Origin of the sequence: Paenibacillus sp. FSL R7-269 (assembly GCF_000517865.1) — a bacterium.
GTDB lineage: Bacteria > Bacillota > Bacilli > Paenibacillales > Paenibacillaceae > Paenibacillus_AQ.
The window spans coordinates 1-115,343 of record NZ_ASPS01000068.1; the positions used below are offsets into that span (position 1 = coordinate 1).

The 115,343-nt window shown below is 53.7% G+C and carries 78 protein-coding genes, 1 pseudogene and 1 riboswitch (1 of these 80 running past the window's edge); of the genes and pseudogenes, 25 read left to right on the plus strand and 54 right to left on the minus strand.

All coding sequences use genetic code 11. The features are described from left to right. Window positions 1–530: 530 nt before the first annotated feature. A pseudogene (locus C162_RS26685) lies at window positions 531–1,013 on the plus strand (carbohydrate ABC transporter permease); the annotation flags it as partial. 81 nt (window positions 1,014–1,094) lie between these two features. On the opposite strand, the gene C162_RS35645 reads toward C162_RS26685, so the two are convergent. From C162_RS35645 to C162_RS26705, 4 genes are all read right to left on the minus strand, one after another. After that, a complete protein-coding gene (locus C162_RS35645; protein ID WP_084649058.1) occupies window positions 1,095–7,751 on the minus strand; it encodes an S-layer homology domain-containing protein in 6,657 nt (2,218 codons plus the stop codon). 85 nt (window positions 7,752–7,836) lie between these two features. Beyond that, entirely contained in the window at window positions 7,837–8,676 is an 840-nt protein-coding gene (locus C162_RS26695) for a carbohydrate ABC transporter permease (RefSeq protein WP_051493958.1), read from the minus strand. Window positions 8,677–8,691: 15 nt separating this feature from the next. Next, window positions 8,692–9,630 carry a carbohydrate ABC transporter permease gene (locus tag C162_RS26700; RefSeq protein WP_036699514.1) on the minus strand — a complete coding sequence of 313 codons (939 nt, stop codon included), beginning with the start codon at window positions 9,628–9,630 and terminating at the stop codon, window positions 8,692–8,694. Window positions 9,631–9,778: 148 nt separating this feature from the next. Further along, entirely contained in the window at window positions 9,779–11,122 is a 1,344-nt protein-coding gene (locus C162_RS26705; RefSeq protein WP_036699515.1) for an ABC transporter substrate-binding protein, read from the minus strand. 243 nt (window positions 11,123–11,365) lie between these two features. Here C162_RS26705 and C162_RS26710 point away from each other — a divergent pair, with 243 nt between their 5' ends. From C162_RS26710 to C162_RS26730, 5 genes are all read left to right on the plus strand, one after another. After that, window positions 11,366–13,183, plus strand: coding sequence for a sensor histidine kinase (locus tag C162_RS26710; RefSeq protein ID WP_235218541.1), 1,818 nt, complete (start codon window positions 11,366–11,368; stop codon window positions 13,181–13,183). A gap of 39 nt (window positions 13,184–13,222) precedes the next feature. Then, window positions 13,223–14,845, plus strand: a complete 1,623-nt coding sequence (locus C162_RS26715; RefSeq protein WP_036699518.1) for a response regulator transcription factor — start codon at window positions 13,223–13,225, stop codon at window positions 14,843–14,845. 27 nt (window positions 14,846–14,872) lie between these two features. Further along, a complete protein-coding gene (locus C162_RS26720; protein ID WP_036699520.1) occupies window positions 14,873–15,400 on the plus strand; it encodes a phosphotransferase-like protein in 528 nt (175 codons plus the stop codon). A gap of 515 nt (window positions 15,401–15,915) precedes the next feature. Further along, window positions 15,916–16,911, plus strand: coding sequence for a LacI family DNA-binding transcriptional regulator (locus C162_RS26725; RefSeq protein WP_036699521.1), 996 nt, complete (start codon window positions 15,916–15,918; stop codon window positions 16,909–16,911). 115 nt (window positions 16,912–17,026) lie between these two features. After that, entirely contained in the window at window positions 17,027–19,321 is a 2,295-nt protein-coding gene (locus C162_RS26730; RefSeq protein WP_036699522.1) for an alpha-galactosidase, read from the plus strand. Between the two features lie 163 nt (window positions 19,322–19,484). Here C162_RS26730 and C162_RS26735 read toward each other — a convergent pair whose 3' ends face one another. Together C162_RS26735 and C162_RS26740 are read right to left on the minus strand one after the other, a co-directional pair. Continuing rightward, window positions 19,485–20,915, minus strand: coding sequence for a flotillin family protein (locus tag C162_RS26735; protein ID WP_036699523.1), 1,431 nt, complete (start codon window positions 20,913–20,915; stop codon window positions 19,485–19,487). A 17-nt stretch (window positions 20,916–20,932) separates the two neighbouring features. After that, the gene (locus C162_RS26740) at window positions 20,933–21,430 is read right to left on the minus strand and encodes a hypothetical protein (RefSeq protein ID WP_036699525.1); all 498 of its coding nucleotides are present in this window, start codon (window positions 21,428–21,430) and stop codon (window positions 20,933–20,935) included. A gap of 723 nt (window positions 21,431–22,153) precedes the next feature. Continuing rightward, window positions 22,154–22,336, minus strand: a riboswitch (cyclic di-AMP (ydaO/yuaA leader). A gap of 635 nt (window positions 22,337–22,971) precedes the next feature. Here C162_RS26740 and C162_RS26755 point away from each other — a divergent pair. From C162_RS26755 to C162_RS26765, 3 genes are all read left to right on the plus strand, one after another. Further along, complete coding sequence (locus C162_RS26755) at window positions 22,972–23,592, plus strand: TetR/AcrR family transcriptional regulator (RefSeq protein WP_036699527.1); 621 nt, start codon at window positions 22,972–22,974, stop codon at window positions 23,590–23,592. A gap of 29 nt (window positions 23,593–23,621) precedes the next feature. Continuing rightward, window positions 23,622–26,078, plus strand: coding sequence for an MMPL family transporter (locus C162_RS26760; protein WP_036699528.1), 2,457 nt, complete (start codon window positions 23,622–23,624; stop codon window positions 26,076–26,078). A 295-nt stretch (window positions 26,079–26,373) separates the two neighbouring features. After that, a complete protein-coding gene (locus C162_RS26765) occupies window positions 26,374–26,670 on the plus strand; it encodes a GNAT family N-acetyltransferase (protein WP_051493959.1) in 297 nt (98 codons plus the stop codon). A gap of 205 nt (window positions 26,671–26,875) precedes the next feature. Here C162_RS26765 and C162_RS26770 read toward each other — a convergent pair whose 3' ends face one another. Genes C162_RS26770 through C162_RS26780 form a run of 3 tightly spaced genes read right to left on the minus strand, consistent with a single transcriptional unit; the run spans window position 26,876 to window position 29,220 of the window. Next, window positions 26,876–27,325 (minus strand): DUF1877 family protein, encoded by a 450-nt coding sequence (locus C162_RS26770; protein WP_051493960.1) that lies wholly within the window; start codon window positions 27,323–27,325, stop codon window positions 26,876–26,878. Window positions 27,326–27,369: 44 nt separating this feature from the next. Beyond that, the gene (gene cls, locus C162_RS26775) at window positions 27,370–28,812 is read right to left on the minus strand and encodes a cardiolipin synthase (RefSeq protein WP_036699529.1); all 1,443 of its coding nucleotides are present in this window, start codon (window positions 28,810–28,812) and stop codon (window positions 27,370–27,372) included. A gap of 36 nt (window positions 28,813–28,848) precedes the next feature. After that, window positions 28,849–29,220 (minus strand): winged helix-turn-helix transcriptional regulator, encoded by a 372-nt coding sequence (locus C162_RS26780; RefSeq protein WP_036699530.1) that lies wholly within the window; start codon window positions 29,218–29,220, stop codon window positions 28,849–28,851. A gap of 169 nt (window positions 29,221–29,389) precedes the next feature. Here C162_RS26780 and C162_RS26785 point away from each other — a divergent pair, with 169 nt between their 5' ends. Continuing rightward, the gene (locus C162_RS26785; protein WP_036699532.1) at window positions 29,390–29,977 is read left to right on the plus strand and encodes an NAD(P)H oxidoreductase; all 588 of its coding nucleotides are present in this window, start codon (window positions 29,390–29,392) and stop codon (window positions 29,975–29,977) included. Between the two features lie 22 nt (window positions 29,978–29,999). Here the strand turns inward: C162_RS26785 and C162_RS26790 are convergent, their stop codons facing one another. The 23 genes from C162_RS26790 to C162_RS26900 all read right to left on the minus strand — a co-directional run bounded on the left by C162_RS26790 (window position 30,000) and on the right by C162_RS26900 (window position 70,838). After that, on the minus strand, window positions 30,000–30,881 hold the full coding sequence (locus C162_RS26790) for a PhzF family phenazine biosynthesis protein (protein ID WP_036699533.1): 882 nt from the start codon (window positions 30,879–30,881) through the stop codon (window positions 30,000–30,002). A gap of 67 nt (window positions 30,882–30,948) precedes the next feature. Further along, entirely contained in the window at window positions 30,949–31,758 is an 810-nt protein-coding gene (locus tag C162_RS26795) for an alpha/beta fold hydrolase (protein WP_235218542.1), read from the minus strand. A gap of 23 nt (window positions 31,759–31,781) precedes the next feature. Then, window positions 31,782–32,012, minus strand: coding sequence for a hypothetical protein (locus C162_RS26800; RefSeq protein WP_051493962.1), 231 nt, complete (start codon window positions 32,010–32,012; stop codon window positions 31,782–31,784). A 215-nt stretch (window positions 32,013–32,227) separates the two neighbouring features. Continuing rightward, a complete protein-coding gene (locus C162_RS26805; RefSeq protein WP_051493963.1) occupies window positions 32,228–33,724 on the minus strand; it encodes a beta-N-acetylhexosaminidase in 1,497 nt (498 codons plus the stop codon). Window positions 33,725–33,759: 35 nt separating this feature from the next. Further along, on the minus strand, window positions 33,760–36,549 hold the full coding sequence (locus tag C162_RS26810) for an alpha-mannosidase (protein ID WP_036699535.1): 2,790 nt from the start codon (window positions 36,547–36,549) through the stop codon (window positions 33,760–33,762). Between the two features lie 6 nt (window positions 36,550–36,555). Then, complete coding sequence (locus C162_RS26815; RefSeq protein ID WP_036699537.1) at window positions 36,556–37,554, minus strand: glycoside hydrolase family 130 protein; 999 nt, start codon at window positions 37,552–37,554, stop codon at window positions 36,556–36,558. Between the two features lie 38 nt (window positions 37,555–37,592). Continuing rightward, window positions 37,593–38,912, minus strand: a complete 1,320-nt coding sequence (locus C162_RS26820; protein WP_036699539.1) for a glycoside hydrolase family 125 protein — start codon at window positions 38,910–38,912, stop codon at window positions 37,593–37,595. 20 nt (window positions 38,913–38,932) lie between these two features. Beyond that, on the minus strand, window positions 38,933–42,079 hold the full coding sequence (locus tag C162_RS26825; RefSeq protein WP_036699671.1) for an alpha-mannosidase: 3,147 nt from the start codon (window positions 42,077–42,079) through the stop codon (window positions 38,933–38,935). A 17-nt stretch (window positions 42,080–42,096) separates the two neighbouring features. Next, window positions 42,097–44,391 (minus strand): glycoside hydrolase family 3 N-terminal domain-containing protein, encoded by a 2,295-nt coding sequence (locus C162_RS26830; RefSeq protein WP_036699542.1) that lies wholly within the window; start codon window positions 44,389–44,391, stop codon window positions 42,097–42,099. Window positions 44,392–44,452: 61 nt separating this feature from the next. Then, a complete protein-coding gene (locus C162_RS26835) occupies window positions 44,453–45,370 on the minus strand; it encodes a carbohydrate ABC transporter permease (protein ID WP_036699544.1) in 918 nt (305 codons plus the stop codon). Window positions 45,371–45,399: 29 nt separating this feature from the next. Then, window positions 45,400–46,326, minus strand: a complete 927-nt coding sequence (locus tag C162_RS26840) for an ABC transporter permease (RefSeq protein ID WP_036699546.1) — start codon at window positions 46,324–46,326, stop codon at window positions 45,400–45,402. A 90-nt stretch (window positions 46,327–46,416) separates the two neighbouring features. Further along, window positions 46,417–47,922 carry an ABC transporter substrate-binding protein gene (locus C162_RS26845; protein ID WP_036699547.1) on the minus strand — a complete coding sequence of 502 codons (1,506 nt, stop codon included), beginning with the start codon at window positions 47,920–47,922 and terminating at the stop codon, window positions 46,417–46,419. 277 nt (window positions 47,923–48,199) lie between these two features. Next, complete coding sequence (locus C162_RS26850) at window positions 48,200–49,717, minus strand: response regulator transcription factor (protein ID WP_036699549.1); 1,518 nt, start codon at window positions 49,715–49,717, stop codon at window positions 48,200–48,202. Then, the gene (locus tag C162_RS26855; RefSeq protein WP_327196396.1) at window positions 49,710–51,536 is read right to left on the minus strand and encodes a sensor histidine kinase; all 1,827 of its coding nucleotides are present in this window, start codon (window positions 51,534–51,536) and stop codon (window positions 49,710–49,712) included. The genes C162_RS26850 and C162_RS26855 overlap by 8 nt, the downstream gene beginning before the upstream one ends. 142 nt (window positions 51,537–51,678) lie before the next feature. Further along, complete coding sequence (locus tag C162_RS26860; protein ID WP_036699553.1) at window positions 51,679–54,486, minus strand: endo-beta-N-acetylglucosaminidase; 2,808 nt, start codon at window positions 54,484–54,486, stop codon at window positions 51,679–51,681. 543 nt (window positions 54,487–55,029) lie between these two features. Continuing rightward, complete coding sequence (locus C162_RS26865; RefSeq protein WP_036699555.1) at window positions 55,030–56,025, minus strand: glycoside hydrolase family 43 protein; 996 nt, start codon at window positions 56,023–56,025, stop codon at window positions 55,030–55,032. After that, complete coding sequence (locus C162_RS26870) at window positions 56,022–57,545, minus strand: glycoside hydrolase family 43 protein (protein ID WP_036699557.1); 1,524 nt, start codon at window positions 57,543–57,545, stop codon at window positions 56,022–56,024. Before C162_RS26870 ends, C162_RS26865 begins: the two co-directional genes overlap by 4 nt. A gap of 299 nt (window positions 57,546–57,844) precedes the next feature. Beyond that, on the minus strand, window positions 57,845–64,105 hold the full coding sequence (locus C162_RS34700) for an S-layer homology domain-containing protein (protein ID WP_051493964.1): 6,261 nt from the start codon (window positions 64,103–64,105) through the stop codon (window positions 57,845–57,847). A 218-nt stretch (window positions 64,106–64,323) separates the two neighbouring features. Beyond that, complete coding sequence (treR, locus tag C162_RS26880; protein ID WP_036699559.1) at window positions 64,324–65,043, minus strand: trehalose operon repressor; 720 nt, start codon at window positions 65,041–65,043, stop codon at window positions 64,324–64,326. A gap of 87 nt (window positions 65,044–65,130) precedes the next feature. Beyond that, window positions 65,131–67,116: a PTS system trehalose-specific EIIBC component gene (treP, locus tag C162_RS26885; protein ID WP_036699561.1), complete on the minus strand. Its 1,986-nt coding sequence runs from the start codon at window positions 67,114–67,116 to the stop codon at window positions 65,131–65,133. Window positions 67,117–67,195: 79 nt separating this feature from the next. Continuing rightward, window positions 67,196–68,914 (minus strand): alpha,alpha-phosphotrehalase, encoded by a 1,719-nt coding sequence (gene treC / locus C162_RS26890; RefSeq protein WP_235218543.1) that lies wholly within the window; start codon window positions 68,912–68,914, stop codon window positions 67,196–67,198. A gap of 136 nt (window positions 68,915–69,050) precedes the next feature. After that, complete coding sequence (locus C162_RS26895) at window positions 69,051–70,154, minus strand: Gfo/Idh/MocA family protein (RefSeq protein ID WP_036699562.1); 1,104 nt, start codon at window positions 70,152–70,154, stop codon at window positions 69,051–69,053. A gap of 24 nt (window positions 70,155–70,178) precedes the next feature. Next, entirely contained in the window at window positions 70,179–70,838 is a 660-nt protein-coding gene (locus C162_RS26900) for a ThuA domain-containing protein (RefSeq protein ID WP_036699564.1), read from the minus strand. A gap of 224 nt (window positions 70,839–71,062) precedes the next feature. Here C162_RS26900 and C162_RS26905 point away from each other — a divergent pair, with 224 nt between their 5' ends. The 3 genes from C162_RS26905 to C162_RS26915 all read left to right on the plus strand — a co-directional run bounded on the left by C162_RS26905 (window position 71,063) and on the right by C162_RS26915 (window position 74,567). Then, window positions 71,063–71,890: a helix-turn-helix transcriptional regulator gene (locus C162_RS26905; protein WP_036699565.1), complete on the plus strand. Its 828-nt coding sequence runs from the start codon at window positions 71,063–71,065 to the stop codon at window positions 71,888–71,890. 344 nt (window positions 71,891–72,234) lie between these two features. After that, window positions 72,235–73,266 carry an ROK family protein gene (locus tag C162_RS26910; protein ID WP_084649059.1) on the plus strand — a complete coding sequence of 344 codons (1,032 nt, stop codon included), beginning with the start codon at window positions 72,235–72,237 and terminating at the stop codon, window positions 73,264–73,266. Between the two features lie 101 nt (window positions 73,267–73,367). Beyond that, window positions 73,368–74,567 (plus strand): MFS transporter, encoded by a 1,200-nt coding sequence (locus C162_RS26915; protein WP_051493971.1) that lies wholly within the window; start codon window positions 73,368–73,370, stop codon window positions 74,565–74,567. A gap of 482 nt (window positions 74,568–75,049) precedes the next feature. On the opposite strand, the gene C162_RS26920 is transcribed toward C162_RS26915, so the two are convergent. Further along, the gene (locus C162_RS26920; RefSeq protein ID WP_036699570.1) at window positions 75,050–75,730 is read right to left on the minus strand and encodes a GDSL-type esterase/lipase family protein; all 681 of its coding nucleotides are present in this window, start codon (window positions 75,728–75,730) and stop codon (window positions 75,050–75,052) included. Window positions 75,731–75,968: 238 nt separating this feature from the next. Between C162_RS26920 and C162_RS26925 the strand changes: the two genes are divergently transcribed. The 4 genes from C162_RS26925 to C162_RS26940 all read left to right on the plus strand — a co-directional run bounded on the left by C162_RS26925 (window position 75,969) and on the right by C162_RS26940 (window position 79,160). Then, a complete protein-coding gene (locus tag C162_RS26925) occupies window positions 75,969–76,652 on the plus strand; it encodes a pectate lyase (protein ID WP_036699681.1) in 684 nt (227 codons plus the stop codon). Between the two features lie 304 nt (window positions 76,653–76,956). After that, a complete protein-coding gene (locus C162_RS26930) occupies window positions 76,957–77,727 on the plus strand; it encodes an amino acid ABC transporter substrate-binding protein (RefSeq protein WP_036699573.1) in 771 nt (256 codons plus the stop codon). Window positions 77,728–77,741: 14 nt separating this feature from the next. Then, window positions 77,742–78,401 (plus strand): amino acid ABC transporter permease, encoded by a 660-nt coding sequence (locus C162_RS26935; RefSeq protein ID WP_036699575.1) that lies wholly within the window; start codon window positions 77,742–77,744, stop codon window positions 78,399–78,401. Between the two features lie 15 nt (window positions 78,402–78,416). Next, a complete protein-coding gene (locus C162_RS26940) occupies window positions 78,417–79,160 on the plus strand; it encodes an amino acid ABC transporter ATP-binding protein (RefSeq protein WP_036699577.1) in 744 nt (247 codons plus the stop codon). Window positions 79,161–79,305: 145 nt separating this feature from the next. Here the strand turns inward: C162_RS26940 and C162_RS26945 are convergent, their stop codons facing one another. From C162_RS26945 to C162_RS36215, 10 genes are all read right to left on the minus strand, one after another. Further along, window positions 79,306–80,112, minus strand: coding sequence for a class I SAM-dependent methyltransferase (locus tag C162_RS26945; protein ID WP_036699580.1), 807 nt, complete (start codon window positions 80,110–80,112; stop codon window positions 79,306–79,308). A gap of 307 nt (window positions 80,113–80,419) precedes the next feature. Next, a complete protein-coding gene (locus tag C162_RS26950) occupies window positions 80,420–81,568 on the minus strand; it encodes an AI-2E family transporter (RefSeq protein WP_084649060.1) in 1,149 nt (382 codons plus the stop codon). 204 nt (window positions 81,569–81,772) lie between these two features. Then, on the minus strand, window positions 81,773–82,837 hold the full coding sequence (locus tag C162_RS26955) for a suppressor of fused domain protein (RefSeq protein WP_036699582.1): 1,065 nt from the start codon (window positions 82,835–82,837) through the stop codon (window positions 81,773–81,775). Between the two features lie 285 nt (window positions 82,838–83,122). After that, entirely contained in the window at window positions 83,123–84,307 is a 1,185-nt protein-coding gene (locus C162_RS26960; protein ID WP_036699585.1) for an NAD(P)-dependent malic enzyme, read from the minus strand. A gap of 267 nt (window positions 84,308–84,574) precedes the next feature. Then, complete coding sequence (locus tag C162_RS26965) at window positions 84,575–85,933, minus strand: 2-hydroxycarboxylate transporter family protein (RefSeq protein ID WP_036699586.1); 1,359 nt, start codon at window positions 85,931–85,933, stop codon at window positions 84,575–84,577. Window positions 85,934–86,847: 914 nt separating this feature from the next. After that, window positions 86,848–87,555, minus strand: a complete 708-nt coding sequence (locus C162_RS26970) for a response regulator (RefSeq protein WP_036699589.1) — start codon at window positions 87,553–87,555, stop codon at window positions 86,848–86,850. 117 nt (window positions 87,556–87,672) lie between these two features. Next, window positions 87,673–89,283, minus strand: coding sequence for a DcuS/MalK family sensor histidine kinase (gene dcuS, locus C162_RS26975; protein WP_036699592.1), 1,611 nt, complete (start codon window positions 89,281–89,283; stop codon window positions 87,673–87,675). An 82-nt stretch (window positions 89,284–89,365) separates the two neighbouring features. Next, a complete protein-coding gene (locus tag C162_RS26980) occupies window positions 89,366–90,958 on the minus strand; it encodes a sensor domain-containing diguanylate cyclase (protein WP_235218544.1) in 1,593 nt (530 codons plus the stop codon). A 178-nt stretch (window positions 90,959–91,136) separates the two neighbouring features. Continuing rightward, window positions 91,137–91,694 carry a 5' nucleotidase, NT5C type gene (locus C162_RS26985; RefSeq protein WP_036699594.1) on the minus strand — a complete coding sequence of 186 codons (558 nt, stop codon included), beginning with the start codon at window positions 91,692–91,694 and terminating at the stop codon, window positions 91,137–91,139. 155 nt (window positions 91,695–91,849) lie between these two features. Further along, complete coding sequence (locus tag C162_RS36215) at window positions 91,850–91,996, minus strand: lmo0937 family membrane protein (RefSeq protein ID WP_143804202.1); 147 nt, start codon at window positions 91,994–91,996, stop codon at window positions 91,850–91,852. Between the two features lie 201 nt (window positions 91,997–92,197). Here C162_RS36215 and C162_RS26990 point away from each other — a divergent pair, with 201 nt between their 5' ends. Continuing rightward, on the plus strand, window positions 92,198–93,220 hold the full coding sequence (locus C162_RS26990) for an alpha/beta fold hydrolase (protein ID WP_156949720.1): 1,023 nt from the start codon (window positions 92,198–92,200) through the stop codon (window positions 93,218–93,220). 6 nt (window positions 93,221–93,226) lie between these two features. On the opposite strand, the gene C162_RS26995 is transcribed toward C162_RS26990, so the two are convergent. The 7 genes from C162_RS26995 to C162_RS27025 all read right to left on the minus strand — a co-directional run bounded on the left by C162_RS26995 (window position 93,227) and on the right by C162_RS27025 (window position 102,681). After that, window positions 93,227–93,574 (minus strand): class I SAM-dependent methyltransferase, encoded by a 348-nt coding sequence (locus tag C162_RS26995; protein WP_268748819.1) that lies wholly within the window; start codon window positions 93,572–93,574, stop codon window positions 93,227–93,229. A gap of 273 nt (window positions 93,575–93,847) precedes the next feature. Further along, window positions 93,848–96,631, minus strand: coding sequence for an alpha-mannosidase (locus tag C162_RS27000; protein WP_036699596.1), 2,784 nt, complete (start codon window positions 96,629–96,631; stop codon window positions 93,848–93,850). Window positions 96,632–96,646: 15 nt separating this feature from the next. After that, the gene (locus tag C162_RS27005; RefSeq protein WP_036699598.1) at window positions 96,647–97,468 is read right to left on the minus strand and encodes a carbohydrate ABC transporter permease; all 822 of its coding nucleotides are present in this window, start codon (window positions 97,466–97,468) and stop codon (window positions 96,647–96,649) included. A gap of 21 nt (window positions 97,469–97,489) precedes the next feature. Beyond that, complete coding sequence (locus tag C162_RS27010) at window positions 97,490–98,356, minus strand: carbohydrate ABC transporter permease (protein WP_036699600.1); 867 nt, start codon at window positions 98,354–98,356, stop codon at window positions 97,490–97,492. Window positions 98,357–98,424: 68 nt separating this feature from the next. Next, window positions 98,425–99,807, minus strand: a complete 1,383-nt coding sequence (locus C162_RS27015; protein WP_036699602.1) for an extracellular solute-binding protein — start codon at window positions 99,805–99,807, stop codon at window positions 98,425–98,427. Window positions 99,808–99,999: 192 nt separating this feature from the next. Next, window positions 100,000–101,292 (minus strand): glycoside hydrolase family 125 protein, encoded by a 1,293-nt coding sequence (locus C162_RS27020; RefSeq protein WP_036699604.1) that lies wholly within the window; start codon window positions 101,290–101,292, stop codon window positions 100,000–100,002. 240 nt (window positions 101,293–101,532) lie between these two features. Further along, entirely contained in the window at window positions 101,533–102,681 is a 1,149-nt protein-coding gene (locus tag C162_RS27025) for a GntR family transcriptional regulator (RefSeq protein WP_036699692.1), read from the minus strand. 154 nt (window positions 102,682–102,835) lie between these two features. Here C162_RS27025 and C162_RS27030 point away from each other — a divergent pair, with 154 nt between their 5' ends. Next, complete coding sequence (locus C162_RS27030; protein ID WP_036699606.1) at window positions 102,836–104,497, plus strand: ribonuclease J; 1,662 nt, start codon at window positions 102,836–102,838, stop codon at window positions 104,495–104,497. 336 nt (window positions 104,498–104,833) lie between these two features. Here C162_RS27030 and C162_RS27035 read toward each other — a convergent pair whose 3' ends face one another. Beyond that, complete coding sequence (locus C162_RS27035; RefSeq protein WP_051493966.1) at window positions 104,834–106,141, minus strand: MFS transporter; 1,308 nt, start codon at window positions 106,139–106,141, stop codon at window positions 104,834–104,836. Between the two features lie 290 nt (window positions 106,142–106,431). Between C162_RS27035 and C162_RS27040 the strand changes: the two genes are divergently transcribed. Beyond that, window positions 106,432–106,953, plus strand: coding sequence for a DUF3231 family protein (locus C162_RS27040; protein WP_036699608.1), 522 nt, complete (start codon window positions 106,432–106,434; stop codon window positions 106,951–106,953). Window positions 106,954–107,091: 138 nt separating this feature from the next. After that, the gene (locus C162_RS27045) at window positions 107,092–107,703 is read left to right on the plus strand and encodes a LysE family transporter (RefSeq protein ID WP_235218545.1); all 612 of its coding nucleotides are present in this window, start codon (window positions 107,092–107,094) and stop codon (window positions 107,701–107,703) included. On the opposite strand, the gene C162_RS27050 is transcribed toward C162_RS27045, so the two are convergent. From C162_RS27050 to C162_RS27060, 3 genes are all read right to left on the minus strand, one after another. Further along, on the minus strand, window positions 107,700–109,025 hold the full coding sequence (locus C162_RS27050) for an amino acid permease (protein WP_036699611.1): 1,326 nt from the start codon (window positions 109,023–109,025) through the stop codon (window positions 107,700–107,702). The two genes, C162_RS27045 and C162_RS27050, sit on opposite strands and share 4 nt — an antisense overlap. 292 nt (window positions 109,026–109,317) lie before the next feature. Beyond that, window positions 109,318–109,716 (minus strand): MerR family transcriptional regulator, encoded by a 399-nt coding sequence (locus C162_RS27055; protein ID WP_036699613.1) that lies wholly within the window; start codon window positions 109,714–109,716, stop codon window positions 109,318–109,320. 603 nt (window positions 109,717–110,319) lie between these two features. Beyond that, the gene (locus tag C162_RS27060) at window positions 110,320–111,501 is read right to left on the minus strand and encodes a hypothetical protein (protein ID WP_036699615.1); all 1,182 of its coding nucleotides are present in this window, start codon (window positions 111,499–111,501) and stop codon (window positions 110,320–110,322) included. A gap of 185 nt (window positions 111,502–111,686) precedes the next feature. Here C162_RS27060 and C162_RS27065 point away from each other — a divergent pair, with 185 nt between their 5' ends. From C162_RS27065 to C162_RS27080, 4 genes are all read left to right on the plus strand, one after another. Next, entirely contained in the window at window positions 111,687–112,214 is a 528-nt protein-coding gene (locus C162_RS27065) for a cupin domain-containing protein (protein ID WP_051493967.1), read from the plus strand. Between the two features lie 227 nt (window positions 112,215–112,441). Next, on the plus strand, window positions 112,442–113,197 hold the full coding sequence (locus tag C162_RS27070; protein ID WP_036699618.1) for a LytR/AlgR family response regulator transcription factor: 756 nt from the start codon (window positions 112,442–112,444) through the stop codon (window positions 113,195–113,197). Then, window positions 113,184–114,485, plus strand: a complete 1,302-nt coding sequence (locus tag C162_RS27075; RefSeq protein WP_036699621.1) for an ATP-binding protein — start codon at window positions 113,184–113,186, stop codon at window positions 114,483–114,485. Before C162_RS27070 ends, C162_RS27075 begins: the two co-directional genes overlap by 14 nt. Window positions 114,486–114,602: 117 nt before the next feature. Then, window positions 114,603–115,343: the start of a serine hydrolase domain-containing protein gene (locus tag C162_RS27080; protein ID WP_036699625.1), read on the plus strand. Its footprint extends 1,299 nt past the window's final position; 741 of the gene's 2,040 nt are visible here — the first part of the coding sequence; its start codon is at window positions 114,603–114,605; its stop codon lies beyond the right edge, outside the window.

A 115,343-nucleotide genomic window follows, 5' to 3' on the forward strand; every position in this document is an offset into this window, starting at 1 on the left:
AAATACGGGAATTCTTCCCTTTTCGTTAGTTTACTTCACCGGGGGATGTTTTTCTAACTTTTTCAGTTTTTCGTTTCACGGATTCAGGAAAAGAATCTTTTTTGAATATTTTGTAAATACCTTTAAATTAATGTATTTTTTTAACTAACAGAGATCATGTTCGGCTTGGTTATTATCAAACGGAATGCATGGACGTAGCGGTTGGTCTCCAACTCCCCCGCATTGCGGGAAGGAGAAAAGGCTCCGGCATTCGCAGCATCTGCATCTGTTAACGGAATCCATCTGAGCAGCAGCCTGGGCCGTCCCTGTTCGAGGACATTAATGCCGGCCGCAAAAAGTGGTCCGATGTTCCCGAGTTCGCCACCTTCCTGGAGCAAACAGTATGAGGTCTACAAGAAAGACTACACCACGACATTCTCAGCGACAGCTACGATATGGCAGTAGGCAAATTCCTGAATCAAGGAAACGGCGATGATGTTCATGGGCGACTGGCTGATTGTGAACGCGGCCGAGAAGGACCGAATGTGCATCTGGGCCTGATTGCCCCGATGTCCACGATCCGTGTCGTGCAGTGGATGGGCTTCTACGGCAGCATCACCAGCGTTATTCTGATCTACGCCTCGCTGAATACGGCGTTCAGCGTGTTTCTGTACAGCGGATTCATCAGGTCTATTCCGAAGGCATTGGATGAGGTCGCTTTTCTGGAGGGGGCTAATACGTTCGATGTGTTCTTCAAGATCGTTACCCCGCTGATCGTCCCAGTGAACGCCACCGTAGCGATTATGGTCTTCATGTCTGTCTGGAACGACATTACCATTCCGCTCTATTTCCTGACCGACAGCTCAGACTGGACGATGCCGCTCTCAGTGTACAATTTCTACGGCAAGTACAGCCGGGACTGGAATCTGATCTTCGCAGACCTGGTGTTAACTTCCCTTCCCGTGCTAATCCTGTATATTTTCTGCCAAAAGTACATTGTTAGCGGACTTACGGCTGGAGCGGTGAAGGGATAATGAATTCCTCTAAACACAGAGCAGCGGTCCTCCCATAGCCGGAGAACCGCTGCTCTTTTTTACTTTATAGTTAGTTTGAAATTACATATGCTCCAGCAGATTGAAGATGACCTGTGCGCTCTCGGCGCGGGTCATAGTCGCCTGCGGCGCAAATTGCTGATTGCCGCGTCCCTTGATCAGCCCTGCCTGATCAGCGGTGCTTACAGCATTCTTAGCCCAGTCACGAATCAGGGTATGATCACTGAACGAACTGGAAGCTGATTCACTGCTGCTCTTGCTTCCCTTCAAATGTTCATATGCCCGGACTATCATTACTGCCATCTCCTCACGGGTAATGAGTTCATTCGGAGCGAAGGCGTCCTTGCTGCGTCCAAGCACGATGCCCGCCTCATTCACTGCCGCTACGGATTCGGCATACCGCAGCCCCGAGTCCACATCAGCAAATATGGATGGGCTTCCCGTCTTCAGCCCAAGCGCACGTGCAATCATCGCGGCGAATTGTGCCCTTGTGACTTCCCCTAGCGGCTGGAACTCGGAGCTGGAGATGCCTTCAATAATATGTTTCGCAGCCATAGATTTAATAACGCCGCTGGCCCAGCTGTTGCTGCTGACATCCGAGAATGTCTTGTCATATTCGAGTACCGCATACTGGCTGAAATGACTTATTCCGGCGCTAAGCTTACTGTCTGTCAGCCTGCCGCCCATGTATTCAAGGGCACCATTGGCAGCAATATAGTAGATACCCAGTACGCTGCGGTTAGCACCAGGATCAACCGTGAAGGTAAGCGTCAACGGCTCATTGAACGTTGCGACCGGTACGGCAGTTCCATCCGCAGCAACAGTTTCCAGGCCAAAGCGGATCACATCACTTGCCGCCGATAACCGGACGGACCCGCTCAGCGCAGGGTTATTGATCAGCTGCTCCGCAGCTGTTCTCGCTGTCTTCACTGCGGAGAGCCGGATTGCCATTCCCTCTGGCTGTCCTCCAGCACCGGCTGTCTTTTCCCGGATGCTCTTCAGCACTTCCGGACTCAGATCAACAGTAAATGTGTGCCAGGCAAGATGCAGGGTGTTCTCTCCTATAATTCCGGCTAAACCGGCTGGAAGCAGTACCGATTCTGTAGCATCTGTAAGCTGAACGGTTATAGCCCCACCAGCCGGTGCCGGGAAATCAGCCGCTGTAAGAACCTTCTCCTTCTGCGGCGAAGGGGATGGTGCTACTGTTGGCGAAGGCGTTGCAGCCGGTGCTGATATCCATACTGGCACTTCTGCAGGAGCCGGTGTTGCTGTCGGTACCGGAGTTGGCGCCTTGGTTGGATTCACTTCCGGCGGCAGCTCCTCTTCTCTTACTGTGACCGTTCTTGTCACTTCAGCAGCCGCATTGCCTGCTGTATCAGTCACATTATAGTGATAGACATAGCTGCCTGAGGCCGAAGTGTCCAGCGCCGGCACTGTCTCCCCACCCTGCGTAATCGTTGCGACGATACGCTCTGTAATATCACCGTCTCGATCATCCGCCGCTGTAGCTCCGGCATCTGCATAGCTTGCACCCTTTTCCAATTGAACAGTTGCTTCACCCAGCAGAGTAATTACCGGCTTCGTTACATCCGGGTCCAGCGCAACTACGACCCGTCTGGTTACCTCAGCAGCTGTGTTGCCTGCCTTATCAGTGACATTATAATGGAAGGTATAGATATCTTCCTTGGACGTATCCAGCTCCGTCAAGCCATATACTTCACTAGTCACCGTTGTCGTAATACGGCCAGTGATATCTCCGTCCTGATCATCATAGGCCGTAGCTCCGGCATCGGTGTATTCTGCACCGATTGGCAGATTGACTGTCGCCTCGCCGATGAGGGTAATAACCGGCGGAACCGTATCCGTTACCGGCAGTGTGATTGTTCCGCTGGCAGTGGCTTCTGCCGCTGCTTCTCCCTTGCTTAGGGTTACCGAGAAAGTGAAGCTGCCCTCTGTATCCTCAGTGGCTGCCTGGAAGGCAGACAAGGTAATGTCCCCCAGGGTAACCCCGGTGCCCTTGAAGCCCGGCATCCCGCTAATGGTCTGCGCCAGCCAGCTCCGTACAGCTTCTTCACTATTCGCTTGCGCCTTCTTGACGCTGTAAGACGCTCCTTCAATTATGCTCTTCGCTTCAGCAACAGCTTGCTCATTGTCCACACTGGTCTTATCTCTTGCTACAGCCAGATAGCTGATTAGCGAGGCTTGGCTGAACGTATTGTTCACCGAGTATTTCACCGTACCGTTGACCGGCAGTGTGAAATTGTATTGAACACCCGCCCCGCCCGCACCGGCAACAATGCCTGTCTTCACCGTCTCGGTCACAATCTCTCCCTCAGCGTCAGGATAGCTGAGTGTAATATCCATCGTCCGGTTCAGGTTATTCCACCAGTCCAGATGATAGGAAGTAACCGTGTATTTGCCAGCACTCAGAGGCAGATTATAGACCAGCGGCGTATTCTTCGTATTCGAGCTGTACACTCCGGTCTGGGCTTTATTGGTGGTGACTACATCCCCGCCCAGCCCTTTGACACTATAGTTTGTGCCTGTATTCGTATGTCCCCATACAGTATCCCCTGTGGACAGTTGATCCGCCTTGTGATTCAGCAGGCTGTCGCCTGCGAGATCCCGGATGGCTGTATACGGCGGGGTGTCGCTATCTCCGGCAAGACCCATGTCCAGGAAGTACACCAGCCCCGCTGGAACCACTTCAACATAGGCAATGGTCTTCAGGCTTCCATAGGTGCCGGTGACCGCTACCCGTTCATATGGAGTATCAAAGCTGACCGCATCGAGATTCCACTTCACCGCCACCTGTGTGGTCGTACCGTCTGCAAGTGTGGCCTCTACCTTGGCCGGAAGCTCCGGCACTTGACCTGCGTAGGTAGCCCTATCTGGAATGGACGCAAGCTCTCTCACATCTCCCAACAGCAGAAGATTAAGGGCAGAAGACAGACGTTCCGCCAGCTGCGTTGCCCCTTCCTGGTCCAGCCGGTAGAGAACCGGATCATTCAGTGCTGCCTGGGCGGTATCCAGGGCATTCTTGAACATCCTCCAGTCTTGCTCCGGGTAGTCGTCTTCCCTGCTGACCGCAACAGCAGCACTCACCGCCTGCTTAAGCTCCGCTGTATCCGGGTTGCCTGCGCCTTCCCCGCCAATGACCGCTACGGAATCCACAGCGAGGGTTCCGCTCAGCACTTTGATCTGAACCGTATGCTCACCGTAATTCAGTCCACGGAGCGTGAAAGTCTGGTACAGCTCCTTCGCTGCGCCCGCAGCGCCCGAGACTACCAGCGTCTCACCGTCCACCACGGCTTCCAGCTTCGCTGATCCGTCGTTCGGCCCCAGAATATCAAGGCCCGTGCCGGTAAAAGTATACTTCAGCACCGCACCAGCGCCTTGGCTGGTAGAGAGAGAACGCTGATAGACATACATGCCTTTTCCATTCTCATGGGCCCAATTGCCTTCATAGACCAGCTTCGCACGAGGGACTTCTGCCAGATCAGTCATCTCCAGATTATCCAGTTGCTCGGAGTAATAAGGGGTGTGACCATCTACTTTCTCTACCTTCAGATTATCGAAGCGGACATGATAGAAGCCGCTGGCGAGCTGCACGCGCCCGGATAGCTTCGCATTCGAATCGGTATAGGAGGCAAGCTCCACCTGATCCAGATATGCAGTGACCGTGTCACCAGCTACCTGAATGGCAATGTTATGCCACACGTCATATGCCGTATTGAAATCAGGAATCTTCACACCGCCGGTGCCGGTTGCTGCATTGCCGCTGGCCACAACGGTCCCGCTGGACAGTAGCTGCCAACCGCCATCGAACCAGAACTTGAGCGCATAAGGGGTGCCGTTAATCGTCTGCGGTCCGCCCTGGTATCTGGCTCCAACCGCTGCGTAATTGTTCCCTCCATACGTGCTATTCTGTTCAAAAGACACATCGGCACTCGCCTTATAATTGGTCCAGCGGTAATCCCCGATAGCAGTAACCGGGTCACCACCATTCCAGGCCCCTCCTACTCCGGTGGTCGTCTGGTCCAGCTGCTGCCGCAGCACATAGTTATCCGTGCCATCGACCAGATACCCCTCGAACGCTCCGTTAAGATCCTGCGTATAACGCGGCATGACGCTGTAAGGCCCGCCGCGAGAGCTGACATAGCTCTGCACACCAGTGATCTGTCCGCCCTCTCCGATCACAGGAACACTCCGGCCGCCATAATTGAAGTCATCCGCATATAGCGTCTGATCCTCTGTATTCTGAACCGACCCGGTGACATCGGTATCCAGCACTGTGCGTTCACCTTCCACCGGAAGCGGTGTGCTGAACCCTTCCTTATTGCGGTTATCCAGCGTGGTGACAGTGAGAATAGAGAACGGCTTCACACGGATGGTATACACACCGCTGCCGTCTGCCTGAACATCTCCAATATCTTTCATATAGTTGCTGTTAAAAGCATGACCTGACTCCGCCGCACGGGTCTCCCATATCTCCAAGGAAGGATTGCCGGTATAGGCCATGTTGACAGCCTTAAGCTTGTAGATCTTCTCAACCTCGCTGTCATTGATAATCACCGTCGAGAAATCCTGCTTGTCAGGTGAAGCCAGGGTCATATAGCTCGGAGTTCCGTTGCGCCCGCTTACGGGGTTCGTGCCGGTTGCTCCGGTGTAGCTCGCCTGGGGAACGGCCCGCCAGATTCCTGCCGTATTGTCTTCGTTCTCCCAGCCGGTCTTGGCGAACCCGCCAAAATGCTTCAGGACCAGCAGTCCCGCGTCATAATGAATGAAGCCCGACCACGGGTCGCGTGCGCTGAGCAGCTCCTTGAACGAGTACTGCCCGCCTTCATAGAAGGAGCCGATCGCCGGCTGATAGATGAAATGCGTCCGGCGCGAATTCACAAAGCCCTTAATAATGGTATTGCCCATCTCCAGCGGTCCGCCGGTGCCGCCGATCCCCGTCCCGGGCACAGAAGGGTCCTTCATATTATTGTGAGGACGGAAGGCCGAATTACTGAAGGTGGCCTGTGCTTCACTATTCCAGATCTCCTTGTCGAACTCATCCGCCAGCCGCTTGAAATTGCCTTGGCTGTCGTCATCGGTGTTGTAATGATACCCGGCAGCGGCCACAGCTTCCCGCAGTGACAGGTCATTCACCAGCGCATCGCCGAAGGAGCCGATGCCTACTTCATCGGAAATAACCAGCTTGATGCTGTGATACAGTTCCTTTTCCTGCTCATCCTTGAAGTCTGACGCATCCGCTTTGACCCTCTCGCCATACTCCTTCGTCCAGGCCAGATCCGGCGCGTGCTCATTGATATGGGGATTCACATAATCCACCATATAGCCGTACTGGCGGTAAGCAGCCAGTATGGTCTTCTTGTACCAGGTATAAATCTTGTCGTTATTGTTAGCCCAAGCCGGAGCATTCCAGCGCAGGAAGCTTACCTTGACCGCCGGATTGACAGCCTTGGCATCGGCCGCAAGCTGGAAGCCGGGGTGCCGGGCTACATTGGCCTCTTCATCTTCCGTGCGCATCGTTGAAGGGTCGGGACCAGTAGAGTTATTGCGGTCATTGCCCATCTCAATCTTGACATGGTCGATCAAGGGGCGGTCGCCCCCGAACAGAATCTGCAGCAGCTGCGCATAGGCCTCCGGCTGCTCGGACTTATAGTCCATCAGCAGGGCGCTAGTACTGTTGCCGCTAAGTACGCCGAAGCCCTTGAAGGTCAGCCCGTTAACATTCCCGTCCTTGATGTCCTTGCCGTCCAGCTGAATTCGGACCGTAGAAGCAGCCGTCTCGCGGGCATTGTCTAACTTCTGCTTGATCGCGCCCTTGGCAACAGCGAACCAGCTAAGGATCGGCTTCTCCCCGCCGACATTGGCATAGGTTAGTGTCATCGAACTGCTGGTGTCAATATCTCCCGGAACGGTAAATTCACCGGAGATGAACTTCGTCTTGTTCGTGTTGAACGGTGTAAAAGAAATCGTCTGGGCGACTCCTGCCGTATTCACATATTCCAGCCGTGGCTGAATGGCCCGGTCACGGGTGCCGTACCAGTCATAGAAACCGCTGCTAAGGGTATATACTCCGGATTGAAGCGCTTTCAATTTATAGATAATATCGTTGCTGGCAGGGTCTGCGCGCAGTCCTACCACCCATAGGCTTGGATCAGTGGCGGGATCGGTGAGGTTGCCATTCTTAGAATTTTTTACTTTATGGATGGAATCATCGAATCCCCAGTCAGTGGTTCCAGCGACATATTTCTGGTCCGGCGACGAGTTAAGCAGTTCACTGCCAGTCAGTGTTCTGACCGCTTCATACAGTGGTGAGGGAGCCGGTCCATAGCCAAAAGAATCGCCTCCTCTGCCGCTGTCCACGAAGTAGACGAGCGGACTGTCCGCTGGCGGAATGACTTCCACACTTGCGGTAACCGGGCCGCCATTTGCAGTTCCGGTAACTGCCACCGTATCATACGGCACATCGAAGGTATCTTCTCCGATATTCCAGCTCACCGGCGCCTCCTGTCCTCCAATACGGACACTGGCTGGCAGTGTGGTCCCTGCTGCCGACTTCGCGCCCATATAAGCCGCAGCATAGACCGGATCAGCGGCAGCCGCAGAGGCTACAGGCATACCAAGTGCAGGGAACATTCCGGCTACAAGTGCAGTCGATAACAGCACGGAAAATAGCCTTTTCTTAACGCGGTTCTTTCTATTCACTATCTCATCTCCTCGGGTATAAAAATACCTGGCAAACTGCAAAAAGCTGCAACTGCCAGGCTGTTACTCAACTAACCTCAATCCACTATCCCTTAATTCCCGAAGCAGCAACGCCCTGCACAAAGTACTTCTGAAGCGCCAGGAACACAATCACTACCGGAATGATTGACACCACACTCGCCGCCATAATTAATCCGTATTCCGCGGAGTACTGTGAGATGAACATCCGCAGACCGATCTGGATGGTCTTGAGCTTCGTATCGGTCAGATAGATCATTGGCCCGAGGAAGTCATTCCAGGTGGCGACAAAGGTGAAGATAGTCAGCGTGGACAGCGCAGGTTTGGATAGCGGAAGCATAATTCTCGCCCAAATTCCATATTCGCTCAGTCCGTCAATCCGGGCGGCTTCACATAATTCATCCGGCACCCCTTGATAGAACTGGCGCATCATGAACACCCCGAAGGCCGAGAAGGCTTGCAGCAGAATGATTGCCAGGTGGGTATTGTTCAAGCCCATATAGCGCATCAGAATGAACTGCGGCACCATGTAAGCCTGCCAAGGAATCGCAATCGTCGCGATGTATCCCAGGAAGATCACATTCTTGCCCCTAAAATGCAGCTTGGAGAAAGCATACGCCGCGAAGCTGGAAGTCAGCAGCTGCAGGATCGTAACAATAATGGATAATTTCGCTGTATTGTAGATGAAGCGTCCGAGTGGAATCCGGGTCCAGATATCCTGGAAATTCTCCCAGCGCGGATTCGCCGGAATCCACTGCATCGGGAAGGAGAAGACATCCTTATTCAGCTTGAGTGAAGACGACAGCATCCAGATATACGGCACCAGCATCGCCAGCACGGTCAGAATTAACAGGGCATATACAAGCACCATTAAGCTGATTTTAAGTCCTTTACTTTTACCAACCATATCTTATAGATCCCCCTATTGTCCGTATTTCTTCTCGCCGCGGAACTGGACGATGGTGATGCCGAGTACCAGCAGAAAGAGTACAATCGCCATGGCACTGGCATATCCGTAATCAAGCGAGCGGAACGCCGTGTTGTAGATCTGATAGACCATGACCCGTGTAGCATTGTTGAGCTGGTTATCCGCGCCGGCGAACAGGTTGATGAAGATATCGTAGACCTTGAACGAGTTGATGACCAGAATCATCAGGACAAAGAAGGTGGTTGGTGCCAGCTGCGGCACAGTCACGTTGCGGAATCTTCTCCACGGGCCTGCGCCGTCCAGCTCAGCAGCCTCATACAGCTCCGGGTTAATCCCCTGGAGACCGGCCAGATAGATGACCATGTAGTAGCCCATATTTTTCCACACGGTGAAAAGCACTACCGTAAACATCGCCCACTGCTTATCCGCCGCCCAGCGGGGCAGGTCCTCCAGCGGAATGCCGGTAATCAGGTGCAGGATGTTGTTCACCGGACCCATGGTCGGGCTGAAGATGAAGTTCCATACCGCCGCAACCGCTACCAGCGAAGCCACGTAAGGGAAGAAGAAGACCGTTCTCATGAAATTACGGCCCATGATCTTCTGATTGAGCAGAATCGCCAGCGCCAGCGCTACGATCATGGTCAGCGGCACGACACCAATGGTGTAGACAATCGTATTCCACAAGGCTTTGTGGAAGGTGGTATCCGAGATCAGCCGGGAGAAGTTGTCCAGCCCGATGAACTTCATCGGATTGGCCCCGTCCCATTTCACAAACGCCAGAATAAAGGCAAAAATCATCGGTACCAGGGTGAACAGGGCAAATCCGATAAAGTTCGGCGCAATAAAGCTATACGCGACCAGGTTATCCCGGAGTCCGCGCGACAACCGGCTTTTTGGGCTCTTATTTGTACGCAATATGGTTTCGTTCTGCATTCGTTCTCCTCCAAACCTTATCTAACATCCCCGTAAAGTGGGATTTACATCGATGCCTGTTAATGTGAGTGCTGTGAGGTCCGCTATTTATATGGAAGGCGGGCCTCCGCCCGCCCTTCCTTCAGGACACTAACGTTACACGTTCACCTTAATTGTTCAAAAGCTGGCCTACACGGTCATTCATATCCTTCAAGCCTTCGTCAATCGTAGCGTTCTTGGTCATGATGTTGTCATGCGCTTCATTCAGAATAACCTCAATGTCCGCACTCTTCTCATGAATCGGCATTTCCAGATAAGTCTGAACGGTATTCAGTGCAGCCTTACTGTTATCATCTGCCGGGAAGCCGTCGATGGAGGTGATGGAATTGATAACTTCGTCATTCTTAATCGCCGGAATCGTACCGGTAGAAGCGATCACCTTAGCGCCTTCCGCACCCGTTACGAAGTTCATGAAATCAAGAGCTGCTTCCTTATGCTTCGACTTCTGGTTAACGGCCAGGGAAGTAATCGTTCCCAGAGTCGTCCCAGCTTCAACGCCGTCCGGATGAGGATACTTCACGATACCCCATTCCTTCGACTGGGATTCCCCGCTCTTCACCTTCTCAATCTGGGTGGCAATGAACCAGCTGCCCATGTTCATCATCGCAACAGAGTTGTTGTAGAATACGCCGGAGTAATGCGTGCTGGAGGTCTTAAGGGTAGCGTAATCCATAACGATGCCATCTTCCTGCTCCTTCAGAATCCGCTCATAGGTAGGCTTCAGGAAGTCATAGTTGCCGCCGACCACGGTGTTCTTGCCGTCCAGGATACCGAACAGCTGAACCGCGCTGCGCCAGGTGTGATAGTGGGCACCGTATACTTTTTCCGAACCGCTGCCGGAGGTCATCTTGCGGGCCAGCTCATCATATTGGTCGAAGGTCATATCGTTGGTCGGATAATCTACACCTGCTTTGTCGAACAAGGCTTTGTTGTAGTAGATCAGCCAGAAGTCACTGCGGAACGGAAGCGCATACACCTCGCCGTTCACTTCAATTTGCTCGACCGTACCGCCGTATACCGAAGGATCGATGGATTTGTCACCCATGTAGGTCTTCAGCGGCTCCAGATGATTCTGCTTCACAAGGTTCGAGTAGCCCGGAATGTCTTTGATTGTCAGGACATCCAGATCTGCCCCGCCCGAGAGCTGTGTGCTGAGCATGGTCATATAGTCGGTGGAGCCAAGATCCACATACTCAATAGTTACGTTCGGATGTGCAGTCTTGTAAGCATCGATCAGCGGTTTGTAGTATGCAGTCGCTTCCCAGTCCCACAGCGCCCATTTCAGTGTTACCGGCTCCTGGCTTGGTTCGGAGGAAGCGGTTGCAGCGTTGCCCGAAGCAGGTGCGGCCGTTGCAGCAGCGTCTTTCGTATTGTTATTGCCGGAGCATCCGGCCAGCATGCTCACGGAGAGCGCAGTGGCAAGGGTCATGCCGTAGAATCTTTTCAAGTTCATGTAAGTATCCCCTTTATCTTCTTATGGTCTATCATAGCCGGCACGTTTGCTTATCCGGCCTTAGTTCAAAGTGTAAGCCTTTTCAGACCCGATGGGGATGCAAAATCAAACACAGTTCATTCACTATTCTGTGCTTTTCTCCGCACGGCCTGCCCCGAACCTGTAATTTCTTATCCGAAACCTGTAAAATTCTCAGCTTCTCCCCCTGACTCTATAATGAAACGCAGGAATATGCTATGGTAGTTGAAAACGCTTTATATAGGTCCAGTTATAGATGAAGGAGTGTTCACCACGGTACGTAAATCTACTATTAAAAGCCGCATTATTCTGCTCATGACCGCCTTTGCACTGCTGATTGCCACGCTGCTGTCCTGGTTCAGCTACGAACTGATTACGTATTACCAGCGCAAAACGACGATCCAGGCGACGGAATTCAACCTCCAGCTCGTCTCCCATATTATTGAACAGGATCTGATTGATCTGACTACGCTGGCGATGACCAGCAGCACTAACTCGTCTACGAACACCCTGCTTACCGAATATTTCGGGTCGGCGGAGGCCAGCCCCAAGCAGGCGCTGAATGTGTTCAACGCGATGCAGGACGATGTGCGGATCAACCGCTCCTACAGCTATGTACGCCGCCTGATTGCCACGGATAACAGCGGAAAGTTCCTGCAGGTGGAGAATTTCGGCACCTCCGTTCCGCTAACGATCCATAATATCGGTCAAGTCACCGGTCTGACGAATGAGGCCGAAGAGCAATGGGACCGGGTCATTAAGGACCCGCTCTCCAATTCCTACGGAATTCCCTTTGTGTTCCCGATCTACGGCCGGGGGGCCACCCGGATGGGCACCGTCTACCTGCTCGCGAATACCTCCGTCATTACGGACAAGCTGAAGGGCTATGCCCTGCCGGAGCATTCCCGGCTGCTCCTCACGCTCGGCGAGCATCATTATCAGCTTACCGGCGATCAGGTCAAAGCCATTGAAGAGCCGTATGAGCCGGTAGCCTATACCAGTGACAAGCCTGTCGGCCCGGGTACCGAGCTGTCCATGGTGAAAATGCAGAATGATGGGGAAAGCCATATCGTGGTATCGTATCCGGTACGCAGCGGTGTCATGCTCTCGCAGACCTTGTCCAGCGACCAGTTCGCGCCCCGGAGCAATATATGGATTCTCGTCCTGCTCGGTGTCTGTCTGCTCGTGCTTGTCTTAAGCGCGATCATTACGCTGTATTTGACCCGCACAATCAGCCTTCCGGTGGAGAAGTTGAAGAAACGCATGGACAAGATTGCCCAAGGCAACTTCCTGCTGGACTCGGGTATTGAATGGAACAGCGAGCTGGGCGATGTCGGCCGGGGCATTAACCGGCTGTCCCAGGATATCGTGGCCCTCATGGACAGCCGGCTCGCAGACGAGAAGCAGAAGCAGGAGCTGGAGTACCGGATGCTCCAGAACCAGATTAATCCGCATTTCCTGTACAATACCCTGAATTCGATCAAATGGATGGCTACGATCCAGAACGCCACCGGCATTGCAGAGATGACGACCTCCCTGTCCCGGCTGCTCCGCAGCATCGCCAAGGATAACCGGCGGCTGATGCCGCTGAAGGATGAGCTGAGCCTGCTGGATGATTATTTCCTGATTCAGAAATACCGGTACGGCAGCACGGTTACCATGGTCACAGAGATTGAAGAGGAAGCGCTGCTCGCCGGGCTTATTCCGCGCTTCACCCTCCAGCCGCTGGTCGAGAATGCGATCTTCCACGGCATCGAGCCCAAAGGCCGGGGCGATATTGTGGTCCGGGTCACGAAGAGCGGCTTCGCGGATCTGCTCATCACGATCGAGGACAATGGGGTCGGGATGAAGGAGGAGCAGATCTCCACCATCCTAACCGTTCCCGGGGACGAGGCTAAGGGAATGCTGGAGAATATCGGGCTGCGCAGTGTGAACGAGCGGCTGCAGCTTGCTTTTGGCAGGGAGTACGGCTTGTCGATTGAGAGCGAGGTCGGCCGTTACACCAGGATGAAGCTGCTGCTGCCCTTGCGGCAGAGAGAATAGCCCCCGGCGCCCTGCAAACTGAGCAAGGATGTGATGAGCTTGATCAAATTATTAATCGCAGATGATGAAGCCCTGGTCTGCATCGGACTCCAGTCCATGCTGAAATGGGAGCAATATAACATTGAAATCGTCGGCATCGCCCACAACGGTGCGCAGGAGGAAGAGATGATCGACACCCTCCGCCCGGACATTGTAATCAGCGATATCAAAATGCCGATCAAAAGCGGCCTCGAGGTCGCCGGCTCGGTCCGCCGCAAGTACGGGCGGCTTCCGCTGTTCATCATGCTGACCAGCTATGAGGAATTCCAGTATGCGCGCGGAGCGATTGAGGTCCAGGCCACCGATTACCTGGTGAAGCTGGAGCTGACCCCGGAGGCGCTGGCCGAATCGATCCGCCGGGCCATTAGTATCCTGGAGGAGTACCAGACCATGGAGAGCTATCCGAAGCTGGTCCACCGCGGCAATCTCCAGGCCCAGCGGGATAAATTCTTCATCCGGCTGTTAAGCGGTCTGTTCGAGAACAAGAACCAGTATCTGCTGCAAAAGGAGGATCTGGAGGTGGACTTCTCCGCACCGGCCTATCTGGTCTGCACCTGCCGCATTCTCGGGCCGGACACCGTCCCGCCGCGCGGGGATAAGCTGGTAGCCTTATGCTCAAGCACGGTACAGATGGCGAAGGATACGCTCTCTTCGCTTAGCGCCTGCTATGTAACCAGTCTGGATCTGCGTAACTTCGCGCTGATTCTGCCGGTTGGTGGACCCGATCCGCAGCTCTGGATGCCTGACATCCAGAATTTGCTGGCGGATATGGCTTCCGTGCTGCATAATTATTTCAATGTGACCATTATCGGGGCGATCGGCTTCGCGGCGGAAGATCCGTTTTTGCTGCAGGGGAGCTATCTCGCTGCCCGGAAGGCGCTGCCCGCCGCCGTGAAGGAGCGCTCCTTCGTCTTCTTCACGGAAGGCGAAGCCCCGCTGCAGGAGCAGCTTCTGTTTGATTTCTCAGAGTCTCGGCTGGAGATCCGCAGAGCTTTTGAAGAAATGGATACCCGCGCCCTGCACAGTATTATCTCCCGGATGATCGAGAGCTTCGACGGACGGGACGACCTGCTCGTTCCCGCCACCGATGCTGCCTGCAACATTCTGTACATGGCGACCTCCCTGCTAGCGGACGGCGAGAACATGGTGGAGCAGATCTTCGAGCAGGAGCCGGAGGGCTACCGGGCGATCTACCAGATGCATACGATTGAGGAGATTATCGGCTGGCTCGTCCAGTTCCGGGATGGCTGCGTCCGGATGCTCGCCACCCGCAGACAGAGCTATAAGGAGCAGGTGGTCAAGAATGTCCAGGAGTATATCAAAAGAAATCTCGGTACCAAGCTCTCGCTCAACCAGGTGGCGGATGTGTTCAACTTCAGCCCCAACTATCTGAGCCACCTGTTCTCCAAGGTCGCCAAAGTAAACTATGTTGAGTATATCACAGAGACCAAAATCACCGCCGCCAAGGAGATGATGGTCCGCGGCGAAGGCCGGATCTACGAGATCTCCCAGAAGCTCGGCTATGAGAGCGCCTTCTATTTCAGCAAGGTGTTCAAGAAGGTCACCGGGCTCTCTCCCCGGGATTATATGCAGCAGATTGAAGGGAATACAGAAAGCAACTAAACGAAGGACGAAAGGAAGAAAAGTCAAATGAACAAAGGACAAATCGTATTTCTAAACGGAGTTACCAGCTCCGGCAAAACCTCAATAGTCGAAGCCATACAAGCGAGATCACCGGAATTCTTTTATGTGGTAGCGAATGATCTGTTTGAAGAAACGATCGGGGAACGCTACCTGCGTGAAGATTACTGGAAGTACCTTAGCGAAGCGATTATCATGATGTACCACACTGCGAAAGTATTCTCGGATCATGGCAAGCATGTGCTGATTGACGGCATTATCGTGGAACGGCCCGGACTTGCGCCTCATTATGAGAAGGTAAAGGAGATTTTCAGCGGATACCCGTTATCCATTGTTGAAGTATTCTGTCCTCTGGACATCTGCCGCCAGCGCAACCTGGCCCGGGAGCACCGGAGTGAAGACCAGTCGGAGGAGCAGCACAAGCTAATGGCCCGGGACATCGGGTATAGCTTCAAGGTGAACACGCATGTGAACACTTCTGAGGAGTGTGCGGATCTGATTGTGGGGCATTTATTCAGTGAGCGTACCGCAGAATGATAGGGATGAGATAGAGTAATAATGTGGAAAAGTGGAGAGGCTGCCGTTATAGGCAGCCTTTTTGTTTGCGTACAAACGGAATAACGGGCTGTGGCTTTCGTTTACGAAGAGAAAGAGCCGAACAATAAAGCAAGACTTACCTGGAGCTTGTTCCAAACTCCTCTTAGGCTTATTTGGCATCTGGCGGACTCAGATGACGCTATTATGCGAAAAAACCAACTTTTCTTGTGTTTGCGGACTCAGAAGCGCTTATATTTCCATTTGCAGCTATAAATGAGGAGTAATGGGTTGGTTAACTGCTTCTGAGTCCGCCTAGCCTGCTTAATGGTGTAATCTGCCGCTGATAAGGTCTTTCCAGTCCGCGAGAATGTTGGGGCGGGCGATACGGCGGTGATTCTGAGTTAATTCCCTTCCCATGTAAGCGCTCTTCAAAATCTGCTTGAAAGAACCCTTAAGGGATGATAGGATTAAGGTGAAAATTTAGTAAATTTATTAACTAAAAAGGCGTGATCTGCTTGGCAACGATTAAAGATATCGCCCGGGAGGCCGGCGTATCGGCCGCAACCGTATCCAGAGTGCTAAATAATGACCTGTCCCTGGCTGTCAGCGAGGAGACACGCAGCCGCGTATTCACCGTGGCCGGGCAACTGGGCTACAAGCCCTCACGGGTACGGCAGCTGAAGCGGGAGAATGAGTTGGGCAGTAAGACGATCTCGCTCCTGCTCTGGTGTACAGCCGAAGAGGAACGGGACGACCCTTATTACGGCTCCATCCGGCGCGGCGTGGAGATGCGCTGTGAGGAGCTGGGCATCCGGCTGGGCCAGACGCTGCGCGGACATAGCTCGCCAGCCCCGCTGCGCTCCGCCGGTGACGGACTTATTGTAGTCGGCGGAAGCTTCCAGCCGGGAGAGCTTGCGAAGCTGCACCAGGACCCATGCACCACCGTGCTAGTCGACCATTACTCCGAGCGCACGGAATATGACTCCGTGCGCACGCATTTCCGGCAGGCTGTCGATCAGGCGCTGGGCCATCTGCTGGAGCTGGGCCACCGCGAGATCGCCTTCATTGGAGGCGGCAGCGGGGAAGAGCGCCGCAGGCATCATTACACCCGGATCATGCAGAGTCAGGGCTGTTATGATCCGGCGCTGATCCGCACGGGAAGCTGGACCAGTGCTGACGGCTACCGGATGATGAGCGAGCTGCTGTCAGGTGTAAAGAGGCCTACGGCCTGCTTCGCTGCCAGTGATCCGCTGGCAGTCGGCGCCCTGCGCGCCCTGCATGATCACGGGATACAGGTGCCTGCGGGGATGGCAGTCGTCGGCTTCGATGATATCGAGATGGCGGCCTATGTCCAGCCTCCGCTGACAACGGTCCGCGCCTATCCCGAGCAGATGGGCAAAGCAGCAGTTCAGCTGCTCGCCGAGCGGTTCGAAGGACGCGAAGCCCCTTCGCATACGATGATCGGCACGAAGCTGATTGTCCGCGAGACCAGCGGCGGGACAACGGATTAACGCAGTCCGGCTGCACGGCAATCGTAGATTGTTTTTCCAAGGTATCCGTAGAAGTAAGGCTCAAGTTGGTCCAGATATCCGGACCTTATTCCAATACACAAGGAGTGTTATGATCATGAACATTTTTGCAGACGAATCGCAAGGGCTGTTTCACCTTCAGTCCAAGGACACCAGCTACATCATCCAACTGGTAGAGGGTTACCCTGCCCATGTCTACTGGGGTGCACGGCTCCGTCATGATGACAGTCTGGCCGGAGCACTGGAGCTGCGTGAACGCGCCTCCTTCTCACCAACCCCGCTCCCGCAGAAGCCCGCCCTATCGCTGGATGCCCTCCCGCAGGAGTATCCGCAGTATGGTACGAGTGATTTTCGCCGGCCGGCTTATCAGGTTCAGCTTGCGGACGGCACGCGAATCTCAGAGCTGCAATATGCAGGCTATGTAATTACACCGGGCAAACCGGCACTGGATGGACTGCCTGCGGTCTATACAGAGAACGAAGCAGAAGCGCTCACGCTTGAACTCACCTTGAAGGATGACTACGCCGGTCTGACGGTCAGACTGCTCTATACGGTGTTCGCTGACCATCAGGCGATTACCCGCTCTGTCCGCTTTGAGCATAACGGCGAAGCCCCGCTCCGGCTGGAGCAGGCGCTTAGCGCCTCGGTGGATTTTGCCGATTCCGCCTATGACACACTACACCTGAGTGGCGCATGGGCGAGAGAACGCCATGTTCAGCGCCACCCGCTTAACCCCGGAGCCGCGCTGTCCCTGGAGAGCCGCCGCGGATCAAGCAGCCATCAGGTCAACCCGTTCCTCGCGCTGCTGCGCCCGGGTGCAGATGAAGATCAGGGTGACGTCTATGGCTTCAGCCTCGTCTACAGCGGCAGCTTCAGTGCAACTGCTGAGGTGGAGCAGTTCGGCCAGACCCGTGTAAGCATCGGGATTAATCCGTTCGACTTCTCCTGGCTGCTGGAGCCGGGCCAATCCTTCCAGACCCCGGAGGCCGTGCTTGTCTATTCCAGCGAAGGCATCGGCGGCATGTCGCGCACCTATCACCGGCTGTACCGTACCCGGCTCTGCCGCGGTGTTCACCGTGATCAGGCCCGCCCGATTCTGGTCAACAACTGGGAGGCGACTTACTTCGACTTCAATGCGGACAAAATCGCGACCATCGCCAAAGCAGCAGGCCCGCTCGGCATTGAGCTATTCGTCCTTGACGACGGCTGGTTCGGCAGACGCGACAAGGATAACAGCTCGCTCGGCGACTGGTTCGAGGACCGCCGCAAGCTGCCTGAAGGTCTGGCGGATCTGGCAGGCCGGGTCAATAAGGAAGGCGTACAGTTCGGTCTATGGGTAGAGCCGGAGATGGTCTCGCCGGACAGTGAGCTATACCGCAAGCACCCGGACTGGTGCCTGCATGCCGAAGGACGCCGCCGCACGGAAGGCCGCAACCAGCTGATCCTGGATCTCTCCCGTCCAGAGGTCTGTGACTATCTGTATGAGACGCTAAGCGCTGTCTTTTCCAGTGCACCGATCCGCTATATCAAGTGGGACATGAACCGCAATATGACTGAGATTGCATCGGTGAAGGCTGCCCCGGAGCGGCAAAAAGAAACCGCCCACCGCTATATGCTCGGCCTGTATCATCTGCTGGAACGCCTGACCTCGCGCTTCCCTGACATTCTGTTCGAGAGCTGCTCCGGCGGCGGCGGCCGGTTCGATCCGGGCATGCTGTTCTACATGCCGCAGACCTGGACCAGCGACAACACCGATGCGGTGGAACGCCTGGCGATTCAGTACGGCACAAGCATCGTCTATCCGGCCAGCAGCATGGGCGCGCATGTATCTGACGTTCCGAACCATCAGGTAGACCGCATTACCTCCTTCGCTACGCGCGGCGATGTGGCGATGAGCGGTAACTTCGGCTACGAGCTGGACCTCACCAAGTTCACCGAAGCCGAGAAGGACCTGGCCGCCCGGCAGATTGCCCAGTACAAGGAGATCCGCACACTGGTACAGCAAGGAGATATGTACCGTCTGCTGAGTCCGTTCGAGGGCAGCGGTGAGACCGCCTGGATGTTCGTCAGCGGGGACAAGACTGAAGCCTTCGTCGCTTACTTCCGTGTACTCGCGAGACCTAATCCGCCAATCTCGCGCCTTACGCTCAAGGGACTGAACCCGGAGCTGGATTACGTCATCGAGACCGGGGCTGCCGGCAGCAACGAGCATGTCCATGGCGGTGCAGAAGCTTCTGCGGCCGCTGGAGGCGACAGCTCCGGTCCGTTCCAGACAGCCTTTGACGGCACACCGCTCGGCGGCGACCGCCTGATGCGCATGGGCCTGATAGTCTCTGACCTGCGCGGAGATTACGCAAGCTGCACTTACCGCCTGAGAGCGGTGCAGCGCTGATCTACAGCTTAAGACATACCACAGGCGTCAGCCTCCTTTTGGAGATTGACGCCTGTTTTTTTGTGGAGAGATGCAGTCAGGCAGGCGGCTTTGCTGCCGATTTATTAACTACTCACTGCCTACTCACTGCCTACTTACTGCCTAACTCTACTGCTCTCCTCTCCTACTCCTGTTCTTGTTCATGCTCCCGGCCAAGTAACCCGCTGAGCGCCTCTGTTACATTCATGCCGGTAAGTGTCTTGGTCAGCTCAGGCACCTGGGCCATGATTTTAGCGATATCGCCGGTAATTTTATTCACGCCTGCGGAAGCCCCATCCTGAGAGATGACGGTAATCTTGTCTACCTTGGCCAGCGGGGAGGCGATTTTCTCAGCCAGCTCGGGCAGGATTTTCAGGAATTCCACAGTCAAGGCCGCTTGAGTGAACTGTTTGTAGGCTTCAGCCTTCTTCTGCAGCGCTCCCGCTTCCGCCGCTCCGGCGAGCTGGACGATCTCCGCATTCGCCTTCCCTTTTGCCAGATCAGCTTCTGCTGTTGCCAGCCCGCGCTTAGTCGTCGTAGCAGCTTCGGCTTCCGCCTCCAGAATCTGCCGCTGCTTGGCGGCTTCCGCTCTCATAATCGTCGCTTGATTCTCCGCCTGGGCAGGCTTGATTACCGTTGCCTCCAGCTCCCGCTGTCTAAGCTCGACCTCGATCTCCCGGACTGTGCGGTTGGCTTCGGCCTCCATCTGAGTGATTTTCACCTGTTCCGTAACCAGTGACTGCTTGATCTTATTCTGCTGCAATTCGTACGCCAGATCCGCCTGCGCCTTCTTCACTTCTGTCTCCAGCTTGAAGTCCGCCTGCTTAATATTCAGCTCCTTCTCGAACAGGGATTCCTTCGCACGGGCGGCGGTTCCCGCTTCTATGGTCGCCTGATGGGCATTGGCTTTGGCAATGGAGGACTCCTTCTCCGCTTCGGCCTGCTTGATCTGTATGTCGCGTTCGGCTTCGGCCTTGGCAATACTGGCGTCTCGGCGGATACGCTCAATCTCGGGCACCCCCATATTATCGATGTACCCTTTGTCGTCGGTAATCTTCTTGATGGTGAAGCTGACCACCTCCAGCCCCATTTTGTCGAGGTCCTCCGAGCAGGTCTCCCGCATCTTGCTGTTGATCTCATCAGGGGTCTTCAGGATAGATTCTACGGTGAGCTGGCCGATCAGACCGCGCAGATGACCCTCCACCGAATGCAAAATAATCGTCTCACGGTCCTCCTCCGGCCGGTCAATGAACTGTTCACTGGCTGTGAGAATAGCGGTTGGATCGCTTTTAATCTTAATCTGGGCGACTGCCTCCAAGTTGAGCTTGATGCCCTGGCGGGAAAACATTGCCTGTGCCGGGATAACATCGAAGCTCATCAGCATCATAGAGATGGTTTTATTGTTCTGGAAGCCGGGGATGACGAACGTCCCACCGCCCTGGACGACTCTTTTGCCGCCGAGGCCGTATACGATCATAGCCTGATTGGGCGGAACCTTTTTATACGCGGTCACAATACTGGTTAACGCCAGCAGAATCACAACAACAATAGCTCCGGTTACATATAAAATTAACATTCCTCCGACACTCCCCATTAGTTTTGTTCCATTGCCCGTTCGAACAGAGTGACCGCTGCGATCCCCTTATCTGTCTTCACAATAATCACCCGATCGCCCCGCAGCAGCGACTGACCGGAGTAGGCCCGTACGCCGATGGAGCGCATGGTCCCGTGCAGCACATACTTCATCTCTCCCACTGCCCCATCCGCTGCGGCGATGCTGATATAGCCGAGCTGGCCGGCCGGATCATAATCCAGTTCACTCATACTGCTGTCATACCGGGTCATCACCCGGGCCAGCACGGTGTAGAGCAGAATGCCCGGCAGCAGGGCTATCAAGGTACAGACCAGCACTACGGCAAGCAGCTGCATCCCGCTGTATTTGACAAGCATATACCCCGTGCCGCCCCAGACGGTAACAAACACCATCAACGGAAGAATCGGCAGAAAGCCCGGCCCTCCGCTATCACCTCCCCCGACATGCAGGTGGCCTGCCAGACCGTGCCCATGAATGCTGCCACTGAGGATAAGCACGAGACCCACCCAGAAGCAGACGATAAATACAGTAGCGATGGTAACCCCTCCTTTCGATGTAATGTGATGTGATGATGCATTAGCTGACTATTTGGGTGATGCGGTAATGGACTATTGTGGCGATGCGGAAACAGACTAATGTGGTACATACAAGACTAATTCGTATTTAAATTGACTAATTAATGTTGTTATATGATTTAAATGTGCTCCTCTCCGCCACTATTTCCTTTAATTTTCACTTTAGGCTGCTTGGTTAGTAGGGGCTGAGACGCAACTTGGCATTGCCGGGATTCAGGTGCACTTGTGCTCTTCATTTGCTCGTTTAGCCAACATTGCCGGGATTCAGGTGCACTTGTGCTCTTCATTTGCTCGTTTAGCCAACATTTCCGGAATTCAGGTGCACTTGTGCTCTTCATTTGCTCGTTTAGCCAACATTTCCGGGATTCAGGTGCACTTGTGCTCTTCATTTGCTCGTTTAGCCAACATTGCCGGGATTCAGGTGCACTTGTGCCCCTCATTTGCTCGTTTAGCCAACATTGCCGGAATTCAGGTGCACTTGTGCTTTTCATCCTCCCACTTTCGGCTGCATCTGAGGGATTTATCCCTCTCATTTCCACCTCCAGCCCATTTTCAGCACAATCAGAGGGATTTATCCCTCTCCTGCACAACAAAAAGACCACAGCAGCAGGGCTCTCCGTGGTCGGTTAATCGATCATGGCGCTCATCCTCTCTCTTCGAGGCTTACGGGGTTAGCTGACGGATTCGGGCAGCGAGATTGCCCTACCTCACCAGAGCCATAGTAGCACACTAGCAAGGATTCACCCCGGGTACTCAGCAGCCCATCCTTAAGCCGCCTGCACCAGTTGGTTCCCCCGTTCCCGTTACGGAATTCAGCCATTTCAAGAACAGTGTCATTTCATTCGGTTGTTGATTGAATCTTACGCCTGCAGCCATTTAATGTAAAACCTCACAGATGACAAAAGAAGCCAAAATTGCTGTCCCTTCGCGAATGAAGGCGCATTCTTAAGCTCTGCTCTTATCCGCCCGGGAATTTGCTCGCGCTATCGTCTGTTTACACCAACATTACTCATCCTCTCACTTACTCACTTACTCACTTACTCACTTACTCACTTACTCACTTACTCACTTACTCACTTACTCACTTACTCACTTACTCACTTACTCACTTACTCACTACTCACCTACTCACCTACTCACCTACTCGCCTACTCACCTACTCACCTACTCACCTACTCACCTACTCACCTACTCACCTACTCACCTACTCACCTACTCACCTACTCACCTACTCACCTACTCGCCTAATCGCCTACTCCCCCATTTCTCATTATCCTCACAATGACTTCCACCTAACTCATCCCTCATCCCCCACCTTTTTTCTCCAGCTCATTATTACAAATTTAAAATATTCACATTTCCGCCACTCAATGCTCATTGTGCAATCTTTCCCTTTGAGCAATAATAGAACCTATAGATTCCATAGAGCTTATAGATCTGAGGGAAAGGAGGAACGTTGAAATTTGAATTCGAAACTGAATCTGCGGGACAAAAAAAAGGAAGCCACCTCCTACGCCTTAGCCGTAGCGGCTTTCGAGCTTGCGCTTGAGCATGGCATGGACGGCTTCATTGTCGACGATGTTGTTCAGAAGGCCGGGTATTCCCGGCGGACTTTTGCGAATTACTTCTCCTGTAAAGAAGAGGCAGTCGCTGCCTACTTCATTGGCATTATTGCTGTCCAAGAGAAAGAGAATAACCCGCTGGCTGCTCTGCCGCCGGATGCTACACCGCTCGATGCCCTGTACAATCTGCTGAAGCTGCAATTCACCTCGGAGTTCCTGCATAAGCTGCGGCAGTTCGTCTCCCTGGCGAATCAGTATCCGTCCCTGGAGCCTTACATTCTCAATGTCTTCCGGCATTTGCAGATCACCGCCCAGGAGACGCTGCAGCAGTTCACCCGTGGACGGTATGCCGATGGATATACCCACCTGCTGGTAGGTGCCGTCTATGGGGCCTTCGTGCCTATCTTGGACGGACGGCTGAATGTCATGCTGCCGGGCGAACAGCTGAGTGAAGGCTCCGATGCCATGCCGTTTGAACAATACCTGAATTCCATGTTTGCTTATTTACGCAACGGCTTCTAAATTCACAGATAAAGAGGAGAAACCATTACATGTCTACCTTTCTATACCGCTTAGGAAAATCGGCTTATGCCAAGCCTTGGGCCTTCATTGCAGTCTGGATCATTGTACTCGGAGTTGTAGGCACCCTGATTGGAGTCAACGGCATTCAATCCAGCTCCGAGATGAAAATTGAAGGCACAGAGTCGCAAAAAGTGCTGGATAAGCTGACAAAAGAGCTGCCCGCTGCAGCCGGCGGCCAGGCTAGTATCGCCTTCACTGTACCGGACGGGGAGCGCCTTGATACGCCTGAGCGTACAGCGCTGCTGCTGAAGGCTATTAATGATGTATACAACATGGAATATGTCATTAACCCTGCCGAACTGGCAGCACAAGCAGCGGCAGCCGCGGCCGGCCAAGCTGCCGCTGATCCTTCCGCTGCTGCGGGCCAAGCTGCCGCTGATCCTTCCGCCACTGAGGGCCAAGCTGCCGCTGATCCTTCCGCTGCTGCGGGCCAAGCCGCTGCCGATCCTTCCGCCGCTGCGGGCCAAGCTGCCGCTGATCCTTCCGCCGCTGCGGGCCAAGCTGCCGCTGATCCTTCCGCCGCCGCTCAGGCAGCACCGTTCGGTCCGCTGATCGTTGACGGCATTCCGGTTCCCGGCGTGATGCTGTCGGCTAACGGCAGCATTGCCCTGTTCCAGTTCCAGTTCACTGTGCAGCAGACATCGCTGCCATCGGATGTACCGGATAACATCATCAATACTGTAACCGAAGTGGAACAGTCCGGTTCAGGAATTACAGCGATTCCAAGCGACTCGCTCAAAAGCATGCCGGCCATCGGCTCCACGGAAGCGATCGGCGTGGCCGTTGCTGCCGTCGTATTGTTCCTGACGCTGGGCTCAGTCGTAGCCGCAGGCCTGCCGCTGCTGACCGCGCTTCTCGGAGTCGGCATTAGCGTCGGAGGTGCCTTTGCCCTCGGCAGCCTGATCCAGATGAACGATATTACACCGGTTCTTGCCGTGATGATCGGTCTCGCCGTGGGGATCGACTACTCGCTGTTCATTGTGAACCGCCAGCGCCGTCTGATCCTGGATGAGAAATTAAGCGCAGCCGAAGCAGCCAGCCGTGCTCTGGGCACCGCAGGCAGTGCTGTATTCTTCGCGGGTCTGACCGTTATTATCGCCCTGTGCGGCATGCTCGTCATTGGCATCGGCTTCTTATCGACAATGGCACTTGTGGCTGCGGCCAGTGTTCTGATCAACGTCCTGCTGGCCTTATCCCTGCTGCCTGCGCTGCTCGGACTGGTCGGTGAACGGATCGTAACCGCCAAAGCCCGGACCAAGCACAGCACCGCAGCCAAAAAATCACAGCACAGCTTCTCCCATCGCTGGGCGAATGCTACAGTAAAATACCGCTGGGCCATCATCGTACTCGTAGTGCTGGTGCTTGGCACAGCCGCAATTCCGGTAACCAAGATGGAGCTGGGTATTCCATCCGGCGCCTCGGCGAACCTGGATACTCCGGCCCGCCAGAGCTATGATGTCATCTCCAAAGGGTTCGGCGAAGGCTTCAACGGCCCGCTCCTGCTCGTAGCAGAGCCGAAGAATCCATCCGATACCCTCTCAATGCAGGTCGTAGGCAAGCTGGTGCAGGAGCTGCAAATGCATGATAATGTTACACTGGTGTCCCCGATGGGCTTGAATCCCACCGGTAAGCTCGCCATTATCAGCCTGATTCCGGCCACAGGCCCGACAGATCCCGCAACCAGAGATCTGGTGCAGGAGCTGCGCGATCCGAATTCCGCTCTGACCTCCGGGAACAATATTAATCTTGGCGTGACCGGCTTCACCGCCATCAATATTGATATGTCCTCGAAGCTGTCCGATGCCTTCCCGGTATACATCGGGATCATCGTGATCCTGTCGCTGATCATACTGCTACTGGTGTTCCGGTCGATTATCGTACCTATCAAAGCAACCGTCGGCTTCGTGTTAAGTATTATTGCCACCTTCGGCGTGACCACTGCCGTCTATCAATGGGGCTGGCTACATTCCCTATTCGGCTTTGATACCGGCGGCCCGCTGCTCAGCTTCATGCCGATCCTGGTCACAGGTATTCTATACGGGCTCGCCATGGATTATCAGGTCTTCCTGGTCAGCTCCATGCGTGAAGCTTATGTCCATGGCCGCCATGGCAAGGACAGTGTCATTCACGGCTATGATCTGGCCAGCCGGGTCGTACTGGCCGCAGGTGTGATCATGGTATCTGTCTTCGCAGGCTTCATCTTCGCCCCGGATGCGATGATTAAGCAGATCGGCTTCGCCCTGGCCTTTGGCATCCTGATCGATGCCTTCATCATCCGGATGACGCTTGTTCCGGCCGTCATGGCCGTCTTCGGCGACAAAGCCTGGTGGCTGCCGAAATGGCTGGACCGCCTGCTGCCGAATCTCGATGTCGAAGGCGATAAGCTGATCGCCAAGCTGAATGCCGAGAGCGGACAAAACAAGTAGAAACGGCTTTGCCGTCCTAATAAGGACGGTACCGTTTCAGCGAGAAATAGAAGGAAAAATTATCGTGTAAAACATATAAATTCTTCTATTTGCACTAAACTCGCCACACAAAGTGGAGACCTGGCTTCGATGCTAACTCAGGTACTTTGCGGGACCCAAGACCTTTACATCTCCCCGGAATAACGAACGGCACTCCAGCCGTTCTCCCGGTACAAATAGAGCCTGCGGCATCGTCCGCAGGCTCTATTTTGATATAATGGCTATAATTGAATTCAGCTACTAAGGAGGCATACCCATGAACATTATAGAACTGGACCTTGCTCAGAATCAGCAGGAAATCTCCAGGCTCCTGGAGGAACACAGCCGCCGCATGGACAGCAGCATTCCGCCTTATCAGCGTGAGGTAATCTCCCTCGCCGCTTACGAGAACGGCGTCTTCATCGGCGGCGTTACCGGGGATATGGTCTGGAATATTCTGAATGTGCACTTGCTGGCCGTGGACCCCGGATACAGGGGGCATGGACTCGGCGGAACTCTGCTGAAGGAGCTGGAAGCCAGAGCAGCGGGGCGCGGCTGTAAGGTTAGCGAATAGACCACGATGAGCTGGCAGGCACCGCATTTTTATCAGAAGCAGGGGTATGAGATCTTCGGTGAAATTAAAGATTGCCCCAATGAAGGCCAGACGAAATATTATCTTCAGAAAAAATTGCAGCCGTAACCCCCCACTCCTATGTAGAAACGGTACCTCCTTGTAACAAGGACAGTACCGTTTCTGTGAGCTATATAAGGAGGATAATTCAAGCCACACTGAAAATAACATGCTTCCCGGCAGCCGCTGCCCTCCGGTAAAAGTCCAGAAGTCCGGTAAAGTCACTTGTCACCTGCTGCCTTAGCGCCTCTTCAATGTCACCTGTCTCCAGTGTATCTAAATCCACCTGCTGCATCGCTGCAATAATATCTTCCAGTTCATCCTGCTCCGTGCACGCGAAGAACCCGTCCTCCTCTTCCACCTCAAACACATGGACGCCGACAACCGCTTCACTTAACGGATCGCATTCGATAGGCTCACTGGCTGAGACTCCGGTTAGCGCGAGATGCAGTTCCTCCCACAGCTTGTCGATATCGTAGTGTTCACTCCCGCCTTCAATCAGCTTCTCCAGCGTATCCATCAGCTCCGCCCCGTCCATCTCCATCATGCGCTCCAGCGTATCCTCATCCACCATGACATATTGACCCAGCATCCCCATTTGTCCTTCCTCCTTTTATAGGTACGGCTGCATCACCAGTCTTCTTACAGAATAGGTGACAGCAGCCGGGAAATCCCCTCTTTCAGCTTAATTACCAGCGAGCGCTGCGCATAACGCTCCACGGTAAGCTCAGAGCACAGCCTGACATCATTTAGGAAAATGTCCTGGAGCTGTTCGGCAATCGCCCGGTCATACACAATGGCATTGACCTCGAAGTTCAGCCGGAAGCTGCGTGAATCGATATTCATCGTCCCGACAGAGGCAACCTCCCCGTCTGCGACAATCGTTTTGGCGTGCAGGAAGCCGTTCTCGTAGAGCAGGATTTTGGCCCCGTAATTCAGCAGATCCCCGGCATAGGCCCAGGTGGCCCAATATACGAACGGATGGTCAGGCTTGTTAGGGATCATGATCTGCAGATCCACCCCGGAGAGCAGGGCGATTTTGCAGGCATCCATGAAGCTTGTGTCCGGTATGAAGTATGGGGTCTGGATATACACGCTCTCCTTGGCTGACAAAATCAGCTTAATATACATGTTCTTAAGATGCTCCGTCGACGAATTGGGGCCGCTGGTAATGATCTGGACCGGGCTTGTCCCTGTATGCTGCTCCATGTTGAAGACGAATTCCCCGTAATCCCCTCGCTCATGCTTCCCGGCCTGATGCCAGTCGAGGATGAATCTGCCCTGGATATGGCTGACCGCATTTCCGGTGATTCGAAGATGCGTGTCCCGCCAATAGCCGAACTTCTTAACCTGCCCCAGATACTCATCTCCCACATTGAACCCGCCTATATAGGCAATGCTTCCGTCAATAATGCACAGCTTGCGGTGATTCCTGTTGTTGATCCGGAAGTTCAGCGGCTTGATCAGGGACGGGAAGAACACTTCAACCTCGCCCCCTGCTGCACGCAACTCTCTGAAAAAATGCCGCGAAATCCGCTTCGAGCCGACCTCGTCATATAGCAGCCGCACCTTCACGCCTTCCCGCGCCTTTCGGGTTAATTCATCCCTCAGCTGCTTGCCCAGAGCGTCCGGCTGAATGATGTAGTACTGAATATTGATTTCTGCGCGGGCTGAGCGGATATCCGCGAACAATGCGGCGAACTTCTGGTGGCCGTCACTGTAAATGACAATATCATTATCGTTAGATAACAAGCCGTGCGACGAGCGGATATTCATGTTGATGAGCTGGGCATAGTTCTGCAGCAGCTGCGACCTGTCATCCGCCCCTTCCGCAAAAGCTGCCAGCTGCTTGTCCGCTTCAGCCTGGACATATTCCTGCTCTTCGATGAAGAGCTTGTAGAAATTCTTCTTTTTGAGATTACGCCCGAAAAAGATATACAAGACAAATCCCAGTATCGGGATGAAAAACAGCACCATCAGCCAGGCCCAGGTATACCCGGCCTCCCTGCGCTCAATGAACAGAAAGCCCAGGGCCAGAATGATGTTAATGAGGGTGACGACTGTGGTTAGACTTGCAAACTCCATGCTCTTTCCCCTTTCCTCTCTGTCTCTCTCTGCTGCCTAAAAGTCCTCCAGCACCTTGGACCTGTCGCCATGAATCCTGTCCAGGTGCTCCTCTCCCCAGTAGCATAACAGATCCAGCGCGGGCTTCAGCCCCCAGCCGTAGGAAGTCAGCTCATACTCCACTCTGGGCGGAATCTCCTGGTAAATGGTCCGCGAGATAATCTCATCGCTCTCCAGACCCCTTAACTGGGCGGTCAGCACCTTCTGGGTTAAGCCGGGAATGAGCCGCAGCAGCTCGGAGGTGCGCTTCTGTCCGGTCATCAGATGGTAGATAATTAGCGGCTTCCACTTGCCGCCCATCACTTCGAGCGCTGCCTCCACGCCGACTCTATACTTTTTGGGAACGCTATCGCCACTCTGTTCAGTCATTGCTTCTGCCTCCGTTATGTAGGGTACCTCAATGTTCCTATGGAACATACACCTTCCTATAGAACAGCAAAGTGCGTACTTCCGCATTATTTTATTCCTGTATATAATAGCATCAGCCAAGGAACATGGCTACAAACCTGCTGTTAAGAAAGGTAGTGAAGATACCAGCATGAGCATATTAATCGTCGTATCACACCCGAGACAGGATTCCCTGACCTTCCAGGTCGCCCGCCGTTTCGCAGAGGGACTTACCGCAGCCGGACACGGCTATGAAATATTGGATTTGCATGGGATAGGGTTTGACCCTGTCCTGCAGGGAAGGGAAGAACTCCATATGACCGCAGGTGAACAGGAACAACCCTATTCACCTGAACTAGAGCGGGAAATGGAGCGGGTGCGGCAGCATGACGGTCTGGCATTTGTGTTTCCACTGTGGTGGTGGCATCTGCCGGCCATGCTGAAGGGGTATATCGACCGGGTGGTGAACAACAGGGTTGCCTACGGCACAAATAACTTACATGGTTATCGTGCACTGTGGCTGGCGCTGGCAGGCGTAACAGAGGCGCAGATGAAAAAGCGCAGCTATGATGAAGCAACCACCCGTCTGCTGAACGTGGGAATTGCCGATTACTGCGGAATCACGGACTCCAGAGTAGAATTCCTCTACGATACTGCGAGTTCCGCACCCGGACACCGTGAGGCGTTGCTGGAACAGGCCTATCAGGCGGGATTACATTATGGCAAGGGGGAAAACTGACAAATCGCAGGAATAAGGGAGATCACAGAGTCACATCAAATTCATTCACATAAACGGCGTTGCCCGTCACTTCTATAGTATTGCCGTTGTCCGACACGGACACTCTGACTCTGCCGTCCCTGCCGATCTCTTGGCCCTGCTCGATCAGCAGCTCGAAGGAGGGGGCTTGTCCGCCGATGTACCTGGAATAATAAGCCCCCATCACCCCAGAGGCTGTGCCTGTAACCGGGTCCTCAATAGTCCCTGAGAAGGGGGAGGAGAAATGGCGGGCGTGCATATGTGCCTCTGGATCATTCGTCTCCAGGCAGAACGGGTGAATGGACGAGCGGGGCATCTCCTTCAGCACCTCTGGAAACCGCTTGTTGTCAGGCTGCATCCGGGTGAAGGCATCAAGGCTTGTAATCGGGACCAGTAAGGTCCACGTTCCAGTGTTGCCGTACATGGTCGGCAGGGTCTGATCAATATCACCGGGCTCAAGGCCGATCGAGCGGGCCAGGTCCTCAAGTGATCCTTTAAAAGCTTCAAACTGCGGACTGGCCTGCCTCATCGTCATATAGAGTTCGCCGCTATCTTCTGTGAGACGGATGGGCAAGACTCCTGCCTTGGTCTCGATGGTTAACTCTTTTTTGTCCCCCAGCATCCCCTTGCTCTTCAGGGCATACAACAACGCCATGGTCCCGTGACCGCAGAGATTCATCTCATGCCCCGGGGTGAAATAACGGATTCTGATATCCGCCTGGTTGGATTTTAACGGAAACGCCGTCTCATTGAAACCCACCTTCGCTGTAATCTCCTGCATTTGCTGCTCTGTAAGACCCTCGCTGTCCAAGACAACCCCTGCCGGGTTCCCTTTGTTCGGAATACTGCTGAATGCATCGTAATGATAGACTTTGATGTTCTGCACACCTGCACCGCCTGTCTTTTTTGAGTATTATGTTAGCATAAATTAATAGAATGTGAATTTAAGATATTTAGGCATTATGATTATCCCGCAGAAATTCTACAGTCAGCGCAGAGAACTTCTCAGGTTCTTCTATAAAAGGCAGGTGGCGGCCGTCCGGGAATATTATTTTCGTGGAACGTCTGATGCCTTTGTGCAGAATTTCTGCGGTCTCTCTATTGTATGGGTGGTCCAATGCGCCAATGAGGATAAGAACTGGTTGAGCAATCTCCGCTAATCTATGAATGGCATAAGGCTTGGGGACGCGCGATAGGCTTGGAGGGAACCGACAGAAGTTGCCGGGATTCCGCACATTGTCTATCGTTTTCTGTCTGGCCTTTTCTTTTGTTGCCGCAGGGAAGTAATAGTCCCAATAAGAATTAGCGATAAAATGGTCAATAGCTTGTTCAGCACCCTTCAGCCTGACCTGAATATGCTGTTTGATCCCCTGCCATAGCATCCTGGCGGGATAGCTGCGGCCGCTGACCGAAGGGGCTGCCAGAATGAGGCGGTCCACATAGCCTGGATAGACCAGCGTGAAATCGGTGGCTACGCTGCCGCCCAGGGATGAACCAACTAGAGTTACTTTTGTGAGGCCAAGGGTGTCCAGCAGCAGCTTCAGGTCCTCTACATGAGAGAACGAAGCGCGGGGAGTGTCCGAATGTCCGTAGCCCCGCAGATCATAGCCGATAACATCGTAGCTGGTGGAGAACCTCTCCATCTGCTCCTCCCATATCCGGTGGTCATTATAATTGCCATGGATGAAAACAACAGGATCGCCGCTACCTTTTCTCTCATGAAACAGAGCTCCGCCTTCTACCTCTATGTATCCCGGACTCAACAACCACCCTTCGCCCCGTCCCTTCATAGCAGATCTGCCTTGTGCAGACTGTCTTCAATGATCGACCGCAGCACCTCAGAGACGGAATAGTCACCTCTGCCGCAGCTACGGTCAATTTCATTCCAAACTTCCTGCGGCAACGTCAGCGAGATTTTGCGCGTAACACCGATTGGTTTGCGGCCGGCACCTCTGCGTGCCCCGCCCTGTTTGCTTACCTTATTCACGCCGGTTGACACTTGGTTATCCTCCATCATTTATCACCCGCCATTATCATTACACATCGTGATGGCATGTTCAATTTATGCTACCTTAATCAAAACGCATACACCCGGTGCATGGATGCTATGCGTGCCCAATGTGGTCGGTTTTTCGATGACATACAAAAAAAACAGCAACGAACCTCGCCCTAAAGCGGACGATATCCGTTGCTGCAATCATAAAAAGCTATACGATTTGTCTATTCTGTTGTCTACTCAGCCGCATCTTGCTTCCCCAGCCAAGCCAACTCCGCCATCGCCCGCAGCGGGCCGCGAATGCCTGCGGCCACTTCCCCTTCGGTCTGTGCTTCCGGCTTGTCGCTCCAGATGGAGAAGGTGGTGCCAACCAGTTCGCGCGGGTAGGCTCCCGTGTATTCCTGTTTGGCTTCACCGGTGCGGTTCGGGAACAGTCCGGGATGCCAGGAGGCGCGGATTTTCTCAGCTGTCGGATAAGTGTAGCCTGCATGTTCGCCCAGCACGTAATACAAGTAGCCGTCGTTGTAGTTGATCACCTGATGCCCCTTGGCGAGGATGTCCTCCACCGGGGCCATCATCGGGTGCCACTTCGTCCAATATGTGATCTGAATAGACGGCTTGGGCGCGACCCGCTGGGTCTGATCCGCACGGTACAGGCCATCATTCCAGGCGCGGACCGTCCAGCCCATCGACTCCAAATGTTCAGCGACTTCATTAAGGTAATCAATATACGTGTCCACACCCGTGCCGCCGCTGATGTTCAACACATTCCGGGCATACTCCGCGAGCTGCGGATACTTATCGAACTCCGCGAAGTTGATGAATTCATCCCCGCCGATATGAAAAAAGCGGCTGCCGGCAAATAACTCGGCATATTCGTCGATCAGTTCCAGCACGAACCGGCGGGCTGCCGGATTCGTAATATCCAGCGCACCCGGGGCCGCGTTGCCCGCTGCATCCTTGAGCAGCCACTCCGGATGCATCCGGAGGGCCTGTCCCAGATGCCCCGGTGAATCCAATGAAGGGATGATATCCACATGATAACGCTGTGCCTCAAGAATAATCGCCTTTATCTCCTGCTTGGTCAAAGCCTGCTCCGATACCACCTCAGGATGGCTCTCGCTCATCAGCCGGAAGCCCTCGTTCTCGGAGAAATGCAGCTGCAGCGTATTCAGCCGCAGCCGAGACATCTCTCTGATCCGCTCCAGGAGCCAGTCTTCGCTATAGAATTTGCGGCCGATGTCGATATGCAGCGCCCGCTCAGGCATTACGGGATAATCGGTGACTCTACCATAAGGAACGAAGCCGTCATTCGCCAGTCTCTGCAACAGCGTCCGCAGACCATACATCAACGCACGTTCACTTGAGGCGGTGATCTTCGCACAGGCCCCGATGTCAATGACGTAAGCTTCCTGGCTGTCCGGCTTTCCAGTAGCTTCATGTTCCGTCAGTTCAATGACGATATCGCCCGAAGCGGATGCCTCCGTATCCCCGTAAGCAACCGTCATGATCCTGTCAGCAGGTGTCAGAATACCCGCGTATTCCCCCAGAACAATGAAGACCGTTTCGTTCAGAACACTGTTATTATCCGATCTGGCATTGTCCACAATCCGGGTTTTGGACCCGGCAGACAGCCGCCATTGTCCCCCGGATGCTGCCGCAATCTGCTGCTGTACACTGGTGAGCGGGCCGTTATTGGAGGTGCGCCGCTCTAATGGTTCATTCTTATCCATATCCATACCTCCCACCTCTCCCTTCTTCGCGTGGATCAGCGCAGCCGGAGGCCGACCGTTGTAATCTGATGTCCGCCAAGCGGCAGCTTGAGCGAAGCATCTCCTTCAGTCTGAAGCTCTTCACCTTCTGCTTCCAGCACATTCGAAGTATAGAAGGCAGCAACCGGCAGCGCGGATTCCAGCTCCAGCTCGCAAGGCTCAGCCGTCAGGTTGAACCAGCGGAGCAACACATCGCCGCGTTCCTTGTTCAGCTTCATAGAGGAGAAGGCAGCGGTCTTGCTACTCCAGCGAACAGCCGAATACACAGCGGGAATTGTCCCCGCATGAACCTCTGCCTGCGCAAAGGTCCAAGGAATCTGGAATTGGTATGCAGCCGCAGCGGTACCGGAAGTTACGGCATCCCCGCTATGTGGCAGGAGCAGCAGATCTGCTGTTTGCTCTCCCAGACACTGGGCTTCCGGTGTAGGGAACCAGCCCCAGTCGCCCATCTCGCCGACACTGCGGAGCAGCGTCACGGCGATTGTACCACGGCCATCCCGCAGAATCTCGTATTCGTGTAATCCGAGATTAGCGACTGTCAGGCCTGCATTGTCCCCGGCAACATCCACGAAGCACTGCTGATGCTGGGCATTGCTCGGGTTCTGCCATTCCGGTGCCGGCTCATTGGGACGTTCCGCCAGCTCGAACATCGAATCCACGCGGTGCGAGGCTGCGGCCAGATCCGCAGGGAACAGCATCCGCAGACGGTGGTCTTTAGCCGTGTTATCTATGAAGCTCTTTACTTCCAATCCCTTGCCGCTACGCTCCAGTCTCAAGACCGTCCGCAGCTTAAGGGTTACTGTAGCGGCACTACGTTTAGCCTGCCGTTCCGGGTAATAGACCAATGCCCGCTGCTCTTCTTCCAGCAAGGCATCGGCCGAAGCCGGGATCTCCCAGGCATGGGTGATTTCGATGGAAGCGCGGTATGGCGTATCTTCAATGACAGCGATCTGCGCGTCAAGCCCCAGAGTCGTCAGCGGTACTTCACCCGCAGGCTGTCTGTACATATACTCATTTCCGATGTCACCAGTATTCTCGTAGACACCGAGGTCTCGGTAGACTTTGCCGCTAGGCTTATGCTCCAGCGTGAAGGAACCGTCAGCCATAACCTCGACCCGCAGCGTGTCGTTCTCCAATACGCGCGCGCCTTGAATCAGCGAAGCCGTGACGGAAGCCACAGCTTGCAGGTTCCCCTCCGAAGCGCTTCTGGCAGTATCGGCTTCCGCGGCAGCCGCCCCAACAGGGCGAACCCAGGCATAGGTGCGCAGCCCCAGGGCAGGCACATCCGCCGCCTCGAAGGTCAGCCGCACCTTGCGGCAGCTATACGGCTGGCGGAAGCGGTCATCCGGCAGGTCGTAGCCGAAGGACAGGCCGAGATCCTCTACTGTACAAGGAACCGGCTGGCCTTGTTCATCGACCAGAACCCGTCCGGCCAGGTCCACGGCTTTCATCAACCGGGCATTCTCTTCAAGAGGCAGCCCATCGCGCAGATATTGGCGGGCTGCGTCCAGCTCAACGGTAACCGTACCGGTGCGGCTCCAGCCGCTGGTATTCGTCACCACGAGCGGAAGCGCCTCTTCGCCGTAAGCGGCGAAGCCGGTGGTGTCGACCGCTGCGGTGATCGCCTGCATACTATCCGCTACGATGCCTTCGGCCGTGTGATAGCTCTTGTCGAAGCGGGTGACCATCTCGCGGTGCACCTCATCCACGCTGCAGCCGCAGATGGAATCATGCGGATGGTTCTGCAGCAGCGTCTTCCACGCATAATCCAGCAGATGCTGCGGATACTCCCCGCCATGCAGCTTAGCGATAACTGCCAGCGGCTCAGCCACCTTTTCCAGCATGGCCTGACCGCGCTGGTTGAGCTGCTTCAGGTACACGCGGGCAGAAGCGGTATTAACCAGCGTTCCCCAGCCGTCCGTGCGCTGGCTCCGAAGTTCTCCCTTCACTGTAGACAGGCTGCGGCCAGCCAATGAAGCTTCCACTGCCTTGATATAGTCCGGGAAGTTCGAGTGAACGAAGGCGACCTCCGGGTGCAGCTTCTCTGCTGTGCGGATCGCCTCCGGCAGGTCAGTCTGCAGCGGCTGGTGATCGCAGCCGTTCATGAACAGCAGCTGATCGGTCGCTGCATACTGCCGGGCATCGCCCAGCTTACGCTCCCAGAAGCGGCGGGCCTCCTCAAGCTCCACCGGAACCTCATTCCCGTTGGAATACCAGTTGGCGAACAGGATGCCCAGCACCTGCGAGCCGTCCGGCCCTTCCCAGACCAGCTCCGAGAACGAGGATTCATAGCCGTCATCCGAGACCATATTGTTGAAGCCCGTCGGCTTCACGCCGCGTCCGAAGAACGCGTTGGTAATGCCGGCCTGCTGCATAAGCTGCGGAATCTGTCCGGTCAGGCCGAAGGTGTCCGGGAAATAACCAATTTTGGACACTTCACCATAGACTGCCGCATCCTGATGTCCCAGCTGTAAGTTACGCACATTGGCTTCCGGGCTGGTCAGGAACGCATCCTGAAGAATGTACCAAGGTCCGATAAATATCCGGCCCTCCCGGATATGCCGTATCAGCCGCTCCCGGTTCTCCGGGCGGACCTGCAGATAATCCTCGATGATAATCGTCTGCCCGTCGAAGAAAAAGCTGCGGAAGTCCGGGTTCTGCTCCAGCGTGTCCAGCAGCGTATCCACGAGCTGAATCAGCCGGATGTGATGGCGCTCATAAGGCAGATACCATTCCCGGTCCCAGTGCGTATGCGAGATAATATGTGCCGTCTGTTGTTTGGTCATAACCGGTTACCCCTCAATCTCCAGCGGATATTCATCCATATAGCTGATCAGCTCATCCACGGTTGTGAACGCCAGACCCGTCACCGTATCCGCACAGCCGTAGTAGATAGCAATCCGTCCGGTAGCAGCATCGGTCAGTGCCGCGCAAGGGAACGTCACGTTCGGCACATCGCCCACACATTCATATAGCTCTTCCGGGCCGAGGATGTAGTTGCGCGAACGCGCTTTTACCTTCCAAGGCTGTTCCAGATCCAGCAGCGCTACCCCCATGCGGTAGACGAACCCGTTGCAGGTGTTGATAACGCCGTGATAGATCAGCAGCCAGCCCTTGTCCGTTTCAATCGGAATCGGTCCAGGACCAATCTTCTTGGACTGCCACGCGGAAGCATCACCGTCAACCGTACCCATCACATAGCGGTGCTTACCCCAGAAGGTCAGGTCAGGACTCTCACTGTAAAAAATATCGCCAAACGGCGTATGCCCCGTATCACTAGGACGGCTAAGCATCGCATAGTTGCCGCCGATCTTGCGCGGAAGCAGCACCCCGTTGCGGTTGTACGGCAGGAAGGCATTCTCCAGCTGGTGGAAGGTTTTGAAATCGAATGTATACGCCAGGCCAATCGTCGGCCCGTGATACCCGTTGCACCAGGACACATAATAACGGTCGTCAATCTTGCAGACGCGTGGATCATAGCGGTACTCGCGCTTGGTGATCTCTTCATCACCCTCGAATACGATTGGCTCATGGTTGATTTTCCAATTCACGCCGTCTTCACTGAAACCCGCGAAGATATCCATGCTGACCGACCGCGAGTCACAGCGGAACACCCCTGCGAAGCCGCCTTCAAACGGAATGACTGCCGAGTTGAACACACTGTTCGAGTTCGGAATGGCGTTGCGCGGAATGATCGGGTTGGCGGAATATCTCCATACTGGGGAATTCGTGCCCTCAGGCTTCTCCTGCCAAGGGATGTTCGGTAGTGCTTCTCCAATAATTGTACTCATGATCTGGTCTCCTTTATCTGTGTAAAAGTATGTTTGTGTTAGAGAATGCCTTCCTTCAGCGCCCGCAGGATCAACTGCGAGAACAAGCTGTTCGACCAGGCGAACCACTTGCGGGTGAACACGGACGGATCGTCAGCGTGGAAGCCCTCATGCATATAGCCGGTATCGGCATCGGTTGCTTCCAGCATGGCGATGACCGCCAGCCGCTCTTCCTTGCTGTTTGCAGTAATGCCCTGCATCGACAGTGCCATATGCCAGATGTAGCCCGCAGGGGTATGAGGACTGCCGATTCCCTTGGCGGCCTTGCCCTCGAAGTAGAACGGATTCTCCTTGCCCAGCGCGAAGCGTCTCGTATTCTGGTAGACCGGATCGTCATTGTTCAAATAACCCAGGTACGGAATGGACATCAGGCCCGGCGTTCCGGCATCATCCATCAGGCTGTAATTGCCATAACCGTCTGTCTCGTACGCGTAGATCGGTCCGAATTCCGGATGGCGGTAGGTGCCGTACAGCTTGATGCCGTGATCGACCTCCAGCTCCAATTCCTTCAATTCGGCGAGGAAATCCAGATCCCGGAAGACCCATTCGGCAAAATCCTGCATCTGCCGCAGCGCCACCACAGCGAACATGTTCCCCGGAATGTTGTAGTGGAAATCGCAGGCGTCATCGCTGGAGCGGAAGCCGGACCAGATCATGCCGGTGTAATTCACAGGCATCCCAAGGCCGCCGTTACGGATGGAATCCTCTATAATCCCGTTATTCCGCGTGAAACGGTACGGGGACTCTTCGGTATGATGCTGCTCGCGCTTGAACAGGTCGGTGATGACGCGCAGCATTTTTTTGAAATCGGCGGTGAAGAAATCAGTCTGCTTCGTCTCTTCCCAATAAGCATGGGCCAGGCGGATTACGAAGCACAGCGAGTCGATCTCGAATTTGCGCTCCCACACCCAGGGCGACATCTCCGTCACATCGGCGGCATTCCAGTGCCAGTCATTGGCCGACTCATTGAACGCGTTGGCGTAAGGATCAATCAGCACATACTCGGTATGGCGCTTGATCAGCCCGCCGATAATCCGCTGCAGGTCAGCATCTTCCGCGGCAAAAGGCACATAATGAATGACCTGCTCCACCGAATCGCGCAGCCAGCAGGCGGGGATGTCCCCCGTAATGACAAAGGTGGTTCCGTCATCAAGCAGCTTGGTAGTGGTCTCCAGTGTATTCGGGAAGCAGTTGCGGAACAGGCGCTGCAGCTTAGGCCGGTGGGCCAGCTTCGCTTCGGCATCGGCCAGCACGGCCTGAATGGATGACGGCAGCGTAAGCTCCGGCATCTCAATGCGGGGAAGTCTGAATTGTTCCAAGGTAGTAGTCTCCTTCTCGCTTAATCTATAGTAGGATGAATAATCTTAATCGTCTTAATCTCGAATGGATGGAAGTCTAGCGTCAGCACGCCGTCTTCATCCGGCAGCAACTCTGTCTCTTCCTCCAGTGCATTGGACAGATAGATAGCGGAGTGCGGCAGCGGCCAGCTGATCCGAACGGTCTCGCGTCCCCCGGCTGATTCATACAGCCGCAGGATACTGCCCTTACCATCTTCCGCCAGCTTGACGGTATCCAGCACCACCTGCTTCCCTTCATAGGGAAGGAAGGAGCCGGTGGACGGATGCTGTCCCGCACTCGCCTCGCAGGCTACCGCGTAGGAAGCATGATTCAACTCAGCGGCCTTGCGCTGGGTATGCGCCGAACGCCAGTCTCCGGTATGCGGGTAGAGCGAATAGGTGAATTCATGCTCTCCCTGATCGGCCGAATGATCCGGCCAGCGCGGTGCGCGCAGCAGGGACAAACGGATGGTGCTACCCTGCGTGTCATAGCCGTATTTGCAGTCGTTCAGCAGGCTGACACCGTAATCATGCTCCGACACATCGGCATAGCGGTGCCCGCAGACCTCATACTGCGCCTGCTCCCAGCTGGTGTTACGGTGCGTAGTCCGCTCCAGTGCGCCGAACGGAATCTCATACGTAGCCTTGCTGGTCACTACATCAATCGGGAAGCCAACCTTCAGCAGCTTGTGGGCTTCGTGCCACTCGACCTTCGTCTTGAAGTCAATCCGCTTGTCGGTGTGGTACAGGATCAGCTCCTGCTGGATTTCCGATTGGCCTAGACTCCAGCGGAAGAACAATACATCGCAGACAGGACCTGTGGACAGCAGCCGCTTCTCCAGCAGTACCGCTGCTCCGGCAGGTTGCTCCTCATAACGGCTGTCGATATCCCAGGCATCCCAGAGAATCGGACGGTCATGGAAGAAATGCAGCCGGTTCAGCGCTTCCCCGGACTTCACAATCTCACGCCCGGCTTCCTTGTCATACAGGCTGATAATTTCGCCCAGCTCGTTGAACTGGAGCTGGTAGTAACCGGTCTCCCAACGATCTTCGAACGTATCGGAGTTCGCCGCAGAGATTGAGTTATTGCCTGCATCCGATGCGTCTGCCCCCTGCGCCTCTTCCCGCAGCCACACGGTTGCATACCCGAATGCCGGAACCTCCGGCACCCGCACACGCAGCACCGTTTGCTTGCCTTCTGTAGTCAGCTCTGCCGGAAGCCGTGTTCCGTTTCCGTCATAGACGGCGACAGTAGCAGGCACCACTTCAGAGCCAACCGCAAGCTCGGTTACCATATCCCGGGTCCAGCCCAGACCGTTCAGGATGACATAAGGCTGTCCCTCTCCACGGGTATCAATAGCCGATACGGCAGCCTCCATGACGGACTTCAGGCAGCTCTCCCCAAGGATGAAGATATTCTTGTATTCCTTGTCCGAAGTCTCATAGACCTCAGGAATCGACGAGCCGGGGATAATATCATGGAACTGGTTCAGCAAAATCATCTTCCAGCCTTCATGCAGGGCTTCCCCTACCTCTTCCCTCCGCTGCGGTGTCAGCCCGTGTCCAGCCAGCGTCTGCCATAGCTCAGCTTCCCGGTACAGAATCTCGGCCTTGCGGTTATTGCGCTTGTTCCGTGCATGGGTCGTATAGGTCCCCCGGTGCAGCTCAAGGTATAGATCGCCCTGCCAGACCGGCAGCTCAGGTGCAGCCTGCTCGATGCCTGCGAAGAAATCTGCCGCCGTGCTGTAGCTAGAGGCAGGTTGACCTACCATCAGCTCTGAACGCGACAGGTATTCCAGCATCTCCCGCGTCACGCCGCCACCGCCGTCGCCGTGCCCGTAGAGCAGCATTTGCTCGCTGTGAATGGCTTTTTGGCGGTAGGACTGCCAGTGCTCATGGATATCCTTCGGCAGCGTATTCTCATTCACGCCATGGTTCATATAGGATAATAGCGCTGTCCCGTCGATTCCGACCCAATGGAACAGATCATACGGGAACAGGTTCGTGTCATTCCATCCAAGCTTCGTGGTCATGAAGTAACGGACCTTGCCGTGCTTCAGAATCTGCGGCAGGGAGGCGCAATAACCGAAGGTGTCCGGCAGCCATTCAATCTCGGACTGCTGGCCGAACTCCTCCTGGTAGAAGCGCTGTCCGTACAGCATCTGCCGCATCAGCGATTCCCCGCTCGGGATATTCAGATCCGGCTCGACCCACATGCCCCCGACCAGCTCCCAGCGGCCTTCCTGAATCCGTGCCTTCACCTTCGCGTACAGCTCAGGATCATTGTCCTTCAGATAAGCGAACAGCTGCGGCTGGCTCTGGGCATAGCGGTATTCCGGGTACTCCTCCATCAGCGCATGTACGCTCGAGAAGGTCCGGCTGGTCTTGCGCACCGTCTCCCGGGCAGGCCATAACCAGGCGATGTCGATATGCGACTGCCCGATCATATGAATGAAGCCCTCGCTGTTGCCGCCGATGGTCTTCACTTTTGCCACCAGTTCCTGCTCGATTGCCTCTATCCCCTTGCCAGCCTGCGAAACGTCAGTCCCCAAATTCACATAAGCATCCATCGCCTGATGCAGGGCCTCCAGCATGCGAACGCGCCGGAAGTCCTGCTCCGGCAATAGCAGCATCGAATCCCGGACGACGGTAACTGTGTACATCAGCGATTGTACAGGCAGGTTCACTCTGACCAGCGCTGCGGTAATCGACCGGACCGGCGGCTGAATGACCGCTTGTTTATTCAATGGGTCATCCGGCTCAGGGATCGGATCATAGAGCTCAATCTCAATCTCCGGGTGTCTGCCGCCCGTCTCCGGATTCAGGGAAGCATAGGTATGATTGCGGTCAATCCCCTGCTGGGAGGCTCCGTTCACACGCAGCAGCCCTTCGCCGCCGGAGTGGAAGATCAGCCCGGTATCCTTATCGGTCCAGTCCGCCGGGATATCCAGGGTGGTGCGGAAGTAATAGGTGGTGCCTTGCACGCTCGGAAACAATCCGAACGACTCGCTGCCCGAATAAGGCTGTGCTTCGTCATAGTGTCCCGGCTGCCGGTAGATGGTGGAGAAGACCTTCCAGTCATCAAGCACCCGGTATTCCAGCCACTGCTGCTGCGAGCATTCACGAATGAACCGGTTAATCCGTTCGATGTTTATCTGCTCCATCTTTAGTCCTCCGTAACCGTAAGATCTATATTCAGCGTGTCATTCACATTCCTGCCGACACCGATGCGGAAGCTTCCCGGCTCGACCACCAGCTTGTAGTCTGTCCCGATATAGCTCAGATGCTCTGCATTCAGTGTGAAGCTCACCTTCTGCTTCTCTCCCGGCTCCAGTACGATTTTGCGGAAGCCCTTGAGTTCCTTGGCCGGTCTAGTCACCTTGCTGACCAGATCGGAAATATATAGCTGCACGACCTCCGCACCGCTGCGGGAGCCTGTATTCTCTACTTCCACTGTAACCTCAGCCGTTCCGTCAGTCCCGATCACCGCAGGCTCGACCTGTAGTCCGCTATAGCTGAATTCGGTGTAGCTGAGTCCAAAGCCGAACGGATAACGCGGCTGCGAATTCCCTTCCAGGTAGCGTACTCCCCGGGAACGTTTGCCTAAGTAATACACTGGCAGTTGTCCTACATCCTCAGGGAGGGAGAGAGTCAGCCTGCCGGACGGATTGACATCGCCGAACAGGATGTCGGCAATGGCGTGGCCGCCTTCCTGACCCGGATACCAGGCTTCCAGAATGGCATCCGCCTGTTCATCGATCCACGGCTCGGCAATGGGACGGCCGTTGATATACACAACGACTACCGGCTTGCCGAGCGCCTTCAGCTGCTTCATCAGCTCCAGCTGAACGCCGGACAGATGAAGCGACATGCGGTCGATGCCTTCGCCGCAGTCCATATCGCTAAGCGCATTCTCCGTCACCTTCGAGGCTCCGGTCCGCAGATCGATGCTGCCTTCGCCGAAATCACGGGCGCTTGACCCGCCCAGAGCCAGTACAACGATATCTGCTTCGGCAGCTACCTTACGTGCAAGCTCAAAGCCCTCTGTGGAGCTGTCCTTGATCCGGCAGCCCGGCGCATAACCTACCCGCTCCGGCTGCGCGGCAAGCTTGGCCCGTATTCCGGCCAACACTGTAACCACACGGTCACGCGGCTGCGGAGAGGTGTAATCGCCAAGCTGATTGTAGCCAATATCCGCATTTGGCCCGATAACCGCAACTGTCCCCTTGTCCTTAGACAACGGAAGCACTCCGTTATTCTTCAGCAGTACAATTCCCTCTGCCGCCACACTGCGCGCCAGCTCTGCATGCTCTGCGCTGCCAATCACCTGCTCTGCCACATCGGGATCGGCATACGGCTGTTCAAACAGGCCCAGCCGGAACTTCAGCTCCAGCACGCGTGCCGCTGCCTGGTCCACCAGCTTCTCATCCAGCCGCCCGGAGCGCAGCGCCGCAAGCAGATATCCGCCGAACATGACGCCGGACATCTCCATATCAATCCCGGCCGAGAGCGCCTGCACCGCTGCATCCTCGCCGCCAGCCGCCGTATCATGCCCCGAGGCCAGCATATCAATCGCACCGCAATCGGTAATGACCATGCCGCCAAAGCCCCATTCACCGCGCAGAATCTCTTCCAGCAGCTCCCGGTTCGTGGTACAAGGCACGCCGTCAATCTCGTTATAGGCCGGCATGATGGAGACCGCCCCGGCTTCCACTGCTTTGCGGAACGGGTACATATCGACCTCCAGCAGCTCCCGCTTGCCGATATGCGCCGGGCCGGCATTCCTGCCGCCCTCCGAGCTGCCATAGGCTACGAAGTGCTTGAGAGTTGCCCCCACACTGGAGCTACTGTCAAGACGGTCGCCCTGTAGTCCTTCCACAGACGCTACTGCATATTCGCCGATCAGATACGGGTCTTCGCCGAAGCATTCCTCGGTCCGGCCCCAGCGCGGATCACGCACCACATCCAGCACAGGGGAATAAGTTACGGCTCCGCCCTGCGCCCGGGTCTCCCGCGCGACGGCCCGGGACATCTCCCGGTAGAGGTCCACATTCCAGGTGCTGCCGATCAGCAGCGGAACCGGGAATACTGTGGCCCCGATCGCCATATGACCATGCGAGCATTCCTCGCCGATGAGGAGTGGAATGCCAAGCCTGGAATGCTCCAGCACATAACGCTGAATCGCATTGACGGCCTCCGCTCCCGCCCGTGCATCCAGCCCGCTCTCCAGCGTAACTCCTGTCCAGGGATCGGCCCGCAGGGTTCCGTATAATGCGCCGACGCCGCCTTCGCGGATCTGGCGTTTGAAGTCTTCTGTCAGTTCTATCTTTCGATCTGTATGATCATAGGTCTGCCACCCGAAGAGCTGCACCAGCTGGCCGACCTTCTCTTCCGGCGTCATCAGCCCGAGCAGATGTTTCGTCCGCTCCTTGACGGGCTGTGTATGGTCTCTATATAACATCCTGGCTCCACCCTCTCTCCTTTGATCTATATAAAAGATATTTAAGATTTGGATTTGAAACTTACTCCTTAACCGCCCCAACAGTAAGACCCTGAATGAAGTAACGCTGGAAGAACGGATATGCGAAGATAATCGGTCCGGTTGCCAGCACCACCATCGCCATACGCGAGGTATCCTGCGGCATGGAGCGGAGCGCTTCCAGACTTAGCGAGCTGTTCTGCGAGTTCTGCAGAATGAACTGCATACTGGTCTCGATCCGCATCAGCATCGACTGCAGCGGCACCAGGTTCGGATTGTCAATATAGAGCAGCGCGTTGAACCAGTCATTCCAGTACCCCAGGGTGCTGAACAGGCCAATTGTAGCGAGACCCGGTAAGGACAGCGGCAGCACAATTCCGAGGAAGGTTCGGAACTCTCCGGCGCCGTCGATTTTGGCCGACTCGATCAGCGCATCCGGCACACTGGTAATATAGAAGGTACGCAGAATCATAATGTAAAAAGCATTCACCGCCAGCGGCAGCACCAGCGCCCAAATGCTGTCCTTCAGGCCCAGCATCTGTGTTACCACAATATAGGTCGGAACCAGACCGCCGTTAAACAGCATGGTGAAAAAGGAAAAAAACGCGAAGAAATTGCGGTATTTGAAGCTTTTACGTGAAATGGCATAGGCATAAAGTGAAATAATAAGCAGGCTGACAATCGTACCAATGACGGTTACCGCAATGGTCACTCCGTACGAACGGAGCAGCGTGTCCCCTGAGCTAAATACATATTTGTAGGCTTCCAGACTCCATTTGGCCGGAATTAACCGGTAGCCGTCCCGCGCCAGCGCCCCTTCGTCCGTGAACGAGATGAGGACAACGAACAGGAACGGGAAGATACACAGGATGGCAAAGCCTCCGGCGATACAGTTGAAGATGGTACTCAGCACCGGCGACAGCCGATGGAAATCGCGCGATTTCGCAACGTTAGCAGACATTTGGATGACCTCACTTTCCTTCATTTTCCCTAGAATAATGCACTGTCCTTATCGAATTTGCGCACGATGTAATTAGAGGTAAGAACCAGCACGAACCCGACCACTGATTGATATAAGCCCGCAGCCGTACTCATTCCGATCTCGCCGGTAGTCTTAAGTCCACGGTACACATACGTATCGATGACGTTAGTCACGCTGTAGAGTGTCCCCGAATCTCTCGGCACCTGATAGAACAGCCCGAAGTCGGCATAGAAAATCTTCCCGATCGCAAGCAGCGTCATAATGATAATGATCGGCTTCAGCATCGGCAACGTGATACTGCGGATCTGCTGGAGCTTACTGGCTCCGTCGATCATCGCGGCTTCGTACAGGGATTTGTCTATACCCATAATGGCGGCGAGATAGACCACGCTGTTATAGCCGACGGCCTTCCAGAGGAATACGAATATAATAATGAACGGCCAGTATTTCGATTCTGAGTACCAGGAGATATTGCTGCCGAACATGGAGTTAAGCAGGCCCCGCTCCGAGCTCAGGAAGGCGAACGCGAAGTATCCCACAACGACCCAGGACAGAAAATACGGCAGGAACATGCCTGTCTGATAGAACTTGGCCAGCTTCTTATTGGCAATCTCGGACAGCACCACCGCCATCAGCACCGACAGGATCAGGCCCAGACCGATGAAGGCTATGTTATATAAAAGAGTATTGCGTGTGATCAGATAGGCATCATTGGTGCTGAACAGAAACTTGAAGTTATCCCAGCCGACCCACTTGCTGTTGATGATGCTGGCCCAGAAGCCATCCCGGCTGAAGCGGTACTCCTTAAACGCAATAACCGTACCCACCATCGGCAGGTAAGAGAAGAATAAAAACCACAGCGTGCCCGGCAGAACCATAAACAGCAGCACTTTGTTTCTCAATACATCTTTGGCGGACTTTCCTATTTTCCCCATACTTCTAGTTCCTCCTATGCCGGAAAATTCTTATATTTACAAAAAAGATCGGGCCAAGTCTAATCACCCGCCCGATCCTCTAATAGAATGCTACTTATTATTCGCTGCTTTCCAGGCGTCGATCTGTGTTTGAGCTTCGGCAATAATTTTATCCAGACCGGCAGCCTTTAATTTCTCGTTAGCCTTGGTCAGGTACTCTTCCGAATCTACAGATCCGGTCATCAGCGGTGCCCAGAATTCTTCCTTCACGTTCTGAACAGCGGCGATTTCATTCGTCACCTTGGACGTATCGAAGTTGAAGCCGAGCAGCGGTGCGTTGATACCAGCATCATTGAATTTCTTGAATTCTTCCCATTTGTTCTCAGGGTCGCCTTCATTCAGATAGTTGATCATGATGTTACCCAGGGAGAAGGTAGGCATATCGTAGTTCTTCGCATCCGGGAGGTTCTTGATCATGTTGTCGCTGATCTTCTCGTAATGCACGCCTTCGATCCCGGAGTCAATCATGTTGCGCAGCTTAGGATCTGTGTTCAGCAGGTTCAGGAACTCCATCGCTTTCTCAGGATACGCGGAGTTAGCGGAGATGGCCTGCATGGAGCCCATTACGGACCAGTTGTAGATGTAAGGCTGGCTGGCTGGTGTGGACACGACCGGATACCCGTAGCTTGCGGACCACAGATTGTCAGCCATCGGCTGGGTGGATGCACGGTCAGTGAACCATTTGCCGGCTTTGTACAAGTCATCTACCGACGAGGTAGTCGCTACTTCAGGGGAGATATAACCCGCCTGATAGAATTTGCGGACCGTCTTAAGCGCTTCCTTGATGTCTGGAGTTTCCAGGATGTTAACCACTTTGTAGTCCTTGGTGTCCATATAGACAGCCATCGGCATCTTCTCAATCACATAGTCAAAAGGCATAACTGGCATGAAGTCCTTGACCATCGCGTAAGGAGTGACTCCAGGCTCGTTTTCTTTGATCGTTTTGAGCAGCGGCTCCAGATCCGCCATCGTCTTCACGCTGGTCAGATCCAGCTTGTATTTGTCGAGCAGCTCTTTATTGAAGCGGAAGACCTCTTGAGCCGGAAGCTCTTTGTTCGCAGGAATCGCATAATTGTGGCCGTCTACCTTGGAGCCTTCCAGGAAGGCCGGGTCAATCGTATCCACAATGCCCTTGCCCTGATTCTTCAGCAGATCATCGAGCTGCAGGAAGGCACCCTTACGTGCATTCTGCACATAATCGAAGGCCCAGGAGGAGGTGAACAGGATATCCATCGGCTCACCGGAAGCTGCCATAACCTGCATTTTTTGCGTATAGTCGCCGAAGTCGAGCATTTTGATATCCAGTGTTGCGTTGATTTTCTCAAGTGTGTATTTATTGACTTCTGTGAGCACCTTGTCCATATCTTTCTGCGGTGGCCCGATCGTGTACCAGATCAGTTCCACAGGTTTCTCTGTAGCCTCCGAGGCTTTGTTGCCGCCTGAAGCTGCTTCCCCGCCTGCATTGTTCTTACTGTTCCCCCCGCACGCCGTTAGCGCCAGTGAAACGGTTAAAAGCGTTGTCAACAACAAGGAGAAGTGTTTCTTTTTCTTACTCATTTGCCGTACCCCCTTTTAATTAGCTGTCTGGTCTTTCAGGCTTACCGGATCTTTCCGGCTGCTGCTTTCCTTGAGCTATACCTTAACTTTATAAGATGAAAGCAGTTTCAAATAGAAGAGAAACTATAGTTTTTCAGGTATGAAATAAAGAAAATAAGCTTACCTGCAAAGGCAGGTTATTGATCTTTTACAAGGGCTGTAATGTTCTGGCGAGAAATCAATGAATACGTTATCAACGTGAATACTCTTCTTTCCTGTAACGCACAAGAGGGCTGCCTCACAGCAGCCCCTTGAATTCCGTCGGCGAGATGCCGACATATTTCTTGAATTGCTTGTAGAAATAGCCCATTTCCCAGTATCCCACATTCCTGGCGATCTCCTGAACCTTCAGGTTCGTCGAACGGAGCTGCTCCTTGGCCTTATCGATCCGGTAGCGGTTCATATACTCCGCAAACGATTCGCCAGTCATCTTATGGAACAGCTGTCCCAGATACACCGGATGAATGTTGAACATGAAGCCCAGCTTCTTCAGCGACAGATCCTCACTGTACGATTTCGCGATATAATTCAGCACCTGGTTCACCACCGGACTCTTCAGCTCCCGGTCCAGCAGTTCGATGATACTCTCTGAGGTCTGCCGGAGTGCAGCGGACAGTGCAGGCAGCGAGTTCGCCCGGCGGATCGCCGTCAAGGCCTCGGCAATACATTCCCGCTCCGTTTCACTGCGGATATCCTTGATCAGCACCCGGAAGAAAAGAATCCATTCCAGCGAGATCTCCTCCAGCATCGCTGGCGTTAACCCGTCCATACTTGGGGCTGCAAAATATAGATCCAGTTGCTCCGACAGCCCCGCCACATTCTTAGACATAATGAGCTTGGCGTAATCGCTCCAGTCTTCGGGCAGGACCGATTGCAGATCCTCCTTCCGGTCCCTCAGCTGCTCATAATAGATACTGCTGCGCTCCGGGTGAATCTCCAGGAACTCCTGTGCCTGCTTCGCCTGTTCGTAGCTTGCGGGAGCGGCGTCCACCCCGTACACAGGCGAGCCCACTGCCGAGCGCAGCTTCTCACTGCTGGTGCATAAGCCGTTAATCTCCTCCAGCATGAACGCCATCTCCGCCGCACCGGCAGAGGCTTCTTCATAGTTATGTATCAGCACCAGATCATTATCCGAATCCCAGAACATGAAGAACGAAGCCTCTGCCCCGGCCAGATCGGACACCCTCTTCCTGAAGGCATCCGTTGCCGGCTCTACCTGCAGCAGGGCAACCTGTACATAACGGCTGGTGAGCGGCAGGCCGATCAGATTCAGCCGTTCGGAGCGCTCCTGCGGATCAATCTGCCCCCGCAGCCAGCGCAGCAGCACATTATCCTTCAGCACAGAATTCGTATATTCCCACCACTGCATATCCAGCCTGGAGACGTTCAGCTTCTCCACAATCGTCTCCAGCGTCTGCTGGAACTCCTCCAGATTAATCGGCTTCAGCAGATAGTTCTCGATCCCGAGCGACAGGCCTTCCTTCACATACATGAATTCATCGAAGCCGCTCAGCACCACCACCTTCAGATCCGGGCGGAATTCCCGGACGGCACGGATCAGCTCAAGACCGGTCATCACCGGCATGGAGATATCGGTAATCAGAATATCGGCGGGAATCTCCCGCAGCTGCTCCAGCGCTTCCTGCCCGTTCTCCGCCTGCCCCGCAATTGTGAGGCCCAGCTCCTCCCAATTGAGTATATCCTGCAGACCGCTCAGAATGAACGGCTCATCATCCACAATAAACACCTTATACATCTGCGCTCTCCTCCTTCAGCGGGTATGGAAAAGTAATCGTAACCACTGTTCCAGTCCCCTCCTCACTCTCCAGCTCTACGCCGTAGAGCTTCCCGTACATCAGTCTCAGCCGCTCATGAATACTGCGCAGCCCGAACGACTCGGACCCGGACAATTCGCCGTGATCCTCCAGCACCTCGCGGAGCCGGGCCAGCCGCTCTTCCGCAATCCCCTTGCCGTTATCCGTAACCTTGACCCGGATATTCTCCAGCTCCGCTGTGATCACAATACGGATCACATTATCAGTCTGCCCTGTCCGCATGCCGTGCAGAACATAGTTCTCGATGACCGGCTGCAGCGACATTTTGAGTACAGGGAGCTCTTCCAGCTCCGGGCTGCATTCGATGGTATACGCGAACCTGTCCTTGTACCGGATACGGAATAATTCCAGATACAGGCGGCAGGCCTCCAGCTCATCCTTGAACGTATATTTCAGCTTCGGACGGACGTACGACTTGAACAGCATGGACAGGCTGTAGATCATTTCCCCCACATCCTTCGCCCCGCTCGAAATCGCCCGCATCCGGATAACCTCTAATGTATTATACAGAAAATGCGGATTCACCCTGGCCTCCAGCGTGGCGATCTCCGTATGCTTCTGTTTGATTTCCGCCTTATAGACCTGGTCGATATATTGGTTCAGTTCATCCAGCATGCTGTTGAAGCTCTTGGCAATCTGGCCTAACTCATCTTCCTTGCCGTCCACAATCCGGGTGTTCAGATCCCCGTTCTTGACTTTGCGGGTGAAGCGGATAATGCGGTGGGTCCGTTTGGCAAAATTAGAAATGAACATCGCCGGCAGCAGCACGGCAAATAGAATACAGACGAGGGCGATGGACACAATGGTGCTCCGCGCACTGCTGTAAGTCTCGGCCAGCTCCTTCTTCGAGATCAGGCTGACCACCGTATACCCCGCCTGACTCTGCGTCTGGCTGGTGACAACCATTCCATCCACGGTAACCTCCTCGCCAGCGTTCATTCCCTGCAGCTTCGGCTGCTTCCGGCCGTATCCCTTCCCTGAGGAATCGAAGATGACTTCATTCTGGGCCGAGAGTACGAGGAGGTCGCCTTTGAAGTCCTGCTTATAATTATTCATGGCCTGCCAGATGGCCTCAGAATCGAAGTAGACCAGCAGCTGACCGATATTGAGCAGCGAGGACTTATTATTGATCGGCAGCTTTACCGAGAACAGCGGGGCTGCCGGCATCCCTATACTTTTCAGCACCCAGATATTCGGAACAGAGACGACACTCTCCTCACCCAGCACCATCGAATCGGGCACAAAAGAATGCGCCGCATTGGTCGAGATCCGCTCGAACTGCCGGCGGTTGTCGTAATAATACATCACCTGCTGGTTGGCGCTGTACAGGATCAGGCCGCGGATATCGGGATCATCGTCAATCTTGTTCTGGAAATACTGGATGGCGTTCGAGGTGGACTGTTCCCCCAGCAGAAAGCGGTCCAGCCGGTGCTCGATATAATCCCTTAAGGGATTCTCCAGCAGGAAGGTCGTATTACTGGCCAGACTCGCGTCCCTGTACACATCACGGAGCATGTCCTGAACAGATTGATATTTGTTCTCCACATAATTGCTGACGCTCTCCATGCTCTTGCGCTGGATATCCATCTGGCGCTGCACTGCCGAATCCGAGATTAGCATCAGCACCAGAATGGAGAAGGCGATAATGGTGGCTATGAAGATACAGGACACGATCAGCGTGAAGCGCAGGAACATATTGTCTTTAAAATACTTGCGGTACAGCGAAAGGCTTCGCATCATTCACCTCCTAACATAGTTGCTAGCCTTGCAGGCACGGCTAGCCGGGATACACAAGAAGCGCTCCCCCCTGCTAATTTTGCCAGAGGGTGAGCGCTTTGTGTATGTTGTGCAGAATGGGCGGTACTTATTCCCTACCCGCGCCTTACGGCGTTGGTTGGCCTTTAAGGTATACAGGCTGCGACTTGTTGCCGCTGTAATCTTCCATGACCACGGTAACTACTGCTGCGGTAGAGGTGAAGCTTAGCGCAGCTTTGGTTGTGCGGCCGCGGATAATCATCGGCTTCATGCCCGCAGCACCGGACAGATAGGTGACCGGGAACGACCGGTTCTGGCCGTCTTCATTAATGTACATATACCGCCAGTCCCGGGAGCTTGGCATCGGCAGGTTCAGCGTATTGCCGTTCCAGGACCAGTTCTCTGCATAAGGCTCGGACACCTTGTCGGTGAACGTTCCGTTATAGGTTATTTTATCGGTATTTCCGGCTTGAACGGTAACCGTATACTCATCTCCGTTAACGGGCATATTCTGGAACAGCGCTGAGGCCGCCCCCTGCGGCACGGTCATTTCCCTGGATACCGGCTGCGGCGTGGTCGTCCAGTTCACCGACTTGACCGTAACCTTGATGCTGCCCTGAGCGGCGGCGGGATTCGTCCACTTCACCAGGAAGTCTCCATTCGCAGCGGATTCGGCAGTCACCTTGGATACCGCCGCATTCAGGTCGAAGGACAGCGTTGCCGCATCGCCCTCCAGCCCGTCTGCACCTACTGCCGCCACCTTCAGCACGCCGGATTTGGCCGGAAGCTTCTTAATATAGAAGGTCTCATCATATTTTCCGCCCATATAGATATCGTTCACGTAGACATTATATTGCTTTACCTTGGAGTAATCGGTGTCCATGCTCCACTTCACGATCATCTCATCCGTGCCCGGCAGCGCCTGGACAATGGAGAGACCGGCAGGAGCCGATGGTCTTACCGCCGAGCCGTCATGAATCCGCAGCTGGCCGATGTTCATCTGGTATTTGACTGCTTGTGTCGCTCCAGGGGCGAACACCAACCCGAAAGCCGCGATCTCCCGTCCGGCATAAGCGCCCAAATTAAGCTCGGCTGTGGTCCAGCCCGTGGTATGCTTCCCGCTATTCGCAACAGGAATCTTCACAACCTGGGAAGGCTGGTCACGGAAGATGAGGCCCGCACTCAGGACAGAGCCATCATCGGCAGACGGCTTATTGTATACGATGGACAGCTTGGAACCAGCCTTAACGGCAAGATCGCTCTTGTAGAGACGCAGGAAGTTCTCGCTGTTCAGATTCCCGCTCACTGCCAGCGAGCTGCCGCCGTTGTAACCGCCAAGCTGCTGGTAGTTCATGCGCGAATTGGCGGTCTGGTCATAACCCGGGCCATAATCGAAGTCCACCTTCAGGCGGTTGCCTGTGGTGTCCTGCCACCATTGCCAGGTGACCGGAACATCCTGAAGGCTCATATTGGACCACTCCACTGCACTGGATACCGCTCCATCCTTGTAATAGGAGAGGCCGTGGCCGGTATTGAAGCTGGTATAGAAGTTAGAATCCTTCACCACCGAGCGCTCAGCAATGACCGAAGCGATCCCCGGCCAGTAGCGGGTATCAGCATATACGTCAGCTGCCGTATTGGAGGAGGATACCGCTGTGTTCTTCGGATTCACCTGCGGCCCTGACCACCATAGCTGCTCGCGCAGGTTCGTCATCCATTGGTAGCTGTTATCCGTGCGCTTCGAGACCGGCCAGGACTGATTCATATCCTCATCCAGACCAGCATGGACAAAATCCGCGCCCAGTGTCGCCAGGCTGGTCCGTGGAATTCCCCCGGAAAGCTTGCTGCTCAGCGCTGAGCCCTGCACGCTTTTGAAGCGGTCGCGCCCGGCTTCAAGGCCGGCGAAGCCGGTCTCAAAGAGATTGTAGCTCGTCCCCTCCGCTGCGTTAAAGCTATTCAAGTAATTCGCTGCTGAGGTAATCTGCGAGCTGCCCATGCCGTAATCGAAGAAAAACGAATTCGAGACCGGCTTGTGGGCCGCTTTATCGTAGAGCATGGAGATATTATTGTTATTGAAGGTTCTGGCAAAGACATTGGCTCCTGTTGCGGTATTCAGAGAATCATACCACTGCACATACAGCCCGCCATCCTGTAGCGCTTTCATAAAAGCAATATAATCAGGAATATCCGCTGTCGCCACATTCGGATTCTGCTCCTCCTGATTCAGGAAGTACCCGTCATACCCGAAGTATTCGGCCATTTCAATCATTTTCTCAGCTACCGGGAACTTTCCGGTTGCATCCTTCACGATCATCTGCTTATAGGTCTGCTGCCCCCGGTCATTGTTCGAGAAGAACACCCCGGCCAGTGACATAACCCCATTCTTGTGAGCGGCATCGGTATAGGTCGGATTGGGAATATTCAGCATGCCGAACTCGAACCATTTCTGCTGCCAGTCAGACTGGGCCAGATCGTCGTAATATTCCGGCGGTGTATAAGCTGTCGCCGTTCCATGCCAGTAGGAGTAATAGTCAATGTACTGCCAGAAGTTGAAGTGGTATTGGGCGAACTTGTTAGTGTACGGGGCATTCTCAATAAAAGAATTGCCGTAATCGCCCGCAACATTCATCATCTGCACCGCCGGATTCAGCGCCGGATTGGCCTGAGTCTGCTGGAAAGGTGCAATCCGCTGCTGCAAGGGAACCCGGGAGCGCAGCAGTGCCGCGTCCTGATCTCTCTGCGGACTCCAGTCCGCAATGTGCTGGCTGGTATAGCCATGTACGCTGGGCTGATTCGCACCGTGTGCGCTTTCCCCTTTGAACGGCCAGGTATCTCCAGCCATGGCTGTCTGCGGCAGCAGGGTCACCAGCAGCGCTGTACCTAATACCGCTGAAGTCAGCTTACGAATTCTGTGTGTCCGGGATGTAGCTACCATTGTTCACTCTCCTCATTCTTCAGATTGATGAGAACGCATTCATAATAACTGGATGAATCTTCCTACTGGATGATAGTGATCAAGGTTACTATATAGCAGCACCTGCGGGGACTGATAGAAGCGAAATTAAAGATTCGCTGGTCAAATTAAAGAAAAGTGCTGTGAGATAGACCCGGGACGGTGATGCGGATTTGTTTCTGCGTGCTTATTCGATGGGATGCTCATTCTGGTGGCGGCAGGCTATGCTGGACAGTTACTCAGATGGCGGACATTCTGTGCCTCTTCCCCTGCTGTCTGCTCAATCTGCTACTTTCCAACTGGCCGACGCAGCGTTCCCAGTCCAATTGTGATCGGTTTTTCGATTATATTTGGCCTACACGGCGCCCCCAGTCCAATTGTGATCGGTTTCCAATTACATCCGGTCCACGCACCCTTGCCACGCCAAAAGGCAGCCCCGTTAAGAGCTGCCTCATGTTTCAACCTATGTTCCTTATTCACGCCTATTCTTGTAACACTATTTACTTTGCCAATCTATCCGCCAGCTTACTCCGCGTCCGGATAAGGATTAATACTCTGGATCGTGCCGTCGGCGTTGTACTTCAGTTCGGTGTACTTCACGCAGCGCTTGTGGTTGACGCCTTCCGACAAAGAGCTGTCGTGATAGAACAGATACCATTTGTCTTCCACTTGCACAATGGAGTGATGAGTTGTCCAGCCGATAACGGGTGAGAGGATCTCGCCCTTGAACGTGAACGGTCCCATCGGGTTCTTGCCGACCGCATACACGAGCTTATGCGTGGTTCCTGTAGAGTAGGACAGGTAGTAATTTCCGTTATATTTATGCATCCACGGGCCTTCAAAATATCTGCGTTCTTCATCTCCAGCGAGGATCGGATTCCCCTCTTCATCCACAATGGAGATCTCGGCTGGCTTACCCTGGAAGGATAGCATGTCGTCGCTAAGCAGCGCAACTTGCGGTCCAAGTGCAGGCTGATCAAGTGCCGGTCCTTCTGCATCCGCTACGAAGCTGCCAGTCTGCCATTTCTCCAGCTGGCCGCCCCAAAGTCCGCCGAAATAGATATACGCCTGGTTGTCTTCATCCACTAGTACGGCCGGGTCAATACTGAAGCTGCCTTCCATATAATTCGGCTGCGGGGTGAACGGGCCTGCCGGAGACTCCGACGTTGCCACACCCAGGCGGAAGATTCCGTCATGATCGCGGGCCGGGAAGAACAGATAGTAGGTGTTATTCTTATAAGCTGCATCTGGAGCCCAGAGCTGCTTGGAAGCCCATGGAATATCTCTCACATGCAGCGCTTCGCCGTGATCGACCACCGGGGAATCGATGCTGTCCATCGAGAGAACATGGTAATCTTCCATTTTATACTGGTCGCCGTTGTCATTGCTAGGCTCATCATGATCTAGATCGTGGGAAGGATAGATATAGATTTTGCCTTCATAGACATGGGCGGACGGGTCCGCTGTATAGATGTGAGTTACGATCGGTTGGTTAGGCTTAGGGGGTTGTTGCTGATTCATAAGGCATCTCCTTTGATATTGGAATAATAGAATCCTTCATAGTAAGCAGGGCTGGTATCCTCTGTACCGTTGCCCGAGGCATGTACGCCGAGGCAGACACCGGTGAAGCCGCCGTTGACCTCCGGGGACAGGACCGACACATGAACCGTCTCCGGGACTTCATTCCAAGACACGCCATCTGCCGAATAGGAGCAGAGGTAGGAACTGCCGTCGCAACGGAGGCGAAGCTGAACGGGACCTTGACCGCTTACCTCATACTGGTGAACCTGCCGCTCCTCACCGTTCTTCACTACAAGTTCCATCACCCGGCGGCCGCTGCGGCAAGTAAGTCCCCAGCAAAGATATCCACGGTTGTTCAGCCGCGCAGCCAGTCCGGCATGCTCGCCTTCGGTCACTGGCGTGAAGTCAAGGCTGACGCCCAGCTCCATCCGGTGATGCTGCTGGCGGAGGCATGCGAACACGGCGGGCGCCTCATCGTCCAGCGTGTAGCTGTTCCCGCGCACGGTGAGGCTTCCTGCGCGCTCAGTCCAGGAATAACGCTCCGCTTCATAGGCGCGGAGGAAGGCCCACTCCGGCCCGAAGCCGTCCTCCGGCGTAAAGTGCAGCACCTGGTCATCCAGGCTGGACTCGCCCTCAGCAATAACGGTGCCTTCATTATTGTCAATCATCGGCCAGCCGTCCTCCGTCCAGGTGACAGGAGCCAGGAAGGTCTCCCGGCCCAGCGGGGAATACCGGCCTTCCACGGGACGCATACCCAGGAAGACCGCCCACCACTGGCCAGACGTATCCTCCACCAGATCGGCATGTCCAAGGCATTGTACCGGATGCTCCTTCAGTCCCCGGTGGGTCAGGATCGGCTCAGGCTTGTCCTCGAACGGGCCGTAAGGGCTGCTGCTGCGGGCAATAATCTCCCGGTGATCGCCCGCCGTGCCGCCGGAGGCGGTCATCAGGTAGTAGACGCCCTTGATCTTGTACAGATGCGGGCCTTCGACCCAAGGGCCGTCATCGCCGCTCCAGATATTAACCGGCTCCGACAGCACTTCGCCGGACAATGGATCAATCTCATACTGGATAATATGCGATTCATAGCCTGCACCGTTCTGCACCGTGACATAGGCACGCCCGTCATCATCGAAGAACAGGGAAGGATCAATGCCCCCGTGCGGCAGCAGAATCGGATCAGACCAGGGACCCTCGGGCTTATCCGCAGTCACGTAGAAATTGCCGATGCCCCGCACATCAGTAGTAATCATGTAGAAACGCCCGGCGTGATACCGGATCGTGGCGGCATAGATGCCGGACGAGCTCTTCGTAGTCCGCAGATCCAGCTGGGACTGGCGGGTAAGGACATGCCCTATCGGGGTCCAGTCGATCAGGTCCCTGCTATGGAAGATAGGCACACCCGGAAAATATTCAAAGGTACTGTTAATCAGATAGAAATCTTCATTCACACGGACCACACTGGGGTCCGGATAATACCCGGCAATTACGGGATTCCGCACATTCATAGAATGCATCATACCCTCCTCTGGAATGAAAGCAAGCGTTTACAATCGCTAGTGTTATTGTACAAGCCCTAATTGAACTTTCCTATGCGCAGACTAAAGAATTTCCCCCGAAAAAATGTATTATTCCCGCCTACATCCGATTGTACTGGAAAAATACACCGTTTGCTCGTCATTTTGCTTGAGTTAATGGTCATTTTTTGCGGATTTTTATATCAGTCCTTCTCCGCACAGCAAAAAGCCGCCCCCCAGCCATAATCTGGCTTGAGGGACGACCCTGATCTTGCTTATATGGTACTTATGCGATGCTGTACTTACGGATTAATCAGATCCGATTGGATCAGCAGTCTGCGGATCGCTGCCGATGCCTCGGCCCGCGTAATATTCTCGTTCGGCGCAAGACGCTGCTCGTCTCTGCCCAGAATAATGCCCGCTGAGAGATTCTCCTTCACATTAGCAATTGCCCATTTGGCTACGGATGCAGAATCGGCGAAGGACTTCAGCAGCTGCTGAGTCTGCTCTTCGCTGCGTGAAGACTTCAGCTCAGTGATACTTAAGGCTCTGCTGACAATCGCCATAGCTTCCTGTCTGGAGATGTTATTGTCCGGTCTGAAGGTTCCGTCCGGATAGCCGGAGATCAGGCCGTTCTGGGTCGCAACCTGAAGCTCCAGCCCGTACCATCCGCCTGTAGAGACATCACTGAACGTGACTGGCTGCTCCCCATGGGTAACAATACCGATCGCTCTCGCCAGCATAGCTGTGAATTCAGCCCGTGTGATCGCCCGCTGCGGTTCAAATACCGCTTCCTTCGTGCCGCTCGACACCAGTCTTGAGCCCATGTCATTCACATCCGGCTTGCTCCAGTGCTTCGCCACATCCGGGAATTCGAGCGGATTCCAGATCAGACCGAAATCGCCATTCTCCAGACTGTTAATCGTAGCGTAATAACGTCCGTCTTGGATGGTTACATAGGTTGGCTGATGATAGATTCTACCATCCCGGTATAGTACCCCAGTGGTAATCTTCATCTCTGCCGGTACTTGAAGCTCGTACTTCGCCCAGCCGTGGCTGGTTACCTGTACTGTCTGTCCCTGATACTTCGCTTTAATGGAGAAGTTCACCAGAGTATTACCAGGCTGCACCTTCTGCTTCGCGGCTGCAAGCTTGAAGGCCTCCAGGTTGCCCGGAGCAGAAGCTCTCAGCTCAGCATAGAAGATAATGTTTTCTGTCTTCACATCCGCAAGGCCAAACTGCTTACTGACCTCTGTCAGATCGATAGCAGCGGCATCTAGTCTAACTGTTCCCAGGCCAGACTCCACTACGATCTCTCCACCCTTATTCTGTAAGTCCTTCACTTGCTCCGCAGTCAGTTCAACAGTGCTTGATGGCACCGCCTCACCTTTGACGGAAGGGGCAGAGGTTGGTGCTGGTGCTGTTGTTGATGCGGGTTCGGCTGGTTTTACCGGCTCAGGAGCCTTGTCCGTAATCCGCACAATCTGGAACGTACTGAATTTGTTAATCTGAATCGCCAGCGCTACAGGTTCACCGCTGGAATGATACACAATTTCTGGAGTGTAGATTGCAATCTCTCCATCGCTATGCTCAACATATACTCTTAAGCTGTTCAGGAAAGCATCACGCACCCCGGAGCTTTGCAGCGGAATCTGATCCGCGAACTCAGATAACGGCAGCTGAACCATGGTATTGATCTTGCTATAGTTCGTCTCAATCTCGCGTGGCGCCCCCAGATTCTGAAGCGTCTTGTCACTGGCCAGTGACAGCTTGGACGTACCGTTCAGAATGGCATTGCTCTGGACATTCGCTTTCGCCTGCGCGTTCTTCACGGGTACAATCCGGAAATACAGGTCGGTAGTGGTGGCATCGAGCTGTGCCAGGCTGGCTGCATCCAGATGGATCAAGCCCAGCGCAGTTACAATGTCCAGTGAAGCTTTGCGCCCGGCCAGAATTGAAACGGCGGTGGATGGAATTTCAACTGCAATCTCATCCGCATGTGCAGCCGGATCGTCCACGTGGGTGATCGTTACACTCCGGTTGGCTGCATCCGGGTCATCCGGATTCACGCCTTCCACAAGGTTGTACACTTCGTTCTCATTAATCACAATGGTGTCAATCTTCGTTCCGTTCGACAGGTTCGTTCTAAGAATGGTCACGCCCTGCTCTAGCGGATTACCATCATTAGGGGTAGACAGTCCGGCTTGTCTGGACGTTGCCTCACGGACGGCGCCTTCCTTAACTACACCCTTCGCCTTCACAATCAGCAGATATTGCTTCACAGCACTCTTGCCATTCCGTGTAAAGGTTGCGGTCAGAATGACATTCGTATCCTGGCCCGGAGGCGTTACATTGCCCTTGGCCTGGTCCGCATCCTGCTGGACAGCAATCACCGAAGGCAGGCTTGAGGTCCAGGTAATCTTCGTGTCGTATTTGCCGGTCTGAAGCAATACGAAGGCTTCAGTGACACTCTCCCAGGTATCTCCCTCAGCGAAGGTTGCAGCGGGATGGATTCCCGTAGTTCTTGCAGCTTCCTCTGCTGCTTCCTGGTCACTGAGTTTTTTGATCACTACAGTAAACTTCTTGATTAAAATCTCGCCCGGATGGTCCGGGTCTGCCAGCTGCACGGTAAGCTCTACCGTCACATCCTCTTCATCGGGTCCCGGTCTCTTAATCCGGCCAGTGTTCGTGAGAACCTCCGGTTTACTCGAAGTCCAGGTCAGGACTGAGCCGGTGTCACCAGTCTTCGGCAAGAAGAGATTGCGGGTCACTGACTCCTCTGAATCTCCAGGAGCATAACCGATCTTGACATTGACTTCATCCTGAGGAAGGTCAACTGTGGCCGTTCCTTTGACCGTAATGTAGAAGTCCTGCTCCCGGAAGAAGCCTTCCTTGGCAACACGAGCCGTCAATCTTACCACCGTATCCTTCAGCGGACGCTGAACCTCGCCGGTGCTGCTGACAATATCACTGCGATGGCTTGTCCATACGACCTCGGAGTCATAGTAGCCCTTCGAGATCAACTCAACGTCCTGCGTTACGCTCTTGGCTGTATCCTGTCCTTTGTAGCCGATTCTCAGCAGTTTCATAGCTTCATCAAGCTGATCATTGATACTCTCCTGCTGGGCTTTAACGGTCACTACGAACTCTTTCTGATAGGACACACCGCCTTTGGTCACTGTAGCGGTTAGAGTAACCTTCTGGTCTCCATCACCATGAGCGGGACGCTTCACGCTACCATCCGGAGTAATAACTGATTCCTCCGAGGAGCTCCAGGTGATCGTGCTGCCGCTCGCGTCTTCGGTAATCAAGTCCAGATTCGTCAGGACCTGCTCCTGCTTCTCGTTATCTTTCCGAATCATGTTCCAGTTAAGTTTAGCCAAGGTCTCATTTACAGCCTCTTCGTCTGTTATCGGACGCTTGATAACTGTGAGCACGAAGGTTTTGTTCTGTACCTTATCCCCCTTGCGGATGACCGCTGTCAGGGTTACCGTCTGATCTCCAGCAGTATAAGCAGGGCGCTTCACAACTCCGGCTGGAGTAATAACTGATTCCTCCGAGGAGCTCCAGGTGATCGTGCTGCCGCTCGTGTCCTCGGTAATCAAGTCCAGATTCGTCAGGACCTGCTCCTGCTTCTCGTTATCTTCCCGAATCATGTTCCAGTTAAGTTTAGCCAAGGTCTCATTTACAGCCTCTTCGTCTGTTATCGGACGCTTGATAACTGTGAGCACGAAGGTTTTCGTCTGTACCTTATCCCCCTTGCGGATGACCGCTGTCAGGGTTACCGTCTGATCTCCCTTTGAATAGGATGGTGCCGTTACGGTACCGTCTGTGCCGATAACCCCTTCATCGGAGGAAGTCCAGGTAATTATACTGCCATTTGTGCCATTCTTCTGCAAATACACAGCAGAGGTTACGGATTCCTGCTTTATATTCTCCTCACGGATCGTATTCCAGATAAGCAGTTCTGTATCTTCTGCTACCGACTGTTCATTGGTTCCGTTCTGTTTTTTGACAATCAGCTCGAAGGTCTTCGTTAGCTCGGATGCCCCATTCTTCAGCACTGCTGTCAATGTAACCGGCTGATCGCCTGTTTTGAACGGCGGTCTTGTCACCGTGCCGTCAGTAGCAACAGCCGTTCCATTGGTCGATGTCCAGGTGATCGTGCTGCCGCTCGCTCCGGTTCGCGGTAAATCTAATCCGCTGAGCACAGAGCTCTGCACGATATTGTCCTTACGGATCAAATCCCAGGTTAATGCTTCCATATCGCGTTTCACCAGTGCGCCAGCACCCGGTAACTGCAGATCAACGTTATTGGAGGTCATCGGCTTAACCCCGTCAACAATAATAGAAGGATCAACTGTGACTGAAGCAAAAGCAGAAGCCTCGTATTTTCCAGCCGCCTGACCGGTAAAATGAATCTCCAGTACCGTGCCGCTAACCCGCACCACGTTGAAGCTTAAGCCTTCAGGCATATTATTAACGCTTACGCCGCCTTCAACCTCTTCTGTAAATGCGCCGTTGCGCAGGGTTACCGTCAGCGTCTCTGCCGCCGAGCCGTCACCTGCATCGTGAATCACATCAGGAGACGCCGTAATCACTGCAGGCGGAGAGCGGAACAGAATAGCGAAGGTTCCTGAAGGAATGCCTGCTACCGTAACCGCTGCCCGGTCCACGCTGTCCGCAGATTTATGGCTGGCTGCCTGTCCGGCAATCGCTACAGTAATCTGGGTGGGGCTGTCCACGGTAATCTTACCCGGCATAAGGCCCGGCGGCCAATTCGCCGCATCAATGGCATCCATAACCGATTCATCGAAGGAACCGTTTTTCAGCTCAAGGATAAGGGAATCCCCGATCGTGCCGTCGTTCCCCTCAGATTCGTAGAGCACTGGTGTCCGGACTACGAGATAAGGTTCTTTGTCCATGAAGTCGAACTTGAAGGTGTTCGTGCTTAAGTCCGCCGGACTTCCCTCAAGCTTCCCGGAAGCCACGCTCACATAAGCTCCATAGACATCGCTGGTCACGGTAGCTACACCGGTGAATTTGAGCTCCAGCTCCGTATCGGAAACTCGGGTCACTTCCGTGCCAAGACCGGCTGGAAGACCATGAATCAACACATCCTCTGCACCAACCGTTTCGGCGAACTTGCCGCCAGTCAGCGTTACGCCAAGCGTCTCGGTGATCTCACCTGTGCCGTAGACGGCTTCGGATACAATCCCTTTGTTCACACTAAGCGTGGCAGGGTCTCTGAACGTTACACTGAAGGTCTTGGTCGTCAGACCGGAGGAGATCCCCAGCAGATTCTCTTTATCGACGGTAACGGACAGGTTCTTCGTGGTCGCATCCTTAGCATGATCAACGGCTGCACCAGTCAGCGTGAAGTTAAGCTCCGTATCACTCAGCCGGGTTACGGCGAACCCAAGTCCTTCCGGCAGATTATTGATGCGGATATGACTTGGATCAATTGGCTTAGCAAGAGTCGCACCGACTATATTCACCTTCTGGTTGCCGGCAACTGTCCCATTATTCGCCTTGGCTTCCACCAGCTCGGTGCTGGCGCCTTCATCCAGCTCAATGTCTGAGATGACTTCACTGAAATCCCGCTCATCGAGACTCGTGTAATAGGTGAATGTCTTGCTTGCATGCGGAGCCAGCTTACCGGAATCCCAGGTCATGGTAATCCCCGCATCATCCTTGACTTCCACGTTCTTCGCTTTCGGACTGTTGTAAGCCTCCAGAGCATAGGGGTTATTGTTGCTGAACCCGAAGACGGAAGCCTTAGCCCGTGGATCGCTGGAATAGAAGAAGATTGGGGCTCTAGAACCAAAGGCCTTGTACAGCGGATCATTATCACTAAAGGTACTTGCCTTCACGACTGCAACGCGGTCTTCTTCGAAGGTGTGGGTCACGATATTAGAAGTGACATATTCTCCTCCTTGATCCACCGTATTGTCCGGGTCCATCGATCTCATATACCGCGCCCCGTCCCAATTCTTATCGGTAAGATTGGTAATAGTCACATCATTGCGGTAGAATTTCTGGTTCTCCCCAAAGCTGATGATCTGCTTAATCTCCATCGTGCCCGCCCAAGTAGATACCGTAGCCGCACTTAGAATGCCTTTATCGGTCTGCGAGGTATTTACAACGGTGGTCGGCATATCCATGACATTCATCAACGCCGAATTAGACTTGGCATATGTATTTCCGCCGATCTGGTAGCCTACCGCGAAACGTTCTTCCGGTCTGCCCGGCAAATAATAATCGACCGGCAGATTCTTGCCTGTGCCATAACCGTCATGATCGGCACTCATTCCCAGATTCGTTCTTGAATTCGTACCACGGAAGTTAGCGGGCTTATCGCCCTTCGTACCGAAATTTCCCCAGTTGCTTATCCCGAGTTCAATGAATTTGCCTCCCAGGAAAAGCTCTGTCCCACCTTCTCCGCCATAGGCAGCCCGTGCTCCCCAATCTGCTGAATCTGCATGTACAGCAAGGGGTGCAGGAAACATAGACAGGAGCATTGTGGGCACCATTAGCAGTGCAAGCAGCTTGTTACGCTTCATTGTCTCACTCCATTCTTCATCATAGAAATGCAAGCCTATCCCTAATAAAAGCAAATCATTCTCACAAAATTCTCACAAATGAACGAAAAATGTCGATAACACAGGCAAAAAGCCAAAAAAAGAAGCAGAGCGCACGATTATACGTGAACGCCCTGCTTTATGGTGCTTCATATTCAGCTAGGTCAGGAATGCTCTTCTGGCAGCCCGATCCTGACTGTTCACCGCCTAACCCTTCTGGCAAAATCCACAAACTGAAACTTGTCCAGCCGGTGCCGGGATTCGGTGTATTGGAACAGCACGGTATTCTCCAGATACACATAGTTCCGCACCACAACAATGTGCTGATATTGCTTCAGGTCCAGCAGGTGCTGATCCTCCTCAGTCGCGGGCTCAACGGAGATCAGCTTTTTGGCATAACTGATCTTCAGACCCAGCTCAGCCTCCAGATATTCATAAATAGAGCCTGCTGCGATCTCCTTACTGAGGAAGGGAACGATATCTGACCGGAAATAGTCCTTATCCAGAATAATCCGCTCGGCTTCAATCTCTCTGGCGCGGATGACCTTCCATACCGGCATCTCTTCAGTGATATGCAGTTGCCGGGCCAGCAGGGAGCCTGCCGGCTCCAGGACCGTCTCTTCTACCAGTGTCCGCGAGGGAACCCCAAGTGTCCCGGTCAGCTCCTGGAATGAGATTAGTCCGGTTACGGGAAAATCCATCCGCGTCAGGTCCAGCACGAACGAGCCCCTGCCTTTGATTTTGTTGATATAGCCGTCGCGGAACAAAAGATTCAGCGCCTTGCGCACCGTCTCCCGCGATGTCTTATAAGCATCCGCCAGCTCACTCTCAGAGGGCAGCTTGGTTCCAGGCGCGAGCTGGCCAGCCTGGATACGGCTGCTGTATTCCGTATAGATCTGCAAAAATATATTCTCTCTCATCGATCATCACCGCCGCCCTAAATTGTAGAAAAACAGCCCCGCAGGGCTGTCCTCCATTCCTTATATTGCATGTCTGATCCGCACGGGTCAACCCTTAAGATGAACGGTTAGAATACGGGTCTGCTTCGCCGTGGACGGTCCGCTCTGCTCCTCGATCCGCTCCACCATCTCCTGCCCGGCAGGGATGATAATAGGTGTAATTAATGGATACCCGGCGGCACGGATGGCCTCCATATCGAATTCCAGCAGAAGCTCGCCAGCACGCACCTTATCGCCGATCTGCTTAGTTGTCGTGAACCCTTCGCCTTTGAGCGACACAGTGTTAATTCCGACATGGATCAGCACCTGGACTCCGCTGGCATGCTCCAGAATCAGCGCGTGCTTGCTCTTAATCACGTGAGCTACCGTAGCATCGAAGGGAGCATATACCTTGCCTTCGGAAGGTTCAATGGCAATCCCATCCCCCATCTGCCGCTCAGCAAAAGCGGGATCAGGGACCTGCGCAAGCGGTACCGCCGTTCCGTTAAGCGGTGACGCCAGTTCCAGGATATTCACCGGTTCCTGCTCCTGCGAGCCTTGAACGGAGCTGCGGCTGCTTAGCTCAGGGGCTGTAACGGAAGAATCGGCTGCTGTTATGCCTGCTGTTGCTTCCGATTTGTTCAGTGCACGCTGCGCAATCGCCCGGCCATACAGTACAGTGGAGGCAAAAGGCACAATCAGGACGATCGCCATCCCGATGAAGAACACACCCCACTGGTTAGGGAAGATCGACAGGAAGCCGGGAATTCCCCCTACCCCAATGGATGTAGCCCGGATCTGATTCATAGTGAGCAGCACACCGCCTATCGCGGAGCCGATCATCCCGAAGATGAACGGATAGCGGTAGCGGATATTCACCCCGAAGATGGCCGGCTCGGTAACTCCGAGGAAGGCCGAGACGGAGGAGGTCGCAGCCAGACCCTTGGTCTTCTGCTCTCTGACCACGAACATCATCGCCAGTGCTGCCGCACCCTGGGCAATATTGGAGAGTGCCAGCATTGGCCAGAGGAAGGTGCTTTTCTCGCTGCCGATCAGTTGAACGTCAACGGCCAGGAAGGTGTGATGCATGCCTGTAATGACCAGGAGCGAGTAGAATCCGCCGTAGATTAATCCGCCGAGTATGGCAAAATGATCGAAGATATACACCAGGCCGGAGGTGATGCCATTGGCAATGCCAAACGTAACCGGTCCGATAATTGTGAAGGCCAGGAAGCCTGTAATCAGCAGCGTCACCGGTGCCACCACCAGCAGCTTGACGGAATCATGGACGCGCTTGTCCAGGAACTTCTCAATTCTGGCAAGGATATAGGCCGATACCAGGACCGGCAGCACCTGTCCCTGATAACCGATCCGCTCCAGATGCCAGCCGAACAGATTCCAGGTTGGAACTGTACCTTCCGTAGAAGCGTTAGCATAGCTGTAAGCACTTAATAAGTCTGGATGCACCAGAATCAGACCCAGCACAATCCCGAGCAGCGGGCTGCCCCCGAAGCGGGTCACGGCTGCCCAGCCGATCAGTGCGGGCAAGAATGTAAATGCCGTACTGGCAATCGTATTAATGATAGCAGCAATGTCCTTCCACTGCGGATAGACATCCACCAGCGAATCGCTGAAGAAGATCCCCGGGCCGGTCAGCAGGTTATTGATCCCCAGAAGCAGACCCGCAGTAACGATGGCCGGAAGAATGGGAATGAAGATATCCGCCAGTGTCTTAATGATCCGCTGAAGCGGATTCAGGTTCCGGGCTGCGGCTGATTTCACCTGATCCTTGGAGGAACGGGCACCGCCGGTCAGCTGAATCATCTCATCATAGACTTTATCTACCGTTCCCGGTCCGATGACAATCTGGAACTGCCCCTGGGAAGAGAATTGACCCTTCACCAGGTCATTGCGGTCCAGCGCCGCCGCGTCCACCTTACTCTCGTCATAGAGCGAGAATCTCAGGCGCGTTACACAATGCGTAGCCACCTCAATATTCTCCTTGCCTCCCACCGCCCGGACGATGTCTTCAACATTTTTGCGGTCTATAGCCATATTGTCACTCCTCGCATAGTTGATGAATGCCTAGTAGCCTTTCCGATTTCAACGTACACTCCCGCAATTCCGGTCTCTTCTAGTCCCGGCTAATTAGCCACAGATATGAAGCATACGGACGGAGCTGAAGCTCCTCCGTAAGTGCAGGATGCTCTCCGGTATTGCCAAGCAGGAGCTTACCCTTCCCCTTAGCGCTTAAGTTCGCCCAGTGATCATCCGGAAGCCGGAACATCATCTCTTTGCTGCTGAAGTTCGAGACCACGACAAGCGCCTCATTATCCCCCGTCCGTGCATAAGCGAACACCTCGGGATGTCCTTCGTCCAGCCTGCGGTATAATCCGTCCACGAAAATAGCGTGCGATTTGCGCAGAGCGATCAGCTTGCGGTAGTGATGGAAGATCGAATCCGGCTGTTCCAGCGCCTGACGCACATTGATGTCCGGGTACCGCTCATCCACTTTTAGCCAAGGCGTTCCGGTGGTGAAGCCTGAATTCGCGCTGTCATCCCACTGCATCGGCGTCCGGGAGTTGTCCCTTGAACGTTCCTGCAGGATCGCGAGCGCCTCCCCCGAGCTTGCTCCCTGCTCACACAGAATCCGGTACATATTGAGCGACTCGATATCGCGGAATTCTTCAATCCCCCGCCATTTGGGATTCGGCATCCCGATCTCTTCTCCCTGATAGACATAGGGTGTGCCCTGTAATCCGTGCAGTGTAGTCGCCAGCAGCTTGGCGCTCTCCTCGCGGTACGCCGTGTCGTCTGTGAACCGGGAGAGCGCGCGAGGCTGATCGTGATTATTGAAAAATAAAGCGTTCCAGCCCCCGCCCTCCTGCATCCCGGTCTGCCACTCGCTGAACAGCCGCTTAAGCGCTTCGAAATCGTAAGGCATGAGCTCCCACTTCCGGCCGTTCGGATAATCCACCTTCAGATGATGGAAGTTGAAGGTCATTGAGAATTCCCGCCGCTCGGGACTAGAATAACGGATGCACTGCTCAAGTGTGGTAGAGGACATCTCACCGACCGTGATCAGCTCATGCGGGCCAAACACCTCATCGTACATCGCCCGGATGTATTCGTGGACCCGTGGACCGTCTGTGTAGTACTTCCGCCCGTCGCCCGGCGGCACACTCCCGTCATCATCCGGGAAGCGCTGGTCCTTGGAGATCAGATTGATGACATCCATCCGAAATCCATCCACTCCCTTACGGGCCCAGAACAGCATCATCTGGTTCACCGCGCCGCGGACCTGTTCATTCTCCCAATTCAGATCCGCCTGTGTCTTGTCAAACAGAGTAAGATAATATTGGCCTGACGCCTCATCGAACTGCCAGGCCGGACCTCCGAACTTCGACTGCCAATTGTTCGGTACTCCCCCGCCTGGCGCCGGGTCCTTCCAGATATAATAATCACGGTACGGATTGTCCCGGCTGGAGATCGCCTGCTTGAACCACTCATGCTCTGTCGAGGTATGGTTGACTACGATATCTGTCATCAGCTTCATTCCGCGCCCGTGCAGCTCCGCTACCAGCTCGTCGAAATCCTCCATCGTACCGAATTCCGGGTTGATCCGCTCATAATCCGCCACGTCGTAACCGTTATCATGTCCGGGCGAGACATAGACCGGCTGGAGCCAGACAATATCAATCCCCAGCTCCTGCAAATAATCCAGCTTCTCCGTCAGACCTCTGATATCGCCGGTTCCATTCCCCGTCGTATCCTTGAAGCTCTTCGGATATACCTGATACACGGTGGACCGCCGCCACCATTCCGCTGGCCGGGCCTTACTCTCTTGATTCAATTGAAGCACCTCCATGAAGAACTTGTTGACATACATTACACTTGTATATACAAGTTCAAACAAAGTGGAACCTCACAAAAAAACAGCGCCCCTCCCCGCAACCGGGGACAGAACGCTGCCTGTTGAAATGTTTCCGCTACTCCAAGTATCCCTTAATCAGTCCCGGAGCCAGCGGCTTCGGCTGCTCGCAGGTGGTGGTCAGCTCGGCATAACGCTTCGAATCGGAGCTGGTGTGGAAGGCGTGCATGATCTCCAGTACATGATTGGCCAGCTCGCCGTTAGCGCGCGGGGTCTCTCCGGTCTGGGTGCAGCGGGCCATGTCTGCCACGCCAATTCCCCGGCTGTTGCCCTCATAGCTGTGCACCACTGGAATCTCCTTGAATTCTGCGCTGTGCGCAGGACGCAGGAGGATCGGGCCGCCGAAGGTGTTCGGATCGGGCACAATCAGGGTGCCCAGCGAGCCGTAGATCTCAATGCGCGGCAGTGTGCTGTGCCAGACATCGAAGCTGGTAATCATCGTTGCAACAGCACCGCTGGCGAACTGGATCGTTCCGGCCACATGTGTAGGCACCTCGACCTCCACCACTTTGCCGAACTTCTTCTCACTGGTGATGGTCCGGGTAGGGAACGAGGTCTTGGTCATGCCGCATACCGTAGCCGCCGGGCCCAGCAAGGATACCAGAGCCGTCAGATAATACGGTCCCATATCGAACATCGGGCCGCCGCCGGCCTGGTAATAGAACTCAGGGTCCGGGTGCCAGCTCTCATGCCCGTGGCAGAGCATGAAGGCTGTCGCCGCTACCGGCTCTCCGATATACCCGTCCGCGATCAGCTTCGCGCAGGTCTGCAGGCCCGCTCCGAGGAAGGTGTCCGGCGCACAGCCGATGAACAATCCTTTTTCCTTAGCCAGCTCCACCAGCTCAGTCCCATGCTCAAGCGACAGCGACAGCGGCTTCTCTACATATACATGCTTGCCTGACAGCAGCGCCTGCTTACACACCTCGAAGTGGTAATTCGGCGTCGTCAGATTCACGACAATCTCAATCTCCTCCGAAGTCAGCAGCTCCGCTGTCGTCCATACATTCGGAACCCCGTACTGCTCTGCAGCCTGCTGCGCCCGCTCCAGATTCAGATCCGAGCAAGCGTAGACCTCAGTATTCTTGAAGGTTCCCGTCAAATTCTCAAAATAAATGCCGCTGATATTCCCGCAGCCGACAATCCCGATTTTTACTTTACGCACGCTGTTTCCCACCTTGTCCTTCGTTTATTTGGCTGCCCACAAGAAGCCCCGGCGCATCAGTTCCTTGGCCTCCGGGATATCGAACACATCCGCATGATGTCCAAGCGCATTATAGAATACCTTGCCTTGGCCCCATTTCTTCGTATAGACCACCGGCATCGTGATGACGCCATTAGCCGAATGCTCCCCTTCACTCATGACAAAAGTGGTGGTAGCCAGTACATTCACCGCCGGATCGACATGCAGATAATACTGCTCTGACTTCACCATGAAGTCCTGCATGCCTTCCACAATCGGGCTGGAGCCGGATTTCACGATGTTCACTTCATAATCCACCCCGTCATTGAAGGGATGCGCCACCCATTGCGATCCGGTCAAAAATTGCCATTCCGTATTGTTACGGAAGGAGTCGCACATCCCGCCGTGACAGCCCGCGATCCCTACGCCGGAAGCCACAGCCGCCAGAACCGCCGAGCACTGCTCACCCTTGATTTCACCCATGGTCCAGACCGGTACAATCAGGTTCAGCGCCTTCAGCGCCTCCGCGTCATTAAAGCTGTCCAGCGTATCCGAGACTTCAACCTTGAAGCCTTCATTCGTAAGGATATCTGCAAAAATCGCCGCTACCTCATTCGGTTCATGCCCGTCCCATCCACCTTTTACAATCAATGCCTTCTTTGCCATATCAAGCTCTCCTTTTTGTCCTATTTATCCAAGTTCGGGTTATAGATCGATTAATATCAGGTCTTCCTGAAGAAATTGTAATCCATTGCTGGCGTTTCTGCTCGTCATTTTGCTTGTGAGAATGGTCAATTTTTGCTAAATTTAAGACTGCAGGATGCGATAAGCATCTAATCACTGAAACCGCTTCCTGACGAACTGCCGGGAGGACGAGAACAGGAGTAACCATGAGAGCGTTTCATGAGAACCGTACGTACGGCTACGCGTTTCCCTTCACGGCCTTTGTGAGCCGGAATATTAATTTCCTGGCCCACTGGCACAATGATCTGGAGATTGTCTATTGTCTGGAGGGGTCGATAAGGATGGGGATCAACTCCGAGACACGGGTGTTGACCGCCGGGGATCTGGCCGTATGCAGCAGCGGAGATATCCATTATTATGACAGCAGGAACAGCGAGTCCAAGCTGCTGATGATTATTTTCAATCCTTCACTGATCGGATATCCGGCAGGCTGGCCCCTGAATAAGCGGCTGATGTCTCCTTTTCTGGACCAGAGCCAGTCTGCTTCAGAACAGATTAACCCCCGCCTGCCTGCAATTATGCAGGAGCTGCTGGAGGAGCATCTGGAGAAGCCCCCGCATCATGAACAGCTGGTGACCGGCCTGCTGCACGAGCTGTGTGCGCTGATTCTGCGGCAGATGCCGCTGGATGTCGTGAATCCGCATAAGGATAAGCGGCGCATTACGAATATGAAGATTATGCAGGAGGTGCTGGAGTACCTGGATGTCCATTATATGCACCCTATCACTCTGGCCGATGCCGCCCGGCATGCCAATATGAGTCTGTTCTACTTCTCCCGCTTCTTCAAAAGCATCTCAGGTATGAGCTACATCGCCTACCTGAACAGCATCCGTATCAACCAGGCTGAACGACTGCTGCTGGGCACCGATAAAAGCATTCTGGATATCGCCCTGGAATGCGGCTTCACCAATATCCGCACCTTCAACCGGGTGTTCAAGCAGGTCAAGCTGCGGACACCGAGTGAGCTGCGTTAGCACTGTGCTGCCTCTTGTACAGAGGATTGGCGAAATATTGGATACGCCTAGGTTGTTACCGTCTCAGCGCGGATTTTCCAGGAATATGATGGAAGAACCCCACTTCAAGGAGGCCTGGAATCAGCGGCCCTCCTGGTACAGTCGCATAGGGGCTTCAGGTTATATTATTGGTAATACTCGGTAAGAAGCCTTACTCCATGCGGATTAGGCTTTTTTGTTATGAAACAACGCAGCAATCTGCTCCACCAATTATATCTTGCCCTTTCACCGGAAACTGACTACAATACACTTATTATAACTCTTTTAATAACATCGGTAGAATCATCCGGGAGGGGAAATCCGCTATGACACAACCGTCTCATAATACACAACTGGTCAAGAAAATAAACGTAGAGCTGGTGAAAAATGCGCTGCGCACCTCCGGTACCGGCACCAAAGCCTCTGTCGCTGGGCAGACGCGGCTGAGCGTGGCTACCTGCGGCACCATTCTGAATGAACTGGTTCAGACCGGTGAAATTCTGGAGCTGGGCTGGGAAGAATCCAGTGGCGGCAGACCGGCGAGAAAATATCAGTACAACGCAGATTACTCTTCTATTATCTGTATGATTGTGCGTTCGGAGGGCGGCCGTCAATCCATTACCTGTGCGCTTGCCAATCTGAACGGTGAAATCAAAGAGGAAGCTGTCAAGGAATGTGAAGAGATTACTCCAGATACCCTTAGAGACTGGCTGGATGAGATGATTGCGGACCATCCGAATGTGCAGGCGATCGGCATAGGCATTCCTGGGGTAGTGCAGCATGACCGCATAGGCATCTGCGATGTCCCTGCGCTTGCAGAGCAGCCGCTCGGACTTTTCCTGAGGGAACGATATGAAGAGGTTGAGATCATTATTGAGAATGATATGAATCTGACGGTGTATGGCTTGTACCAGAAGCTGCTGCTGGATGAAGAGAGTCATTTTGCCGTGCTGACCTTCCCCAAGAATCATTATCCGGGGGCCGGCTTCATGGTGAACGGACGTTTGCTGAACGGCAACAGCTTTTTTAGCGGTGAGGTGTCTTATCTGCCTTACGGCATACCCAGAGAAGAACAGCTCCGGCTACTCCAAGGAATGGGGGATCCCCGCAAGCTGGCTGTGCACGCACTGGTATCGATCATCAGCATCATCAACCCGGCCACCATCGTTATCACGGGTGATAATATCTCGCCGGAGATGCTGGAGGATCTGCGCAGCGGATGCCTGGACATTATTCCGCCTGAGCATATGCCTGAGCTTATGATTCAGCGGGACACCCGGCAGGAATACATGAGCGGACTAATTACCACAACCACGGAAAGCCTGAATTACCGCTTCCGCCTGGTTGAACGTAAGTAAGGCACAACTATTTTGTATCGTCCAGGAGGCTATTTACTGTGAAAGCTCAATCCGGCAATTCCGCCAGCGCACCACGCAGTAAACGTAACACCGTCTATATCATGCAGCTCGTAACAATCTTTCTGGGCTTTGTCGTCTTTGGCATCTCGGAGAATATTAAAGGGCCCGCCATTCCGCGGATTCAGCTGTCGTTCAATCTGGACGAAGGCCAGCTCGGCACCCTGCTCTCACTGAATGCGCTGGGATATCTGATCGCCTGCTCCTTCACCGCTGTGCTTGTCCGCAAATGGGGCATCAAGGCCGTCACTATCATTTCATTCGCTTCCATGGTCCTCTCGGGGGTGCTGATCTACCTGTCGCACAGCTATCCGCTGTTTGCTTCCTCCTACTTCCTGATGTATATCGGGAACGGGATGCTGGAGATCGGACTGGCGATTCTGGGGGCACGTATTTTCGTCAAAAACACGGGGATGATGATGAACCTATCCCACTTCTTCTATGGATTAAGCTCAACTGTGGCGCCGCTGCTCGCAACCGGAGTGATGTCGCTGAGCGTGTTCGGACATCTGCTGGACTGGCGGGGGATGTATCTGGTCATGCTGTCGCTCTGTCTGCTGCCGATACTCTCGGCGCTGCGCAGCACGTATCCCGGGGATGATCTGCCGCAGGAGGACCGCACCTCCTTCCGCACGCTGACGCGTGATCCCGCGCTCTGGATGATGGTGATGATCCTGTCCTTCGGCGTGGTCTCGGAGCTGGCAGTGGGCGGCTGGCTGGTTAACTTTCTGGAAAAAGCCTATGCCTGGGACACCGTCCGGGCTTCCGGCCTGCTCTCTGCTTTCTTCCTGGTGTTCTCTCTAGGCCGGCTCTTGCTCGGCGCTTTGACAGACCGGATCGGCTTCGTGCTCTCGCTGATTATCTTCTCCTGCTTCTCAGCGGTCTGCACCTTCGCCGCCCTGGCCGGCGGGGAGCGTCTCGCCTTTCTGTTCGCCCTCTCCGGGGCCGGAATTGCTATTATCTATCCTACCGTTATGGCCTTCATTGCCCGCAGGTACCCGAACGGGAGCGACACCGCAATTACCTTCGTCGTGACTCTGATGGGTCTCGGCAGCGTCATCGGCAACTACATTATCGGCTGGGTGATTGAAGCCGTCAAAGCATTCTACGGCTCCACTACCGAGCTTGGCCTGCTCCGCGGACTCCAGGCAGGGTACGGATTCATCGGCTTATGCGCCGCCGTCTGCTCCCTGTCGGGCATCGTGCTGTATGTGTATTTGAAGCGGCGGCGGGAGTTGATTTGAGGGACGGGGCTATTAAGGGATTTAATGTAAGGTATAGACTATGCATTGGCCAAGGTACTATTCTATACAATGAAAAGAATAGCTGCTTTACTCTCCACTGCACTATTGGCATTAACAATTGGAGTAATACCTGCCAATGCGGAACACCTGATGGCAGCGATGGCTCTGAAATTGGAGCATCAGTAACTATACAAGGGACTCTATTTTTCATTTGTAAAAACTACTCATTATCAAACTTCCTATGGTTCCGGCAAAGTAGTTGATCAGAGAGATATTAAGGTTATTGATGTAGGGGTTGATCTGAATGAAACTTCTTTAGATAAAAAATCGATTATTATCGATCCCCAACAGACAAAGAAAACCTTAATAAAGGCAAATATTAAAAATAACAATGACCGATGAAGACATAAAAAAAGAAGTAGACAAAACAGGCATGGCACTTCAACCTGACAGCGCTATTTTTACGTCTCTGTGCCTGCCTTTTACAAATACCCCTTAAGATTATTCAGCACCACCGCATACCCGTTAGCATACATATGAACGCCATCCATCGTGTACTCTTCCTTCAGATTTCCTTCGGTGTCCATCAGTCCCTCATTCACATTGATGAACTCATAGCCGTGCCTGACCGCCAGTTCCTCCACAGCCCGGTTCGCTTCCAGCAGTGCCGCATTGGTTCTCGTCCGGAAGTAGCTCGCCCGCAGCTCCTCATCCATGCCGGGAAAGTCGGCCTTGGCGTTGACCGGGTAGTAGGCCATGACGTATACCTTGCACTCCGGCAGCCTGGCCCCGATCCGGGCCAGAATTTCATTGTAATTCGCAAGCAGCTTCCCTAGCTCATACTCCCCGTCCGCTGAACTGATATCGTTCGTGCCGATATTAATGAACAGCCGCGAAGGCGCAAGCGCCAGCACACATACCTCCAGCGAATCGAGCAATTCCCTGGTCACATAGCCCGCAATCCCGCGGTTATAGATGATGGTCCGCTTCTCCAGCGTCTGCTGCAATTCATTCACCGGAAAAAACTCCATCAGCGAGGAGCCCGCCAGTACAGTCTGCCCTTGTAGCGCCAAGGTGTTCAGAATGCTGTACTTCTTCACCTTCTCTTCTTTCTCCTCTTGCATCTGCTTCTCCCACATTGCGTCAAGCTCTTCCTCAGTCATTCTCAATTCCCCCGTTTCTACGGCTCTATTATTCTACTATTGTTATCCTTTATCTCTCAGCTTGCAACCCTTGCCTAATTGTGTCTGAAATATGTAAATCATTCTCATTAAAAGGATTTTGTTCTATGCACACGTGTTCTGAATAGGCTAGATATCGGGTGCCGTCAGAGGTGCACATCTGGCTGGTATGCCACAAGGAACCGGTGCGCCGGACCTAATTCTACAGCTGAAGGGCGGAATGTTTTTGAAAAAGGTAGTTGGCTTGCTCCTGTCGGTTGCACTGTTGTCTTCGTTCTATGTTGCCAGTCCCCCCGAGGTATCTGCCGCAACGCCGATTGTGGTGAATTCGACGATTGTCGTACCGGCCGGGCAGACGTATGACGGCAGCGGCCAGACGTTTGTCGCCAATCCGAGCACGCTAGGAGACGGCAGTCAGGCAGAGAACCAGAAGCCCATCTTCCGGCTGGAAAAGAATGCTACACTCAAAAATGTAATTATCGGCGCTCCCGGCGCAGACGGGGTTCACTGTTACGGGAATGCTACCATCTCCAATGTGACCTGGCAGGATGTCGGCGAGGATGCCCTGACCCTGAAGGCCTCCGGCACCGTCAATATTACAGGCGGGGGTGCGTACAAAGCCTACGATAAAGTGTTCCAGGCGAACGCTGCGGGCACGATCAACATCAAGAATTTCAAAGCGAATGACATCGGCAAGCTGGCCCGCCAGAATGGCGGAACCTCGTACACGGTGAACTTCACTCTGGATAACTCTGACATCTCGAACGTCAAGGATTCCATCTTCCGCACAGACAGCAGCAGCAGCTCTGCCAAAATTACCAACACCCGCTACCGCAGTGTCCCCACCCTGTTCAAAGGCTTTGCCTCAGGCAAGACCAGCCAATCAGGCAACACGCAATACTGAAGCAACAGGTAGAGAAGCTGGTGTAAATACGGCAGTCTGAGCCTTACCGCATATAGCTGTTATCTGAAACCGCCTTCATTCCGGCACTGCCGGGATGGAGGCGGTTGGCCGTTCAAACGGATAGCCAAGCACACATGAACACGATCAGTTCCGGGAAGGAGAAGTTAGATTTATTTTGGACACATCTGCCTCTCTCAACTCTATCGACATGAACTCACATGATATGTTATTATGATACACTGATAACGTATTAACGAACTAAAGCAACGGATGCGGCAGGCAATCTACTAGGGGGATTAGAGAGATGAAGAGACAGGGAATATGGGTTCTACTCGTAATTATGGCACTTGCAGTGGTCACTGGCTGCTCCAGTTCAGGCGGTAAGGACGGGAAGCTGGTGATCGGTATCGACGACAAGTTCGCTCCGATGGGCTTCCGGGATGATAACAATGACATTGTCGGCTTCGATATTGATTATGCGAAGGCGGCTGCCGCGAAGATGGGCCGGGAGGTTACCTTCCAGCCGATTGACTGGTCCGCCAAGGAGTCTGAGCTGAACAGCGGACGGATCGATATGATCTGGAACGGATACACGATCACGGACGAGCGCAAGGACAAGGTGTTATTCACGAAGCCTTATCTGGAGAACAGCCAGGTGGTTGTCGTGCTGGCGGGCTCAGCGCTTACGAAGCTTCAGGATCTGGCAGGCAAAGAGGTCGGACTGCAGAGCCTCTCCTCTGCCGCCGATGCCCTGGATGCGAATCCGATCAAGGCCGAGCTTGGCGGCGTGTCTGAATTCACCGATAATGTACTGGCACTGACCGACCTGAAGTCGGGCCGTCTGGACGGGGTAGTCATCGATGAGGTTGTTGCCAGATATTACATAGCTAAGGAACCGGATACGTACAAGCTGATGGAAGAATCGCTGGCCCCTGAGCAATATGGCATCGGAATTAAGAAAGGCAATGAAGCACTGCTCGATGAGCTGCAGAAGGCGCTGGATGAACTGAGCAGTGACGGAACAGCCGCCGAGATCTCAACCAAGTGGTTCGGAGAGAATAAAGTATTGAACTAGGAGCCGGTTAAGCCATGGATATTGATTATATTATTAGAATTTCCGGACCGATGCTGGAAGGCGCCCGGACTACGGTGCTGCTGTTCCTGATCGTGATCGTGCTGTCCATTCCGCTCGGGATGGTGGTCACGCTGATGGCCAAAAGCACACTCAAGCCGCTGGCTTGGATCGCACACACTTATATCTACGTCATGCGCGGAACGCCGCTCTTACTGCAATTGTTCTTCTTCTGTTTCGGGCTGCCGCAGATTCCCGTGATCGGGCAATATCTGGTCATGGACCGTTTTGTAGCGGCCAGCCTGGGCTTTATCCTGAATTACGGCGCTTATTTCGCCGAGATTTTCCGGGGCGGGCTGCTCTCGATCGATAAAGGCCAGCATGAGGCGGCCAAGGTTCTGGGCTTAAGCCGGTGGCAGACGCTGCGCAAGGTTATTCTCGCTCAGATGTTCCGCGTGGCGCTGCCTGCGGTTGCCAATGAGTCCATTACACTGGTCAAGGATACCGCTCTGCTGTATGCCGTGGCGGTGCCGGAGCTGCTGAATTTCGCCAAGACGGCGGTGAATCGTGATTTCACCGTCACGCCTTTTGTCGTAGCGGGCGTTATTTATCTGCTGATGACCCTGGTGCTGACCTTGTTCTTCAAGCTGCTGGAGAAACGTTTCAAATTTGAGTAGAAGGGCTGTATCGCTATGAGTAACATGATTGAAGTACGGCAATTGAAGAAGGACTTCGGCAGTCTCAGTGTGCTGAATCAGATAAGCTTTGATGTGAAGCCCGGCGAGGTTGTTGCGGTGATCGGACCCTCGGGCTCCGGCAAAAGCACCATGCTGCGCAGCCTCGTACATCTGGAGGAAGTCACCGGCGGCAGCATCTCGATCTGCGGGAAAGCGCTCGTTGAGAACGGACGCTACGCCAGTACGGCGGCGATTAGAGACATCACCTCAAGCATGGGGATGGTGTTCCAGCATTTCAATCTGTTTCCGCATCTCAGTGTGCGGGACAACCTGGAGCTTGCCCCGCGCACACTGAAGCGGGAAAGTGTCCAGCAGATCACGGCCAAGAGCCGGGAGCTGCTCGCCAAGGTAGGTCTGGCTGACAAAGCAGACGTCTACCCCTCCACGCTGTCAGGCGGGCAAAAGCAGCGGGTCGCCATCGCCAGAGCGATGATGCTCAGCCCGGATATTCTTCTGTTCGATGAGCCTACCTCGGCGCTCGATCCTGAATTGACCGGCGAGGTGCTGCGCGTCATCCGCCAGCTGGCTGAGGAGAACATGACGATGATGATCGTCACCCATGAAATGAGCTTCGCCCGCGATGTCGCGGACCGCGTCTTCTTCATGGACAACGGGGACATTGCCGAATCCGGCACCCCGGAGGAGATCTTCGGCAGTCCAAAGCTGGAGCGGACGCGGACGTTTTTGATGCGGGAGTAGCAGATTGGAAGGTCATAAGGACTTGGCTTAACGCGAGTCCTTTTTTTCATGCAAGGAAAGCTCTATAATTTTCGGAATGATTGAAAAGTAAAAAGGCTCTGTCAGTAAATACAGAGCCTGCTAACACGTTATCAATGACACGCATTTATTTACGAACTAGCTTACGATACCTGTATATATCGCCACCAGATTTACTAACATGATAAAACGACTCAAAACCTCTTTTTATTAATTCTTCATCAGGTTCCCTTTTCCTATTATCTTCCCCGATACAATCAATAATGTAACCACCGTCTTTAACAATCCTAGCCAGTTCAGCAATCTCAACGTCATAATTGTCGCCGACTACATGCCCCGACATCACAATATCGAAGGAATTATCCTCATAAGGGATTTTCTCGATCGTACCGTCTACGACTACAACATTATTAATATTCTCACGTTTGATTTTATCGCGCATGTACTCCCTTAGCATATCGGTAGGTTCGCTTGCATACACACTTTTCGCCTTTTCTGCTGCGGTAAATGCAAGCCTTCCTGTACCGCTTCCTACGTCGAGAACTACCTTATCCGTAAAATCTGCAAGTTCAAATAGTAACTGTTTATCCCAGTCGTAAATATAATCACAGTTTTGGTTCATAATATCGGGATAAACATAAACGACCGAAGTTTCCATTGCATGAATTACAAATACCTCTGCTTTTCGAATATCATGAGGTGTAAGATTTTTGGGCGCCACTGCAATCATTTTTTCAATCGAAGGCTTGCTTTCAGGGCTTTTATGTGCAAAATACCATGCTACTGATGGGTTATATGCTAAAGCTATGCTCAAGTTATCACAATACTCGCCCCATCCGGCATAATTGTTACATATCATGCGTACCATCCATCTGTCCATTAACAAGAAGCTGTTAAAAGAATACTCTTCTGCGTTTATCCAGTTAAATGACATAGTAAACTAATCCTCCATTTTTTGGGAGGGTTAAAGTATAGTCGCCCTCCAAGAGATTATGCGAGCTATATTCTCTATGATTGTAGCTGGAACAAATTGTATTATCAATGTATAGTTCTTTTATAACTAACCTGCCCGTTAGCTCAAAGAAACATTGTCAGTTTCTTTTGACAGAAGCAAATGGATTTAGTCCATCTAATTTAGCGCTATAGATACTCTTCTCCACATTAGTTGGATAAACAACACTTACTGGGGCCGACTTTAGGCGAATCCTTAGAATTGGGCAGATTAGATGTACTTTTTCCACTTACTCCCCCGTAGCCGCAGAAGACACCGTGCCCCCGGGCACCGGCTCCACGGGTCCCATTGGCGCTGCCGGCTCCTCATCCCAGCGCTTGCTGAGGAAGAGCTGGTAGAGCTTGACGATGATGATTTTGAGCATCATGTAGACCGGAATAATGACCAGGATGCCGATGATGCCGCCGAAATCGCCGCCGGCCAGGACGAGAATGATGGTAGTCAGCGGGTGGATATCCATGCTTTTACCGAAGATATAAGGGGCAACCAGGTTATCCTGAATCTGCTGCGCAACGAGCACGACCACAATCGACCAGACCGCCGTAGACGGAGACTCGATCAGACCGATGATGAAGATCGGCACAGTAGACAGAATCGCTCCGATAAACGGGATAAAGTTCATCAGCACCGCCACCAGTGTCAGCAGCAGCGCATACGGCAGCCCGATGATCAGGAACCCTATGTACATGAGCACGCCGAGCGCCAGATTGACCAGCACTCTGCCGACGATGAAGCTCCCCATCACGTTATCAATCTCGGCAACCACCCCCGCGCCTTCCTCGTGATACCGTTTGGGGAAGAAGCTTACAACCTTATCGCCGAACTTCCCGCCCTCCTTCAGCATGTAGAACAGCAGGATCGGAAAGGTGAACAGCACAATCGCAAAATTAGAGACAAATGAGAACAGCCCGGTCACATAGCCCGTTGCCAGTGAGAAGCCTGTATTCAAATAACCTATCAATTGGCTGGACAGGTTCATATTCTCGGGAATCAGATTCGATAGCAACTCCGTGTTCTCCAGCTTGCTAAGCTGCTCTCCCACGGCTCTCAGCACACCCGGCATATTGTTGACCAGGTTCAGCAGCTGATTTTGCAGCGAAGGCCAGACCCCCACGATGAAGCCCAGCAGCAGAATAGCAATCACCAGATAGACCAGCAGGATTGCCAGCGTCCGCTTCATTTTGCGGGAGGACAGGAAGTCAATCAAGGGCCGAAGCAGATAATAGAAGAAGACTGCCAGCATTAACGGCACCATCACAACCTTGAACAACGAGATGATAGGGGTAAAAATAAAGTCTACTAATGAGCTGACGTAGATTATTCCCAGCACCAGCAGCACGGCAATACACACGCGGATAAACAAATTCAATTTGGCCATAGTGGACTCCCGTTCCGTTATTTTGAGCAGCGTTTCTTGTTCACTTAAATATAGCCGGGTATTCTTAATTCAAACTAAACCAAGTCTAAAGATAAGCTAAAGATTTGGTCTTCAGGCTGAATACAGCTATGTTTAATTTCCTCATGAAACGGCTCTGGGATAGACGGGTATCTATTTGCCGAAAAAAAGCTGCCGTCCGCGCGGTTAGCCGATAGTTTCGACCACATTACCTTCCTGGTCTTTGATGTAGGTCTTGCGGATCTGCACCTTCAATTCCTTGGCGGCAGACAGCCGGAGCTCCCCTTCCTTAGGCTGGAGCTTCTCCTCCAGCTCCAGGACCACCTCTTCCGTCAAACCGATGCTGACAAAATCCTCGTTGACCACAGTCCCGTTAACGGGTTTCAACTCCAGCATCACCTGCCGCTGCTTACTGTTCAGTGTCAGCGGCTTCCCCTTCAGCAGACGGCCGCGCAGCAGCTTGGCTATAGTCGGTGCCTGCCTTGCTCCTATGGTCAGGACAGCAAGTGCTGTGCCGAGCAGGCGGCTTTTGCCCGGCTCATAATTCAGTTCATCTACATACAGAATGCCCGTCTGTGATCCGTCACGTTCAATGCCCTGACGTACCGCTTCCTGGATGACCGGAAGCCGGAGCAGCGAATCCCGGGCTAGATCGGTGATATAGAGAGGCAGCACCTCCTGACTGGCCTCCAGGAAGGCATTGGTATTCCAGGACATCATCGCTTCCAGCTCGTCCGCTGTGATCCCTACCATCTGCAGGAATTCCACACGGCCGTTCGGCGTATCCACAGCCGGAAGCTCCGGGTCATCGGTGAACGCCAGCGCCGTCAGCCGGGTAGCAGCCCCCAGGCATATCGGGCCATTGGCATCCAGATGATGCCCCGAAGCAAAGATATTGCCGCTGGAGAATACATATCGGGCCATGTTCTGCAGCAGATTAATCGCCCAGGCTGGAGGCTCCTGCTCGCCGCTACTACGCGCCAGACGGAAGGTCAGCTCGAAGCCGTAGCCGCTGTATTCAAGGTCTTCAGACTCCTTCTCATACAGCTCGGAGAACCCGAAGGTTACGAAATGCCAATGCGGATATGGCTGCTCGGCTGCATAGGCGCTAATTCCGTTCAGCGGGTCATTGCCCCCCAGGCTATACGGCAGCATTGCAGCATAATGCTTCGGTTCCTGTTGTCCGTATAGCCCTGTCATCTGTTCCTCTATGGCATCCCAGCCGATGGCTTCCACTTCGTGCTCACTCATCTCGTTCCCTCCGGTATCATATTTATGTACAGCCGGAATTCCCGTATCCGGCCCAGAATCTCCCGTTCATTACCCCAAATTCCGCAATCATAACCAGCGCCAGGCGGCTCTTTCCCCTATAGCCGTACACTGCCTGAATAACACCTCCAGCTTGCAAAAAAAACCACCAAGTGGGGCTATAGCTTCGATGATGACTCAGATACTTTGCAGGTACCCCAAAACATATAAAAACAGCAAGCTCATCTGACGAGCTTGCCGTTTGGTGTATCTTCATTATTATAGGTATCAGTTAATGCCGACCAGCAGGTTCTTGCGGGCTACGCCGCTCTTAACTGCCGCTTCGGCTACAGCCATGCGGATTCTCTCTACTACCCGCGGATCGAAGGCGTCTGGGATGATATATTTCTCATGCAGCTCAGACGGGTCAATCACGGAGGAGATCGCCTCTGCAGCCGCCAGCTTCATGTCTTCATTGATATCCGTAGCTTCACAATCCAGCGCCCCTCTAAATATCCCAGGGAAGCACAGTACATTGTTAATCTGGTTCGGATAGTCAGAACGGCCGGTCGCCATGACTCTTACATGCGGCGCAGCAATGGCGGGATCAATCTCCGGCATCGGGTTCGCCATAGCGAAGACAATCGGGTCGGTGGCCATGTTCAGCACATCTTCCAGCTTCAGCACATCCGGTGCAGAGACTCCGATGAAGACATCCGCGCCTTTGATCACATCGGACAGACTTCCGATTTCTAGATAAGGGTTCGTAATCTGGGCAAAATCGCTCCAATGACTGCGCTCATATTCCGCCAGCCGGTTAATCGCACCCTCCCGGTCCACGCCGATCAGGTTCACCGCTCCGGCATGCAGCAGCATTTTGGAGACGGAGATGCCTGCTGCACCTATGCCGTTGACTACGATTTTGACATCCTTAATATCCTTGCCGCATACCTTGAGTGCGTTCAGCAATCCGGCAGTTACGACAATTGCCGTACCATGCTGGTCATCATGGAAGACCGGAATGTCCAGCTCGGCTCTTAGTCTGGCTTCAATCTCGAAGCAGCGCGGAGAGGAAATGTCCTCCAGGTTAATGCCGCCGAACGTCGGGGCAAGCGCTTTTACAATCGCAATAATCTCTTCGGTATCCTTGGTGTCCAGGCATATCGGCACGGCGTCTACGTCTGCGAACTGCTTGAACAGCGCTGCCTTACCTTCCATAACCGGCATGGCCGCCTTCGGCCCGATATCGCCAAGCCCCAGTACAGCCGTCCCATCGGATACGACAGCTACGGTATTCTTCTTCGTGGTTAGCTCATAAGCCTGGGACTGATCGTCGGCAATCGCCTGACAGACCTTCGCCACACCCGGCGTATAGACTTTGGACAGGTCGTCTTTGCACAGAATCGGATGCTTCAGGGTAGTTTCAAGCTTACCGCCTTTATGCAGCAACATAATTTCTTCTAATAGTTCCATATTAACTCCTCCATTCAACTGGTTAACCGTTTGTTACATCCCTCTCGGATCTTTCTATATATAGCGGAACTTCCTGCATCCGAACCTTTCCAGGCCCGGGTGCAGCCCCGTCAACTATGCGTTTCATATGCTCCTGTAGTCATTCTCCGCGATAATGAATGGATTGGCAATACAAAAGCTGACATCTGCAAATTGTCCATGATTTAGACACGTTTGGATGCGATTTCATGTGATTCAGGCGTCTCTTTTGCCGATTGAGCACGCTGCTCAGCCGCCCCATACCGCGATGAGCAGCGTGGCCACAACTACTGTAATCGCACCACCGATCCGGGTGGAGATCTGTGCGAACGGCATCAGTTCCATGCGTCCGGAGGCTGACAGAATCGCTACATCGCCGGTTCCGCCAAGGCCGCCGCGGCAGCCGGTAACAATGGCCGCTTCAACCGGATACATATTGACCCATTTGCCGGTAAAATAGCCGGTGATCGTCATCGCCACGATAACGGTAGCGCAGACAATAATATAAGGAAGCGAGATCAGAGCGGCGACATCCTTCAGCGGAATGTACAGCATCCCGAGGCCGACCATCAGCGGCCAGGTTAACGTGCCGGACACCAGCTTATAGAGCTGATAAGCACCCTGCTCAATTTTGGCAGGCAGCAGCTTGGAAATCTTCAGCAGTGCAGCTGCGAAGATCATCAGGATCGGACCCGGAATGCCGACGAACGGCGACAGCAGGTGTCCGGTGATGAACAATCCGCAGGCGAACAGCAGTCCGGCACCCATCAGCAGGAAGTCAGGCTTCAGGCTGTCATACGTGCTGCCGGCCAGCTTCTGGCCGTCCTTCGCCTTCACGAGTACACCGTTACCGGTGATGGACGGATTTTTGTCAGCCATCCGCTTGAGCAGTCCCGCTCCGATAATCGCAAACACGTTGCCGATCACCGCCGCCGGAATCATCTGGGCCACATAGGAGCCGGATTCCCCGCCGAGGATCTGCGAGAACGCGATGGACAGCGGGAGAATGCCTTCCCCAACGCCGCCGCCGATAATAGGCACAACGATGTAGAACAACGTCCGGTGTGCGCTATAGCCGAGCAGCATCCCTACGCCCATCCCCGCAGCGACTGCAGCGATCGTTCCGGCCATCATCGGAATGAAAATACGGATGAAGCCGTTAATCAGCGTGGTCCGGTTCATCCCTGTAATACTTCCGGCTACTAGAATCGAGATGTACAGGTAGAGGAAGTTCGATGTCTTCATCAGCGTGTTGACTGATTCGAGCACCGAAGGGTCGAGCACATTCCAGAACACCAGGAACGATGGGATCATTAGCGAGAGGATCGCGGGACCGCCGATATTTTTTAGAATCGGAAGCTTGAAGCCCAGATCACTGAGCAGCACCCCCAGGACAATAATTACTGCAAAGCCGCCGATCATGTCGTTTGGCAGTTCACCAAGCACAGAAGCCGCAAAAATAATGAGTGCAAATACCACGTAGAGCGGGAGCGGAATAACGCCTACCTTTAAATGCAGAACCTTCTGGACGAAGCCCTGTTCTCCTTGCTTCAGTACAACAGGCTGCTGTTCCGGTACCGAAAGTGGGGGTTGAATTGCTTTTTGCATGTTAACCTTACCTCCTTAACTCTTTTACAAATTCATCATAGCTGCTTTGAAAGCGCTTTTGTTTTTATGAAAGTAATAAAGGGGTTTTGTAAATTATTAAAGTAAGCGCTATCAGAGAGAAGCGGGGACGCGGGGATTGGCGGGGATTGGGAGAGTGCTCCACTTGGTCGAATTTGATTATAGGTATTGGGGAGGGCGTATGGTGGAGTCGGGTAGGGTCAGATAGATACAGGTAGTTTCATGGGGAGGCAGGTAACATTAATTAGTAGTAGAGAGGTTGAGACGGAGTCAGGTTACTTCAGGTGCACTAGTGCTCCTCATTTTCGCTGACTGCCGACTTTTGGCTAATTCAGGTGCACTTGTGCTCCTCATTTACGCTTACCGCCGACTTTTGACTAATTCAGGAGCACTTGTGCTCCTCATTTGCGCCTACCGCCGACTTTTGAGTAATTCAGGTGCACTTGTGCTCTTCATTTGCGTTTACCGCCGACTTTTGAGTAATTCAGGTGCATTTGTGCTCCTCATTTACGCTTACCGCCGACTTTTGACTAATTCAGGAGCACTTGTGCTCCTCATTTGCGCCTACCGCCGACTTTTGAGTAATTCAGGTGCATTTGTGCTCCTCATTTACGCTTACCGCCGACTTTTGAGTAATTCAGGTGCATTTGTGCTCCTCATTTTCGCCTATCGCCGACTTTTGGCTAATTCAGGTGCACTTGTGCTCTTCATTTGCGTTTACCGCCGACTTTCGCCGGGTTTCAAAGGGATTTATCCCTTCCCCTTTCGGCTCCCAGCCCACTTTGGGCCAATCCAAAGGGATTTATCTCTTTCCTTTCTGCATCCAGCTGTCAGCGCAACTCAAAAAGCTCCGCCGCAGGTCGCGCGGCAGGAGCTCCAGAATTAGCTAGTTACACTCAAATATACTTAGTAATCAATCCCTTACCGTTCGGAGCGAGCCGGTATTTCTGCACCGGACGGCCGATGCTGCCGTAGACGAGGTCCATCTCCAGCACGCCCATCTCGGTCAGCCCGATCAGGTATTTGCCGGCGGAGACGCGGGAGATGCCGGATACCGCTGAGATATCCTCAGCGGAGAACAGCTCGCTGCCGCAGGCCTCCACGGCACGCCAGATGGTCTGGAGCGTCTGCCGGGTGAAGCCCTTGGCCAGCTCCTGCGAGGTCGTCCGTTCCTGTTTGAACCGGGACAGCCTGTCGAGCTCCGACTGGTTCAGCCGCTCCTGGCTGCGGAACAGCTTATTCTGCTCCCGGTATCCGTTCAGGGCGGCCCGGAGCCTAGCGAACTCAAACGGCTTGATCAAGTAGTCCACCGCCCCGTTCTGCAGCGCTTCCTGAATGCTCTCCTTGTCGCTCGCCGCCGAGATGACGATGACATCGATCTTCACGCCCCTGCGCCGGATCTCGGACAGCAGCTCCAGCCCGTTGCTCTCCTTCATGTAAATATCGAGCAGGATCAGGTCATAGGCCTGCTTCTCCAGCATACCCAGCACTTCTTCCGCCGAGCTGGCCCAGCCATCGGCTCGGAAGCCTTCCACCTGCTGGACATAGAACTTGTTCATCTCCGACACCATAGGATCATCTTCAACAATAAGTACTTTGATCATAATGGCTGATCACCACTCTTCATGGGCTTTCCACCCTTTTCATTCATTATCTTCACTTTTCATTCATTATCTTCACTTTTCATTCATTATCTTTACTCTTCATCATTCTCATAGGCTTCAGCCATTAGCATCACCCTTCGCTCTATAAGGGATCTGCACCGTAAATTCGGTGCCTTCCCCTTCCCGGCTGTCATACGTAATCGTCCCGCCCAGCTTGACCACACTCCGATACACCAGATACAGTCCGACACCCCGGTCTCCGCCTTTGGTCGAATAGCCCTGCTCAAACAAGTGCGCCCCATTCTCTGCAGCGATGCCTGTCCCGTTATCACTAACCAGGAGAGTAAGCTGGTTGTCCTTGTACCGGAATCCAATCTCGATCTGCTTACCGTCTGCACCTTGGAGTGCTTCCAGCGCATTGTCCAGCAGGTTACCTGCAATGGTGACCAGTTCCCGCGCTACCTCATGATCCGCTGCTTCAGGCAGCATACCTTCATCCCGGATCACCAGCCGCACATCGGCTTCCCTGATTCTGCTGAGCTTGCCGAGCAGGAAGCCGACCATCACCGGGTCTTTGACCTGCCGGACCACCGAGTCCGCCTCTGTCTGGATATTCTGCACAATATCCGTGAGATATTCCTCAAGCCGGTCGTATCTGCGCATCGTATTCAGTCCCATTATGACATGCAGCTTGTTCATGAACTCATGGGTCTGGGCACGCAGCGCTTCGGCGTACAGGGAGATGCCGGAGAGCCGCTCCATCAGAATACTGATCTCAGTCTTGTCCCGGAACGTAGCAATCGCGCCTTCGATAATTCCGTTCACCCGGACCGGGACCACATTCACCAGCAGCGTGATGCCGCTCTGCTCCACTTCCTTGTCCTGCAAGGCCTCTCCGGTCTCCAGCACCTTCTCCATCCGCAGCAGCGGCCAGAACTGCCCGGCCTGCTTGCCTAACGGTTCCTGGTTCAAGCCAACGCTGCCCATCAGCCTCCGGGCCTCGGCATTCACAAGGGTAATCCGCGATTCCTTATCGACGGCCAGAATCCCCTCCTTGGTCGATTGCAGCATGGCGCTGCGCTCCTCCAGCAATTTGGCGATTTCTCCCGGCTCCATGCCGAACATCATCCGCTTGATTTTGCGGGCCAGCAGGATGGCACCGAATATCCCCATCAGCCCGCCGACCAGGATGCCCGAGTAGATAATCCAGCGGTTCTGCTGAACGGCAGAACGGACGCTGCCCAGCGATATGCCTACAGCAACTGCTCCAACCTGCTTGCCGTCAGCGGCGAAGACCGGTGAGAACGCTCTCACAGAATAGCCGAGCGAGCCTTCAGCCACGGATATGGTCTCCTTGCCGTGCAGCGCATCTGTCTCGTCCCCGCCCATGAAGTGCTTGCCGATCAGGGCGGGATCAGGGTGGGAACGGCGAATGCCTCCCATATCCATCACCACCACGAATTGCACGTCATTGATAACGCTGATATCGGTTGCATAACGCTGTATATTGCCGGAATATGCCTCTGTAAGCAGTTCGTTCACTACCTCCGGCGTACGGGAGACCGTGCGGGCAATGGTGATGGCCTTGTTCTCCAGAGAAGCCCGGGCTTCTTCGGAGAATCTCATGCCGAACATCATATACACAATCAGCAGCACCAGCACGACGATCAGGCAGATCATCAGAGTGATGGTGGTCTGAAGGCGTAATCTTTTGGTACCAATTCTCACAATGCTCCACCTTCAGGAAATTTTTCTCGATTATAACGCAAAAGCACTCAAAGCGCGATAATCACAATTCAAAGTAATTCGGCTAAGACTCCGTAATCACCGACTGGTTCCGCCCTCTGCTTTTCGCCAGATACAAGGCCTGATCCGCCTTCACAAGCAGTCCCGTAAGGTCGCCGGCATGCGATGGATAGTGGGCAATTCCCTGTGAAATCGTAAGCTGCGCCGCAATCGGCGCCTGGCTTCGCTCGACAGCAAGACGGATTCGCTCAGCAGCGCTGAAGGCTTCCGCAGGCGTAGTCCGGGCCAGCAGAATAACGAATTCCTCACCGCCGTAGCGGTAACAGACATCATCCGGACGAAGCGAGGTTACAATGACCTGGACGACATGCTTCAGAACTTCATCGCCCAGATTATGGCCGTACGTGTCATTGACCTGCTTGAACTTATCTATATCCAGCAGCACCAGTGAAAAGGGAACACCAGAACTCATCCGCTGGCTGATCGTCTGCTCCAGGGACCTGCGGTTCATCAGACCGGTCAGCACATCCGTCTCGGCTTCATGGGTCAGCTGCTCGGTCTGCTGCTGGATATTTGCCAGGGCAAGCGATACGCCGTCTGTCAGTAAATACGCCTCCCGGCTCCAATACCGCTTCGCTTCCTGCAACTCTATCTGTTCCTTGCCCATTCTGCTCACGACATCTGCCAGATAGACGAAGGGACGCGCAAACTTGCGAGCCAGCAGAATTACGCCCAGCAGCAGGACGATGAATGGCAAGGCGGAATACCCGATCAGGGTACGAAAATGCCCGATCAGCTCCTGATGAATCTGGCTAATCGGGGAGACAACCACAATGCCCCAGCCATTGGCAGGCACACTGGAGTAACCCGCCAGCATCTCGATGCCCCGGGTACTCGTAACAGGCTGTTCTCCGCTTTTCTTATTCATCAGCTGCTGCACCACCTCATTACTGCTGACATCCGTGCCGATCCGCGCTTTATCCGGATGATAGACCAGATGCCCTTCAGAATCCACAATATAATAATAGGCCCCCGAATCATCCTCCTGCCCATTGTCAAAAATCTCAGACAGCACGTTATTCTCCTGAAGATAAATAGTGCCGCTAAGAATTCCGGCATAGGTACCCGCAGCATCGAAAATGGGCTGGCTCAAAAATACGATTAACCGCTTGGTATTGGCCGTCAAATAAGGGGAAGAAATATACGGCTTGCGGAGTGCTAAGGCTTCCTTGCTACTCGTTGAGCTGACGTGCTTGCCTGTGGTCCCTATGCTGGCAGGTGAGACATTGCGGACGAGTCCGCTGGCGTCAACCACGGTGATGGAATTGAAGAAATTGCTGCTGCTGCGCATCAGATCCAAGGAATCATTCACTTCCTGCGGCGGCATAGCGTCTATGTCAGACAGCCTGGCGGCGTTGTATTCCAGAGTCCCGTGCATAGACTGAAATAAGGAATCCATCGTCTTAGACATCCGGTCAGCATTGAGATAATTCAGATGAAGCGTGGTCTCCATTAAGGACCGCTTCTTGGACTCATAAGAACCGAGCAGAAGAATGCTCGAGGTTAGCACAACCACCAATGTCACCAGACCTGTGAGCAGCGTGGTGAGACTCAGCTTGTGAATTTGACGAAACTTACGCTTCAACCTTATATACAAACCCGCAATCCTCCTTGGAGCAAAAAACGCAATGATATATTCATCATACCGCAAATACTGATAATGTTCGACAGCGGATTTATGGCAGGACAGGCGGCGGCTCAGTCTCCCGGACATAGCAGAATAAGCCCGCAGCAGCGAGGCTCATCTTCAAGCGTTATTCAAGTTCACGTTCACCCTACGCCTGCAAAATCTCATCCACCCGTTCCTTGGCACCCTCCCAGGAGGTCATCAGCGGAAAAGAGTATTGCTCCCGTACCCTGAGGTTCCACGGATGCGGAATACAGAGCACCTTCTTCCCTGCCTGAACGGCGGGCAGCAGGTTATGCGGGCCGTCATCAATCAGCAGATCGTAGCCGATCAGATGCTTCCGCTTGCAGGTGAAGAAATTGTCGGCCGGGATGTACGGCATATGCTTTTGCAGCCAGTTCCATTTCTCCAGCACCGTCTTCGGGACAGCGGCCGTCACAATAATAACGTCATAAGCGTTGTGCAGCTTCTCCATCTCTTCCACCACATATTCGTCGAACAGCTCCAGCTCCTCGTAGAGGCCGGGTCGGCCGAAGAACAGGTCCATGGTGCTGTCCGGATGGCGCAGATGGTCTGTGTTCCAATCCATCATATCTTCGTAGCGAAGCGGATGTGTAGGAAACTCAATGTTATTGTGGTATATCGCACGCTTCACGAGATGGCAGATGGTATCATCCATATCGACGGCGATGATCGGTTTGCGCATTGAATCTCCTCCATGTACATTTTCATTCATTTTCATTAATTATAGGCAACGAGGTAATAAGTGTCCAGACATCCGCCAGACTCCACATAAAAAAGCACATGCCTCCTTCACAGGGGCACATGCTTATCGGCCTAATCCTATCCACTCATTTCCCTTTATCTGCGCGACCGTCCCTTGACCAGGTTAATCACGAACAGGACCGCTGCGACAAACAGCAGAAGATGAATCATGTTGCCCATGAAATTAAAGATGAGGCCTAACAGCCATACCACCACTACAAGTCCGATTAATCCCCACAGCATAAGCTTACCGCCTTTCTCTTCCGGTTTGATTTGTTTGTATTTTACCCTTGTGGAGGAGAATTCAAACGGATGGTCCGTCAGATCCGGCTGTGGAGACCGCTATTTCGAGGCCTCAGGACATTGCTTAATTGCGGGACATGCTGTTATACTGTCTTTTAAATAATACAATTGTATTGTAAAAAAGGAGACGAGCCCACCACCATGACCCACTCTTCAAGTCACCCGAAACCTGTTGCACCGAAACTGCGAAGCAGGCTGCTTAAGCTGCTGCTGATCCTTGTATCTGCCATCCTATTTCTCATAGGATCAGGTTTCTTATGTGAAGCCATTGCCTCCCATTCCGCCCGTAAAAGCTATCCTGCACCGGGTCAACTGGTCGATGCCGGAGGCTATAACCTGCACATTCGCCAGCTAGGTGCGGGAGCCCCGACTATCATTCTGGAAGCGGGCAGCGGCGAAACCAGCCTGTCGTGGAGAGATATTCCTGAACAGTTAGCTGAACAGGCTACCGTTGTCACTTATGATAGGGCCGGGTATGCCTGGAGCGGACAGGCGGATACGGAACGCTCAGGCGCCAATATCGTGCGTGAGCTGCATACGGCACTGAAGAATGCAGAGATTCCCGGCCCCTATTTGATGGTCGGCCACTCTCTTGGCGGCATGTACGCCCGGCTCTTCACTCAGACCTACCTGGACGAAGTAACCGGACTGGTGCTGATTGATGCCAGACCCGAGAATGACGACCGCGAGACGAAGCCGATTCTGGCCGCCGAGAATGTTGCCGGTAACCCCAGCGCTTCCCTGCTGAGCCTGCTCAAGCGCTCCGGTGTGCTTCGGCTATTCCAGGATCAGCTACTCGCGGGGCTCGTTGCGCCACAAGACCGCGGGGCGTTCATTAACGTTATTTCCACGCCAAGTTATTTTGCCGCCAAGGAGCAGGAAGCAACATTAACTAGCTCCACCGAGGATGCGATCCGCGGACAGAACTTCGGCTCCCTCCCGGTCAAAGTGATCGCCCGTGGCTTGCCTCAGGACTATGCATCCTTCGGAGTCTCCGAAGGTACAGGCCAGCAGCTGGAAGCGATCTGGCAGGAGGGCCAGCGCAGTATGCTTAAGCTTTCTTCCAATAGTGAACTGATCGTCGCCGGGAAGAGCGGCCATATGGTTATTCATGACCAGCCGGAGGTGGTGGTGCAGACGATTCAGGGTATGCTTAGAGATTAACAGGCTTTAAACATAGAGGGGCTTGATTTCATCCCATTTCGAGAGCATGTGCGAGATGATTGTCGTGCAGCCTTTGGGCATGAGAATGCCGAGTCCATGGGAATGTTCAAATTGTGCCGCCGGGTGTATTTCCTGCAGTTCCTCCCAGAGCTGGTATACGCCGAAGTCATCCATTCGCACCGTAATATCATGGAACAGTACGACACTATTATCGGCCAGTTTGGGCAGCCAACATTCATAATCATGCTTAATTGCTTCATAAGTGTGAAGTCCGTCAATATGCAGAAGGTCAATGCTGTTGTCTTCAAACGTACCTACAGCCTCGTCAAAAGTCATTCGGAGTAAGCTGGCGATGCCGGGAAAGAATTATTCTCCCAGTGTGAGTACCGATTCATAAATCGAACCTTTGTAGAACCCGGAATGCTTATCGCCAATTTAGGTATCGACAGCATAACATTCCGTATCAGCCCCTGATCCAATCCTCCGGATGCTCTGGACCATCCGGCCAGCAAGTACACCAAAAAACGGCACAAACCGCAGCTCACCTTACAATGAGACTGCAGTTTGTACCGTTTACAATTCCTTACCATTTACTTGAAGAACATGCTGAATAGCCTATTGTATAACCTATTTCTCCAACTGGTATACCTGCGTGACAATCTTGTAGCTATCCACAGGCTGCTCCGCTGCCGCAAGCTTCGAGACACGGCGCTCCAGCACATCACTCTCATAGACAGCCTCTGCCCCGAAGGCAGGCTGAACCTTGAGCGCTGCCGGTTCGCCGCCCAGATTATACCAGCGGACCACGAGATCACCCGTCTCCTCAGCCATCTTGAGGGTCGAGAAGGCCAGCGGCGAAGCACTGGAGTTCCAGCTTAACCATTGCCCGGATACCGGCAGGGTCACTCCGCCTGAATGCGGACGTCCATTCACGGCCGGGACGCGTGTTGCCGGGCCTTGGGTCTGAAGAACCGTCCACGGAATCTGGTATTGGTAGGCTTGTGCATAAGCACCGGATACCGCACCGTCACCCGTATAAGGGATGATCGCATATTCTACGGTTTGCTGGCCCAGGCACTGTGCCTCCGGTGTCTCGAACACACCCCAGTCACCGAGTTCAGAGGACGAGCGCAGCAGAGTTACTGCAATGGTGTTTTTGCCGTCCAGCAGCACCTCGTATTCATTCAGGCCCTTGTTCGCAACGGCAAGTCCATGGACTCCATCTGCTACACTAACGAAGACCTGCTGATGCTGGGCATTACTCGGATTGATCCACTCTGCCGCAGGCCGGTTATTGCGTCTGGCCACCTCGAACACGGAGTCCGCATAGTGGTGGTCCGATTCAAGACCTGTAGGGAACAAGGCTCTGAGCCGCTGATCCTTGGCCTGATTGTTGAAGCTGGTGCTTAGTTGCAGCATTCCGCTTCCAGCTTCCAGTGTATAGTGGGTGGTCAGCATAAGCGGCACCATCTGGGCCGAACGCTGCGCGGTACGCTCGGTGAACGGTACCATCTGCTGCTTCTCGGTGAGGAAGGTCTCGTCTGCACTGGCCGGAACCTCCCAGCGCAGCACCGTCTGCATCACCACACGTGCCGGGGACTGCTCAAGGCATGTGATCTCAGCCGTCAAGCCTTCGGTGGTCAGCACCTCGCTGCCTTCCGGCTGACGGTACACATACTCATTGCCGATGTCCCCGGTATTCTCGTATGCGTTCAGTCCGGCATAGACCGCACCTGACTGCTTGTCTGTAACAGTCACGGTACCGTTGTCTGCAACCGCAACGATCAGCTTGGCATTCTCCATCGTGTTGCCTTGTACACGTACACTATCCAGCACCGCTGCTTCCGCTCCAGCAGCGGCAGCAGCCGGAACCAATGCATACGTGCGGTACCCAAGCGCAGCCACATCCGCTGCCGGGAAGCTCACCCGGACCTTACGCGCCATATAAGGCTGGCGGAAGCGGTCCTTGGGCAGCTCGTAGCCGAAGTGAACCCCGAGATCCGCAAGGCCAGCCGGGTACACCTTGCCCGCTTCGTCCATAACCCGCCATTCACCGAGCGGCTCCTGCGCAAGCTCTCTGGCCAGAGTCTGCGGACTCAGTCCCTCAGGGAAATATTTCTTGACGGTAATCAGCTCCACCGTAACCGTTCCAGTTCTGGACCAGCCGCTTGTATTAAATACGGTGAACGGAACCGCATCCGGTCCCCAGGCCGCTACTCCGGCCACATCAATGGCTTCAGTTAGTGCAGCCGCGCTCTGGGCGGCAATCGCCTCAGCCATCTGGCTGCTCTTGGCGAACCGGGTCACCATCTCGCGGTGCACCTCATCCACACTGCACCCGCAGATGCTGTCATGCGGATGATTCTGCATGAGCGTCTTCCACGCATAGGTCAGCAGAGCATGCGGATAGGCTTGTACTCCAGCCAGCGCGGCAAACGCCGCCAATGGCTCAGCCACCTTTTCCAGCAAAGTCTGGCCGGATTGGTTCAATTGCTTCAGATACACCCGTGAAGATGCCGTGTTAACCAATGTGCCCCATCCATCCGTATGCTGGCTGCGCAGCTCCCCTTCCACCGTCACCAGATCGCCGGGAAGATCAGCTTCCAGTGCCTTCAGGTACTCGTCGAAATTGGAGTGTACGAACTCCACATCGGGATACAAGCTGGAAGCTGTGCGGATCGCCTCTGACAGATCGGTCTGAATCGGCTGGTGATCGCAGCCGTTCATGAACAGCAGATGCGGAGTAGAAGCGAACTTCTCGGCGTCTGCGAGATTCTTGTCCCAATAAGCTTTGGCGGCCACCGGATCAGCCGGAACCTCCATCCCGTTGCAGTACCAGTTGGCGAACAGCACACCCAGCACCTCCGAACCGTCCGGGGAACGCCAGACCATCTCGGAATAAGGAGACTCATAGGTATCCGTCTCGCTGACTTCATTATTGAAGCCTGTCGGCTTCACGCCGCGCCCGAAGATGGCATTCGTAATTCCGGCCTGCTGAAGAATCTGCGGCGCCTGGCCCATGTTGCCGAAGGAATCGGGGAAATAGCCAGTTTTGGAGATGATTCCGAACGGCCTCGCATCCATATGCCCGATCAACAGGTTGCGCAGATTCGCTTCCCCGCTGGTCAGGAACTCGTCCTGGAGCACGTACCAAGGCCCGAAATGAATACGTCCTTCACGAATATAGCGGTCCAGCCGCTCTCTCTGCTCCGGGCGGACCTGGAGATAATCCTCGCGGATAATGGTCTGTCCGTCCAGATGGAAATAGCGGTAATCCGGATCTTGGTCCAGCGTGTCGAGCAGCTTATCCATCAGTTCAATCAATAACAGATGATGATGTTCATAAGGCATATACCATTCACGGTCCCAGTGGGTGTGCGAGATGATATGTGCGGTTTTGTGCTTAGCCATGTAGGTAACCCTCCATTATCCTTTGGTTGCTCCGCCCATGCTGAACCCTTTGGACATATACCGCTGGGAGAACATATACAGCACTACGGAAGGCATCGTGTAGAGCAGTGAGAAAGCAGCCAGTCTGCCGTATTCGACCATGCCGTGGCTGCCGAAGAATTGATAGATGGTAACGGATGCCGGAAGCTTCTCCGGCGTCTGGAGCAGAATATACGGTACAAAGAAATTCCCCCAGCTGCCCGAGAAGGTAAAGATCGCAATCGTGGCGATACCCGGAAGCATGAGCGGGGCAACGATTCTCCGGAGTCCGCCCCAGACGGAAGCCCCGTCAATCCAGGCCGCTTCCTCCAGGTCAATCGGTACAGAGTCCATGAAGCTCTTCATCATCCAGATCCCGTAGGGCAGGGAGGAGGAAGTGAGGAAGAGCATGGTTGCGAAGATCGAGTTCTGCAATTTGAAGAACAGGAACATTTGAAATACCGGAACCATCACCGCCGTAATCGGCAGAGCCGTCATGAAGAGGATGCTGAGCAGGAAGCTTTTTTTGAATCGCATCTCATAACGGGATAACGGGTACGCAGCCAGTACGGATGCAAGCACAACAAGGGTTGCCTGACCTCCGGAGAGAATGATCCCTACGCCGAATGAGCGCAGATTGCCGCTGTCTCCGAGCACTGCCGAGAAGTTATCGAGCGTGAAATTAGGGAATCTAATACCCTGCTGGGCATTTGTATCAAACGAAGCGAGCAGAATCCAGAATAATGGCAGCAGGAAGCAGAGTCCCAGAACGACCAGTATCCCGTATTGGATATTACGTTGAAGCCTATGCTTGACCACAGTGATGCACCTCCTTCAGGGTTAGACCTTGACTTTCATAGATTTCATGTAGAACAAACTTGCAACAATCCCGATCACCAGCAGTACGAGTGAGATCGCGGTGCCGTATCCGAATTGATAATTGACGAAGGCCTGATTGTACATAAATACCGGCAAGGTCTGAGTGGCCGTTCCCGGGCCCCCTCCGGTCATGGTATAGATCAGTGTGAATACGCCCAGGGTCTGGAGCGTGACAAGCATCATGTTGGTGACGATCGAGCCTTTTACCATAGGAATGGTGATGTAACTAAGAATCTTGAAGTTGCTCGCTCCATCAATCGTGGCGGCCTCCTCAATATCCTTGGGAATCTCATCCAGTGCAGATTGATAGACCATCATCGAGAACGCTGTGCCGTGCCAGATGTTGGCAATGATGACACTCACCATCGGGAAGCTGAACAGCCAGGAGACCGGGCTAATGCCAAACCAGCCGATGATCTGATTGAGGGACCCGTTATCACTGAAGAACGCTACCATACAGAAGGCGACAACGATCTCCGGTGTAACCCAACCCGCAATGACGATAATGCCGATGATCCGGCGGAAGGTAACATTCTTCTCTTTCATTAGCAGGGCCAGAATGAAGCCGAGCACGACCTGCCCGATGACCGCTGAGAAAATCAGGAACACCAGGGTTCTCCAGACGCTGATCCGGAAATCCGGGTCCTGGAACATGTTCGTGAAGTTCTGGAAGCCGATGAATTGCAGGTTACGGGCAGCACTTCCCGTCAGAGCCATATTGGTAAAGGCAAAGCAAATGGTCAATATAATCGGTACGATAAAGAATATCAGCAGCAGCAAGACTGAAGGCGTCAGAAATAAAAATGCGCCCCGCGACTTCCTTTTCATAGGTCACTCCCCCTCCAAATCCGAAAGAGGAGAATGGCTTCTCCTCTGCGCTCGAATTCTCAAATCCTCTATTTGACTTCTACTTTATCTTCGCCAAGCGAGCGGGTAACATTATCCTTCAGCTGCTTCACAGCATCTTCCGGCGACAGCTTGCCTGAAGCAATGCTCTCTACAATACTCTGAAGCTGCGCAGATACAGTCGCATACTGATCATTGGCCGGGCGGAATTTCGCCACTTCCAGTAAAGCTTGCGCCTCCGCTGTATACGTACGGTCTGTATAGCCTGCTACGTCCACCGAATCATTACGCGGGCTCAGGTTGCCCTCTGCCACTACGCGTCCTGTTGCATTCTCCTGATTCATCAGGAACTCCAGGAACTTCCACGCCGCTTCCTTGTTCTGCGATTGTGCCGGAATCGACCAGGCCCATCCGCCGGACATGGTGATGGCTCCAGGCTCTTGACCCTTCTGTGTCGGGAATGGAGCGAAGCCCATCTTGTCAGCTACATTCTCAATCGGAGCCGCGCCGTTCTCGAACCAGGTTGATCCTGCCCAGCTTCCGTCCACGGCCATCGCCAGCTTGCCTTGCGGGAACAGCTGCTGGAAGGCAATGCTGCCGGCTTGTCCGTTAAGCGCTACCTGCATCGAAGGGCCTGTCTTATCTACATTGAACAATTGATTAATGAATTTGAAGGAGTCTAATAGTCCGGGGCTGCTTACAACCCATTTCTTGGTTTCATCGTTATACAGTGTGTCGTTCGTGCCGTACAGAAGCATCTCCAGCGTCTGCATGGTTACGCCTTCTCCGCTCGACTTGCCCACGATCATATTCAGCGGAGTTACGCCCGGCAGCTTATCCTTGATGGTACGTGCGGCTTCCAGCACCTCATCCCAGGTAGCAGGCTTGAACGGTACCGGTAATCCTGCTTGTGCCAGCAGCTCTTTGTTATACCAGATACCGCGTGTATCGGAGGTGGCAGGAATGCCGTAGATTTTGCCGTCTTCACCAGTCACACCGGCTTTGAGGTTCTCAATGAATTTATCCTTCCAGTCACTCCAGCCCGCAACCTGCGTATCCAGCGGCTCCAGATATCCGGCTGCGGCATCCGACTTGATGATCGAGGTATCTTCGGCTACGATGTCCGGCGCTGTATCGGGCGACTTCATCTGCAGAACGATCTTGGAGGTGTAATCTCCTTCACTGGCCAGCACCGGAGCAATCTTGATCTTGATATCCGGGTTGTCCGTTTCGAATTTCTTTATCAGTCCCGATTCAAAATACTTGGTCAATGTATCTTCGGAGCCCGACGAACGGAAGGTAATGGTGACCTCCTTCTTCCCTTCGGCTGCTCCCGAACCGGAGTTCGAATTGCCGCTTGAACAAGCTGTAGTCAACAGAAGAAGAGAAGCCATTGCCGCAGTCATCGAAACTTTAAATTTATTCATTTTCATTTGTCTTTGCCCCTTTGGTTGTAGTTTGACAAGTGGAAACGTCTTTGCCGTCCTTTTTAAGGACGGCACCCGTTTCAGCGAGAAATAGAAGGATAAGTTATCGTGTGCAACATATAAATTCTTATATTTTAACGCTTTCATTAAAGCTTCAAAAAGAACGGACAAGCCGTCTTTTCTACTTCACTATCCGGTCTACTTCACTACCCGTAATCCGCAATAATCCATAATCAGTTCGCTGAACAGCATATTCGACCAGGAGAACCATGGACGGGTGAATGCTGCGGCATCGTTGACCGAGAAGCCTTCATGGGTCAAGCCTGTGCCGCCATCCGTATCCTGGATCAGTTGCAGTAAGCGTTCTTTCTCGCTGCGTTCCGGTGTCGTAAGTCCTTGCATGGACAAGGCGATGTGCCAGATGTAACCCTCCGGGGTATGCGGACTGCCGATGCCTTCCGCAACCTGTCCTTTATAGTAATAAGGATTATCTTCGCTAAGGATAAATCTCCGGGTATTGCGGTACACCTCGTCATTCTCGTCGGTGTAGCCAAGGTAAGGCAAGGACAGCAGGCTTGGAACATTGGCATCATCCATAAGATTGTAATGACCTAGCCCGTCCGTCTCATAAGCATAGATTCTCCCATAGACCGGATGATTATAGATTCCATACTCCTGAATCCCCTGATTAATCTCCTGGCCCAGCTTCTGTGCCGCTGCCGCAAGCTCCTGATCCCCGTAGATCTCTTGAGCGATCTCTTCCAGATAGCGCAGGACCACCACAGCGAACATATTGGACGGCACGAGATAACCATATTCACAGCAATCATCACTAGGCCGGAAGCCTGACCAGGTCATCCCGGTATAAGCGGTTTCGCTGCCTTTGCCCTCCCGGGTCAAGGTATCTGTAAGCGGTGCATCCAGCCGCTGGAACCGGTAGCCCGACTCCGTCTCATGATGCTGCTCCACTCTCCACAGCTTCATAATTTCGAGCGCTGCCTTGCGGAAGGTCTCATCGAACTGCGTGACGCAGCCGCTATTCTTCCAGAGCAGATAACTGAGCTGGATCGGATACGCCAGCGAATCAATCTCATACTTGCGTTCCCAGATCCATGGGCTCATGTCGGTAAGATCCGATTGATGCCCGTGGCCGTTCGCCTCTTCATTGAAGGCATTGGCATACGGATCGAGCAGAACATAATTCATCTGCCGCTTCACAAGACCCGCAATCATCGCTTCCATGTTAGGATCTTCTGCGGCAAGCAGCAGATACGGGCGAACCTGGGCGGCGGAATCACGCAGCCACATAGCTGGTATATCACCTGTTATAACGAAGGTGGTGCCATCCGCTTTCTGCGAAATAGTGGTACCAATAGTATTGATAATGCAGTCCTCGAACATCTTGGCCAGCTTGGAAGAGTCTGGCAACTCCCCTTGTACCTTGCCGATCAAATCATAAACAGACTTCGGAATTTCATTCTGTAGCTTCACGGGTGTATGTCGCACCTCCAAATGGTATATATCAGTATTTCAAACGCTTTCATCATAGTAAACAAATAATATTAATATGTCAATATAATAATGGTATATTTATAGAGTCGTATGACCTATTGGTATATATAGTATATTCAGATCGGAAGCTGAATAACAAAAAAAGCCCCCGCAACGGAGGCTTTGATCTTACTCCCACGGTTGGGCTTTCAAGAATTCCAGGTACGCTGCTCAGCCAGGTCAGTCCTTGCGGACCGGTGCTGTTGACTTGCCCTTAATCAACTCGGCCGGTAAAAGAATCCGGGAAATCGGCTGCTCGTTCCCATGCATAGTGAATACATTCTCATACGCCTGCTTGCCGATGCTGAACTGATTCTGGCGCATATGCGTCACTCTACAGCCTTCATAGGACTCCGGGCTGTCGAAGCAAATCAGGGACAAGTCTTCGGGAATCCGCAGTCCCAGCTTGCCCGCCGCCTCTTCGACCAGCAACGCGATACTATATTCGGCTGCGAACAGCGCGGTGATCTGAGGATATTTCCGCAGATGCTCTACCAGCTTGTCTACATCGCTAATACGGGCCTCCGGGTCAAATACATTCGGCATAGTAGACGTGATCGTCTCCATCCATAATTCACGGTTCGCCAGCAGATTATGCTCCATGTGAGCTTCGAGAATACCATCGATCCGTTCCTCTATTGCGGTTGTATTCGCTGGCGGAGGCGCGAGAAATCCGATATGGCGGTGCCCAAGCCCGAAGAGATAGTGCGTGGCTTCCTTGGCCGCCTGAATATTATCAGTACTCACAGAAGAGGCGGGAATCCCCTTTAGATACCGGTCAATCATGACGAACGGGAATTTCTGGATGACCAGCTTCAGGATCTCGGCACTGAAATATTCGCCTTGCGCCGGGAAGATAATCAGCCCGTCCACCCCAAGCCCCAAGAGCTGTTGAATCGCCTGCTCCTCCAGCTCGGGAATCCCGAACGACCGCCGCACAATCAGAAATGCGTCATTCTCCCGCGAAGCCTCTTCCATCCCGTATATCAGCTCTGTGCCGTACATATCACTGAAGTGTGTAATCACCAGTCCGATGATCCGTTTCTTGCCTGCCGGCCGGACCGTCTGCTGGCTGTCAAACGGCTTCATGATCAGCGAATTCGCATCGGCTACGAAGGAGCCTCTGCCTGGCTGACGGACGATTAGATGTTCATCAGCCAGCATTTTCAGTGCTTTCTTGGAGGTAATCCGGCTCACCCCAAATTCACTGCACAGTTCTTTTTCTGAGGGAACCCGCTCCCCCGCTTTATATTCATGATTCGTAATTCGCTCACGCAGCGTATGAAAGATCATTTCGTACATCGGCTTCGAGCCTGAGTCATTGGCCATATCAAGCACCTCCATTACCGCTTTCTCTTGGAAAGACACAACCTAATATACCATGTTATATTAGTAATGTGAAGAATGTTATTTCCGGGATACCGGATAGTAAGCCTTCCCTCCTAACATAATAAGCATACGGATAAAAGGAGGAGTTGTAACAATGTCAAAAGAACGCCTGCGGATTGCCGCTTTAGGTGGAGTCCACGAGATCGGAAAAAATATGTATATCCTGCAATATGGTGAAGATATTATCGCCATCGATTGCGGGTCCAAATTCCCCGATGAGAGCCTGCTGGGGATTGACCTGATCATTCCCGACATCGCTTATTTGCTCGACAACCGCGACAAGGTGCGGGCCCTGATTGTTACCCACGGGCATGAAGACCATATCGGCGGCATTCCCTACCTGCTTAAGCAGATGAACCTCCCGCTCTATGCCTCCCGCCTGACCCTCGGCCTGATCGAGACGAAGCTGAAGGAGCACGGGCTGCTCCGGGATGCCCAGCTTCACCGCATTGATGCCGATTCCGAGCTCACTTTCGGTGCGGTGACCACCACCTTCTTCCGGACCAATCACAGTATACCGGACTGTCTGGGCGTGGTGTTCGATACCCCCGAAGGGACAGTCGTCCACACGGGAGATTTCAAATTCGATATGACTCCGGTCAACAAGCAATACCCGGATATTCACAAAATGGCTGCGATCGGCATGAGAGGCGTCCGCTTCCTGCTCTCCGAGAGCACGAACGCAGAACGTCCCGGCTTCACTCCCTCCGAGCAGTTGGTCGGAGCACATATGGAGGAGGCCTTCAAGCAGGCTGAGCGGCGAATCTTCGTCTCTACCTTCGCCTCCAATGTTCACCGCCTCCAGCAGATTGTCGATGCTGCCGGTCTTACCGGACGCAAGCTGGCCTTACTGGGGCGGAGCATGGTGAATGTTGTAAGTGTGTCCAGGGAACTGGGATATCTTAACATCCCTGACGGAATGCTGGTCGAGCCTGTAGAGGCCGCGAAGCTTCCGCCGCAGGAAGTGGCTGTTCTGTGCACAGGCAGCCAAGGTGAGCCGATGGCCGCGTTATCCCGCCTGGCGAATGCGAGCAACCGGCAGATGGAGATTCAGGCCGGAGATACCGTGCTGCTCGCGGCGAATCCGATACCGGGCAATGAACGCAATGTATCGCGGATCGTGGATAATCTCTATATCCTCGGGGCCAAGGTCATCTACGGCTCACGCAGCGAGCTGCATGTCTCCGGCCACGGCAGCCAGGAGGAATTGAAGCTGATGCTGACCCTGATGAAGCCGGAGTACTTCATCCCGATCCACGGCGAATACCGGATGCTGCATCATCACCGGCTGCTGGCTGAAGGGGTCGGGGTGCGGGGAGACCATATTTTCCTGCTCAAGAACGGAGAGGTTGTAGAGTCGGCAGCCGGAGTGGTCCGCCAGTCGGGACGGGTCACAGCGGGGCAGATCTTCGTGGACGGTCTGGGAATTGGCGATATCGGCAATGTAGTGCTGCGGGACCGCCGACAGTTGTCCGCTGACGGGGTGCTAATTACGGTAATTACCCTAAGTCAAGCTGACGGACGGCTGCTTAGTGAACCGGATACCATCTCACGCGGGTTCATCTATGTCCGCAATTCAGACAGTCTGATGGATGAGATTAACCAGCTCGTGAAGGCTACTCTCCAGAAAATGAGTCCGGCGGATCTCGGCCAGTGGAACCTGATCAAGCAGACGCTGAAGGACACGCTCAGCAAGTTCCTGTATGAGCGGACGAAGCGCCGTCCGATGATTCTGCCGATTATCATTGAGGTGTAGGGGGATAAGAAACACTGTATTTTTATAACGAAGCGTAATCGTCACTGCGGTGAACATTTGGACTTCCGGCCGCTGTTGTCTCCAGATTTCCTGATTAGACCGCTGTTTGCGGTAGAAATCCGGAGACAGCTAAGGCTTACGATGCGAGCTTTCCTGGGGAAAGCTTTCAGGCGGTCGCTAACGCTCCTACAGTTCCAAATTTCCCCTCCGTTCCTTTTCGCTTGTCGTTTATTCTTTAGTGTTTCTTATAGTGGAGAAGAGCAAATAAGGGGCGCCTCATATGGGGCGCCCCTTCAACCATAAAAACGTACAAACACACTTACACTTACTAACCACCTACCGCGCACGCTGGCGCAGCGGGTTCCCCTTCTTCGCCTTGAACGTGCTACGCTCCGGCCGCTCTCCGCCTTCAGAGTCCTCCTTGCTTGGCGTTACCGCGAAGAACGATAGTAAGCCGCCAACCGCACCGACTCCTGCCATGGTGCCGAACAAGGTCCAGTGCCCCCGGTTCATCAGCAGAGAGACGACGGGCGGCCCCAGCGCCACCCCGATAAAGCGCATGCTGCTGTACAAGGAAGTGATCGTGCCCCGGCTCTCCTTCTCAATCCCCTCCGTAATCAGCGCATCCATACAAGGCAGCACTACGCCGATCCCGATCCCGCTTAAGCTTAAGAAGCCTACCATGAAATAGATATTCGCGTTAAAGCCTGTAATCAGCATGGCAGCCGTCAGTACAGCCATGCCGCCGAAGCCGAGCCATTTCATCAGCAGCTTGTTTTTGCCGATGATTTTGCCGCTTCTGTAGGAAGCGAGGCACAGCACGGCCAGCGGAATAGCCAGCACGAAGCCTTTGTAAGCGCCATGCAGATTATATTTGGACTCCAGGGTCTCAGATAAGTAGAACAGAACCCCGAAAGTGGCAAACATACAAATCCCGCCAATGGCAAAGATGGCGTACAGCCAGCGGCCTTTTTCATGCAGCACCTCTTTGATGCCGGTCAGGAATTGCTTGAGGCTGGTCTTCTCGGGTTCTTCCTCTGTCTTGGGCTTCTTGACCAGAAAGATCATCAGCCCAAAGGAAATCAGGCAAAGGGCGGGAATGGCGATAAAAGGGGCATACCACAGCAAGGTGCCCAGATAAGCCCCCAGAATCGGGCTCAGCACTTTACCGAAGGTGTTGGAGGTCTCGATGATTCCGAGCCCCTTGCTGACCTCCTTCTCATCCTTGAACAGATCGCCCACAAAGGGAATGACAATCGGAAAGGCGCCTGCTGCTCCAATCCCCTGCACGAACCGTCCGGCAAGAATGATCCAGTACGCCGTGATTCCATTGAAGAACCAGGCAGCGGCAACACATCCTGCTCCGCCCAGGGCGGCAAGGATCAGACTGGGCAGAATGACCTTTTTCCGTCCGAAGCGGTCGGATAGATATCCGGCAATCGGAATCATCAGAATGGCAATAAGGCCATAGACCGTGATGATCATACTGACCTTGAACGCTCCTATTCCCAGCTCCTTGGAAATCTGCGGCAGAATCGGCAATAGCATGGAGTTGCCCAGTGTCATAATCAGCGGGATGGAGGCGAGCGCGATTAATGCCCCTTTTGAACCATTTTCCCCTTGGGACTCTTTTGACCCGTTCATGGACGAACCACCTTCTTTTATATTCGCATCCTGCTTATTGTCGGTCTAACTGCTGTATTTATACCCCTTGGACCTGCCTTTTATAATCAGATACCAGCCGTAGCACAACGAACAGGCCAGTACAGGAGATCACCGGGAACACCACCCTGACCTCACATCTGCCTATTATGGCATAACGGGCAGCCTCTTATCCGTGTCAACAACTTCAGAATGGCGCTCTGTAATATCTCCGTTACCTGCGGGCATGCTATTCCATGTTCAAAATCCAACCCGTAAAGGAGCTTACCTCTATGACAGGAATTCTAGGCGGCAACCCCAAGGATGAACCGTTACATTATGGTGAGATCTTCACCCTCTGGCAGACCTCAATGGCAGCGAAGGGCGCTTTATCAAGCTACAGAGCTTACATGTATCACACCGGGGACAGCGATCTGAAAAAAATTCTGGCCGGGATGATTGATCAGGCAGAGCTGGAGATCAGTGAGTGCGACGAACTGCTGTCCGAGCAGGGTATTGCAGCTGCTCCGGCGCTCCCGAACCGTCCTGAAGCGAGACTGGAGGATATTCCGGTGGGCGCAAGGTTCACAGACCCTGAGATTGCGGCCATGATTGCAGCCAATCTGGCGGTCGGGATGGTGGCATGCAGCCAGGCGATGGGGCAGTCCATCCGTGAGGATATCGGCGCATTATTCGCCAAATATCATCTGACCAAGGCGGCCATCGGCATGAAGAATCTTCATCTGCTGAAGAAAAAAGGCTGGCTGATTCCTCCGCCGCTGCTCGTCAAGAGACCGGAGACGGTCCACGCGTAACGCGGCAGGTTCCGGCATCTGTACAGCAAGAGGCCCGCGATTCTTCGCGGGCCTTCTTCGGGTCCTAATATGTCCTCCTGCCGAATAAGCTATCTATATAGAAAGGAGGAGGACAACATTAACATTTTCATAGGTTATATGGTTCTCGGTTTATCCCTGTCAGCACCCATCGGCCCCATTAATGCCGCCCAATTGGACAAGGGGCTGCGCGGAGGCTTCATGCCGGCCTGGGCGGTGGGTCTAGGTGCGATCAGCGCTGATATCATCTACATGCTGCTTGTCTATCTGGGGATGATCCATCTGCTGGATGCCCCGTTCGTCAAGGCCTTCCTGTGGCTGTTCGGCTTCTTCGTGCTGGTCTATACCGGTATCGAGAGCATCATGCACTCGGGCGAGATTACGGCAGCAGAGACGAGAGGCAGCGGAGCTTCCCTGTCCAAATCCTTCATTTCAGGATTCCTGATGTCGCTGTTCAATCCCCTGTCCATCCTGTTCTGGTTGGGTATTTACGGCTCGATTCTAGCCAAAGCAGTTAACGAATACCCGATGCAGCAGCTTCTGATTTACAGCGGCGCCATTGTTCTCGGTATTCTGCTCTGGGATGTAACCATGGCGGCCGCCTCCAGCATGTTCCGCTCCTTCCTGACTTCGCGAGTGCTGAAGGCGATTTCTGTCTTGTCCGGCTTGTCGCTGGTCGGGTTCGGCCTCTATTTCGGGATTCAGGCCGTCCGGCTGCTGTTCTTTCATTAGACTTTGTGACGGTAATGCTGGACCATCCAGTCACTCAGCGCAATCAACGCTACAATCAAAAGGCTGATATAGAAGCCCGGGCGGCTAAGCTTATGAAACAGCGTTCCGCTGACCGCAGTCAGAATGAGCACCAGCCCGCTCCAGCGCTTCATACCGCTGAGCAGACTTGACTTGAGCAGCTTGGCCGAGGAGAGCAGGATGAACGCCCAGTTATACAGAATCATCAGGCCGGCGGCGGTGGTGACGTATTCATAGACTTTTCCCGGCAGCAGCAAGGCCATAACCACCGTACCCGTCAGACCGACCGCGATCAGGCACAGTGCAAGCAGCGGATACTTGTCCTTCCACTTCTTCGCGAATACCTTGGGCGCATCCCCCTCCTGGGACAGCGTAAGCATCATCGAAGTAATGGCATACAGCGACGCAGTCATCGTCGAGAAGCCCGCAATAATCAGCACCCCGTTGAACAGATACGGCACGAAGGCGAGATGGTCACTGCGCAGGGCCAGGACGAAGGGACTCTCCTTGGGGTTAAAAGCGCTAAGCGGTACCATAATGACCGCAAGTCCAATGGACAAAATGTATACCGTTCCCAGACCCAGTAGCATCACCTTCCCCGCCTTCGGCGCTTCCTCCGGCTTCTGGAGCCGGTAAGACATAATCCCCAGCACCTCAATCCCGCCGTAAGCATAGAAGGCGAAGATGAATGCGGACCACAACCCGATCCCACCGGACGGGAACAGCTCCTTATAGCTCATCGGCACCTTTGGGGTGAACTTGCCGCCCCCAATCCAGCCCGCCAGCAGCGCGGCTGCAATTACCAGGAACATAAGAATAGCCGCCACCTTAATGACGGCCAGCACGTTTTCCACCCGGTCAAAGCCCTTGTTGCCGAAGAATACAATCCCCAGACTGACCACCGCATACCCGGCAGCGAAGACCCACATCGGAACGGCCGGGAACCAGAACCGCGAGAATATGGCCAGTGCGGTGAGCTGGCTGCCCATAATGAGCAGCTCCGAGAACCAGTATAACCAGCCGCTGCCGAACCCGGCCCAATTGCCGAATGCTTGCTTGGCATAGGAGCGGAAGGAGCCTTGCTCCGGCTGCGCCGCTGTCATCCGCGCAAGCGCATCGAATACGGCGTACGTCCCCGCCGCCGCCAGCAGGTAGACCAGCAGCACCGCCGGGCCGCCAATCGAGATCGCCAGACCCGAGCCGAGGAAATACCCGGTGCCGATCGTCCCCGCAATGCCGAGCAGGCTAAGCTGCCACCACTTCAGTTTCTTCTCTTCCTCTGTTGATTCAGAAGTCTGCTTCATGATTTCCGTCCTTATCGTCGAATTAGAGAAATCTCTCTGATTCTATAATTCCCTACGGGCGGAGATTCATGAATAAGTTATTTTTGGAGCCGGTAATGGAGTTATAGGAAGGGTTATACAGCAGCCGGAAGGAACTTGATGCTATGATAGGGCAATTTCCTGTTCGCTGCTTATTCCGGAAGCTGAAACCCTCAGTCTGGCATGTAAGATGCAACAGACACACTAGCACACAATAAATTGGACAAGCCCTGGTCATATCAGGTGCCGCCCGTCCCATTCTCCCGGCTTGTTACTACTGCATCTTCAAGTGATTCAAATGATCCGCAATCCGGATCAGCTCATTAGCAAGGGAGGAGAGCGAGGCCACAAGCTGCTGCTGTCTGTCCGACTCCGGGACTTCGGCTATACGGCTTTGCGTTCGCTCTGGTACGGGAAGCTCTTGTTCACTCTTGGTGTACATCGGGAATCCCTCCTCTATCAGCAGGCGGACAATGGTGCTTAGATGATAGCGTTCCATGCGCAGTTCACTGATCCGTTTTAATAGTTTCAAAGTTTCATAGGGATAGAGCACCTGATCTCCTTGCCGGGTTCTCGGTACGAAGTAAGAGAAATATTCCAGCCATCTCTTCACTGTGGTCGGTGGCAATTTTGATAAATTAATGATTTCCAGCTGGGTGTAATGGCGTACCATAACATCGCTCCTCTTTTTAGTTGGACTTATTTACTTTAATGGTATTCATGTGCCTCGCAATAAATGTGTAAAAACACCTGTTTCTATACTCATCGTCCCCCAAAATAAATAGACTCGGATAAGCCTTACTCGCTACTATTCCGCTGCTTCAATACCAACCAGTTAGAACGGGGAGGCGTCTCTATCCGGGATTTCCGCTGACTGACATCCAAAGGAGCAGTACGAGAAGCTCCGCAGCTTGCTCTGGCGGGACCTGAAGCTGAAGCCCTCCGCCAAGGTCGAACGCTGGTATACGAACTGGAAGCGTCTATATACTTGATTTCGTGCCGGACCTCCGGCGATTACAGAGTCTATACAAAAACGGTATGCCGCCCCCCGGTCAGGGGTTAGGCATACCGTTTCTTGTTGCACCCGCAGCTTTCATTATAGCGGCAGGACCTGCGCATCTGCGCTGTCCCTTCCTTTCAGTGAAAGGCTGCAGGACATGTGAATCCGCTGACATAACCGGTGTACACTGGTTCTCGTGCAGTAGCTACCCATGCCAGACGGACCCTCACTCTTTTCTAGTACCCATTACAGGGAACTTAAAACGCTCTGGCGTGTTCAGAAATTCATATAGACTACTGCGTAATCAGGAAAAGCCTCCATCCATTTCACCATGGTCTTCGGCAGCTTGCTGGTGCCGGACACATTCGTATAGAACCGCACGAAGGTCTCAGGAACCTCGTCTGAATCAGAGGCTTCATCCGAATCAAGCGCAGCCGCCCAGAAATGGCCCTGCTTATCATACATGATGATGGCTTCCGTAAGGGTGAACAGCCCTCTCACGCCACCCCGCACCACCCGCGCACCCTTGCCGTCCAGATCCTTCGGCTCATCCAGCAGCTGCATACTGTACAGGAACAAGTCATAATCTTCCCCTACCAGTTTACGGAAGGCTTTGTCATCTGCCGCTGTCTTGAAGACACCGGTGTCCCTCAGAGTGTAGACGTTCTCTTGCGGGTCTCTTGTATACTGGCCGGTGTAGGTTACATTAGCACCGGCAGAATACACCGGCGAAGGGCTGGTTACATGCAGGCTGCCGTTCAGCAGATAAAAGAAGACCACTGAACCGTCCTCTTCCTTGTAGACGGCCATCCGTTTGCGGACCACTGCCGATTCTTCATGCAACTGGCCGGAATGGGCTCCATCGTAGGCATCGATAGAGAAGACCAGCTTATCGCTCTTGACGTTGCTGAATTCAACATAAGATCCATAGAAAGGCGATTGACTCTGCATATACCATTCCCCCTGCCAATCCGCAGCGGATGGCACCTTGGAGCTCGCTGCGGCGGCAGACGTCAATGCCTCTACCGGAAGCTGGCGGGTACCGTCCGGATTGCTCCATACCCCGGCGAATCCGGTGCTGGGAATCCACCAGCCCTGGAAATGACCGGTCTCCTTGCCCTTGGCATCATACTCATACATATGGGCGATTTTACCGTTGACATTGCCGGTGAGTCTGATCGTCTTTTTGTATTTATCATAATAATAACTGCCGGTCAGCTTGCCCCCGCTCTCCACCTTAATGGACATATGGATCGGCAGATTTCCATTGATGGCCCCCGTCAGGGGCACCAGGCCGTTCGTTACCGGACTCTGGGCCGCTGAAGCGGCAGCGGCCACCGTCCCGGCCGGCGCAGCCTTCGCCTGTACCGGAGCAGCCTCTGCCCCCGGCGGCACCAGAATGGCAGGCAGCAGCAGCGCGGCCGCCAGCAGGGTACTGATTTTACGGATAATTCTCACTATAATCCCTCCCTTTTACAACCCTCTATAACAGCTATGTTACACTGCATGCCATCAATTACCCTTTTACAAGCAGGTCAAGCGCAGGAAATAGCGCCATTCAAAGAAAAAATATCCCTCCCATAAAGCCATGGTGTGCATTACAAGCATCAGGGTAATTCTATATACAAAGGAGATGATCCGTTATGCCAGAACATCATTCAACAAGCCGTGAGCAAGATGAATCTATAATTAAGCTCAGCTTCCACGCTGATGGCCTGCTCCCGAACAATCCTCAGCTTGCCGCCGTGCTGTACAAAGGTGTTCTCCGGGACCACCCGAAAGACACAGAACAGATCTTCAATAACAATGGCTGGCTGAATAGCTGGGTGAATGGCGTCTTCCCCTACCACCACTATCACAGCAACGCACATGAGGTACTGGGCGTGATCTCCGGCAGCGCCAGCCTTCAGCTTGGCGGAGATGCCGGATACACCGCCGAAGTTGAGGCCGGTGATGTTGTGGCGCTGCCTGCCGGGACGGCACACAAGAAGCTCTCGGCCACGCCGGACTTCCGTATTGCAGGCGCATATCCCGGCGGCATGGACTATAACACCCGCCAGGCCAATGCAGACGACTTCGCTGCGGCGCTCCTCGAGATCCGCGAAGTCCCGCTGCCGGAGCGTGATCCCGTCTATGGCGAAGCAGGGCCGCTGCTGCGGCTGTGGAAGTAGCAGCAGTGCCTGAGCCATACGCTTAAACAGCGGAGCGGGCGGAACGACCCGCGTACCAAGCGTAGCGTTCGCCTTGATCTCCGGATGTTCACCGCTCCGCTTTTGCAGTCCAGGGATTAACTTATGCGTTTGGCCCCTGATCCGCTCATTCCCCTGGACAATACTATATAATGTTGTGTACAAATATCTGCTTAGGCATGGAGCCGGAAGTGAAGGGGGACTCTTGGATGTATCGGGTAGCGGTATGTGAGGATGAAGAACAGCAGCGGGAGCTGGTGAAGAAGATTCTGGTCGGCTTGTCCGTCAAGACGGATACCGAATTTGAAATCGAGCTGTTTCCCTCGGGAGAGAAGTTAATCTCCCACTATGAACGGGGCGGAGCCCCCTTCCATATCCTGATACTGGATGTGGAGATGGGAGGTATGAACGGGATTCAGGCGGCGCGCCGTTTGAGAAGCCGGAAGCATTTTGACGAACAGATTATCTTCCTGACCAGCTACCCTGAATATATGGTGGAGAGCTTCGACGTGATTACCTTCCAGTATCTGATCAAGCCCGTCGCCCCGCAGCTCCTGGAGGAGAAAATTCTTAAGCTGTGTGATTACTTCCAGGCCCAGGATAAGAAGTTCATGGTCATTAAGTCCGGGTATGAGGAGGTCGTCTTGCGGCATGATGATATTATCGGGATTGAGGCGGCTAAGAGCCTGACGGTCAAGAGCAAGCTGAATGTAATTACCACCACGGGAATCTATGAGACCAGAGGAATTATTGCAGAGTACGCTTCAGCACTGCGGGACAGCCATTTCCTGCATATCCACCGTTCGATTATTATCAATCTGCTGCATGTCCACAAGTTCGCGGGCGGCTCCGTGCTGATGTCGGGCGGGCAGGAGTTCCCGATCGGCCGGTCCAAAATCAAAGAGGTTAAGGACTTCTACACCAAATTCATGATCATGAAGGGCAGCTCCTATGACACACTATAATCTGACCCTTGTCGTCTGTGTGGTGCTGGTGATGTGCTTTCAGACCCAATTCTTCTTTGCCTCTGTATTTGATAAGTCCGCCAGGAAGCCTAACCGGATCATTTATTTCCTCATCTACGGGGTGCTCTGCTTCCTCTACCTGGTCAGCCCGCTGTCCCCTCTATTCTCCTCCGGCGTAGCCCTGCTGATGATCTTCAGTATGGCGCAAGCCTATAAGGTGGAGATGAAGACGCAGGTGATCTTCTCCATGCTGTACGCTGTGCTGATGACGGTGGTCAGCTTTATCTCGCTGTATATTTTCTCAATGATAGATTCGGTAGACTACACCAGCATGGACGGGGGTACGGGGATTGACCGGCCGGCCTTCATCAAGGGGCTGATCCTGAGCTGCATTATTATGTTCCCGGTGATTCAGATCATCCGGCTGATCTCCAAGCGCCGAAGCGTATCCCTGCCCTACCGGTATTATGTGATGTTCCTGCTCGTCCCGCTCATCAGCACCTATCAGATCAACATTCTTACGGTTAACAGCACGAAGGATTTCTATTATTTCTTTGCGATTCTCGGCTTCCTGTTCCTGAATGTGATGATTGTCTATATCTTCGATACGATAACGGACAAATTCCAGTTCATGCATGAGAACGCCCAGCTCCAGCACCAGATGAACTATCAGGACGCCAACTATGAGAAGACGGTGCACAGCTTCAAGTCGATCAAAAGAATCATCCACGATACCCATCAGCAGTTCCTCTACATTGAAGAGTGTATCCGGCGGGATGATCCGGCGGCGGCTCTTGCGCATATCAAGCTTACGCTGAATAAAGTAGAGGATGCCTACCAGCGGGTCAACACCGGCCATCTGGCGGTGGATGCGCTGGTCACGAACACGTTGAATATCGGACAAGCGAACGGCATCCGCATCGATACCCGGCTTAAGCTGTTGCCTGGGGAGCTTCACATCGACCGTTATGACCTGTGCGTTGTGCTGGGCAATATGCTGGATAATGCCATTGAAGCCTCCAAAAAAGTACGGCTGGCCGAGGACCGCTACATTCTGATCCAGATGCACTCCAGTGAATCCGCGTTGTTCATACGCATCCTGAATCATACCGCCCCGGAGACTACCTCTTTGCAGAGCCGGAAGCCGGACCCGGAATACCATGGCATCGGTCTGACCAATATATCCAGAATCTGCGAGAAGTACGGCGGCAATATGACGATTGAGGCCGGGCATCGGGAATTCAACAATATGGTGGTCCTCCCCTTCTCGCGCGAAGCTTCTATATAAAATGCGCTTAAGGGATCGTAATCCGCGTTTCAGGGTTATTCAGGCCATGCTCCTCTCTTCTGCCTGTATGATAACTTCAGGAAGATTACCTAAGAGACACAAGAGGAGGAATTCATGATGAACAAGTTAACTTCAGTCGTATTGGCGGCCATGCTGGTGATGCCCGCAGCCCAGGTGTCGGCGCAGGAGAAGGAGACGGCAGCGCAGGCCAAAGCGCAGGAGCTGGGTAAGAAGATCTTATCCGATTACGGAGTAAGCGGACTCCAGTATGCCGTCCGGGACCAGGGCAAGGTTACAATGTCGGGCGGCTTCGGTGTATCCGATAAGGCAGCCGGAACTCCCATCACGAAGGATACCATGTTCGGCATCGGCTCCGTCAGCAAAATGCATGTCTCCGCAGCCACGATGATGCTTGCCGAAGATCAGATCATTGACATCGACCAGCCGCTGACTACGTATCTGCCGCAGTTCAAGATGGCCGATGAGCGCTACAAGAAGATTACACCCCGCATGTTAATGAACCATTCCTCGGGCCTGTACGGCAGCCACTACGGGAACAGCATTCTGATGGATGATAGCGATACACAGAATCATGATGACCTGCTGACAAGGCTTCAGTCTGAGCGGCTCAAATCTGATCCCGGCGCATATTCCGTATATTGCAATGACGGCTTTCAACTGCTGGAGCTGATGATTGAGCAGGTGACCGGCAGCAGCTATACAGAGTTCCTGGATCAGCACATGAGCACTCCGCTGAAGCTAAGCTCCACCAAGACGCCGCTGGACACCTTTAACCGGCAGCAGCTCGCCAAGACCTACTTCCCTGGTCTAACGCAGGCATTGCCTAGCGAGAATGCC

What these genes read in the sequence shown, in the direction of transcription:
- C162_RS26695 (WP_051493958.1), bottom strand. Translation starts at nt 8,676, where the DNA reads ATGGTTGGTAAAAGTAAAGGACTTAAAATCAGCTTAATGGTGCTTGTA.
- C162_RS26700 (WP_036699514.1), bottom strand. Translation starts at nt 9,630, where the DNA reads ATGCAGAACGAAACCATATTGCGTACAAATAAGAGCCCAAAAAGCCGG.
- C162_RS26705 (WP_036699515.1), bottom strand. Translation starts at nt 11,122, where the DNA reads ATGAACTTGAAAAGATTCTACGGCATGACCCTTGCCACTGCGCTCTCC.
- C162_RS26720 (WP_036699520.1), top strand. Translation starts at nt 14,873, where the DNA reads ATGAACAAAGGACAAATCGTATTTCTAAACGGAGTTACCAGCTCCGGC.
- C162_RS26730 (WP_036699522.1), top strand. Translation starts at nt 17,027, where the DNA reads ATGAACATTTTTGCAGACGAATCGCAAGGGCTGTTTCACCTTCAGTCC.
- C162_RS26735 (WP_036699523.1), bottom strand. Translation starts at nt 20,915, where the DNA reads ATGTTAATTTTATATGTAACCGGAGCTATTGTTGTTGTGATTCTGCTG.
- C162_RS26760 (WP_036699528.1), top strand. Translation starts at nt 23,622, where the DNA reads ATGTCTACCTTTCTATACCGCTTAGGAAAATCGGCTTATGCCAAGCCT.
- C162_RS26765 (WP_051493959.1), top strand. Translation starts at nt 26,374, where the DNA reads ATGAACATTATAGAACTGGACCTTGCTCAGAATCAGCAGGAAATCTCC.
- C162_RS26770 (WP_051493960.1), bottom strand. Translation starts at nt 27,325, where the DNA reads ATGGGGATGCTGGGTCAATATGTCATGGTGGATGAGGATACGCTGGAG.
- cls (WP_036699529.1), bottom strand. Translation starts at nt 28,812, where the DNA reads ATGGAGTTTGCAAGTCTAACCACAGTCGTCACCCTCATTAACATCATT.
- C162_RS26780 (WP_036699530.1), bottom strand. Translation starts at nt 29,220, where the DNA reads ATGACTGAACAGAGTGGCGATAGCGTTCCCAAAAAGTATAGAGTCGGC.
- C162_RS26785 (WP_036699532.1), top strand. Translation starts at nt 29,390, where the DNA reads ATGAGCATATTAATCGTCGTATCACACCCGAGACAGGATTCCCTGACC.
- C162_RS26800 (WP_051493962.1), bottom strand. Translation starts at nt 32,012, where the DNA reads ATGATGGAGGATAACCAAGTGTCAACCGGCGTGAATAAGGTAAGCAAA.
- C162_RS26805 (WP_051493963.1), bottom strand. Translation starts at nt 33,724, where the DNA reads ATGGATAAGAATGAACCATTAGAGCGGCGCACCTCCAATAACGGCCCG.
- C162_RS26810 (WP_036699535.1), bottom strand. Translation starts at nt 36,549, where the DNA reads ATGACCAAACAACAGACGGCACATATTATCTCGCATACGCACTGGGAC.
- C162_RS26815 (WP_036699537.1), bottom strand. Translation starts at nt 37,554, where the DNA reads ATGAGTACAATTATTGGAGAAGCACTACCGAACATCCCTTGGCAGGAG.
- C162_RS26830 (WP_036699542.1), bottom strand. Translation starts at nt 44,391, where the DNA reads ATGTTATATAGAGACCATACACAGCCCGTCAAGGAGCGGACGAAACAT.
- C162_RS26835 (WP_036699544.1), bottom strand. Translation starts at nt 45,370, where the DNA reads ATGTCTGCTAACGTTGCGAAATCGCGCGATTTCCATCGGCTGTCGCCG.
- C162_RS26840 (WP_036699546.1), bottom strand. Translation starts at nt 46,326, where the DNA reads ATGGGGAAAATAGGAAAGTCCGCCAAAGATGTATTGAGAAACAAAGTG.
- C162_RS26845 (WP_036699547.1), bottom strand. Translation starts at nt 47,922, where the DNA reads ATGAGTAAGAAAAAGAAACACTTCTCCTTGTTGTTGACAACGCTTTTA.
- C162_RS26850 (WP_036699549.1), bottom strand. Translation starts at nt 49,717, where the DNA reads ATGTATAAGGTGTTTATTGTGGATGATGAGCCGTTCATTCTGAGCGGT.
- C162_RS26855 (WP_327196396.1), bottom strand. Translation starts at nt 51,536, where the DNA reads ATGATGCGAAGCCTTTCGCTGTACCGCAAGTATTTTAAAGACAATATG.
- C162_RS26860 (WP_036699553.1), bottom strand. Translation starts at nt 54,486, where the DNA reads ATGGTAGCTACATCCCGGACACACAGAATTCGTAAGCTGACTTCAGCG.
- C162_RS26865 (WP_036699555.1), bottom strand. Translation starts at nt 56,025, where the DNA reads ATGAATCAGCAACAACCCCCTAAGCCTAACCAACCGATCGTAACTCAC.
- C162_RS26870 (WP_036699557.1), bottom strand. Translation starts at nt 57,545, where the DNA reads ATGATGCATTCTATGAATGTGCGGAATCCCGTAATTGCCGGGTATTAT.
- C162_RS34700 (WP_051493964.1), bottom strand. Translation starts at nt 64,105, where the DNA reads ATGAAGCGTAACAAGCTGCTTGCACTGCTAATGGTGCCCACAATGCTC.
- treR (WP_036699559.1), bottom strand. Translation starts at nt 65,043, where the DNA reads ATGAGAGAGAATATATTTTTGCAGATCTATACGGAATACAGCAGCCGT.
- treP (WP_036699561.1), bottom strand. Translation starts at nt 67,116, where the DNA reads ATGGCTATAGACCGCAAAAATGTTGAAGACATCGTCCGGGCGGTGGGA.
- C162_RS26900 (WP_036699564.1), bottom strand. Translation starts at nt 70,838, where the DNA reads ATGGCAAAGAAGGCATTGATTGTAAAAGGTGGATGGGACGGGCATGAA.
- C162_RS26905 (WP_036699565.1), top strand. Translation starts at nt 71,063, where the DNA reads ATGAGAGCGTTTCATGAGAACCGTACGTACGGCTACGCGTTTCCCTTC.
- C162_RS26910 (WP_084649059.1), top strand. Translation starts at nt 72,235, where the DNA reads ATGACACAACCGTCTCATAATACACAACTGGTCAAGAAAATAAACGTA.
- C162_RS26915 (WP_051493971.1), top strand. Translation starts at nt 73,368, where the DNA reads ATGCAGCTCGTAACAATCTTTCTGGGCTTTGTCGTCTTTGGCATCTCG.
- C162_RS26920 (WP_036699570.1), bottom strand. Translation starts at nt 75,730, where the DNA reads ATGACTGAGGAAGAGCTTGACGCAATGTGGGAGAAGCAGATGCAAGAG.
- C162_RS26925 (WP_036699681.1), top strand. Translation starts at nt 75,969, where the DNA reads ATGTTTTTGAAAAAGGTAGTTGGCTTGCTCCTGTCGGTTGCACTGTTG.
- C162_RS26930 (WP_036699573.1), top strand. Translation starts at nt 76,957, where the DNA reads ATGAAGAGACAGGGAATATGGGTTCTACTCGTAATTATGGCACTTGCA.
- C162_RS26935 (WP_036699575.1), top strand. Translation starts at nt 77,742, where the DNA reads ATGGATATTGATTATATTATTAGAATTTCCGGACCGATGCTGGAAGGC.
- C162_RS26940 (WP_036699577.1), top strand. Translation starts at nt 78,417, where the DNA reads ATGAGTAACATGATTGAAGTACGGCAATTGAAGAAGGACTTCGGCAGT.
- C162_RS26945 (WP_036699580.1), bottom strand. Translation starts at nt 80,112, where the DNA reads ATGTCATTTAACTGGATAAACGCAGAAGAGTATTCTTTTAACAGCTTC.
- C162_RS26950 (WP_084649060.1), bottom strand. Translation starts at nt 81,568, where the DNA reads ATGGCCAAATTGAATTTGTTTATCCGCGTGTGTATTGCCGTGCTGCTG.
- C162_RS26955 (WP_036699582.1), bottom strand. Translation starts at nt 82,837, where the DNA reads ATGAGTGAGCACGAAGTGGAAGCCATCGGCTGGGATGCCATAGAGGAA.
- C162_RS26960 (WP_036699585.1), bottom strand. Translation starts at nt 84,307, where the DNA reads ATGGAACTATTAGAAGAAATTATGTTGCTGCATAAAGGCGGTAAGCTT.
- C162_RS26965 (WP_036699586.1), bottom strand. Translation starts at nt 85,933, where the DNA reads ATGCAAAAAGCAATTCAACCCCCACTTTCGGTACCGGAACAGCAGCCT.
- C162_RS26970 (WP_036699589.1), bottom strand. Translation starts at nt 87,555, where the DNA reads ATGATCAAAGTACTTATTGTTGAAGATGATCCTATGGTGTCGGAGATG.
- C162_RS26985 (WP_036699594.1), bottom strand. Translation starts at nt 91,694, where the DNA reads ATGCGCAAACCGATCATCGCCGTCGATATGGATGATACCATCTGCCAT.
- C162_RS36215 (WP_143804202.1), bottom strand. Translation starts at nt 91,996, where the DNA reads ATGCTGTGGGGATTAATCGGACTTGTAGTGGTGGTATGGCTGTTAGGC.
- C162_RS26990 (WP_156949720.1), top strand. Translation starts at nt 92,198, where the DNA reads ATGACCCACTCTTCAAGTCACCCGAAACCTGTTGCACCGAAACTGCGA.
- C162_RS27000 (WP_036699596.1), bottom strand. Translation starts at nt 96,631, where the DNA reads ATGGCTAAGCACAAAACCGCACATATCATCTCGCACACCCACTGGGAC.
- C162_RS27010 (WP_036699600.1), bottom strand. Translation starts at nt 98,356, where the DNA reads ATGAAAAGGAAGTCGCGGGGCGCATTTTTATTTCTGACGCCTTCAGTC.
- C162_RS27015 (WP_036699602.1), bottom strand. Translation starts at nt 99,807, where the DNA reads ATGAAAATGAATAAATTTAAAGTTTCGATGACTGCGGCAATGGCTTCT.
- C162_RS27025 (WP_036699692.1), bottom strand. Translation starts at nt 102,681, where the DNA reads ATGGCCAATGACTCAGGCTCGAAGCCGATGTACGAAATGATCTTTCAT.
- C162_RS27030 (WP_036699606.1), top strand. Translation starts at nt 102,836, where the DNA reads ATGTCAAAAGAACGCCTGCGGATTGCCGCTTTAGGTGGAGTCCACGAG.
- C162_RS27035 (WP_051493966.1), bottom strand. Translation starts at nt 106,141, where the DNA reads ATGAACGGGTCAAAAGAGTCCCAAGGGGAAAATGGTTCAAAAGGGGCA.
- C162_RS27040 (WP_036699608.1), top strand. Translation starts at nt 106,432, where the DNA reads ATGACAGGAATTCTAGGCGGCAACCCCAAGGATGAACCGTTACATTAT.
- C162_RS27045 (WP_235218545.1), top strand. Translation starts at nt 107,092, where the DNA reads ATGGTTCTCGGTTTATCCCTGTCAGCACCCATCGGCCCCATTAATGCC.
- C162_RS27050 (WP_036699611.1), bottom strand. Translation starts at nt 109,025, where the DNA reads ATGAAGCAGACTTCTGAATCAACAGAGGAAGAGAAGAAACTGAAGTGG.
- C162_RS27055 (WP_036699613.1), bottom strand. Translation starts at nt 109,716, where the DNA reads ATGGTACGCCATTACACCCAGCTGGAAATCATTAATTTATCAAAATTG.
- C162_RS27065 (WP_051493967.1), top strand. Translation starts at nt 111,687, where the DNA reads ATGCCAGAACATCATTCAACAAGCCGTGAGCAAGATGAATCTATAATT.
- C162_RS27070 (WP_036699618.1), top strand. Translation starts at nt 112,442, where the DNA reads ATGTATCGGGTAGCGGTATGTGAGGATGAAGAACAGCAGCGGGAGCTG.
- C162_RS27075 (WP_036699621.1), top strand. Translation starts at nt 113,184, where the DNA reads ATGACACACTATAATCTGACCCTTGTCGTCTGTGTGGTGCTGGTGATG.